Genomic DNA, 115,343 nt, shown 5'->3' with positions numbered 1-115,343 from the left:
CTACCTGGTGCAGCATGAGTGGGTTCGTGAGCTGGATGATGCTATCTGGCGTCGTACCAAACAGGGCATGTGGCTGACCAAAGAGCAGCAGGCGCGAGTTACCGAATGGCTGGCAGCGAAAGCCAAACCCGCACTGTCACTGGCTTCATAAACTGTCCCTAAGTAAAGCATCAGAAAGCAGGCTTCGGCCTGCTTTTTTTATCTCTGCGATAGCGGGTCGGTGTATCCGGGTGCTGATCCGACAGGTTGCTCTTTTCAGCGTGTAGCAGAGTTTATTTTTGCTCAACCTACTTTTTATTAAAAATGCCGGGCTCACACCATTCTTTATACAGAAATCCGTTTATGCGATCACATTTTTGGTCAGCGCCTAAACTCAACTCTTTCTGCTTCGCATATCAAAACGTTCACATCCTATTGTTACTGTAAATATAACGTTCAGGCTTTTTGCTTAATTGAACGACGTCATCAGAAAGCACAAACTTTCCTCAGTAAAAACGAAACAACCGTTATTTTAATCAGGAGGTTGAAATGAACACAGGCCAAACGCCTGCCCGGGAATGGAACACGCGCCGCAGTGAAAAAGCGCGTCGTCTGGCATCCTTCCCTGTTGATGGCAAAGTCATTCCTACTGAAAGAGCTGTAGAAGCATTTGAAAAACTGATTGCACCGGGTGACCGGGTGGTACTGGAAGGGAATAATCAGAAGCAGGCCGATTTTTTATCGCGCACCCTGGCTGAGGTTAATCCGGCGAAAGTACACGACCTGCATATGATTATGCCGAGCGTCGGCCGCAGTGAGCATCTGGATATTTTCGAAAAAGGCATTGCCCGTAAACTCGACTTCTCTTTTTCCGGTCCGCAAAGTCTGCGTATTTCTCAGCTATTAGAAGACGGGCAGCTGGAAATAGGCGCAATCCACACCTATATCGAACTCTATTCCCGCCTCTATGTCGATCTGAGTCCAAACGTCGCGCTGATTGCCGGCTATAAAGCTGACCGCAAAGGCAACCTTTACACCGGCCCGAGTACAGAAGATACGCCTGCCCTGGTGGAAGCCGCCGCGTTCCGTGACGGTATCGTGATTGCCCAGGTGAATGAGCTGGTCGATGACGAGACCGACCTGCCCCGCGTCGATATTCCCGGCTCCTGGATCGATTACATCGTCGTAGCCGATAAACCTTTCTTTATCGAACCGCTGTTTACCCGCGATCCGCGCCTGATTAAACAGGAACATATCCTGATGGCGATGATGGCGATTAAAGGCATTTACGCCGAACATCAGGTGCAGTCACTTAACCACGGTATCGGTTTTAACACCGCCGCGATCGAACTGCTGCTGCCTACCTACGGCGAACAACTCGGCCTGAAAGGCAAAATCTGTAAGCACTGGACCCTTAACCCGCATCCGACGCTGATCCCGGCGATTGAGAGCGGCTGGGTTGAGAGCGTGCACTGCTTCGGTGGCGAACTGGGCATGGAAGAGTACATTCGCGCCCGTCCCGATATCTTCTTCACCGGCAGCGACGGCTCTATGCGCTCTAACCGCGCCTTCTGTCAGCTGGCAGGTCAGTATGCGGTGGATATGTTTATCGGTGCCACCCTGCAGGTTGATGGCCTGGCAAACTCCTCAACCGTGACCCGTGGTCGCCTTTCCGGTTTCGGCGGTGCGCCTAACATGGGCCACGATCCGCACGGCCGACGTCATGCCACGCCTGCATGGCTCAATATGATCACCGAACCGGATCCGATGCAGCGCGGTAAAAAGCTGGTGGTTCAGATGGTGGAAACCTTCCAGGCCGGTGCCAAACCGACCTTTGTTGAAACGCTAGATGCCGTTGAAGTGGCGAAATCGACCGGTATGCCGCTGGCACCCGTGATGATCTATGGCGATGACGTCACCCACGTGCTGACCGAAGAGGGGATTGCCTATCTCTATCGCGCGGAAAGCCTTGAAGAGCGCCGTGCAATGGTCGCTGCGGTAGCCGGCATCACCGATATCGGCCTTGGCGTCGATGCGGCGCGCGTGGCGGCCCTGCGTAAAAGCGGCAAAGTGGTCTATCCGGAAGATATGGGCATTCGTCGTTCAGATGCGACCCGCTCACTGCTCGCCGCCAGCAGCGTCTCTGACCTGGTGGAATGGTCGGGTGGTCTTTATAACCCACCGGCAAAATTCCGGAGCTGGTAATGAAACTTCTGTCGCAGACTCAAACCGAGGCGCAGGCCAGTCAGCTGGCGACGATTGCGCGCGATTGTCTGACCGATGAAGCGCGGCTAAGCCCCAAGCCGGGTCTGGTAGACAGTCGGGGGAACGGCGCGCATCAGGACCTGACACTGGCGCTGATGGAGCGTTCCGCTCACAGCCTTGTGCCGACCTTTCTGGCGCTGGCCCGTCACAGCTGGCTGCGCCCTGCTGATATTGCCCTGCGCGAAACGGTGGGTCGGCTGGGCCGTGACGGTGAACAGCAGATGATGGCGGCAACCGGCGGCGTCAACACCCATCGGGGTGCGATCTGGGCGCTGGGACTGCTGGTCAGTGCTGCAGCCATGCACGGTGGCGCGGCCAGTGCCGACCAGCTGACCCGCACCGCAGCCGCGCTGGCCAGCCTGCCGGACCGCGCCGCGCCAAAACTGTTCAGCAAAGGGTTAAAAGCGACGCACCGCTATCAGGTGCCCGGCGCACGCGAAGAGGCGCAACAGGCTTTTCCTCACGTGATGAAGCTGGCGCTGCCACAGCTGCTGACAAGTCGTGCAACGGGTGCCAGTGAAAGCGAAGCCCGCCTTGATGCGCTGATGGCGATCATGACCTCGCTCAGCGATACCTGCGTGCTGTCACGGGCCGGTATGACCGGACTGAAAGCGATGCAGCAGGGAGCACGCGCCGTGCTGCTGTCTGGCGGCTGTCGCACAGCAGGCGGCCAGAAGGCGCTGGCGCAGCTCGACCAGCGCATGCTGTCGCTCAACGCTTCGCCTGGCGGGGCCGCCGATTTGCTGGCCGCGACGCTGTTCATTGATCGGGTCTGTTCACCTGAACATTCTTATTTCTAGAGGCCATTATGGAACACATCACATTATCTTTACCTGCTAACCGCGCACTCAGCGGTAAAGCTCTGGCAGGGGTCGTTGGTTCCGGTGATATGGAAGTGCTGTACACCGCAACCGAAGGACAAACGCTTAGCATTGATATCACCACCTCACTGGATAACAGCGACGCCCGCTGGAAGGCGCTGTTTGACCGCCTGAATTTAACCAACGGTCTGCCTGCCGGAAAGCTGATTATTCACGATTTCGGCGCGACACCCGGCGTGGCGCGTATCCGTATTGAACAGGTTTTTGAGGAGGTGAGCCATGCGTAACGATGCCAGTTTTATTGAATTACGCGCCCGTGAGCGCGCCCGTGCACTGCTGGACGATGGCAGCTATCGCGAACTGCTGGATCCTTTTGAAGGCATCATGTCGCCGTGGCTGGCCCCGCAGGGTGTGGTGCCGCAGTCAGATGACGGCATGGTGGTGGCACGCGGCACGCTGAACGGTCAGCCTGCGGTCGTTATCGCCATTGAAGGCACCTTCCAGGGTGGCAGCATGGGCGAAGTCTCCGGTGCCAAAATGGCGGCGGCGCTGGAACTGGCAGCCGAAGACAATCGCAACGGAATACCCACTCAGGCGGTGCTCTGCCTGGAAACCGGCGGCGTGCGTTTACAGGAAGCAAATCTGGGGCTGGCGGCGATTGCCGATATTCATGCCGCGATTGTCGATCTGCGCCGCTATACCCCGGTTATCGGCATTATTGCTGGTACCGTCGGCTGCTTTGGCGGGATGTCCATCGCCGCTGCGCTGTGCAGCTACCTGATTGTGACGCGTGAAGCGCGCCTGGGGCTGAACGGTCCGCAGGTGATTGAGCAGGAAGCGGGCATTGAAGAGTATGACTCGCGCGATCGCCCGTTTATCTGGAGCATGACCGGCGGTGAAATCCGCTACGCCAGCGGCCTGGTCGATGCGCTGGTCGGTGATGGTGTCAATGCGGTTAAGAGTGCGATGAATGACTGCATCGCCAAAGGCGTTCCGGCGCAGCACCGCAGCGATAAATATGCCGATTTCCTGCCACGTCTGACACAGTTCGACACCCGTCAGCAGGCGGACACGGCGCAGATTAAACAGCTTTTCGCCCGGGAGGATAAATAATGACCCAGACTAACAGCCGCGGTGCAACCTGGCTGGAAAAACTTGCACCTGATGCGCAGCGCCTCAGCGGCCTGTGCGCCTCTGTCCAGGTGGCGGACGGTGAACTTAATGGTGAAAGCGTGCGCTTTATCGCCGTGGTGCCCGATGCACAAAACCACTATCCACGTGCCGCGCAGGGCGAAGTCGGTCTGCTGGAAGGCTGGACGCTGGCGAAAGTGGTGAATGAAACGCTGGAAGAGGACAAGAACAGCGACGTGAAACGCCCGATTGTGGCGGTGATCGACGTACCGAGTCAGGCCTATGGCCGTCGCGAAGAGGCGTTCGGTATTCATCAGGCGCTGGCGGGGGCTGCGGGCGCTTATGCCAAAGCACGCCTTGCGGGTCATCCGGTGATTGGACTGATTGTTGGCAAAGCGATGTCTGGTGCCTTCCTGGCGCACGGTTATCAGGCCAACCGCCTGATTGCGCTCAACGATCAGGGTGTGCTGGTGCACGCGATGGGTAAAGAGTCCGCCGCGCGTATCACGCTGCGTTCGGTGGAGGCGCTGGAGAAACTGGCGGCGACCATTCCGCCGATGGCCTATGACGTCAGCAACTTCCATACGCTGGGTCTGCTCTCCGATCTGCTGAACGTGGCCAATCCTGATGCACCTTCTGACGCCGATGTGGCGATGGTCGAGATCGCCTTGCAGAAAGCCATTAGCGATGCGCGCCAAGATCCGAGCCTGAAAAACCGGCTGGGCGCATCCAATCGCCACAGCTCCTCCCTGGTTCGCGAGCGGATGCGCGCAACCTGGTAATTAAATAAAAAAATAAACCTGCCGAAACCGGTCTGACGGGGCGCATTGCTAAGTGCGCCCCGGGGCAGTGGCCGTGTTCAGAATTATAAACATCGCTGTTAACAGAAAATTCTTTCTTAAATACAGGTGATTTATGATTTATATAATTGTTCATGCCCTTGCTCCAATTTTTGTCATCATGCTGCTGGGCTTCTGGGCCGGTAAGGCCGGAATGGTCAACAACAAAGACGTCTCTCTGCTGAATATTTTCGTCATGGATTTTGCGCTGCCCGCCGCGCTGTTCAGTGCCACGGTACAAACGCCCTGGCCGGGCATCGTGGCGCAATGGCCGCTGATTGTGGTTATTACCGGCGCAATGTGGATTACCTATGGAGCTGTCTATTTCGCGGCCACAAAAGTTTTCAAAAAGTCACCGCAGGATGCGGCTGTGTTAACACTGACGGTGGCGCTGCCAAATTACGCCGCGCTGGGCCTGCCCATTCTGGCCAGCGTGCTGGGTGAAAATGGTGCCACCTCGCTCTCGGTAGCGGTCTCCATCGCCTGTGGTTCAGTGCTGCTTACACCGCTTTGCCTGCTGATTCTGGAACGTGAAAAAGCGTTTGCCGATGGCACCGAACACGGTTCAACCCTGACCATGCTGCCAATTCTGATGTGGCGTTCAGTGAAAAAACCGATCGTACTGGGGCCGTTGATTGGCGTGGTGTTATCAGCGCTGGGCGTTAAAATGCCTGATCTGGTGCTGGCCGCCATTAAACCGCTGGGCCTGGCTGCTACCGCCGCTGCACTCTTCCTGACCGGTGTCATCCTGTCGGCACGCAAACTGAAACTCAACGCGGTGGTGGGCGTCGGCACGGTAACTAAGCTGCTGATTCAGCCCTTTATCGCCTGGGGTCTGGTGCTGGCGCTGGGTCTCAGCGGTCCGGTGGCAATTACCGCCATTCTGATGATTGCGCTCTCCGCCGGTTTCTTCGGAGTGGTGTTTGGCAACCGCTTTGGCGTGCAGTCGCCGGATGCAGAGGCTGTGCTGCTGCTCAGCTCCATTCTCTGTATTTTGTCATTACCACTGTTCATTACGCTGACATCAGGAATGTAATATGAGCTCTGTTCCGCGTCCCCACGATCTGGTCTGGCTGCGAGACGGCAACGCCTTAGCCGCCATCAGTGAGAGCTGGGTCAGTCAGTTCTGGCATCCGGGCCTTCCGGTCGTGGTGCGGCGCGACAGGAGCGAAACCGGGCTGATACCGGTGGGTGTGCGCGGCGAGCGCCGCGAACAGCGCGCCGCCGGATGGGTCAATGCAGCGGATATCGTTCGCGTTGTCACGCCGGAGATGCTGGCGGCGCGTGCACAGTTGCTTGCCTCGCCGTTTACCGCTTATGCGCCGGTCGGCGCGGCGATTGCCCTCAGTGAGCACGACTGGCCGTGGCGCTGGGGTATTACCGGCAGTACCGGTTACGCACTGGCAACACAGCAACCCACGCTGCATGCCGCCAGCGATCTTGATTTAGTTATTCGCGCGCCAGAGCCGCTGACGCGCGATGTGCTGCAACGCTGGCAGGCGCAAACCGATACGCTGGCCTGCCGGGTCGATACGCAGGTAGAAACGCCGTCCGGCGCGTTTGCCCTCAGCGAATGGCTGCGTGAAGGCCGCGCGCTGGTTAAAACCGTCACCGGACCGATACTGACCGCTTCACCCTGGAGCAGGGAGCTACAATGAAAATACTCTTTACCTTTCCCGGCCAGGGCACTCAGCGTGCCGGGATGTTACAGCACCTGCCCGACGGCGACGCCCTGTTAAACAGCGTGCGTGCAGTACTGGGCGACGAGACTGACCAGCTCGACAGTGCCGATGCACTACGCCACACGCGCGCCGTACAGCTCAGTCTGCTGATTTGCGGTGTCGCCTGGGCGCGGGAGCTGATCCGTAGTGGGGTGAAACCCGATATCGTCAGCGGTCTGTCGATTGGTGCGTTTCCTGCTGCGGTGATTTCCGGCGCGCTGGATTTCAGTGATGCTCTGCGGCTGGTGGCGCTGCGCGGCGATCTGATGGAGCAGGCTTATCCGGAGGGATATGGCCTGACTGCCATCACCGGCCTGACGCTGAGTCGTCTGGAGAAACTGATGCCCGGCAGCAACACCTATATCGCCAACCTGAATGCGGAAACGCAGATTGTGATTGCTGGCCGCGATGAGGATATGGCGGTAGTCGCGCAGAAAGCGCTGGATGCCGGTGCCAGCAAAGCGATTAAACTCGCGGTGAGCGTGCCGTCGCACTGCGCGCTGCTGGATAAGCCCGCCGCAGAACTGGCGCGCGCGTTCGGGTCCGTCAGCCTTTCCCGCCCCCATTGCGCTTACCTCAGCGGTTCAACCGGACGCGTGATTTGGGAGCCGGAGAAGATTGCCGACGATCTTGCCTTTAATATGGCGCGTACGGTGCAGTGGAATGATGCGATGGTTTCAGCCAATCAGCGCGATGCCCGACTGGCGATTGAGATGCCGCCTGGCAATGTGCTGACAGGCCTGACGCTTCAGGCGGGCTGGCAGGGCGATGCGATTTGTCTGGAGCGCAACAGCGTTGAGGTTGCACTCCATCTGGTTAAACGGCTGAGTCAGTAAGGCTGCGGGCGTACATCCGCCCTTCTGCCGCCAGTGCCAGCAGGTCATTATCCCGTTCGCGGCGATGTGAGTAGACAATCGAGATCTGCTGACGCATCTGGTAAGGCTCAGCGAGCGTCAGCAGCTGAATGTTGTTTTCATACACCTTCTTCATCCGTCCCGGGATCAGTGCCAGGCCAACGCCCGCCTGCACCAGGCTTATCATCGAGAAGATGTCATTCACCTGGGTGACCATGCGCGGTTCAAATCCGGCTATCTGAAACGCCTCCTGCGAACCGGCATAGGTGGCAAACCCTTCAGCCAGCGAGACAAAATCACGGTCGGCATAATCACGCAGATCCACCGGACCGGCTCCGTCCCGCGTCTCCCCGGCCGGTGTGGCCAGAAAGATCCTGTCTTCAAACAGCGGAATCACATCAAAATGTGCGTCGCTGAGTTCGCCGTCATCGGTGGCGATCAGAATCGCATCCAGCGCGTCATCTTCCAGCATATTCAGCAGCATTTGATTGGAACCCATGGTCAGATCGAGCTCCAGCGTCGGCCGACGCAGCTTCATGCCCATGATCAGCCGGGGAATGGTCTCCAGCGTCAGGGAGTAGAGCGTGCCAAGTCGCAGACGCCCCCCGCCGATGCCTGCGACTTTGCGCGCCTCTTCAATGCCTTTTCCCATCAGGGTGGTCACATCGCGACAATAGTCCAGCAGTGTCCAGGCAGCAGGCAGCGGCACCAGGTTGCGGCCCTTGTGGATAAACAGCGGGCAGTCGATGCCCTCTTCCAGCGTATGCAGTGCGCGATGCACGCTGACGCTGCTCAGCTCCAGCGCTTCCGCCGTGCGGGCGATATTGCCCTTGCTCATAAACATCATGAAGACGCTGAGTTTACGGAAGGTAATTTCCTGGTTGATGTTGTCACTCATTGCTGCTGTTGCCTGTAGGGTCATTTTGCTTTCCCGCATAGTAGCGATTCTCAGCCAGGGTGTAATGATCTGGCTCGCACAAGAGGCACTTACGGACGAAGAGGCGATAAGAGGCTGAATCTACTGAAGAGGTGCAGGATGGGCGGTGAGCAAAGAGAACACAGGAGAGTGCGGCCGATCCTTCGGCCGCAAAAAAGTCAGAAACCTGACTGCCCGCGCCTTACAACCTTACTGGCGAGATATTCCAGATCTCATCAGCGTACTCCTGAATCGTACGGTCCGACGAGAAGTAGCCCATTCCGGCGATGTTTTTAGCCGCGCGGCGTTGCCACTCATCCGGTTTACGGTAGAGCGCATCCACCTTATCCTGGGTATCCACATAGCTGCGATAATCCGCCAGCAACTGGTAGTGATCGCCGAAGTTGACCAGTGAATCGAACAGATTGCGGTAGCGGCCTGGATCCTGCGGACTGAACAGACCGGAAGCAATCTGAGTCAGCACCTGATGCAGCTCTTCATCCTTTTCGTAATAGTCACGCGGATTATAGCCCCCTTTACGCAGGGCTTCGACCTGTGGCGTGGTATTACCGAAAATGAAGATGTTCTCTTCACCGACGTGATCCAGCATTTCAACGTTGGCCCCATCCAGCGTACCGATGGTAAGCGCGCCATTCAGCGCAAACTTCATATTACTGGTGCCGGACGCTTCCGTCCCTGCGGTAGAGATCTGCTCAGAAAGATCGGCCGCCGGAATAATGATCTGCGCCAGGCTCACGCTGTAGTTCGGGATGAAGACCACCTTCAGTTTGTTCTTCACCTGCGGATCGTTGTTGATCACATTGGCGACATCGTTGATCAGATGAATGATGTGCTTGGCAACGTAGTAAGCCGATGCCGCTTTACCGGCAAAGATATTGACGCGTGGCACCCAATCCGCCTGCGGATCGGCCTTGATACGGTTGTATCGGGTGATCACATGCAGCACGTTGAGCAACTGGCGTTTGTACTCGTGAATACGCTTGATCTGCACATCAAACAGCGCGTTCGGGTCGAGCACCACGTCCAGATTCTTCGCCACCCAGTCGGCCAGCCGACGCTTGTTCTGATACTTAGCGACCGCCACTTTTTCAATAAACGCCGGATAGTCGATCTGCGCCTTAAGCTCGCCCAGCTGGCTGAGATCGGTACGCCAGTTGCGGCCAATCTCCTCATCCAGCACCTCTGACAGCGCCGGGTTCGCCAGCGCCAGCCAGCGACGCGGCGTAACGCCATTGGTTTTGTTACAGAAGCGGCCAGGGAACAGGCGGGAGAAATCGGCAAACAGCGACTGTACCATCAGGTTGGAGTGCAGCTCCGAAACGCCGTTTACTTTGTGGCTGACCACCACCGCCAGCCAGCCCATGCGTATCCGGCGGCCATCGTTTTCGTCGATGATCGAAATGCGCGACAGCAGATCCAGGTCATCGGGATAGTGATCCTGAATGGTCTTAAGGAAGAAGTCGTTAATTTCAAAAATAATGCTGAGGTGACGCGGCAGGATCTTGCCGATCATATCGACCGGCCAGGTTTCCAGCGCTTCGGTCATCAGCGTATGGTTGGTGTAGGAGAAGACCTGACAGCAGACGTCAAAAGCGTTGTCCCAGCTGAATTTATGATCGTCGATCAGCAGGCGCATCAGTTCGGGGATCGCCAGCACCGGATGGGTATCATTCAGGTGAATAGCGATTTTATCCGCCAGGTTGTCCCAGGTCTGATGCATCCGCCAGTGACGATTAAGAATGTCCTGCACCGTCGCGGAGACCAGGAAATATTCCTGACGCAGACGCAGTTCGCGGCCTGAGTAGGTCGAGTCATCCGGATAGAGCACGCGCGACACGTTCTCAGAGTGGTTTTTATCTTCCACCGCCGCAAAGTAGTCGCCCTGGTTGAACTTGCCGAGGTTAATTTCGTTGCTCGCCTGCGCGCCCCACAGCCGCAAGGTGTTGGTGGCGTCGGTGTCAAAGCCCGGAATGATCTGGTCATAGGCCATCGCCAGGATCTCTTCGGTCTCCAGCCAGCGCACTTTCGCGCCTTCGTGCTGGACGCGGCCACCAAAGCGCACTTTGTAACGGGTATTGAAACGCTGGAATTCCCACGGATTACCATATTCAAGCCAGTAATCCGGCGACTCTTTCTGCTCACCTTCCACAATGTTCTGTTTGAACATGCCGTAATCATACCGGATGCCATAGCCACGGCCCGGCATGCCCAGCGTTGCCAGCGAGTCGAGGAAACAGGCCGCCAGGCGACCCAGACCGCCATTGCCCAGCCCCGGATCGTTCTCCTCTTCCATCAGCTCGGCCAGATCCAAGCCCATCTCATCCAGTGCCTGGTTGAGATCGTCATAAATCCCCATCGCCAGCAGCGCATTGCCCAGCGTGCGGCCCATCAGAAACTCCATCGACAGGTAATAGACCTGCCGGACATCCTGCGACAGCTGAGCACGGCTGGAACGCAGCCAGCGCTCCACCATCCGGTCGCGCACCGCCAGCAGCGAGGCGTTAAGCCACTCATGCTTATTGGCGATAGAGGGATCTTTGCCGATGGTAAACATCAATTTATAGGCAATCGAATGCTTTAAGGCATCAACCGTCAACGTTGGTGAGGCGTAAGTGAAAGGTGCATTCATATCCAGTTTTCCCAATCCGTTACATCAAACGTTGGTAGAGATCACGGTAGGCTTGTGCTGCCACCTGCCAGCTAAAGTCCATCGCCATTGCCTGGCGCTGAACATAGCGCCAGAGCGAAGGGCGGGACCACAACACAAACGCGCGCCGGATGGCCCGAAGTAGTGACCAGGCGTTGGCATCTTCAAAACTGAATCCACTGGCGATGCCGTCTGCCAGATTCTCCAGTGAGCTGTCATTCACGGTATCGGCCAGCCCGCCGGTGCGGCGCACTAATGGCAACGTACCATACTTGAGGCCATAAAGTTGTGTCAGACCGCAGGGCTCAAAGCGACTCGGCACCACAATCACGTCTGCGCCACCGACAATACGGTGTGAGAACGCTTCGTGATAGCCGATCTGCACGCCGACGCTGCCCGGATGCTCTGCCGCCGCCGCCAGGAAGCCCTGCTGCAGTTCAGCATCGCCCTGGCCCAGCAGCACCAGTTGACCGCCCTGCGCCAGCAAGCCGGGCAGCGCCTCCAGCACCAGGTCCAGCCCTTTCTGTTTGGTCAGACGGCTGATCACGCAGAACACCGGCGCTTTATCATCCACCTTCAGTCCCATCGCCACCTGCAGCTGACGTTTGTTCTCCGCTTTCGCTTCCAGCGTGTCGCGGTTATAACGCGCGCTGAGCAACAGATCGTGCGCCGGATCCCAGATAGAGGGATCAACGCCGTTAAGAATCCCACTGAGACGGCCTTCACGCATCCGCTGTGCCAGCAGGGTTTCCATGCCGTAAGCATATTCAGCAGAAGTAATTTCATGGGCGTAAGTCGGGCTGACCGCCGTGATATGGTCGGCGTAAAAGAGTCCCGCTTTCAGGAAGGAGATCTGACCGAAGAACTCCAGCCCATGCATGTTAAAGAACGACCATGGCAAGCCGATCTCTTCCATGTGGTGCGCCATGAACAGCCCCTGATACGCCAGGTTATGCACGGTGAAGACCGATTTAGCCGGACGACCACGCGCTTCCAGATAGGCGCAGGTCAGGCCTGCGTGCCAGTCATGGGCATGCACAATATCGGGACGCCACATCGCGTCCATGCCGCACGCCAGTTCACAGCCAACCCAGCCCAGCAGCGCAAAGCGCAGATAGTTGTCGACATACGCAAACTGCGATTCGTCATGGTAGGGACTACCCGGACGATCGTAGAGGCCGGGGGCATCAATTAAGTAGATGCCCACACCGTTAAATTCACCAAATAGCAGACGTACATGACCGGCAAATGTTTCTCGCTCTGTCACGACCTGGAGATCAGGTATGCCTTTGCGCAATGCGGGAAAAGCGGGCAGTAGTACCCGCGTATCCGTGCCGCCCGCTATTTGTGCCTGAGGTAATGCCCCGACGACATCAGCCAGTCCGCCCGTTTTTAGCAGCGGGAAAAGTTCCGAACAGACATGTAAAACCTGCATCCTCGACCTCATTAAGTTATCCGGCACGCTCCGCGTGTCGATTGCGTAAGTTTCGCTTATCGCTTACAGCCCCGCTTTGGCCAGTCTGGCCAGCATGGCGCGGGTTACCAGTACGATGCCTTCATCCGAACGGTGAAACCGGCGACTGTCTTCATCCGGGTTTTCGCCAATAACCATGCCTTCGGGTAACTCGCAGGCGCGATCAATGACGCAGCGACGCAGACGACACGATCGGCCCACTACCACATCAGGCAGCAGTACAGTTGAATCAATATTGCAAAAAGAGTTAACGCGTACCCGCGGGAACAGCACCGAATTGACCACCACCGACCCGGAGATGATGCAGCCACCCGAGACCAGCGAGTTCATGGTCATCCCGTGACTGCCGGAACGATCCTGAACAAATTTGGCCGGCGGCAGCGGCTCCATGTGGGTACGAATCGGCCAGGTGACGTCATACATATCGAGCTCAGGCATCACCGATGCCAGGTCGAGATTGGCGCGCCAGTAGGCTTCCAGCGTCCCGACATCGCGCCAGTAAGGCGGCGCATTGTCGTCGTTCTGTACGCAGGAGAGCGCAAAGGAGTGCGCATAGCCTTCGCCGCTTGCCACGATTTTCGGCAGGATATCTTTGCCGAAGTCATGGTTAGAGCCTGGCGTCTGCAGATCTTCTTCCAGCAGTTCATAGAGATAGTCTGCGTTGAAAACGTAGATCCCCATGCTGGCAAGCGCCTGGGTGTCATCACCCGGCATAGTGGGCGGTTTCGCGGGTTTCTCCACGAAGTCGATCACCATGTTCTCTTCGTCCACCGCCATCACGCCAAACGCAGTGGCTTCATGCACCGGCACCGGTAAACAGGCGATGGTACATTTCGCCTCGTTGACCACGTGATCCAGCAGCATGCGTGAATAATCCATCTTATAAATGTGGTCCCCGGCAAGGATCACGATGTACTGCGCCTGATAGCGGCGAATCACATCAAGGTTTTGCGTCACGGCATCGGCCGTCCCGCGATACCACTGTTCGGTCGAAAATCGCTGCTGCGCTGGCAGCAAATCGACAAACTCATTCATCTCTTCATTGAAGATCGACCAGCCACGCTGGATATGCTGAGTCAGGGTATGGGACTGATACTGAGTAATCACGCCAATCCGTCGGATACCGGAGTTGACGCAGTTGGAGAGGGCAAAGTCGATAATGCGGAACTTGCCGCCGAAATGCACCGCCGGTTTGGCACGTTTGGCCGTTAAGTCGACCAGGCGCGTGCCGCGTCCGCCGGCGAGGATCAGAGCAACCGTCTGTGTAGGGAGCTGGCGGGCCAGCATCAGGTGATCTGTTCTATCTAACTTAACCATGTCTGACTCCTTATGATTGCTTTTGGAACACGCACACACCGTGTGCGGGACCATGCCAGACAGTTAGCAGGATGGGGTTGTCGTCCCCGGCGAAAGGAGGAAGGGCGCGCCATTCTCCGTCTGGTAACACGATGTCATTCACCGTATCCGTGGCGTTTATTGTTATTAACCAGCGGCCGGACAGCAGGATCTGCAATCTGTGCATCCCCTGTGCCCATTCATCGTGTTGCAGTGGCTGGCCACCAGCATTGAGCCACTGCACATTGCCGTCACCGTCCTGCCACCAGCGATCTGCGGTCAGCGCCGGAATGCGCTGGCGCAGCTCGATCAGTGCAGCGGTAAATCCGACTAATCCCTTCTCATCCGCCTGCCAGTCAAGCCAGCTCAGGGCGTTGTCCTGACAGTAAGCGTTGTTATTGCCACGCTGGGTGTGGCCGCGCTCATCGCCTGCCAGCAGCATCGGCGTACCCTGTGACAGCAGCAGCGTCGTCAGCAGTGCCCGCACGCTGCGACGGCGTCGTTCAATCACGTCGAAGCTGACGTTCAGCCCCTCTTTGCCGTGGTTGTGGCTGTAGTTATCGCCGTGACCATCACGGTTATCTTCCCCGTTCGCTTCGTTGTGTTTCCGTTCGAAGCTCACCACATCCCACAGCGTAAAGCCGTCATGGGCGGTGATCAGGTTAACCGTGGCGTGTGGCGGCCGGTCATTATGCTGGTAGAGATCGCTGGAGGCGGCAAAGCGGCGGACGAACTCGCCGTTGCTTATGTCGCCGTGCAGCCAGTAACGACGCGCGGTGTCGCGAAACTGATCGTTCCATTCAGCAAACGGCGGCGGAAAACGGCCAACCTGATAGCCGTCAGGGCCGATATCCCAGGGTTCAGCAATCAGCTTGACCTGAGAGAGCAGCGGACAGGCGCGTATGGCCTCAAAAAATGGCGCATCACGCTGGTAATCCGGTGTGCGGCCCAGCACCGGCGCGAGGTCAAAGCGGAAGCCGTCGACGTGGCAGACCCGCACCCAGTAGCGCAGCGCCTCTAAAGCCCACGTCATCACCTGCGGATGATGAATATTCAGCGTGTTGCCGCAGCCGGTCCAGTTCTGATAATCGCCCTGCTCATCGAGCCAGTAGTAGCTGGCGTTGTCGATGCCGCGCATGGAGATCGTCGGGCCAATCTCATCGAGTTCAGCGGTGTGGTTGAACACCACATCCAGCAGCACTTCGATACCCGCGGCGTGCAGGTTTTTGACCGCCTGCTGAAACTCCTGCAACGGCGTCACGTCCGGTTGACCGGAGGCGTAACGGGGATCCACCGCCCAGAGCGCAAAGGGGTTATAGCCCCAGTAGTTGCTGAGGCCGAGCTGCAGCAGTCGCGGCTCACTCGCGAAGTGCGCCACCGGCAGCAGCTCAAGGGTGGTAATCCCCAGATTGCGCAGGTAATTCACCATAACAGGATGACCAAGCGCCGCGTAAGTCCCGCGCAGCGTTTCCGGAATTTCCGGATGCTGCTGCGTCAGGCCGCGCACATGGGCTTCGTAAATCACCGTGTTACCCCACGGGGTGCGCGGGGCGACATCGCCCTGCCAGTCAAAATCCTCCGCGACTACCCGTGACTTCGGCGCAATCGCCGCGTTGTCATACGGATCGGGCTGCGCCTCGCCGCCATGAAACAGCGGGTCATCCGGTACATCGCCCTCAACTGCGCGGGCGCAGGGGTCAACCAGCAGCTTCGCCGGATTAAAACGGTGTCCCTGCTGCGGCGCCCAGGGACCATGCACCCGGTAGCCGTAGCGCTGTCCCGGTTTTAACGCCGGAACATAACCGTGCCAGATATCCCCGCTGCGGCCAGGCAGGTCAAGACGCTGTTCAGCGCCCTGCTCATCAAACAGGCAGAGCTCTACGCGCCCGGCATGCTGTGAGAACAGAGTGAAGTTAACGCCTTTGCCATCGTAACTGGCACCCAGCGGTTCAGGATCTCCGGCAGTGATGGTCATTCAGCCTCCCGCACCAGCCATACCGTTGCCAGCGGCGGCAGATTGAGGCTCAGCGACTGCGGTCGCCCGTGGCTCTCCTGCTCATCGGTATGCACCCGATGATTGCGCACGTCGCTGCCGTGATACTCATGCTGATCGGTATTCAGCACTTCACGCCAGTAGCCAGGCTGGTTAACGCCAAAGCGATAGCCCGGACGCGGCACCGGCGTAAAGTTACTGACGACGATCACTTCGTTGCCTTCACGGTCACGACGGACAAAGGCGAAGACGGAGTGCTCCGCATCATTTACCACCAGCCACTCGAAACCTGCCGGATCGAAGTCGAGCTGATGCAGCGGCGTGTAGTACTGATAGGTGTGGTTGAGATCGCGCACCAGACGGTGAACGCCGTGGTGCCAGTTGTCGTCCCCTTCCAGCAGATGCCAGTCGAGGCTGACGTCGTGGTTCCACTCGCGACCCTGGGCAAATTCGTTGCCCATAAACAGCAGTTTCTTGCCGGGGAAGCCCCACATCCAGCCGTAGTAAGCACGCAGGTTGGCGAACTTCTGCCAGGCATCGCCCGGCATACGATCGAGAATCGAGCGCTTACCGTGCACCACTTCGTCATGCGACAGCGGCAGCACAAAGTTTTCGGTGTAGTTGTACATCATGCCGAAGCTCATCAGGTCGTGATGGTGCTTGCGGTAGATGGGATCGACCTTCATGTAGTCGAGGGTGTCGTGCATCCAGCCCAGATTCCATTTGAACCAGAAGCCCAGCCCGCCGCCTTCGGTGGGACGCGTCACGCCAGGGTAGTCCGTCGACTCTTCGGCCATGGTCACCGAACCGGATGCCACAGTGCCGAGCGTACGGTTGGTGTGACGCAGAAACTCAATCGCTTCCAGGTTCTCACGGCCGCCGTACTGATTCGGCACCCATTCCCCTTCGCTGCGGCTGTAGTCGCGGTAGATCATCGACGCCACCGCATCCACACGCAGGCCATCAATGCCAAAGCGTTCCGTCCAGTAGAGCGCGTTGCCCGACAGGTAGTTGCTCACTTCCCGGCGACCAAAGTTGTAGATCAGGGTATTCCAGTCCTGGTGAAAGCCTTCACGCGGGTCGCTGTGCTCATAGAGCTCGGTGCCGTCGTACCTTGCCAGACCGAAATCGTCGCTGGGGAAGTGGCCCGGCACCCAGTCGAGCAGCACGTTGAGGCCCGCCTCATGGGCGGCGTCAATGAAGGCGCGGAACTCGTCACGGGTACCAAAACGGCGGGTTGGCGCATACATGCCCAGCGGCTGATAGCCCCAGCTGCCATCAAACGGATGTTCGTTGATCGGCAGCAGTTCGATATGGGTAAAGCCCATCTCTTTGACGTAGGGCACCAGCTGTTCAGCCAGCTCTTTGTAGCTCAGCCAGAAGTTGTTGTCGGTGTGACGACGCCAGGAGCCCAGATGCACTTCATAGATGGAGATCGGCGCGTCAAAGGCGTTGGCCGCCTTGCGCTCCGCTTTCATCTCAACCGGCTCCGGGAGACCACAGATCATCGACGCAGTTTGCGGACGCATCTGCGCTTCAAACGCGTACGGGTCCGCTTTGATGCGCAGTTCGCCATTGGCGTCGATGATTTCATACTTGTAGAGCTGGCCGTTGACCGCGCCCGGTACAAACAGCTCCCAGATGCCCAGCTCCTGACGCAGACGCATCGGATGACGGCGGCCATCCCAGAAGTTGAAATCGCCAACCACTGAAACGCGACGGGCGTTGGGTGCCCAGACGCAGAAGCGGGTACCGAAGACACCATCGATGACGTCACCGTGCGCACCCAGCGTCTCATAAGGGCGCAGGTGCGTCCCTTCCGCCAGCAGCCACAGATCCATCTCCTGCAGCAGCGGGCCAAAGCGATAGGCATCGTCTATCAGGTTCTGCTGGCCGTGCCAGTTCACCGCCAGCTGATAGCGGAACGGGTTTTTGCGGCGTGGAATGACGCCACTGAAGAAGCCGCGTGCATCTTCACACACCAGCTGAGCCAGTTTGCGCCCGGTGGAGGTTTCAATGACCCACACTTCAAGCGCTTCGGGGAGCAACGCCCTGACTTCAAGGCCTTGCTGAGTTCGGTGCATCCCTAGTAACGAAAAAGGGTCGGCATAATTACCCGCAAACAGGGCATTGATCGCATCGCGATCGGGAAGCTCTGACATGACTTTCTTCCTGTGATAATTGGCAGCCGAAATGAACGCGACACAGCCTGTCGCGGTTCACCTGCGCTGCTCTTCATTGAGCCATACGTACAACGACAAAGAAGTCAGGCCATTCCGTGGGAAAAGTGTTTTTGCCGTGTACCACAACCATTTAATCCGGAAAGCACAAGAGTTACCTGTGGCACATCATGGTTAAATCATAGCTTGGTCACGGCACTTGCTATGGACTAAAGCAAAATAATCTTTACCGACCGGCAAAAAAGGGAAGTTGATCACTGAGTAAGCGAAACGGCAGATTGTTTCGTGTACGACAAAAACAAAAAAGGCCGGATAAATCCGGCCTTTGGCGATGTTTTCTGTTTAGCTGGTTAACAACCGCAGCATGCGACGTAGCGGTTCGGCTGCACCCCATAACAGCTGGTCGCCCACCGTGAAGGCGGAGAGATATTCCGGCCCCATATTCAGTTTACGTAACCGGCCAACCGGCGTGGTCAGCGTGCCGGTAACGGCGGCGGGCGTCAGTTCACGCATCGTCAGTTCGCGGTCATTCGGCACCACTTTGACCCACTCATTGTGAGAGGCCAGCAGCTGCTCAATTTCAGCCAGCGGCAGGTCGCGTTTCAGCTTCAGCGTAAAGGCCTGGCTGTGGCAGCGCAGTGCCCCGACGCGCACGCACAATCCATCCACCGGAATGACGTTACGGGTGGCGAGGATCTTGTTGGTCTCCGCCTGGCCTTTCCACTCTTCGCGGCTCTGACCGTTTTCCAGCTGTTTGTCGATCCACGGGATCAGGCTGCCCGCCAGCGGCACACCGAAGTTATCGGTCGGCAGAGTGCCGGAACGGGTGAAGTCGGTCACGCTACGCTCGATGTCGAGGATGGCGGAGGCTGGGTTCTGCAGCGCAGGCGCAACGTGATCGTGCAGCATGCCCATCTGGGTCAGCAATTCACGCATGTGGCGCGCGCCGCCGCCAGAGGCCGCCTGATAGGTGGCAACCGAAGCCCACTCCACCAGGTCCTGAGCAAACAGGCCGCCCAGAGACATCAGCATCAGGCTGACGGTACAGTTACCGCCGACAAAGGTTTTGATCCCACTGTCGATGCCCTGGCGAATCACCGCATGGTTGACCGGATCGAGGATGATGATGGCATCATCTTTCATGCGCAGTGTGGAGGCCGCATCAATCCAGTATCCCTGCCAGCCGCTGGCGCGCAGCTTTGGATAGACGTCACTGGTGTAGTCGCCGCCCTGGCAGGTAATAATGATATCCAGCGCCCGCAGCGCCTCAATATCAAACGCATCCTGCAGTGTGCCCTGCTGTTTGCCCGCAAATGCGGGTGCCGCCTGACCATGCTGCGACGTCGAGAAGAAGACCGGATTGATTGCATCAAAATCACGCTCTTCACTCATGCGGGACATCAGCACGGAGCCGACCATACCGCGCCAACCAACAAAACCTACATTCTTCATGTCGTGTCCGTCTAAGGCAGTTACACCTGCTTTTCATTTCAGAGGAGAGAGCGGCGTGCTATTTTCACGCCGCTCTGCGTAATAATAAGATTTACCTGTGTCCCTTCACTCTACAAAATGCAGGCCGGGTAGCAAGTGAATTAATTCGATTACGCTAACTTTTTCAGCAGCGTAACTAATAACTCCGCTTTTTCGTGAACAACATGGCGTAAAACCGATGACTGAAATGATTTCAGCGACAATATTATTGTTGTTAATTATGGATCCGCTGGGCAATCTGCCGATTTTTATGTCGGTTTTAAAGCATCTGGAGCCGAAACGGCGGCGAGTGGTGCTGATCCGTGAAATGTTGATTGCCCTGATCATCATGCTGCTGTTCCTGTTTACCGGTGAACGCATCCTGGCATTTTTGAATCTGCGTACTGAAACGGTGTCGATTTCCGGCGGGATCATCCTGTTTCTTATCGCCATTAAAATGATTTTCCCGTCGGCGGAAAGCAGCAGTTCTGGTTTACCGGCGGGTGAAGAGCCCTTCCTGGTGCCGCTGGCGATTCCACTGGTAGCCGGGCCATCGCTGCTGGCGACGCTGATGCTGCTGTCGCATCAATATCCGCATCAGATGTCGCACCTGGTCGGCGCGCTGCTGATCGCCTGGGGCGTGACGGTGGGCATTCTGCTGATGTCAGGTCTGTTCCTGCGTCTGCTGGGTGATAAAGGGGTCAATGCGCTGGAGCGGCTGATGGGATTGATTCTGATTATGCTGGCAACTCAGATGTTCCTGGACGGCATTCGGGCTTATCTGAAGTTATAAGCGCACCTTTGTCCTTTTACCCTGACAAGCCGGCAGGTAGCCGCATTAATTCAGCCTGATTATCAGAAAGTCACGGCATTCAAATGAACAATAATATTTATATAATGAGGTTGTTATTACCCTTTTTTTTCGGCGCGCTCTATCTGATAACAGGTTACGTCTCCCTTCAGGAAGTGCTGCAGTATGCCAACAGCGGCCATTCAGGGGTGATCACAGATATGCGCAGTTATCTGGTTGCCCCGCTACTCTGCGCGTTGCTCTGGCTGCTGGTTTATCTGGTAGCCTGGTGGGGTTTCAGAAAAATTGCCTTCCTGTCCGCGGCTAAAGAAACAGCCTTTCAGGCACTATTCTTTCTGGCAAATATACTCTGTTTAGCTGGACTGACCGTATTATCCGTCTCGGGCCGGAAAGCGGCGTTGAATGACGTGCAGCTGATCCATCTTGACGTCACTGATTTTGCCTGGGTTTACTTACTTGCCGCCGCCATTACGCTGGTTGTTTTTGCTCTGATAAGAAGAAAATGGGCATGAACAGGCTGCTGCAGATTATCAAAAGCTGTCTGCTGCGCACGTTTAACTATGAGGGGCGTGAAGGAAGGACGAGCTATTTTATTTTCCTGCTGTTTCAGCTGATCTGGTTCTGCAGTTATCTGCAATGGTTTACCGGGCCACAGCATGAAATAGGCTTAGTCGCGCTACTACTGTTTATTTTGCCTGTTTTTTCCTGCGGGGTGAGGAGAATAAATGACTCTGGCTATTCACGCGGCGTCATTGTTCTTTTGGTGGTGGCGCCTTATCTGCTGTTCCCTTTTTTACTCTTCCCCCGCTCGCGGGAAAAAACCTGACGGGCCGATAGCCCGCCGGGTTGGTCAGGAAAGCAGTTCGAAAGCAATCATACCTACGACAGCCCCGGTAGTGCCGAGAATGGTTTCCATCAGCGTCCAGGTCTTCAGCGTTTCCGCTTCGCTGGCCCCGGTGAAGCGACCAAACAGCCAGAAACCGGCATCGTTCACATGGCTGATAATGATTGAGCCACCGCCGATGCAGATCGACAGCGCCGCCAGCTGAGCGCCGCTGTAGTGCAGCGGTTCAATCACCGGCATGATTAAGCCCACCGTAGTCAGACAGGCGACCGTCGCCGATCCCTGAATCACCCGCACCGCACCCGACAGAATAAAGCAGGCCAGCGCAATCGGCAGTCCTGCGCCGGTCAGCGCATTGCCCAGCACCGGACCCACGCCGGAGTCCACCAGCACCTGCTTAAACACGCCGCCCGCGCCAATCACCAGCAGGATAATCCCGGCCGGTTGCAGCGCGCTGCCGCACACCTGCATTACCCGCTCTTTATCCATACCCTGACGGTAAGCCAGGCCATAAATCGCCACCAGCAGCGCCAGCAGGATTGCGGTGAAGGGATGGCCGATAAATTCCAGCCACTCATACAGGGTGGTGCCTTCGGTCGTGAAGCGTGCGCCGATAGTTTTCAGGCCAACCAGCACCAGCGGAAACAGAATCAGTGAGAGGCTGAAGCCAAACGACGGCAGCTTGCTCTCATCGACATCCGGTTGATGATCTTCCGGCGGCGCGCTGAACGAAACGTGGTTGCCAATGAAGTTGCCAAACAGCGGCCCGGCAATCAGCATGCCCGGGATCGCCGCACAGAGACCCAGCAGGATCATCCAGCCAAAGTCTGCGTGCATCTGCGAGGCCAGCAGCATCGGGGCCGGTCCGGGCAGCAGGAACGCCGCCGCTGCGGCCACACCGGCAAACAGCGGGATCACCAGCTTCACCAGATTGCCGCCGGTACGCCGTGCTACTGCAAAAGCGATGCTGATCAATAGCACGACTGCCACCTCAAAAAAGAGCGGCAGCGCGCAGATCAGACCGGCAATGCCCATCGCGTAATGGGCGCGGCTCTGACCAAAGGTTTTCAACATCCGGATGGCGATCTGATCAACTGCGCCGGTTTCATGCAGGATTTTGCCGAACATCGCGCCCAGCGCCACCACAATCGCGAGGAAGCCGAGCGTGCCGCCCATCCCCTTCTGCATGGTTTCAGCGATCTGATTCAGTGGCATGCCGGAGAACAGCCCGGCACCGATGGACACTAACATCAATGCGACGAAGGCGTGCATACGGGCCTTCATCACCAGGAAAAGCAGCAGCAGGACGGAGCCTGCTGCGGTCAAAACGAGTGTTGCGGTATTCATCTCTAACCCTGGCTGATAGCGTCCTGGATAGTCGCAACCGTAGCCGCCACCACATCGTCCAGTGAATGCGCGATATCCACCACCAGTACATCCGGCTCATCGCTACCCGGCTCTTCCAGCGTCGCAAACTGCGTCACCAGCATCTGCGGCTTGAAGAAGTGGCCTTTACGCGCTTTCAGGCGGGCTTCGATGGTGTCGAAATCGCCCTTCAGGTAGACGAAACGCAGGTTGTCATTTCCCTGACGCAGGATGTCGCGATAACTTTTCTTCAGGGCTGAACAGACAATCACGGAAATTGCCTGGGTGCGCTGCATGGCAAACGCGGCGTCGTTCAGTGCCTGTAACCACGGCTGGCGATCGTTGTCATCCAGCGGATGACCATCGGCCATCTTCAGGATGTTGGCGCGTGGGTGGAGAAAATCACCGTCAAGAAAGGCTGTATTCAGCTGGTGAGAGACCTGATTGGCGACGGCAGACTTTCCGCTGCCTGAAACGCCCATCAGGATAAAAACGTGATGTGACGGGGATTGCGTTGTCATTTTTCTGCTCCGGCAGGTGAGAATTTGCCAATGTTACCGATAACAATGTCGTTTCTCATTCTCCTGGCCGCTTAACAGCCTGGCAACCTTTTTACCAGGAAATGCATGAAAGTGTGAGCTGACTCATAAAAACGCCACAATCAGATGCTGCCACCTTCACTGATCTCAAAACCGACATCCAGCGGCTGGCAGGTGCTGGTTTCTCCGGCAATGCGCGCCAGCAGCAGCGCCGCGGCTTCACGCCCCATGCGGTCGCGTGGCGTCAGCACTGTCGCCAGTTGTGGCGTGACAACCTGACTGATGTCATGGCCGTGGAAACCGGCTATCGCCATCTGAGAGGGCACCTGCAATCCCTGGCGCTGGCACTCAAACATCGCGCCGACCGCCAGATCATCATTGGTACAGAACAGGCTATCTGTTTCAGGATAGAGACGTTGCGCCTCACGCAGCAGATCACAGCCAGCGCTGAATGAAGAGGCATCTTCCATCATCACACTGCGTGGCGTCAGCCCCGCTTCGCGCATCGCGATTTCGTAACCGCGCTGCTTCTGCAGCGTACGTTCATCCAGGCGTGCGCCGAGGTAGACGGTATGACGATGACCTTTGCTGAGGATTGCCTGCGTCATCTGCCGGGCCGCTTCAACGTTATCAAAGCCTACCGCCATATCCAGGCAGGGCGTGACGCTGTCCATCACCTCAATCACCGGGATACCGGCCACTTCCAGCATGCGCAGCGTGCCTGGTGTATGGGTGCGTTCGGTGAGGATAACCCCATCAATGTTCCAGCCCAGCAGCGAGCGCAGTTGCAGCTCCTCTTTTTGCGGGTTGTAACCAAAGTGGGCGACCAGCGTCTGATAGTTGGCCTCGTCGGTGACGGCTTCGATGCCGCGCAATACGTCAGCAAAAACCTGGTTTGTGAGTGACGGCAGCAGTACGCCAATGGCGCGGCTGGTGGCGTTAGAAAGCATATCAGGGGCGCGATTGGGGATATAACCCAGCTCATCCAGTGCCACCGCGATCTTATCCCGCAGGGCAACGGAGACCTGCTCTGGATTACGCAGGTAACGGCTGACGGTCATTTTAGTAATGCCGACGCGATCGGCAACGTCCTGTAATACCGGTCTTTTCTTCTTCATCGTAGCGCCTGGGATCGCCCTTAAAGCTAAAGTACGATGAGTCTATCACTTTTCTGTCACAAAATTGCCAACCGGGCGCGACGATGCGCGCCCGTTATCTGCTTAGACCGGTGGCAGATCAAACAGCAGGACTTCTGCAGCCGAGCTGGCTTCAATGGTCAGCGCGCTTTCGTCCCAGATCGCCAGGGCGTCGCTGGTGGTGATCGCGTTGCCATTAACGGTAACATCACCTTTCACCACCTGAATCCAGATACGACGTCCCGCATCAATCGCGACATTGTCCTGTTCGCCAGCAGCCATTACCCAGCGCGATAAGGTCATGTCCTGAAAGACTTTCAGCGACCCTTCACGGGCATCCGGGCTTAACACCAGTTGACGCCCCTGCACATCCGGGAAGCGGCGCTGATCGTAGCGTGGCTCGATACCGGTACGCTCAGGAATGATCCAGATCTGATAAAGGTGCAACGGCTCGCTTTCGCTGGCATTGTACTCAGAATGACGTACGCCAGTGCCGGCGCTCATAATCTGGAACTCCCCTGCCGGGATCTGCTCTTTGTTGCCCATGCTGTCCTGATGCTCAACCGTACCGGAGAGCACGTAGGTCAGGATTTCCATATCTTTGTGAGGATGGGTACCAAACCCCTGGCCGCCATCAATCACATCTTCGTTGATGACCCGCAGCGCGGAGAAACCCATAAAGTTCGCATCGTGATAGCTGGCGAAAGAGAATGTGTGCCAGCTATCCAGCCAGCCATGGTTTGCGTGACCGCGTTCTTCAGCTTTGCGTACATAAATCATGTTCAAATCTCCTCAATGTTTTTTATAGTCTGTCCCTGAGGGGGTCTGATTGATAGCTGAAAAACTTCACGCCTCTGTTCAAAATAGTTGAACAAAAGCGGGCTTATCACTGAAACAGATCGAACGAACCGGATGTGATGTAGGGATCAAGGGGGAAGGCCTGACATAAAGTTTAATCTGATAAATCCGCCGGATAACGGAAGCGGGATAGCCAGCTGTTAATTTATTTTGCCGCATCACCGCACTCAGGAATATTTAAGCTCTGGAGTAAGCATATACAACCTTATTAGCGTATTAAAAATGATACCTTAAAAATAACGATAAATAAGGTATAACTTTTGATACCTTAAAACTTTATCTATAAAATTAATAATGTGATCGCCTTAAATAACCTCCACTCATAAATCCTACTAAAATAGCCAGCAAATAAAAAGCCTGTCGTTTTAAATACCCTCCGATTCATTTTTTATTTTTAATAGGAACCCGATTATGGATGCCGTTCAAAACACACTGATATCAGGTGAAGCTCCACGCTGGAGAAAAAGCGATACCGTCTGGATGCTGGGATTGTATGGAACTGCAATTGGTGCTGGCGTTTTGTTTTTGCCGATAAATGCCGGCACTGGTGGTTTACTGCCGTTAATCATTATGACGCTGCTGGCTTTTCCGATGACGTTCTTTGCCCATCGTGGGCTTACCCGTTTTGTTCTTTCCGGCAAGAATCCGGGAGAAAACATTACTGAAGTGGTGGAGGAACATTTTGGTACCGGCGCGGGAAAACTCATCACCCTGCTCTATTTTTTTGCTATTTACCCTATCCTGCTGGTGTATAGCGTCGCGATTACCAACACCGTCGACAGTTTTCTCACCCACCAGCTTCACCTGATATCGCCGCCGCGTGCAGTACTGGCTTTCATTCTTATTGTCGGCATGATGGCCATCGTGCGCTTCGGCGAAAAAGCTATCGTGAAGGCGATGAGTATTCTGGTGTTCCCATTCGTGGCCGCACTGATGCTGCTCGCGCTATATCTGATCCCGCAATGGAACGGAGCCATTCTGGATACGCTCTCGATGAGTGATTCTGAAACTACCGGCGGCGGATTATGGCTCACGCTGTGGCTGGCCATTCCCGTGATGGTATTCTCCTTTAATCATTCTCCAATTATTTCATCGTTTGCGGTAGCCAAGCGTCAGGAGTACGGCGAACAGGCGGCATCAAAATGTTCTCGCATTTTGGCCTGTGCCCATATCATGATGGTCCTTACCGTGATGTTCTTCGTTTTCAGCTGCGTACTGAGTCTCTCCCCGGAAAACCTGGCGGAGGCGAAGGCGCAGAATATTTCCATCCTTTCCTACCTCGCTAACCATTTTAACGCCCCGTTAATTGCATGGATGGCGCCGATTATCGCCATTATCGCCATCACCAAATCCTTTCTCGGCCACTATCTGGGGGCGCGTGAAGGTTTCAACGGCATGGTGATTAAATCGCTTCGAAGCAAAGGCAAGTCGATAGAAATTAATAAACTGAACCGGATCACCGCCTTCTTTATGCTGGCCACCACCTGGGTTGTCGCCACCCTGAACCCCAGCATTCTGGGCATGATTGAAACCCTGGGCGGACCGGTTATCGCCATGATCCTGTTTCTGATGCCGATGTACGCCATTAATAAAGTCCCGGCTATGCGTAAATATAGTGGTCATCTGAGCAATCTTTTTGTCGTTATCATCGGCCTGATTGCTATCTCCGCCATCGCTTTTTCTTTACTTAGCTAGTGTCGTCGCTTGCCATACCGGTCAGCGCCTCTTTCATATTGCAATCCGCATGGGTGAATCATGATTAGCGTTTTCGATATTTTTAAAATCAGCATCGGGCCATCCAGTTCGCATACGGTCGGACCGATGAAAGCGGGTAAACATTTTGTTGATACGCTAAAGGAAAAGGGACTGCTGGATAGCGTGAGCCGACTGGTGGTGGATATTTATGGTTCTCTTTCTCTGACGGGAAAAGGTCACCATACTGATATTGCTATTATTCTCGGCCTGAGTGGCTATCTGCCTGATACTGTGGATATCGATCAGATCCCAGCCATCATTCGCAACGTGAATACGCTGCAACAGTTACGTATCGAAGAAGGGCGGCGGGATATTACCTTTCCGGTGGCAGAGTGCATGCGCTTTCACAGCGAGTTTCTGCCGCTACATGAAAATGGCATGAGCATCACCGCCTTTTGTGACGGAAAAAGCGTTCACGCCCAGACCTATTATTCTGTCGGAGGCGGCTTTATTGTCACGGAAGACGATTTTGGTAAAAGCCTGGATAGCGAAATCGATATTCCCTTCCCCTTCTACTCCGCCCGTAACCTGCTGGCGCATTGTCATAATAACAACCTGTCGGTTTCGGCCGTCATGATGAAGAACGAGATAGCACGCTATGGTCGCCGTGAGGTCGAAGACAACATGGCACAATTGTGGCAAACCATGCGCAATGCGATCACCCGTGGTATCAGTACTGAAGGCGTATTACCCGGCCCGCTGAAGGTGCCGCGTCGGGCATCTTCTCTGCATCGCATCCTGGCACCACAGAGCCAGTCCACTAATCCCCTGAGTGCCATGGACTGGGTGAATATGTTCGCTATGGCAGTGAGTGAAGAAAATGCCGCTGGAGGACGTGTGGTCACCGCACCCACCAATGGCGCATGCGGCATTATCCCGGCAGTACTGGCTTATTATGATCGATTCATCAAACCGGTAACGCCTGAACTCTATATGCGTTATTTCCTGACGGCAGGCGCAATTGGCATTCTTTATAAGATGAATGCGTCGATTTCTGGCGCTGAAGTCGGTTGTCAGGGAGAGGTCGGCGTGGCCTGTTCAATGGCGGCGGCGGGTCTGGCCGAACTGCTGGGGGCCGATGCGGAAAAAGTCTGCATCGCGGCTGAAATTGGCATGGAGCATAATCTTGGTCTGACCTGCGATCCCGTTGCGGGTCAGGTCCAGGTGCCCTGTATAGAACGGAATGCGATTGCTGCCGTCAAAGCCATTAACTCAACCAGTATGGCGATGTACCGCACCAGCGATCCCAAAGTGTCGCTGGATAAGATCATTGAAACTATGTTTGAAACCGGCAAAGACATGAATGCCAAATACCGCGAAACCGCCCGCGGCGGCCTGGCGATCAAAGTTGCGATATGTGAATCGTAACGACCTGAAAACCGCTGGCGATGAGGCTGGCGGTTTCTTCATTAATCCGGTTCTGCAGAGGATATGTTTTGAGCAGGGTTATTTTGATTCACTTTCCTTAGCCAGAGCGGACCAGACCATGCTTCGCACTTCAGAAGAGCTGTACCACTCATTGATGGTTGCGCTGGCAGAACGCTCAGGAACAGCTTCAGAGTTATTCGCCGCCGCTGACTGGCTGCTCTGTTTTTTCCGGATACGAATGCGGGCAGGTGGCGAAGCGGTAAACTGCGCGTTAAAGGTTCGCATGTGTGAATCGGACAAAATTGACTCCAGCTGATGCAACCGTCCAAGACCACGCAATATCCCAATTAAGGTGCTCAGGGTGACTGACTCACCCAACTCTGCCCGCTTAATGGTGGCCGTGCCGACGCGTGCGCGTTCAGCAAGCTCAATCTGAGAGATCCCAAGCTGCATACGGGTTTCTTTAATTCTGCAGCACAATTCAGAAATAATTGCGCCATCGGACAGAGTATTAAAACGCATATCAATACCTCATTGCGAAATCTACAGAATAAATTATTGAGTAAACCAGCCGGTAAATAAAGCAGATAATTTTGAAATAATAGCACTAGCATCAAAGTAAGTTATTTAATAAACGCCCGCATACCCGGCGTAGTGAGAGAGTATGAAATTATCGTTATTACCTGGCCATGGTGCTGGCTTTATTTCTCCGCGTCATCAACCCCATGACGTTTCGCGTCAGCGCTTTAGTCTTTGGTAAATATTCTCTCCATAGAGGTTATTAATTAACAACTGAAACGATCAAATATAACCTTCTGGCTTTATTTTTTTTGAATTATGACTGTGACTGAAGAGGTGGCGAAGGGGTAGACTGTTACGCTGTTGGCCAGGCAAGGGTCACCCGTCCAGAGCCCGATGATGAGGGTGCTTACCGCTCATCCCTGCCTATCAGTGAGTGACAGATAAAAAAAAGCCAGCGGATAAGCTGGCTAAATAATACTGGAAGCAATGTGAGCAATGTCGTGCTTTCTCAGGCTGTCGGGCGACCTCCCGAGAACGCATGACAATAATAATCATTATCATTCGCGTCTGTAAAGTCATTTTCACATTTTTTACTCTGATTAACGCGGTGAATACCTTGATGTTTAAAGGGTTTTAATGGACTAAAGGAGAAACCATGAGTGAAATAGTTGTCCGCCATGTCATGCCAGAAGATGCTGCTGCGCTGCACAGGATCTACGGTCAGCCAGATACCCAGGCCAGCACACTCCATTTGCCCCACTCATCACTCCAGATGTGGCATACCCGTCTCGCGACGCCTCAGCCGAATGCGCATCTGCTGGTGGCCTGTATTGATGAGGAGGTCGTCGGTCAGTGTGCGCTGCATGTGGAAGAGCGTGGCAGACGCCGTCATGTGGCCTCACTGGGTATGGGCGTGGATGAACGCTATCGTCAGCGTGGCGTCGGAACCGCACTCATGCGCGAAATGGTCGCGTTGTGCGACAACTGGCTACAGGTGAGCCGAATGGAACTGACCGTGTTCGTCGATAATGGCCCGGCCATCGCCCTTTATCAGCGTTTCGGTTTTGAGATTGAGGGAACGGCTAAAGGCTTCGCAATGCGGCACGGTGAACTAATCGACGCGCAATATATGGCGCGGGTTAAAGCCTGACGTGTGGAAGCAGAAAGAGCACCGAAGGCGCCCTTTCTGCTGATAAACCCTGACCAGGTTCGCTGTCAGTTAGCGCCTGCGCAGGAAACAGGGTCAGATCGGAAAGACGCAAAAGCCGTCATCCATGACATGCTCGGCCCGCGCCGTCCTGGCGCGGGACGCTTTCCTCTTCTGACCCAGTTCCCTGCGCATTAAGCTTATTTATTGCTGTCAGATTCACCCGGGTTTGAGTTTGTCAGCAGTTTTAAATCTCAATAACCCGCACTCAAATCATCAATGCTGCGCGGATCGGAAGCGCCATAGAGCATGCCATCCGGCCCAATCATGATGCTCTGCGTACTGCCCATCGACGGCAGTACCTTCACATGCTGACCTTTGGTTTCCAGCAGACGCAGCGTATCGGGACTGAAGCCCTTCTCCACCCGCAGCTGATCCGGCAGCCACTGATGATGGAAGCGCGGCGCATTAGTGGCTTCCGCCACGTTCATCCCGAAATCGATGCTGTTAACCACCATCTGCAACACCGTGGTGATAATGCGGCTGCCGCCAGGACTGCCGGTCACCAGCCAGGTTTTGCCCCCTTTGGCGACGATGGTCGGCGACATCGATGACAACGGACGTTTCGCCGGTTGCACCGCATTCGCTTCCCCGCCAACCAGCCCGTAGACATTGGGCGTGCCTGGCTTAGCTGAGAAGTCATCCATCTCGTTATTCATCAGGATGCCGCTGTTGCCCGCCACAATTCCGCTGCCGAAATAGGTGTTAAGCGTATAAGTCACCGCGACCGCATTCCCCTGCTTATCCACCACCGAGAAATGGGTAGTCTGATTGCTTTCATAAGGTTCGAGCTTGCCCGGTTTGATCTCGCTGGAAGGTCGCGCTTTTGCCACATCGATCTGCTGCGCCAGGGTTTTGGCATAGGCTTTACTGGTCAGCGCCTGCCACGGCACCTTCACGAAATCGGGATCGCCGAGATATTCCGAGCGGTCCGCGTAGGCATATTTCTCCGCTTCCGCCATCACCTGCATGGCATCAGCACTGCCAAAGCCCATCTTCGCCAGATCGAAGTTCTCCAGGATATTCAGAATCTGCACGATGTGGATGCCACCGGATGACGGCGGCGGCATTGAGAAGACTTCATAGCCACGGTATGTTCCGCTAATTGGCTTACGCTCGACCGCACGATAGGCCGCCAGGTCAGCTTTGTTGATCAAGCCGCCATGTTGCGCCATCTCTCCGGCGATCTCATCCGCGATTTCACCTTTGTAAAACGCATCCGGTCCCTGACGGGCAATCAGTTGCAGGCTGTGAGCCAGGTTCTTCTGCACCAGCCTATCGCCCTTCTGCCACGGTGTGCCGTCCGGTTTGTAGAAAATCGCTTTGCTGTTGGGATGGGTGATCAGCACTTCTTTGCCGTAGGTTTTCAGATCGTCCGCCAGCGCGTCGTTAACCGGAATACCATCACGCGCCAGTTTGATCGCCGGTGCCAGCAGCGTGCTCAGCGGCAGAGTGCCATATTTCTGCGCAGCCAGCGCCAGTCCGGCTACGGTGCCCGGCGTGCCGGAGGCGAGATGTGATGTCAGCGAGAGCTTGCTGTCGGCGTTGCCCTGCTTATCCAGGAACATGTCACGCGACGCGTGTCCCGGTGCCATCTCACGGAAATCGATAGCCGTGGCGCGGCCAGAGGCAGTGCGCAGCAGCATAAAACCGCCGCCGCCGAGGTTGCCCGCCTGCGGATGGGTCACGGCCAGCGCAAAGCCCACCGCCACCGCGGCATCCACCGCATTACCGCCCTGACGCAGGATCTCCACGCCAACCTGTGTTGCCATCGCATCCACTGACGCAACCATGCCGTGCTGCGCTTTTACCGGGTGAAAAGTATCACTGTCCACGCCGTAGGAGACCGGAGGAGCCTGCGTTGGCGCGGCGTTAGCGCCTGCCACGACGGTGAAACTCATCACCAGCGACCAGCTAAGCTGACGCACTGTTTGCTGCATTTTCATCCTGCCACCATCCCATATTGTTATTTACATTTTTTTATCATTTCTGCAAGTGCCTACAAATACAGCAAAATAACCGGGGTTAAGTCAAATCAGGAATAGATCGGAAAGTAAGGTCTGTGATATCGGGTAAACTTATGGCTACGACCCTGATATCGGTGTACGCGGTTGTGCACCCAAAACCCTGTCGCTTTAAGGAAGGAGGAGTGATGAAAAAGTGGATGATTATTCTGGCCGCTCTGCTGCCTTTCGCCAGTCAGGCGAACACGCTGAACAGCACTAACGATCCGAATAAACCTGGCTATAACCCCAGCCAGCAGCGGATGCAGTCGCAGATGCAGACCCAGCAGCAGCAGCAACAGCTGAAGCTGCGCCAGGATCAGCAGCGTCAGACGCAGGACACGCAGCGTAAAATGCAGGAACAGCGGAACAGCGCCCAGCAGCGGGTGATTACCACGCAGCCGGGCCAGCAGAATCAGAATCAGAATCTAAACCAGAACTAACTAAAATCGGGGCCGATGATGTCGATGGAGTCAGTACAGATGGCATCGACGCCCCATTTCAGCAATTCCCGCGCCCGATCCGGGCTGTTCACGGTATAAACCAGAATCTTCAGGCCTGCGGCTTTCAGTTCGGCGACCCGCTCAGCGGTCAGCACCTTATGATTAAGATGAATTGAGACACACGCCAGCGCAGCAGTTTTCTCCTGCCACTGCGGATCCCAGCTGTGCGACAGCAGGCCACGCGGCAACTGCGGCTCTGCCTTCATCGCGGCTTCCAGCGCCTCAAAAGAGAACGAAGAGAGCAACGGTGCGACCTGATCCTGCCACAGTATCGCGGCAGCCTGCGCCACGGCGCGTCCGGTTTCAGCGTCGCTGCCGGTGGTCGGTTTGATTTCGATGTTCGCCATCATCTGATGCTGACGGCAGCGTGCCGCCACCTGATCCAGCCGCGCCAGCTTTTCACCGGTAAATGCGTTGCCAAACCAGCTGCCCGCATCAAGCTGCGACAGCTTCTCCCACGGCAGCTGACCCGCCACGCCCCAGCCGTTGCTGGTGCGATCGAGCGTGTCGTCATGCAGCAGGAAGATCTGCGCATCGGCCGATAATTTGGCATCAAATTCAATCATCTGATGACCATATTTCGCGCCGGTGTCGATCGCAGCCAGCGTATTTTCCGGTGCCAGTTTACCGCCGCCGCGATGGGCGACGATGTGGGGATAGGGCCAGTGTTGTGTGCTCATTCCAGACGCTTTCCATGGGTTGAATCGAAGAAGTGTAACGCATCTGACGGCAGATGCAGCCACAGCGTACTGCCTGGCTGCGGACGTTCACTGTGGGCTAAGCGTACCACCAGTGGCGTGTCACCGATGCGGCCATGTGCCAGATTATCAGCCCCCAGCATTTCCAGCGTATCGACCCGCAGCGGTACGCCGCCCTGCTCGCGGCTACTGAGCCGGATGTGCTCTGGCCGGATGCCCAGCACCACCGGCCGGTTAGCCCATTTCGCTTTACTGTCGCTGAGCGGCAGAGCGTGCGAGGCGTCGAGGTCGAAGCGTGATCCATCGCTGCTGAACTGCCCTTTCAGCAGATTCATGGCGGGCGCGCCAATAAACGAGGCAACAAACTGGCTGGCGGGACGCTCATATACCTCGACTGGCGTGCCGAGCTGCTCGACCACCCCTTTGTTCATCACCATCACCCGCTGCGCCAGCGTCATCGCCTCCACCTGATCGTGGGTGACATAGAGGCTGGTGGTCTGTAAGCGGCGATGCAGCAGCTGCAGTTCCAGCCGCATCTGCACCCGCAGGCGGGCATCAAGGTTGGAGAGTGGCTCATCAAACAGAAAGACCGCCGGTTCACGCACGATCGCGCGGCCCATCGCCACGCGCTGCCGCTGTCCGCCGGAGAGTTCGCGAGGCCGACGCATCAGCAGGTGATCCAGCTCCAGACTGCGCGCCGCGTCGAGCACCCGCTGGCGAACCTGCTCTTTGCCCATGCCACGGATTTTCAGGCCATAGGCCATGTTCTCTTCTACTGACATATGGGGATAGAGCGCGTAGTTCTGGAACACCATCGCAATCCCGCGATCTTTTGGCTCTTCCTGAGTAACGCGCCGGTCGTCGATATAGATATCGCCGGAGCTGACGCGCTCCAGTCCGGCCACCATGCGCAGCAGGGTCGATTTACCGCAGCCGGATGGCCCGACCATCACCATAAATTCGCCGTCATTGATGGTGACATTCAGCGGCTGGATGATCTGATTTTTGCCATCGTAGGATTTAGTTACTGCCTGAAGGGTTACGCCTGCCATCTTATTTCTCACTCTCAACCAGACCGCGCACAAAGGCACGCTGCATGACCAACACCACCACCAGCGGTGGGATCAGGGTTAATAACATTGCCGCCATCACTTCGTTCCACTGGGTCGGTGAGCCGCTGGTGGAGATCATGCTTTTGATCCCCGCCACCGCCGTGCCGAGGCTGGCGTCGTTGATGATCAGTAGCGGCCAGAGATACTGGTTCCATCCGTAGATAAAAGTGATGACGAATAGCGCCGCCAGATTGGTTTTCGACAGCGGCAGAACGATGTCGATGAAGAAGCGCATCGCGCTGGCACCGTCGATACGCGCCGCCTCCACCAGCTCATCAGGCAGCGACATAAAGAACTGACGGAACAGGAAGGTGGCGGTGGCCGAAGCCATCAGCGGCAGGGTTAATCCGCTGTAGCTGTCGAGCAGGTTGAGATCGGCGATCACCTGCACTGTCGGGAAAATACGCACCTCAACCGGCAGCATCAGGGTGATGAAGATCAGCCAGAAAAAGAGCGTACGCAGCGGAAAACGGAACCAGACCAGCGCAAACGCCGACAGCATCGACACCGTGATTTTGCCGAAGGTGATGCCCAGCGCCATGATCATGCTGTTGAGCAGCATCAGGCCAAACGCCGGCCCGTTGCCGTTGACGCCGTGCGTCCAGATGCGCGAGATGTTCTCCCACAGGTGCGTGCCGGGCACCAGCGTCATCGGCACCTGATAGACTGCTTCGTTGTCCAGCGTCGCCGCCACAAAGGCGACATAGAGCGGAAACAGGATGGTGAGCACGCCCAGCACCAGCACGATGTGGCTGAAGAGATCCAGCCCGCGTCGATTCTCAATCATTGGTATTGCACCTTACGTTCAACAAAGCGGAACTGGAGCACCGTCAGCCCGATGACCAGCAGCATCAGCACCACCGACTGCGCAGCGGACGAGGAGAGATCCAGACCGGTAAAGCCTTCGCGATAGATTTTGTAGATCAGCGTGGTGGTCGCCTGCACCGGCCCGCCGCCGGTAGCGGCATCGATCACCGGGAAGGTATCGAAGAAGGCGTAGATCAGATTCACCACCAGCAGGAAGAAGCTGACCGGCGTAATCAGCGGCAGAGAGAGATTAAAGAAGCGACGCACCGGTCCGGCACCGTCAATCGCGGCGGCTTCCACCAGCGATTTGGGGATAGACTGGAGTGCGGCGAAGAAGAACAGGAAGTTGTAGCTCATCTGCTGCCAGATCGATGCCAGCACCACCAGGAACATCGCCTGACCGCTGTTTTGCGCATAGTTCCAGTTGTAGCCGATGTGGTTCAGCAGATAGCTGAACAGGCCCAGGCCAGGATTAAACAGGAACATCCACAGCACCGCGGCCACCACAGGCGCAACGGCGTAAGGCAGCAGCAACAGCGTCTGATAGAGACGGCGCAGCCGCACCACATAATCCACCAGCGCCGCCAGCAGCAGCGAGAACACCATGCCGAACACCGTGACCATGCCGCTGAATTTTATGGTGGTCCAGAACGAATCCAGATAGTAAGGATCGGCAAACAGCCGTCTGAAGTTTTCCAGCCCGACAAAGCTGCTGGAGATGCCAAAGGGATCGAGGCTTTGCAGCGAGTACCATAGCGCTTCACCGGCAGGCCAGAGAAAGAAGATGGCGGTAATCAGCAGTTGCGGCAGCACCAGAAGATAGGGCAACAGACTGGTGCGAAAGACCGGACGAGATGAAGACATGGCATACCTGGCGTCAAAGAGAGGGGCCAGCCTGAGCTGGCCCGCAAGGAGAGATTACTTCACCTGCTGCTGGAAGCGGCGCAGCAACTCATTACCGCGTTTCACTGCGTTATCCATCGCGTTCTGCGGCGATTGCTTGCCGGTCCAGACGCTTTCCAGCTCTTCGTCGATCACGGTACGAATCTGCGGCATATTGCCCAGACGCATGCCTTTGGTGAACGGCAGTGGCGGCTTGTTCATCATCTGACGGGTGGCGATATCCGCGCCCGGATTCTTATCGTAGAAGCCCTGCTGCTTAGTCAGCTCGTAGGCGGCGGTGGTAATCGGCAGATAGCCGGTTTTCTGGTGCCATTCCGCGGCTATTTCCGGTTTAGCGAGGAACTGCATAAACTCAGCCACACCTTTGTAGGTTGCGGCATCTTTGCCTTTCATCACCCACAGGCTGGCGCCGCCGATCAGGGCGTTCTGCGGCGCATTCGGCACGGTCTCGTCATACGGCATCATGCCAACGCCGAAGTTGAATTTGGCGTAATGACGGATATCAGCCAGCGAACCGGATGAGGCGGTGGTGATACCGCAGTCGCCGTTGTAGAACTTGGCGGTGGACTCATCTTTGCGGCCAAAGTAGGTGAAGTCCCCTTTCTTGTTCATCGCTTCCAGCAGCTCGATATGACGAACCAGTACCGGCTTGTTGAACTCCAGCACCGCATCAAGTCCGTCAAACCCGTTGTTTTTGGTCGCTACCGGCAGAGCGTGCCAGGCACTGAAGTTTTCAATCTGGATCCAGCCCTGCCAGCCGCTGGCGTAGCCACAGCTCATGCCCGATTTGCGCAGTGCGGCGGCATCCGTCGCCAGCTCCTGCCAGGTTTTCGGCGGCTGGTCCGGGTTCAGACCCGCTTTTTTAAAGGCGTCTTTGTTGTAGTAGAGCACTGGCGTCGAGCTGTTGAACGGCTGAGAGATCAGCTGACCTTTGCTGTCGCTGTAGTAGCCCGCCACCGTTGGCACGAACTGCTTTTCATCAAAGGGGATACCGGCGTCTTTGAAGACCTGATGCACCGGCACAATCGCCTGCGAGGCCATCATGGTCGCTGTACCGACTTCATAAACCTGCAGCACCGCAGGGGCTTTGCCGCTGCGCACTGCCGCAATCCCTGCTGCCAGGCTCTGCTCGTAGTTACCTTTGTAGGTCGGAACAATTTTGTAATCGGGATGCGTCTGGTTAAAACGCTGTGCCAGCGAATCCACTTCTTTGCCTAGCTCGCCTTCCATAGAGTGCCAGAAAGGGATCTCAGTGGCGGCCATGGCATGGCTGCTGAGCGTCAGACCGAGCAGCACGCTCATCAGGCTACGACGAAAGGTAACGACGGACATAGAATTTTCCTGTGCAGGTAAATACGCGTGAAATCACGGATTTCTGTTTCGCGAAGTAACATGACACGGGGAAATGAAGGATTAATAACAGAAAGATGACAGCCGGGTGACAGACTGAATAGCGGAAAAGAAGACGCTGGCAGCGCAGCGGTAACGCGTCACCGCTGCCAGGTTTTGGTTACATAATTTGCAGAGCGTCTGGGCAGTAAAAAAGCCCGCAGCGGGTTTTCACTTCACCAAACGCAAAAGACGATGGCGGCCCCTCTAACACCGACACTCAAGGCCGTCGGCGGCGCAGGCAGGTTGCGGGCGGACAGCGCGCAGCCACCGGAGCGTACACGTAGTACGTGAGGATGGCGAGCACTGCCCAACCGCAACCTGGCAAGCAAGCCAGGCCTCTGAATGTTAAGCTCCGAGGTATGCGCTGCGGACGGCTTCGTTGGAAAGGAGTGCTGCACCTGTGTCTTCGAGCACCACATGCCCGTTCTCCAGCACATAGCCCCTATCCGCCAGCTTCAGCGCCTGATTCGCATTCTGCTCCACCAGGAAAATCGTCATTCCCTCGCTGCGCAGCTGCTCAATGGTGTCGAAGATCTGCTGAATAATGATTGGTGCCAGTCCCAGCGACGGTTCATCCAGCAACAGCAGGCGCGGCTGACTCATCAGCGCACGGCCAATCGCCAGCATCTGCTGTTCGCCGCCCGACATCGTCCCGGCGCGCTGGATTTTACGCTCCTCCAGACGCGGGAAGAGTTCATAAACGCGCTTGATCCGCGTCAGGTAGTCCGGACGGCTGGCAAAAAAGCCCCCCATCGCCAGGTTCTCTTCTACCGTCATGCGCGAAAAGACCCGCCGGCCTTCCGGCACGATGGCGATCGCTTCACGCATAATGCGTGAGGTTTGCCAGTCGGTAATGGTTTTGCCATCAAAGGTAATGGTGCCCTGCGTCGCGCGCGGTTCGCCGCATAGCGTACCCAGCAGCGTGGTTTTTCCGGCACCGTTAGCGCCAATCAGGGTGACGATTTCGCCCTGATTGATATAGAGGCTGACGTTGTGCAGCGCCTGAATTTTGCCGTAGTGGGCGCTGACGTTCTCAATGGTTAACATCGCATTTGCCATCTCAGGCCTCTCCTAAATAGGCACGAATGACATCCGGGTTATTACGAATCTCTTCCGGCGTTCCGTTAGCCAGCGGCGTTCCCTGATTGACCACATAAATACGGTCAGAAATCCCCATCACCAGCTTCATATCATGTTCAATCAGCAGCACCGACACCTTATGTTCGCCACGCAGCTCCGCAATCAGCGCATCCAGCTCATGGGTCTCTTTGGGGTTAAGGCCCGCCGCCGGTTCATCCAGCATCAGGATCTCCGGGCGCGTCACCATACAGCGCGCAATCTCCAGTCGACGCTGCTGACCATAGGCCAGATTGCCCGCCTGACGGTTAGCCAGATCCAGCAACCCTACCCGCTCCAGCCAGGTCGCCGCACGATCCAGCGCCTCGCTCTCACTGCGGCGAAACGCCGGGGTTTTCAGCAGACCGGAAAATACGCCGCTTTTCAGATGCTGATGCTGCGCCACCAGCAGGTTCTCAATGACCGTCATCTCACGGAACAGACGCACGTGCTGGAACGTCCGCACAATGCCCATCCGCGCAATCTTCTGGCCCGGCAACCCTTCCAGATGCTGCTCACGCAATGTGATCGTCCCGCCGGTTGGCTTGTAAAAGCCGGTCAGGCAGTTGAACACGGTGGTTTTACCGGCACCATTGGGGCCAATCAGCGAAACGATCTCCTGCGGACGCAGCTCCAGCGCCACATTGTTCACGGCTAACAGACCGCCGAAGCGCATCATCAGGCCTTCAACGGCTAATAAAGGCTGAATCATGCCTGCTCTCCTTGTTTACCAGTCCTGAGCTTCAGATGCGGACGCTTCATCGGCAACAGGCCCTGCGGACGCCAGATCATCATCAGCACCATCAGGCCACCCAGCACCAGCATGCTGTACTCATTGAGATCGCGCATCAGCTCGCGTGACACCACCAGCAGGATGGCGGCCAGAATCACCGCAAACTGCGAACCCATCCCGCCCAGAACCACAATCGCCAGCACAAAGGCGGATTCGACAAAGGTAAAGGATTCCGGGCTGACAAAGCCCTGACGCGCCGCGAACAGGCTGCCGGCAAAACCGGCAAACGCGGCACTGATGGTAAAGGCGGTCAGCTTGATGCGGGTCGGGCTGAGACCCAGTGAACGACAGGCAATCTCATCCTCGCGCAGGGCTTCCCAGGCACGGCCCAGTGGCATCCGCAGCAGCCGGTTAATCACAAACAGCGTCAGCACCACCAGCAGCAGCGCCACCAGGTAGAGGAAGATAATGCGGTCGCTGGGATCGTACTTCAGCCCAAAGAAGTTATGGAAGGTATCCCAGCCGCCTTCACGCGGCGTACGGCCAAATTCCAGACCAAACAGCGTTGGTTTCGGGATCTGGCTGATGCCATTCGGCCCACCGGTCAGGGCGGTATTGTTCAGCAGCAGAATACGCACGATCTCACCGAAGCCCAGCGTCACTATCGCCAGATAGTCGCCGCGCAGTCGCAGCACCGGGAAGCCCAGCAGCAGACCAAACAGCGCGGCGACTATGCCGGAGAGCGGCAGACACTGCCAGAAGCCGAGACCGTAATAGTGGTTCAGCAGCGCAAAGGTGTAGGCACCGATGGCGTAAAAGCCGCCATAACCCAGTACCAGAAGACCAGAAAGGCCGACCACCACGTTTAAGCCCAGACCGAGCATCACGTAGATCAGCGTCATGGTGGCGATATCGACGGTGCCGCGTGACACCAGGAATGGCCAGGCAACGGCGGCGATAATCAGCACCGCCATCACCAGCTTCTGCTTCGGCGTCGAGCCATCAAGACCCGGTAACACCAGCGCCGGACCGGAAATTTTCTTCAGGCCACTTTGCCATACCGGACGCAGCAGCTGAAACAGAAACACCACCGCACAGCCTGTGGCGATCCAGTTCCAGCGCACGCTACCGGCGTTCTGCACCACCAGATTAGTGCCGTCCAGATTCAGGCGCAGCCCCATAAAGAAGGTGGCGAGCACCAGCAGCATCACCGAGGAGATCAGGGCATTGATAAAGGAAGTCTTCATACTTTTTCGACCTCCGGGCGGCCCAGAATCCCGGTCGGCATCACCAGCAGCACCACAATCAGCAGGGCAAACGAGACCACATCTTTATATTCCGTGCTGAGATAGGCCGAGGTCAGCGCCTCGGCGATGCCCAGCACCAGGCCGCCAATCATCGCGCCCGGAATACTGCCAATCCCGCCCAGCACGGCGGCGGTGAACGCTTTCATGCCTGCCATAAAGCCGATGAAAGGGTTGATTGAACCGTAGAATTGTCCCAGCAACACGCCCGCCACTGCGGCCATTGCTGCACCGATCACAAAGGTCAGCGAGATCACGCGGTCGGTGTTAATTCCCAGCAGGCTGGCCATTTTCAGGTCTTCAGCGCAGGCGCGGCAGGCGCGGCCCATGCGCGAGTAGCGGATAAAGGTGGTCAGCGCCAGCATCGCCAGGAACGTCACCACCCAGATCACAATCTGCATGGTGGAGATGGTAGCGGCAAAGCCGTTGCTCTCGCCTACCGTCCACTGTCCGGTAATCAGACTCGGCAGCGCCAGGTCGCGTGAACCCTGCGTCAGGCTGACGTAGTTTTGCAGGAATATCGACATCCCGATGGCGGAGATCAGCGCAATCAGGCGCTTGGACGAGCGCACAGGCCGGTAGGCGACGCGCTCGATGCTCCAGCCGTAGGCGCTGGAGATAATTACCGCCATCACAAAGCCGGCCGCAATCATCAGCCAGGTGGTGTCGATGCCCATCATCATCAGGGCGGCAATCACGATAAAGGAGACATAGCTGCCGATCATGTAGACCTCGCCGTGGGCGAAGTTGATCATGCCGATAATGCCGTAAACCATGGTGTAACCGATGGCGATCAGCGCGTAGGTGCTACCAAGGGTCACACCGTTAAACATCTGCTGAATAAAATAGAGGAACTGCTCGGACATACCTTGACCCTTACTTAACCGATCATGGGCGATCGGGGTACAAAAAACGCCTGGCAGACAAGCACCAGGCGTTCGTGTCGCTGGTCAGGGAAAACCGGTTAACCAGCCTCCCGCTCACCACAAAACAGCCTGGTTTACTTCACAGCAGTCGAGGTGCCATCGGCGTGCCATTTAAAGACGCCGAATTCAAAGCCCTTAAGATCACCCTTCTCATCCCAGTTCAGGTTGCCCATCACGGTTGGCACCGCGGCACCTTCCTTAAGGTTTTTCACGATAGCGTCCGGCTCAGCGCTCTTGCTGCGCTCCATGCCGGTTGCCAGCGACTGCAGAGCTGCATAGGTGGTCCAGACGAACGGTCCGGTTGGATCCAGTTTCTTCGCTTTCAGCGCTTCCACGATCGGTTTGTTGGTTTCAACCTGATCGTAGCGTTTCGGCAGGGTCACCAACATGCCTTCAGATGCGGCACCGGCGATGTTGGACAGCGAGGCGTTACCCACGCCTTCTGGTCCCATAAACTGGGTTTTCAGGCCCGCAGCACGTGCCTGACGCACGATCTGGCCCATTTCCGGGTAGTAACCGCCGAAATAGACGAAATCGACGTTCTCTTTCTTGAAGCGCGCCACCAGCGTAGAGAAATCTTTATCGCCAGCGGTGATACCTTCAAACATCACAATATTAGCGCCCTGCTTTTTCAGGCTCTCCTGTACGGAGCGCGCCAGGCCTTCGCCATACTGCTGTTTGTCATGCACCACAGCGATACGCTTAGGTTTAAGCTCGCTCATCACATATTTCGCGGCGGTCGGACCCTGATCGGAGTCGAGACCGGTGGTGCGCATAATCAGTTTATAGCCGCGGGAAGTCAGGTCAGGTGCGGTCGCCGCCGGGGTAATCATCAGCACGCCTTCATCTTCATAGATGTCAGAAGCGGGCTGGGTGGATGAAGAGCAGAGATGGCCGATCACGTAGCGGATGCCATCGTTAATCACCTTGTTCGCTACCGCAACCGCCTGTTTCGGGTCACAGGCGTCGTCATATTTCACCGCAACCAGTTTGTTGCCGTTAACACCGCCTTTGGCGTTGATATCTTCAATTGCCTGAGTCGCACCGGCGAATTGCATGTCGCCGTACTGCGCCACCGGGCCAGACATTGCGCCGACAATCGCCACTTTGATATCTTCAGCCAGCGCCGCATGGCTCATCGCCAGTGCTACACATCCCGCCAGTAATGCGCGACCTTTCATTTTCATCCTGACTACCCCATTTGTTTTGTCGTGTATGTTGTGAGTGTTTGTGCTGTCAGATAAAGTCGAAAACTGATTAAGCATGAATGAGTTAGCGTACTTTTCTGACATTTTTTATTAATAAGGCTTTATTTTTCAGGTTATTAAACAGGAAGTTTCTTCTGTAAATCAACTGACATATTCAGAATTGACTGAGTGAAACAGCATAATACACTGGAGGCAACGGCCGGTTTTTCACCGCTTTGCCAGCGCGTTATGCTGGATTGATCGCACGCTCTCCCTGTTTACAACTATCATCCTGGCATCCCGACCATCTTTTGACCTGTTTTATTGATGAAAATGTGGTAGCACTCTGGTTGTACATTTTCGCTGCACTTTCCCCTGTTACAGAGGTTTTTGTTATGAAGCTCACTATCCAGCGTTTAACCACGCTGACCGCGCAGGACCGCATCGATCTTGGCAAAGTCTGGCCGGATCTGGAGATTGAACAACTGGAGCAGCAGCTGGATGAGCGCCATCGTCTCTATGCTGCCCGTTTTAATGACCGGCTGCTGGCGGGTTTGCAGCTGGAAATCGCCGGGATCCACGGCAAGGTTCACCGGCTGTCGGTGCGCGATGTCACGCGCCGACGCGGGGTGGGACAATATTTACTGGAAGAGACGATCAGGCAGAATGGGTCGATAGCAGACTGGTGGATTGCCGATGATGGCAGTGACGATCAGCAGGTGCGGGCAGCCTTTATGCAGGCGTGTGGCTTCAGGGCGCAGAGTGATGGCTGGATAATGGCGGTAGAATAGTCAGGCGCAGAAAAACAAAAAGGGCGACATAAAGTCGCCCCTTGAGATGTCGAAGTGCGTTACGCTTCGATCGCCATACGCAGTTTCTTCATGGCGTTCTTTTCCAGCTGCCGGACACGTTCGGCTGACACGCCGTACTGATCGGCCAGCTCCTGCAGCGTGGTTTTATTGTCTTCGTCCAGCCAGCGGGCGCGAATGATGTGCTGACTACGCTCATCCAGACCTTCCATCGCATAGCTCAGCTTATCAGCCGCGTGCGCATCCCAGTTATCCTCTTCAATACCGTCAGCAAAGTCAGAGGTTTTATCCTGAAGATAAAGCACGGGTGCCATAGAGCGGCCTTCGCTGCTCTCGTCGTCGGCAGACATATCAAAGGTCATATCCTGCGCGGCCATACGCGATTCCATTTCACGCACATCTTTGCTGCTTACGCCCAGCTCACGCGCAACCATCTCGACTTCGTCCTGATTGAACCAGCCCAGACGCTGCTTGGTTTTACGCAGGTTAAAGAACAGCTTACGCTGTGCTTTGGTGGTCGCGACTTTCACGATACGCCAGTTACGCAGCACGTATTCGTGAATCTCCGCTTTAATCCAGTGCACGGCAAACGAAACCAGACGTACGCCCACTTCTGGGTTGAAGCGACGTACCGCTTTCATCAGGCCGATATTGCCTTCCTGGACCAGGTCAGCCTGTGGCAGACCGTAGCCGGAGTAATTACGAGCGATATGAACTACAAAGCGTAGGTGAGACAGGATCAGCGTCTTTGCCGCATCCAGATCGCCCTGGTAATGCAGCCGTTCAGCCAACGCTTTTTCCTCTTCTGCCGAGAGCATCGGCCAGGTATTCGCAGCCCGGACGTAAGACTCCAGGTTGCCAAGAGGAGCAATAGCTAAAGTTTGCATTTCTTTGGTCATTCAAACCCTCACAAATTCAGTGGAATTGCCGCACATTTCCCTGCGCAGACGATACATTACGTCAACGTCGCGCGGAATCCGAAAGCAATCTGTGCTACTTAGAGTAGTAAAGTTATCCACAAGTTCAATTATAGCGGTGAATATTTTACACACAGATTACAGGAAGGGAAGAGGGGAAATATCCTCTGCACCCGCCATCGGTAGCAGAGGACCATTATAACAAAAAAATGTTGCAGGCGTTTACTGCGGCGTAAATCGACGTAAATGTTGTACCGTTGCCAGCCACGCAGCCACCCAGCCGATGATCGCCGCAATCAGTAACAGCAGCAGCGCCTCATCCCAGGAGAAGCCTTCCAGTGAGAAGGTGGTACCAAATACGGTTGCTACACTGGCAACAACGGACTGCAGACGCAGCACCAGCACTTCCGACAGCAGCAGCGACAGCACTGCCCCGCTGAAGCCCAGCAGCGCCCCGCCATAGAGGAACGGACGCAGGATAAAGCCGTCAGTGGCACCAATCAGCTTCTGCACGTTAATGGTGTCGCGTCGGGCAAAGATGCTGAGCCGGACGCTGTTACCGATCACCAGAAACACTGCCACGATCATTAGCACGCCAATCATTGAGGCGATCTGCCCCACCAGCCCGGTCAGCGCCGCCAGCCGCGCAAACCAGCTATCATCCATCCGCACTTCATCCACGCCCTGCACTTTGGTCACCCGATCGCGCAGGCTTTGCATGGTGTCTGAGTTCTGGAAATTGAGCTTAGGTGTGATGATGGCCACCGCAGGCAGCGGATTCTGCTCCAGCATATCCATTGCGCCGCCAAAGCCTGACCAGTTGCGGAACTCGTTCAGCGCCTCTTCCCGCGTCAGGTAGTTGACGTTATCCACGCCTTCGACCTGCTTGAGCTGCGCCACCACGTTTTCTGCCGCCGTGTCATCCAGCGTTTTGGAGAGATAAACGGTTAACTGCGGCGCCGGATACCACTGTGTTGCCGCCTGGCTGACGTTTTTCCACACCATGTAGCAGACGCTGGGCAGCGTCAGTGAAATGGCGATGACCATCACCGTCAGCAGAGTTGCCAGCGGCTGACGCCACATATCAGAAAGCGTGCCGCGCAGCGCATAGCGCCACTGCTCCTGCCAGCCGCCCTTCAGCGCTTTACTCTTCGACTGCTGCTTCGCTTTCGGCGCAGCCGGACGTTTAATGCGTTTATTGACCATCGTGGCCTCCGTGCAGACGTCCCTGATTCAGCGTCATCATCCGGTAGTTGCGTCGGGCGATAAGACCGCTGTCATGCGTCGCCATCAGGACGGTGACGCCGACGCGGTTGAACTCTTCGAACAGGCGCAGAATGTCTTCTGACAGCGCGTCGTCAAGGTTACCTGTCGGTTCATCGGCCAGCAGCACGGCTGGCTTGTTCACCACCGCACGGGCGATGCCCACACGCTGCTGTTCACCGCCAGAAAGCTGAATCGGATAACTTTTCGCTTTGTCGAGCAGACCCACTTTATCCAGTGCCGCCGAAACGCGACGACGAATATCTTCGCCGCTGGCACCGGAGATAATCAGCGGGATCGCCACATTTTCATAAACCGAACGATCCATCAGCAGGTGGTGATCCTGGAAAATCATGCCGATCTGACGACGCAGAAAAGGCACCTCGCTGTTACGCAGGCGGGAAATGTCATGGCCGCTGAACCAGATTTTTCCGGCACTCGGGCGCTCAATGCCACAAATCAGCTTCAGCAAGGTACTTTTACCGGCACCGGAGTGGCCGGTCAGAAACGCCATTTCGCCAGGACGCAGACGGAAATCTACCCCCTGCAGCGCCTGACGTCCGCCGAGATATGCCTTACTGACCTCTTCAAAGCGAATCATCCTAATTAGTCCTCTCGGGCAAACAGTGCCTCAATAAAATCTTCCGCCTTAAACGGCCGTAAATCTTCAATGCCTTCACCGACGCCGATGTAGCGAATCGGAATACCGAACTGATCGGCCACCGAGAAGATCACGCCGCCTTTGGCGGTGCCATCCAGCTTGGTGAGCGCAATCCCGGTCACGCCAACGGCTTCATTAAACAGTCGGGCCTGGCTGACCGCATTCTGTCCGGTGCTGGCATCCAGCGTCAGCATCACTTCGTGTGGCGCTGAATCATCCAGTTTCTTCATCACGCGGGTGATTTTTTTCAGCTCTTCCATCAGGTGCGATTTGTTCTGCAGACGACCCGCGGTATCGGCAATCAGCACGTCAACGCCACGCGATTTAGCCGCCTGAATAGCATCGAAGATCACCGAAGCGGAATCTGCACCGGTGTGCTGAGCAATCACCGGAATGTTGTTGCGCTGGCCCCACACCTGCAGTTGCTCAACAGCCGCGGCGCGGAAGGTATCACCAGCCGCTAACATCACGGATTTGCCTTCGGCCTGATACTGGCGCGCCAGTTTACCGATGGTGGTGGTTTTACCTACGCCATTGACACCAACCATCAGGATAACAAACGGCGTTTTGCCTGAGACTTCAAGTGGCGCATCCACTTTTGCCAGAATCGAGGCCATCTCCGCTTTCAGCAGACCGTAGAGCGCTTCCGCGTCACGCAGTTGCTTGCGGTTTGCCTGCTGGGTCAGATGCGTGATGATGCGGCGAGTGGTATCCACACCCACATCCGCAATCAGCAGCTGCTCTTCCAGCTCGTCAAACAGCTCATCATCAATCTTTTTGCCACGGAACAGGCTGACAAAACCGGAACCGAGGTTCTGACGGGTTTTCACCAGGCTGCGCTTCAGGCGGGCAAAGAAGCCCTCTTTGCTGGGACGCTCCTGCTCCTGCACGATGAGTGGCGCGGCGGCCAGCGGGAGATCGCTGACGGTATCGGATAATGTCTCTGCCGGTTCCGCGTCGGTGACTTCAGCTTCGCCCAGTGCCAGTGCGGTCAGCTCTTCTTCGGTCAGCGGCGCTTCCGCTTCGCTGTCCGGGGTTTCAACGATCGCAGCCTCGTCCGGCGTCAGCGCTTCATCGATTAACGGCGCTTCGGCTTCGCTGTGCGGGGTTTCAACGATCCCGGCGTCATCCAGCGCCAGCGCGGTCAACTCTTCATCGCTTAATGCCGCGTCCGCTTCGCTGTGCGGGGTTTCAACGATCGCTGCGTCATCCAGCGCCAGCGCGGTCAACTCTTCTTCGCTTAATGCCGCGTCCGCTTCGCTGTGCGGGGTTTCAACGATCGGGGCGTCGCCCAGTGCCAGTGCGGTCAGCTCTTCTTCGCTTAACGGCGCGTCCGCTTCGCTGTCAGGGGTTTCAACGATCGGGGCGTCGCCCAGCGCCAGCGCGGTCAGCTCTTCTTCGCTTAACGGCGCATCTGCCGGAGCCTCGTCAGCGATCGGCGTGACCACGTCGTCGGCGTCAATAACCGGCGTCGCATCATGTTCAGGTGCGGAGACCTCCAGTAACGCTTCGGGATCGGCCTCAATCGGCTCAGCCTCATCGAGCACCGCGGGTGCCGACTCATGCGGCGCTGCCGCGGTGACTTCCGCCTCACGCTGCTGTCCGGCCACCGTTTCGGTGATAACGACAGTCTCTTCCGCTTGCGCTTCAGCCTGGCCTAATGCCGGGGCTTCCTGTTCTGCCTGCTGCTGTGCGGATTCTGCGACCTCTTGTGTCTGCTCCTCCGCGACAGGTTGTTTCTCTTCCTCTTTGCCAAATCCCAGCCAGGAAAAAAAGCCACGTTTTTTCTCTTTTGCCATTGTGTGACGACACTCCTCGATGGCTTTGTCCCGGTCGCGCGTGGTTTCCAGGGGTAAATCAATGAAAGTTGGTCAGCGCCAGACCGGCGTAAACCGCAGAATAATGCATGACTTCAGCAACTCAGTAGTCTAACACTTTCCAGCCAGCTCACCACAGCACCCTTTTTTAACGTTTCTTCTCACCGATTCGCCCGTTAAACTACGCAACAAATTATGACGAGTTGTGAGCAAGATGAATAAAAACCCCCGCAGTACAGGCGGTGCCGGGCAGATTCGCATCATTGGTGGCCAGTGGCGCGGACGCAAATTACCGGTGCCGGACAGCGCCGGACTGCGCCCGACCACCGATCGGGTACGTGAGACGCTGTTTAACTGGCTGGCCCCGGTGCTGCCAGAGGCGCGCTGCCTCGACTGCTTTGCCGGTAGCGGCGCATTAGGACTGGAAGCCCTGTCGCGTTACGCGGGATCGGCGACGCTGCTGGAGCTGGAACGTCCGGTGGCGCAGCAGCTGACAAAAAATCTGCAGACGTTGCGCGCCAGTAATGGCACCGTGATTCAGACCAATGCGTTAAACTGGCTGGCACAACCAGGTGAACCGTTCGATGTAGTGTTTATCGATCCGCCGTTTCGTCAGGGATTGCTGGAACAGACGTTACAGTTGCTGGAGCAGAATCACTGGCTGGCCGACCAGGCGCTGATTTACGTTGAAAGTGAAGTGGAAAATGGCGCACCGCCGGTGCCGCCAGAGTGGGATCTTTATCGCGAGAAAATAGCCGGACAAGTGGCTTATCGTTTGTATCAACGTCAACAGGAGACGCAGGATGTTACTTAATTTGGGGCGTCTGTTGATGCTATGCGTGTGGGGATTTTTACTGGCTAACCTGATTCATCCCTACCCGAAACCGCTGACTTATTTTATCAACGTTGCGCTGATTTTCATGATCCTGATGCATGGTCTGCAGCTGGTGTTACTGCGCACCACGCAGACCAAAGATGCGCCGCCGATTGACCGCGTCACCCAGGCCAAAGTGTTTCTGTTCGGGGTGTTCGAACTGGTCGCCTGGCAGAAGAAAAACTTCCCACGCAAGAAATAATCCCAGGCGGGCGCAATGCCCGCCGGTTACTGCCGGGGTGTGAAGCTGATAAAGCGCGTGCCCTGCATCTTCAGCTCGCCTCTGGCGCCCTTATCCAGCCGATGATATTCCGCCTCTTTAAGCTGCACTTTGATGTCGCTGGCGCCGTTCAGCGGGTGAAACAGCACCTCGTAGCGCATCTCTTCCCCGGCGATAACTTCGCGCTGCCGTGAACGGCGATTGGGTGCAGGAAACTCACGTTTGGTTCTGACCTCAGCCTGCAGAGAACGCTCGGGTGAAGCGTCATTCACCGCCACTTCCCGGCGCTGCTTAATGAACTGACGGGTCGCCAGCACGGCGATAATCGCCAGAACGATGATAAAGATTAGCGGCGGTTTGCTCATAGCGCTCTCATGCCTGCAGGATGATTAATCAGGCGGCAAAGCATACAACCAGAGTTGCCTGATTGTCACATCTCAGAGGCTTAACCTAAACTGGAAGGGATATTTTGGGATCTTTCACCATTTTGAACAAAAAAGGGAGAAACAATGCTCTGGTCTTTCCTCGCTGTACTTTTCTCCGGCTGGCTCTATGTCGACGCCACCTATCGCGGCCCGCAATGGCAACGCTGGTTATTTAAGCCGGTCACGCTGCTGCTGCTTGTCGGGCTGGCCTGGCAGGCACCGGTGCTGCAGACTACGGACTACCTGATTCTGGCCGGTCTGGTGGCGACGCTGGTCGGTGATGCGTTAACGCTGCTGCCGCGTCAGCAGATGCTCTATGCCATCGGGGCTTTCTTCCTGTCGCACCTGCTTTATACCCTCTGCTTCGCCGCCAGCATGACCATGACCTTCTTCTGGCCGATTCCGCTGACGCTGCTCATCATCGGTGCCGCCCTGATTGGCATCATCTGGAGCCGACTGGAAGATCTGCGCTGGCCTGTCTGCACCTTTATCGGCATGACGCTGGTGATGACCTGGATAGCGACCGAGCAGTACTTCTTCCGCCCGACCGATTACAGCTTCTCGATCATGGTGGGTGCCGGTCTGCTGCTGCTGGCCAACGCCGTCTGGTTTATTTCACACTATCGTCGCCGCTTTTCCGCCGACAGCGCGATTGTCGCCGCCTGCTACTTCGCCGGTCACTTTATGATCGTGCGCTCATTGTGGGTCGTCTGAGAAAATAGCCTTGACTCTGGAGTTCACTCCAGAGTGTAGGATAAAGGATGGGCTGCGTTGCTCATCCCACTATTCTTACACTCTGGAGGTCATATGCATCAACATCACGCCTGTGGCTGCGGCAAACCCCGTGCCAGTCACGCCGCAGCAAAACCGCTGTGCCAGGTTCGCCAGGCCCGCCCCCTCTCCCTTTCTATCCACGCCGCGACGCCTGTACCTGCGGAGACGGCAGGCTGTTGCTGTGACAGTAACTGCAGCCCTGGCAACGACGCCGACGCCGCTGAGGAAAGCGACCGGCGAGGTGCCGACAGTTATCCCTTTAGCTGGCAGGTCAGCGGGATGGATTGCCCGTCGTGTGCCCGCACTATTGAAACCGCTGTCCGTCAGGTAAGTGGCGTGACCGACGCCCGTGTGTTGTTCAGCAGCGAGAAACTGGTGATCAACGCTGACCAGGATGTACAAAACGCCGTTGAACAGGCGGTGAAAAAAGCTGGCTTCCAGCTCGCAACCCCATCAGCCACGTCGGCCACATCCCCCGCTACGCCGGGCTGGCAGCATAACCGGATGCTGATTTTGCTGGCGCTGCTGGTGCTTGCCAGTAGCATTCTCAGCCAGTTCGCGCCCGCCTGGGGCGATCGGCTGTTTGTGCTGACCACGCTGGTCGGCCTGGTCCCGGTGGCGCGCGGCGCCTGGCAGCGTCTGCGCAGCGGATCGCCTTTTACTATTGAGACATTAATGACGCTGGCGTCAGCTGGCGCACTGATTATTGGCGCACACGCTGAAGCCGCGATGGTGCTGGTGCTGTTTCAGCTGGGCGAACAGCTGGAAAGCTATGCCGCCTCCAGGGCGCGCAGCGGCGTAACCAGCCTGATGGCGTTGCGGCCTGAATCGGCGATTCGCCTTGAACAGGGCAAACGTACTGAGGTACCACTCGCAGCGCTGCAACCCGGCGATGTGATTGAAGTCGCGGCGGGCAGTCGCTTGCCGGTCGATGGCAGCTTAATCAGTCCGCTTGCCAGTTTCGATGAGAGCGCGCTAACCGGTGAATCACTGCCGGTAACGCGGGCCAGCGGCGAAAAAATTCTCGCCGGTGCCACCAGCGTTGATCGACTGGTGATGCTGGAAGTGGTGTCGAAGCCGGGTGAAAGCGCGATCGACCGTATCCTGCAACTGATTGAAGAAGCGGAAACGCATCGTGCGCCGGTCGAACGCTTTATCGACCAGTTCAGCCGTATTTACACGCCGCTGGTCATGCTGCTCTCTGTGCTGGTGATGGTGGTACCGCCCCTGCTCGGCGCAGGCGACTGGCAGCCGTGGATCTACAAAGGGCTGACACTGCTGTTAATTGGCTGCCCCTGTGCACTGGTGATCTCCACGCCTGCCGCCATTACCTCCGGGCTGGCTGCGGCGGCGCGACAGGGCGCACTGATCAAAGGCGGTGCGGCGCTGGAGCGGCTGAGTTCGGTGCGCAGAATGGCGTTTGATAAAACCGGTACCCTGACGCTGGGCAAGCCACAGCTGACGCAGATCCTGCGGTTTGGCACGACCAGCGAGTCAGAGATGCTGGCGCTGAGCGCCGCTGCAGAACAGGGTGCCACCCATCCGCTGGCCAGCGCTATCGTGGCGGCCGCGCAGGCGCGTTATCTGGTGATTCCTGACGCGCAGGATCAGCAGGTGCAGGCGGGACGCGGCATCAGCGCGAAAGTCGCTGGCCAGCAGATTCAGCTGCTGACGCCCGGCCATGCGCCCGGTCTGACGCCGCAGCAAAATGCGCAGATAGCGCAACAGGAAGCTGAAGGTGAAACTCTGGTGGTGCTGATGCGCAATGGCGAAGCGCTGGGTGCGCTGGCTCTGCGCGATCAGCTGCGCGACGATGCCGTCGAGGCGTTAAAGGCGCTGAAAAAGCTGGGTATTGAGAGCCTGATGCTGACCGGCGACAATCCGCGCGCTGCGGCGACCATAGCCCGCCAGCTGGATATTGATTATCGCGCCAGTCTGCTGCCCGCCGATAAAGTCGCGGCGATCCGTGAACTGAGTCAGCAACAGCCGCTGGCGATGGTCGGGGATGGCATTAACGACGCGCCAGCAATGAAAGCGGCAACGCTGGGCATTGCGATGGGCAGCGGCACCGATGTGGCGCTGGAAGCGGCCGATGCTGCCCTGACGCGTAATCAGCTCAGCAATCTGGCTCCGATGATTGCGCTGGCACGCCGGACTCGGCGCATCATCCGTCAGAATATCGGTATTGCGCTGGGGCTGAAGGCGATTTTCCTGGTTACAACCCTGCTGGGTCTGACCGGACTCTGGCTGGCGGTGCTGGCGGATTCGGGTGCGACCGCGCTGGTCACCGCCAACGCGCTGAGGTTACTGCGTCGCCGCGCCTGAGCAGGCGGCTTCTGATCAGAAGAGTGAAGTTAACGGCGGCCTGTACGGCTGTCGTTAACCCGCCATGCCTTTGCGGATCAGAAACTGATAGGGCAGCGTGTCGGTTTGCTGCGCCAGCAAGCCATGTTCCATAAAGCGGCAGAAGCCGGGAATATCGCGCGTGGTGGCCGGATCATCGGCGATGATCAGCAACGTTTCGCCATCCTGCAGGCTGCGTACGGTTTTGCGCACCATCATCACCGGCTCCGGGCAACGCAGGCCACGGGCATCCAGCTGATGGTCGGCAGAGGAAAAAGCATCGCTCATAATCAACTCGGTTCAGGTAAGGGGCGCTCATTCTAGCGCGTGCTGGCGGTGAAGCAAGGCGATAACGATTGCGCTAAAATTAACCATTGCATAAAAAGCACAACGCGGTAAGATGCCGCCGCTTTTTGCTCATAAAACTGCCAGGCGCTGCCCGAACGGCGTCCCGCAATGGGTTCCCTCACCCCAACATTAAAAAGGTTGAATATGCTCGCATTTTCTTCGCGTCAGCGCATGCATGCGCTTTTCTGGTTATCGCTGTTTCACCTGCTGGTGATCACTTCAAGTAACTATCTGGTTCAGCTGCCCATTTCAGTGTTTGGCTTCCACACCACCTGGGGTGCATTCAGCTTCCCGTTTATCTTCCTGGCGACCGATCTCACCGTGCGTATTTTTGGCGCACCGCTGGCCCGACGCATTATTCTGGCCGTGATGATCCCGGCGCTGTTTATCTCTTACAGTGTCTCGGCGTTGTTCTATCAGGGTGAATGGCAGGGCTGGCAGGCACTGGAAGTGATGAATCTGTTTGTTGCCCGTATCGCCTGCGCCAGCTTTATGGCTTACGCGCTGGGTCAGATTCTCGACGTTCACGTGTTCAACCGTCTGCGTCGCCTGCCACAGTGGTGGATTGCGCCGGGCTGCGCCATGTTCCTGGGGAATGTCAGCGATACGCTGGCCTTCTTCTTTATCGCCTTCTATAAAAGCCCCGATGCGTTTATGGCGCAGCACTGGGTTGAGATTGCCCTGGTGGATTACAGCTTCAAAGTGCTGATTTGCATGGTCTTCTTCCTGCCCGCCTACGGTGTACTGCTCAACGCAGCGCTGAAGCGTATGGCTGAACGCCAGACCGCCCGCCAGGTAAATTTCGGCTAAGCGCCCATACGGTTTCCACCACTATCCGCTAAGATCTTCTGACAATCATCAGGTTGCGTTTGCAACCTGATTCCTGTTGTATTAATGCCTGACTGGAAACTTAAAAAGGGATTCTGATGCGCAACCTGGTGAAATATGTAGGAATGGGTTTACTGGTACTCGGCTTAGCGGCCTGTGACCAGAAGAAAGATGAAGCGGCGAATGACAACGGCGTCAGCGCCAGTCAGTCGGCGCAAACCGTCACGCTGATGGATGGCAAACTGAGCTTCTCGCTGCCACCAGGCATGTCCGATAAAAGCGGTAAACTGGGTTCGCAGACCACTAACATGCACGTTTATGCTGATGAAACCGGTGCCCGCGCCATTATTGTGATTGCCGGTGACCCGACCAATGATGGTCTGGATGTGCTGTCGCAGCGTATGGAACAGCAGCAGCGTAACCGCGATCCGCAGTTGCAGGTGGTGTCGAACAAATCTGTGACGCTGAAAGATCAGCCCGCGCAGCAGCTGGATACGGTGATTTCTGCCAACAACCAGACATCATGGTCTTCAGTGGTTCTGGCGAAAGTGGATGGCAAACTGGTGACGCTGCAGATTACGCTGCCAGGTGATAATCAGCAGCAGGCACAGAGCGATGCTGACAACATCGTGAAAAGCATTACGCTGAAGTAAAAAAAGGCTGGCTTCCCTGCACGGCGGGGAAGCCAGCCTTCGGTCTGAAGGGCTTTTTATAAGCCTGCATTCTCGCGAATATATTTCCGCGCTTTCACCGCATATTCAAACGGATTGGCCAGTGCCGGATCCTGCTCCGCCTCAACCACCATCCAGCCTTTATAGCCGTAATCATCCAGGATTTTGAACACCGGTCTGAAGTCGATCACGCCATCGCCCGGTACGGTAAAGGTGCCCTTTTTCACTCCTTCCAGGAACGAAAGATGGTTCTCACGTACCTCGGCGACCACCTCATCACGCACATCCTTAAGATGAACGTGGAAGATGCGCGGCAGATATTTCTCCAGTACCGCCAGCATCTTCTGCTGGGAGCCTTCGGAGTAGTAGACGTGGCCGGTGTCATAGAGCAAACCGACCTGCTCGTCGGTCATTTCCATAAACCGGTCAATCTCTTCAGTAGTCTGAATACCGGTGCCCATGTGGTGATGCAGCGTCACGCGCATCCCCTTCTCCGCCGCGATGCGGGCCAGTTCGTTGTAGCCTTCCGCGGTTAACTGCCACTCTTCATCGCTGAAAATGGCTTTCTCTTCAAACACCGCAAGCCCGGTGCCCTGAATACTTTTACTCTGCTCAGAACAGCCAATCACCCGCGCGCCCATCGCATGCAGGAAGTTCATATGCTCGATGAACTGTTCGATGGTTTTCTGTTTGTCGCCGTTGGCGAAAAAGGTGCTGAACCAGGCGTTGCAGATCTCAATGCCGCGAATGTCGAGCATCGGTTTCAGGATCGCCGGATCGCGGGGATATTTGCTGCCTACTTCGCTGCCGGTAAAGCCAGCCAGCGCCATCTCACTGACGGTTTGCTGGAAGGTATTCTCACTGCCGAGATCCGGCATGTCATCGTTGGTCCAGCCGATCGGGGCGATCGCCAGTTTTACATTCTCTTTGTTCATTATCTTATTCCCAGGCGGAGAGCGGCCATGCCGCATAGACAGCTAAATCAGTTATAGAAAGCAGGACGCGGCGGCATCTCTACCGGCTCAATCGCACCACTGTTCTGCGCTTTAATGCAGGCATCGGCGGCGACTGAGGCGGCAAAGCCATCCCAGGCAGAAGGACCGGTCAACTGGCCCGCTTTGATGTCGTTGATAAACGCCTGAAGCTCAACGTCATACGCCTCGATAAAGCGATCTTTCCAGTCCACCAGAATGGTGTTCGACAGGCGGGCCTCTTTGCGCAGCTGCACCGAAGAGGGCTCTGGCAAGCGGGCAATCCCCTCTTCACCCACCACTTCACACTGAATGTCATAGCCGTAAGCGCAGTTAACGAAGATCTCGACGTCAATGCGAACCCCTTTCTGGGTTTCGAATAGCACGATCTGCGGATCTTTCAGCTGACTGTGTGACTTCGAGGTGACGCGCGGGAAGACCACCTGCACCGTTTTATAGTCATCGTTTGTCAGCCAGCGCAGCACATCCAGCTCGTGGATCAGGGTGTTAGTGATCGCCATCGGCGTGGTGTAGTTCTCCGGCACGGTCGGGTTGCGGTGCGCGCAGTGCAGCATCAGCGGCTCACCGATATCGCCATCGGTGATCACTTTTTTCAGTGCACGATAGCCCGCATCGTAGGGACGCATAAAGCCGACCTGCACCAGGCGTTTACCCGCCTGAATCTCTGCATCCACGACCCGGCGGCAGCCCTCAGCGCTCATCGCCAGCGGCTTCTCACAGAACACCGGTTTACCGGCGGCAATCGCCGCTAAGGTGAACTCTTCATGGGTCGGATCCCATGAGGTGACCAGCACCGCATCAACATTCGGAGACTGAATCACGTCGTGTCCATTTTCGAATACCTCCGCCTCAATATTCAGGCGTTGCAGTGCGGCACGCGCGCCTTCGACATTAATGTCAGAGACGGCAACCACCTGTGCACCCTGCAGCACATGGCTGCAGCGGCGAATATGTTCCTGACCAATTGCACCTGTACCGATGACGCCAAGTTTCAAAGTCATAATTACACCTGTGTAGGGTTCGTACGGAGAAGAGCAAAACGGGCCGCGGCACGGCCCTGAAATTAATATTTTCGCGCCTGATCCAGATGGCTGTTGAGCTTGTCCGCCACCGCCTGAGAACGTTCGGTCTTCGAGGCCTGCGCCACGCCGACGTGCCACCAGCTGAAATATTTGTGGATCATGGTTTTTGGCAGCACTTTGATGTCGATAAGGGTGGAAACCGTCTGCGTGCGGGCATCTTCCAGCGCCGCCTTGAGCTGCTCCAGCGTGGTCACACGATAGGTTTTGCAGCCATAACCGGCGGCGATAGCGGCGAAATCGACCGGGATAAAGCCGCCGTCCAGCTTGCCGCCTTCCGCATTACGGAACCGGAACTCGGTGGTAAAGCTGTCCATGCCGTGTTCCATCTGCAGGTTATTGATGCAGCCGTTGGTCATGTTATCCAGCAATACTACGTTGATCTTCGCCCCTTCCTGAATCGAGGTGACCAGCTCTGAGTGCAGCATCATAAAGGAGCCATCACCGACCAGCGCATAGACCTCGCGCTGCGGCTGCGCCAGCTTCACACCCAGCGCGGCATTCACTTCATAACCCATGCAGGAGTAGCCATATTCAACGTGATAGGCGTTGTAATCTTTGGTGCGCCAGACGCGCTGCAGGTCGCCCGGCAGACTGCCCGCCGCTGCCACTACCACTGCGTCTTTTGGCAGTTGCTCATTCAGGGTGCCGAGCACGCTGCTTTGTGTCAGCAGCGACTGGGTCAGGCGGTTAAACTCGGCGAACACCGCTTCGCGGTCGAGATGATCCGCAATCTCCGGCACAAAGTCGCCATCGTGATATTCCACCTGGTAGACACGCTGCGTCTCTTTCAGCAGCTGGCTCTGCGCCTGCTCAATCTGGTTGCCCCAGTCGTTACTGTAGTGCTGCGAGGCCAGCCCGGCGGTGAGCGCGGTCAGCCCTTCGCGGGCATCGGCCAGCAGCTGCACGCCATCGAGCTTGTAGCTGTCGAAGTTACTGACGTTGATGTTCAGGAAGCTGACATCGGGATGCTGGAAAATCCATTTCGAAGCGGTAGTGAAGTCGGTGTAGCGGGTGCCGATGCCGATCACTAAATCGGCCTCTTTCGCCAGCAGGTTAGCCGCCAGACAGCCGGTTTCGCCCACGCCGCCGACATTCAGCGGATGGTCAGAGACCAGCGTGCCTTTGCCCGCCTGCGTCTCCGCAAAGGGAATCTGATAGCGCTCGGCAAACTGGCGCAGCGCCTCGCCCGCTTCGGAGTATTTCACTCCGCCGCCGCAGATAATCATCGGCTTGCGCTTACGGTTAATCAGCGTCAGGGCATCTGCCAGCTGCGCCGCCACCGGCAGGCGGCGATCCAGACGGTGCACCCGTTTCTGGAAGAAGTAGTCCGGGTAATCCCAGGCTTCGCCCTGCACATCCTGCGGCAGAGACAGCGTGACCGCGCCGGTTTCTGCCGGATCGGTCAGTACGCGCATGGCGTTGATACAGGCGGACATCAGCTGTTCCGGGCGGCTGACGCGATCCCAGTATTTGCTGACGGCGCGGAAGGCATCGTTGGTGCTGATGCTGAGATCGTAGCTCTGCTCAATCTGTTGCAGCACCGGATCGGGCTGGCGGGTGGCGAAGACATCGCCTGGCAGCAGCAGCAGAGGAATGCGGTTGGCGGTCGCGGTCGCCGCGGCGGTGATCATATTGGCCGCACCAGGCCCCACAGATGAACTGCAGGCGATAATCTGGCGGCGCAGCGACTGGCGCGCAAAGCCGGTGGCAGCATGAGCCATGCCCTGCTCATTACGGCCCTGATAGACCACCAGATCGCCGCTATCCTGTTCCAGCGCCTGGCCCAGCCCCAGCACGTTGCCATGTCCGAAAATGGCGAAGATGCCTTTTACGAACTTCGTCTCAACGCCATCGACATCAATAAATTGATTATCAAGAAATTTAACCAGCGCCTGTGCCGTGGTCAGTCTGATAGTGCCCATATTCTTCCTTACATGCTGGTGGACCCCGACTTCCGCGACAGCACGCCAGGCGTTGTCATCGGCGGAAAAGGCGACCTGAATAACTGAAACGTGAGGCGATTATAAACAAATATATTTTTCATAAAACACGATTACAGAAGAAACATTTCATTTTGCGAGTGAGATCAAATTTAATGACGGCAACAGGTCTGGCGGGCGATTACAGTGGGAAAATCTGGAACGTTTAACAGAGAGTGGTGCCTGATGAAAAAATTCATTTCAATGCAGCAGCTTGCCTGACTGGCGTGCGGATTCCTGCGATCCCCTTCACAACCCTGACATACCGCACATCATGCTGGCAGAGGTCGCGCAGGCGGGCGGCAATCAGGAGTTTTACCTGGTTCACAAAATTGCGATGGATATTTCATTTCGTATTGAATATGGAATTTTTATTCCTCATACTCCCCTCATAGCCAGTCAGACACCTACAGACCCGGAAGCAGAGCGAAACTGGTGTCGGTCTTTACGTCCGCCAGCGCTGCTAATCACAGAAGGAAACCACAGGTATGAGTACACAACAGAAACCGCTTGATGTGATTTGTATCGGGCGCATCGCCGTTGATTTTTATGGCCAGCAAATCGGGGCGCGACTGGAAGATGTCACCTCCTTTGCTAAATATCTGGGCGGCTCGTCGGGCAACGTCGCCTATGGCACCGCGATTCAGGGGCTGAAATCGGCGATGCTGGCGCGGGTGGGAGATGAGCATAATGGTCGCTTTCTGCGTGAAGAGTTGCAGCGCGTAGGCTGTAACACCGATGCGCTAATCACCGATCCGCAGCGTCTGACCGGACTGGTGATCCTCGGCATTAAAGATGAAGAGACTTTTCCGCTGATTTTCTACCGCGATAACTGCGCCGATATGGGTCTGGTTCCGGACGATATCGACGAAGCCTTTATTACCTCTGCGCGCGCCGTGGCGGTTACCGGCACGCACTTGTCCCATCCTCAGACCCGCGAAGCGGTGCTGAAAGCGCTGGATATCGCCCGCCGCAACGGCCTGCGCACGGCGCTGGATATCGATTATCGTCCGGTGTTGTGGGGACTGACCTCTCTGGGCGACGGTGAAACGCGTTTCATTGAGTCGTCACAGGTCACGCAGCAGTTACAGGAAGTGGTGCACTATTTCGATTTGATCGTCGGTACCGAAGAGGAGTTTCATATTGCCGGTGGCAGTACCGACACCCTGACCGCGCTGAAAAACGTGCGTCAGGCGAGTCAGGCGACGCTGGTCTGCAAACGTGGTCCGCTGGGTTGCGTGGTGTTTGAAGGTGAGATCCCGGATAGCTGGGAACAGACTGAGCTGCACACGGGCGTTCGCGTCGAGGTTCTCAACGTGCTGGGCGCGGGCGATGCCTTTATGTCTGGCCTGCTGCGCGGCTGGCTGAATGATGAGGGCTGGACTCAGGCGTGCCGTTACGCCAACGCCTGCGGAGCGCTGGTGGTATCACGCCACGGTTGTGCGCCCGCCATGCCAACCAAAGCAGAACTGGATGATTTCCTGAGTCGTGACAAAGAGGTGAAGCGTCCCGATCTCGACAGCCGTCTGAACCATCTGCACCGCGTGACTACCCGCAAGCAGCAGTGGCCGGAGCTGAATGTCTTCGCCTTTGACCACCGCAAACAGCTGGCGGATATGGCGCAGGAAGCGGGCGTTGATGAGAGCCGCATTCCGGAACTGAAACTGCTGCTGCTGGAAGCTGCTCAGCAGGCTGCCAGAGAGGCAGGATTAGAGAATAAAAGCGGGATTCTGGCGGATACAACCTACGGTCAGAAGGCGCTGAACGCCATCACCGGTAAGAACTGGTGGATTGGCCGCCCGATTGAGCTGCCGAGCTCGCGTCCGCTGCGCCTGGAGCATGGCAACATCGGCTCGCAGCTGATCGACTGGCCTGCCGAACACGTGGTGAAATGTCTGGTCTTCTATCATCCGCATGACAGTGCTGAACTGCGTAAAGAGCAGGATGAGCTGGTGCTCGATGTCTGGAACGGCTGTAACAAAAGCGGTCATGAGCTGCTGCTGGAAGTGATTCTGCCCGACAACAACCCGGATAAGAACGAAGCGTATTACTTTGATATGTTGAGCCATTTCTACAGTCTGGGCATCCAGCCTGACTGGTGGAAACTGCCACCGCTGTCGGCGGAAAGCTGGCAGGCGATTAGCGGTCTGATTGAGCAGCAGGATCCCCACTGTCGCGGCATTCTGTTACTCGGTCTGGATGCGCCCGAAGAGAAGCTTAAAGCGGGCTTCGCCGCGGCGGCCAAAGCGCCCTGGGTGAAAGGTTTTGCGGTAGGCCGCACTATCTTTGGTCAGCCTTCCCGCCAGTGGTTACAGGGGGAGCTGGACGATCAGGCGTTGATTGAGACGGTTAAAGGCAACTATCTGCGACTGATTGAGTACTGGCGCGCTGCCCGCACCTGATTTCCTGCTCTGCCAGAGGCTGTCTCAACCAGGATAGCCTCAGACTGCTGACTCATTCAAAGCAGGGTGAACGTTGCCGCAACGAATAAGCTCAATGCGCAGGTAACACGGTCAGAGGAGGAAAGCGTCCCGCGCCAGGGACAAAAACGCCGGGAGCGTTTTTGAACAACGCAACGCGTTGGCCCGGCTACGGGCGCACCTCAGGGATGAGGTGCGTAATCGCGCGGGCCGAGCGGCCAGGGATGGCTTTAGCGACTTTCCGATCTGACCGTGTTACCTGAGCCTGCACAGTCTTACAGCTGGAAGGGACACACTTTTCAACAATCTCACGCCATCACACCCGGGATGGCGTTTTTACTCGCATCCCTCTTCCCCTCACTTACTTTCCACGCCGGTTTTCATCCTGTTATGACCTGTGCAGAGGCGCGCCTCGGGTGCTGAGGCTAATCTGTGAACCATTTCATAAAGCCATGAAATAAACTGCATCGTTGACGCAAAGAAATGAAATTTTCCATCCATCTGGTAATATAGCGCTCATTATGCAGCCATTATTCTAATTATACGGGCAGAAGTGATGAACAATAATCCCACCCAACTTTCTCTCTTGCAGGACGATATTCGTCGCCGCTACGAAACGCTGAGCAAGCGTCTTAAACAGGTTGCGCGCTACATCCTTGATAACAGTAACAGTATTGCTTTCGATACCGTCGCCTCGATTGCTCAGCAGGCCGATGTGCCACCGTCCACGCTGATCCGCTTTGCGAATGCTTTTGGCTTCAGCGGCTTCAACGAAATGAAACAGGTTTTTCGTCAGCACCTGATGGAAGAGACGGTCAACTATACCGAGCGCGCTCGCCTGTTTCGCCAGACCTCAACGGACGACAGCGCCAGTGCGCCTGAAAGTCCGGCGGAAATCCTCAACGTCTTTACCATGGTTAACAGCCAGGCGCTGCAGCAGCTGGCGATGCAGGTTAATCCTGAGCAGCTGAACAAAGCGGTGAAGCTGCTGAATGAAGCTGAGAATATCTATGTCATCGGACTGCGCCGCTCTTTCAGCGTCGCCTCCTACCTGGTCTACGCGCTGCGTCATCTGGAGCGCCGCGCTTTCCTGATTGATGGCCTGGGCGGGATGTTTACCGAGCAACTCAGCCTGGTAAACCCGAAAGATGTGGTGATTGCGATCAGCTACTCGCCTTATGCACGTGAAGCGGTCGAGGTGGTTGAAATGGGTGCCAAACGCGGTGCGCATCAGATTGCCATTACCGACAGTCAGGTCAGTCCGCTGGCCGCCTTCAGCGATGTCTGCTTTGTGGTACGTGAAGCGCAGGTCGATGGCTTCCGTTCGCAGGTCGCTTCACTCTGCCTGGCACAGACGCTGGCGGTTTCGCTGGCACTGAACAACGCAAAGACCAGCTGAGTTCCACACACAAAAAAGGGCAGCGCGACAGGCTGCCCTTTTTACTGATATGAACGCGGGTTATAAACCGTGATTGCTGTTTATTTTTCAGCGAAGACTTACGCTTTCCGCGGATAGCTGTCGCTGTTCACCCAGGCGTGATCTTTCTCCCAGGTAAATTTCCACAGCCGCACCGGCCCCGCCATCACGTTCAGATAGTAGTTATTGTATCCCGCCAGCGTCGCTACCGGATGATAGCCGCGCGGTACCATCACCACGTCGCGATTATAAGGTGCCATACAGACATCCAGGGAACGGTCGTCGGTGTAGACGCGCTGCATGGCAAAGCCAGGCTCCGGATCGAAACGGTGATAGTAGGACTCTTCCAGGTAGGTTTCGTTTTCACTCTCCTCCTGGTCGTGCTTGTGGCTGGGATACGAGCTGGTATCGCCCTCGTTGGTATAGACTTCCACCACCAGCAGGCTATCAGCCGGTTCATTGTCAGGCAGGATATTGTGAACCAGGCGCTGGTTGCGCCCTTTTCCGCGATGCTCAACGCCGACATCGGCTGGTGCAATCAGGCGCGCAGGCAGATTCCCCTGACCGGGCGCATTACAGACCGCCAGCTCAAGATCGCTGTCAGCGTAAACCTCAACTTCATCATCATGCGGCACATAAACGGAATAAGGCGGTACGCGCTCAAAAGGCGACATGCGCTGACCGATACCGGGAAACTCAGCATGGCGGGTTTTTACCGAGGCCAGCCCGGCCACCAGCACCAGACATAGCTCTTTATCACCACTACTGAGGCGCAGGGTTTCCCCTTTCTTCAGCAAATAGGCATCAAATCCCACATAACGCCAGCCGGCGCGCTCAGGCGTCACATGCTGAATACGACCCTGCGCGTCAGGGGCTTGTGCTTTCGACAGTAAAGACATCCTGATACTCCTCTCTGTCACGATTGACGCTGCGGTGGGCTCGCGGGCGCGATGCCAGCGAACAAAGCGACCGGCAGATTATCCTGCCAGTCGCGCACCGGGATCAGCGTTGAAATGAATCAGCCTAAGGTTGGCATACTGAATTCAGACACGGTCTGCTGACCGGATGGCCAGCGTACGGTGGCCGTTTTCATGCGGGTATAGAAGCGCACGCCATCCGGCCCATGGACATTGAGCGCGCCAAACACTGAACGCTTCCAGCCGCCGAAGCTGTGGAATGCCATCGGTACCGGAACCGGCACGTTGACACCGACCATACCTGCTTCAACGTTCTGCACAAACTCACGTGCGGTGTGACCGTTGCTGGTGAAAATCGCGCTGCCGTTGCCGAACTCATGGCTGTTAACCAGTTGCAGTGCACTGTCGTAGTCCGGAGCGCGCATGATGCTCAGCACCGGCCCGAAAATCTCTTCGCGCCAGATCACCATCTCAGAGGTGACATGATCAAACAGCGTGCCGCCGACATAGTAACCTTCGGCGTGACCCGCAACCTGCACGTTACGGCCATCGACCACCAGCTTCGCGCCTTCCTGCTCGCCTTTGTCGATGTAGCCCAGCACTTTCTTCTGGTGCGCCGCTGAAACGACCGGTCCCATCTCATTTTCATCAGCGCCCTGATTAATGCCAGGGCCGATGCGCAGCGCGTTCACCAGCGGAGTCAGACGGGCGATCAGCTTGTCGGCGGTATCATCGCCCACGGCGACCACAACCGGCAGCGCCATGCAGCGTTCACCAGCAGAGCCAAACGCACCGCCCATAATGGCGTTGACGGTGGCATCCAGGTCGGCATCCGGCATAACGATAGCGTGGTTTTTCGCCGCGCCAAACGCCTGTACCCGCTTGCCGTGGGCGCTGGCGGTTTTATAGATATGCTCAGCCACGCCAGAAGAACCGACGAAGCTCACCGCGGCAATACGCGGATCTTTATAGAGCTGCTCAGCATCTTCATTGGAACTGTGCACCACGTTGAATACGCCATCGGGCAGGCCCGCTTCGGTCAGCAGTTCAGCCATACGCACTGCCGCGGAAGGATCCAGAGCCGGTGGCTTCAGCACAAAGGTGTTACCGCAGGCCAGGGCTATCGGGAACATCCACAGCGGTACCATCGCCGGGAAGTTAAACGGCGTAATGCCCGCCACGACGCCGACCGGTTGCATCAGCGAGTAGCTGTCAACGCCGCTGCCGACGTTCGGGGAATATTCGCCTTTGAGCAGATGGGGGATCCCGCAGGCAAACTCAATCACTTCGATGCCACGCGTCAGTTCACCCAGCGCATCAGACCAGACTTTGCCGTGCTCAGAGACAATCAGCGCCGCCAGCTCGTCACGGTGCTTCTCCATCAGGGCTTTAAAGTTGAACAGAACGCGGGCGCGACGCAGCGGCGAGGTTTTCGACCAGGCGGCAAAAGCGTCATGCGCGACACCAATCGCCTGGGCCACTTCATCAGCGGTACTTTGCGTCAGTTCACGTACCACTTTGCCGGTTGCCGGATCGTAAACAGGAATGGTTTCGTTGCTGGCGCTGAAAGTGGTTTTACCGCCAATAAAGTTACCTATGATTGTCATGATGTTGCCTCTTTAGATGGTTAAGTTCCCTGCAGACGGACCATGCGACCTGCCACACTGCCTGACCAGGCAAACCTGAAAGCGTGCTATGAAGCTATTACAGTGGAACAAATTTTTCAAATGGTTCTTTTTGGAAAATTTGATTTTAGCGGCACAGATCGCATTTTTCCCGCCACTTAGTCTCTCGCGGCATTACGATGACGGGAGGCCACTAATAGCGGCCAGCCTTAGCGTAGCAGGGTAATAGCCTGGGAGTGGTTTGGGCGTTTTACTGCGAAGTCGATCCAGCCTTTATGCATCCGGCTGAAACGGAATATGAAATTAATGCGAGGCTGATCTAATAATTTGTGTTTCATTATTCACTATTAATGAAATAAATGTTCTCTTTGGTCGCATCATCCTCCTGTCCCGGAGTCAGCGCATGGCCATCGATCCAACCCGTTTCTGTATTAACCGCAAAATTGCGCCCCGGCTCTCGCTGGAGGCATTTTTTCAGCTGGTTCAGCGCCTGGGGCTGAGCAAGGTTGAACTGCGTAATGACATGCCGGGCGGCAGCGTCACTGACGATCTCAGCACCGATCAGCTGCGCGCTCTGACCGACAGGTATCATATTGATATCATCACCATTAATGCGCTCTATCCGTTTAACCGCATTGATGACGCGCTACTGGCCCGGGCCGAAGCACTGTTACAGACAGCACAACAGATTGGTGCAAAGGCGCTGGTCATGTGTCCGCTGAATGAGGGGATTGCCGTGTCGCCTCAGCAGACTCAGGCGGCGATGCAGCAGCTGGCTCCGCGCTTTGCCCACTACGGCATTCAGGGGCTGGTGGAGCCGCTGGGTTTTCCGGTCAGCTCGCTGCGTTCGGCGGTACACGCGCAGCAATTGATCGCCGCGGCGGACGTGCCCTTTAAGTTGTTGCTGGATACCTTTCATCATCATCTTTATGAGCAGGCTGAACTGGAGTTTCCAGCAGGCATTGATGTTAACCAGATCGGTCTGGTGCACCTTTCGGGCGTGGAAGATCGTCGCCCGATCGCCGAACTGACCGATGAAGAACGCATCATGCTGAGTGATAACGATGTACTGAAGAGCGTGGTACAGGTGAAGCGGCTGGAGATGCTCGGCTATAAGGGCGTTTATGCCTTTGAGCCCTTCTCCAGTCAGCTCAGCAACTGGCCCCCTGCGGAGATTGAACGCCAGATTCGCAACAGTATTGAACTGCTGCAGGCCTGAATCCTGTTCTGCGCTTTGCGCGCACCATTAATCGGTTTATCTGTGTCTGAAAAGACGTTCTGGCCCGCTGCTGGGCCATTTTTTTTATCCTGAAGAATCGTCTGCTGCCGGCAACACCGCCTGACGCCGCTGCATGCGCAGCGTGCAGAAAAAAGCGACGCAGACCAGCAGCGCCGTGAGCAGGTAGACGCGTGAGACCCCCGCATAAGTCATGATGAATCCGGCAAGTGGCCCGGTTATCCCCAGCGACAGATCCATAAAGGCGGTGTAGGTCGCCAGCGCGCTGCCCTGATTCTGCTGCGGAACCACTTTTACCGCCACCACGCCCAGCGCCGGGAATACCAGCGAGAACCCGGCACCGGTCAGAAATGCGCCCGCTTTTGCCATCCAGGGATCACCCGCTGCGGCGACCAGAAACAGTCCGGCGGCTTCAACCGCCAGGCAGATGCTGGCGACCCGCAGACCGCCGTGGCGGTTAATCGCATTCGGGAACAGCAAACGCGCTCCGACAAAAGCGCCGCTGAACAGGGAGAGCGCAAAGGCGGCCCCTTCCCAGCCTTTATCCTGATAGAACAGGGTAATAAAGGTGGCGATGACACCAAAACCCGCCGAACCCATCGCCAGAATCGCACCAAAACCGGCGATTTTCCCCAGCACCGCACGAAACGGCAGGGGTCTGGCCCGGCTGGCTTTTACGGCCGGACGCGGCACCGCGCAGACGATGCCCACCACGCAGATAGCAACAATGACCAGCGACAGCCACAGCAGGCCACCCGCCCGGAATATCACCACGCCGAGCGGTGCGCCAATCGCCATCGCGCCATAAGTGACGATACCGTTCCAGGAGATGACCCGGCCAATGTGCAGCGAACCCACCCGCGCCACACCCCACAACGAGGTGCCGGTGCCGGTAAAACTCTGGCCCACGCCCAGAATCAAGCGGCCCACGCAGAGCAGCGTCAGGCTTAACAGCGGTGATTCGATGAGCGCAGCCAGCAGAATACACAGCCCGCTAATCAGACAGCCCACCAGGCCGGTCACCACCACTTTCTTTGGCCCCCAGAGATCGGCATAGCGTCCGGCGTGTGGGCGGCTCAGCAGCGTCGCCACATATTGCAGGCTGATCACCAGGCCCGCCCAGAATGCGCTGAAGCCCAGCTGGTCATGCACCCATCCTGGCAATACCGCCAGCGGCAGACCGATAGTGAGATAGCTGGCAAAGTTGTAGGCCACGATAGAGAGGATCAGCAGAGAGATGTGCAGGTTTCCGGATGGGGTGTTCGGTTCCGCTGAAGGCTGTTCAGGCATGAGTCCTCGCGCTCGTATTTGGCTGAATGATAAGGTTTATCCTTTAACTATACCCGCTTTCACCACTGGCGCATCTTAATGACACGGTTATCGGATGGCTGCCCCTGCCCGGACGTGCAGCAGAAAGCCGGGTAAAAACCGGAACAATGGGGACTTGCGGCTCTGCCGCGATAGCTGAGTGCTATGGCGCTGATGACATCATCCACCTGCCACCGCGCTTTACCGTTTCTCTGATAAATCAGATTGTTAATTTTGTTTCAGCTACACTTTCAACAGCCAAATTACGTTATGAGAGAGAGAATGAGCGAGCTGCAACGGGAAAAGATCGGACAAAATATTCTGATAAAACTGGCGATGCTGGTCATTATCCTCGCCGGGGTTCGGGCAGCGTCCGATATTCTGGTTCCGCTTCTGCTGGCGGCGTTCTTTGCCATTGTGCTGAATCCGCTGGTGACGATGCTGATGCGTCGTGGCTTCCGCCGTGGGCTGGCGATTGGGCTGGTGATCACGGTGATTTTCTGCGCTCTCGTGCTACTGGGTGCCATTATTGCCAGCTCCATGAGTGAGTTTTCCGATCTCTATCCGCAACTGCGCGCCACCATGGAGCAGAAAATGACGGTGCTGCAACATCTGGCGGCGGGCTTTCATCTTAATATTTCAACCGATGCGCTGGTACAGCGTTTCGATCCTAATACCATGATGAACCTGGCTACCGTGGCGCTGAGCGGCTTTTCCGGCGCGATGACCAATACCGTGCTGCTGGTGCTGACCGTGGTGTTTATGCTGTTTGAGGTCCATCACCTGCCCTATAAAATGCGCAACGCGCTGGTGAATCCGAAGATTCGCATCGCCGGATTGCATAAAGCGCTGAAAGGCGTCACGCACTATCTGGCGCTGAAAACCCTGGTGAGTCTGATAACTGGCATCGCAGTCTGGCTGAGTCTCTACCTGCTGGATGTGAAGTTTGCGCTGCTATGGGGTGTCGTGGCGTTTATCCTCAACTTTATTCCCAATATCGGCCCGATTATCGCCGGTATCCCGCCCTTCCTGCAGGCGTTGTTACTGAACAGCCTGTTTGATGCCGCGATGGTGGCGGCGCTGTTTACCGCAATTCATATGGTGTTTGGCAATATGCTGGAACCGCGACTGATGGGGCGCGGTCTTGGCTTATCGACGCTGGTGGTGTTCCTGTCGCTGGTGTTCTGGGGCTGGCTGCTCGGTCCGGTCGGCATGCTGCTCTCGGTGCCGCTCACCAGCATTACTAAAATTCTGATGGAGACCACGCCAGGCGGCAGCCGTCTGGCGATTATGCTGGGCACCGGACGACCCAAGCGGGCGCGGGCATTAACCAAGTAGCCGCTGCTGCACATGCTGCAGATGGCTCTCCATCGCCTGACGTGCAGCCACTTCATCGCCCGCCACAATCGCATTGGCGATCTGCTGATGGTCAGCGTTCATCTCCTGCGCGAAGCTGTTATCGGCATAATGGCGCTCCAGTCGCTGCACATGCGGGCTGTGGCGCCGGTTCCATAACTGCTCCAGCAGGTCGCGTAACACATCATTGCCGCTCATCTCACTGATCAGCAGATGGAAGCGCTTGTCCTGCTCCAGAAAGGCCGCGTCGTTTTCATTGTACTGCTGCAGTTCAGCGGTCAGCGCCAGCAGTGCCGCCCGCTGAATAGTGGTGCCGTTACGTGCGGCAAATCCCGCCAGCATCCCCTCAAAAGCTTCACGCGCCTGCAACAGATCCTGCAGACTGCAGGTTTCACTCTCCTGCGGAACCGCAGCCTGCGGCAGCGGCTGGGCGACGTAAACACCGTTGCCAGTGCGGATATCGACCCAGCCGGTCATCTCCAGCGCAATCAATGCTTCACGCACTGATGAACGACTGACACCCAGCTGTTTTGCCAGCTCGCGCTCCGGTGGCAGCAACCCACCTGCCACAAAGTCACCGCGCGTGATACCGGCCATGATAACGTTGGCGATCTGACGGTACAGGCGCTCGGTTTTTATTACTGGCAGCGTCATCACCCTCTCCTCTGATTGCACTTAAAAGCGATCTCTTCACCGATACAGTTTGTCATGCTGCGATCCGGATCACGGCCCTGTTTTGTCCACTATCATACTCTTGGTCCAGCGGCCTGACCACTGGGCCACATCACAGTTGAGGAGTAAAAATGGAACATACATGGCGATGGTACGGCCCCAACGACCCGGTCTCACTGGATGATGCGCGTCAGGCGGGCGCGACCGGCATTGTGACGGCGCTGCACCATATCCCTAACGGCGAGGTATGGCCGGTTGAGGAGATTAAAGCGCGTCAGGCACTGCTGGCGGAAAAAGGTCTGGTCTGGTCGGTGGTAGAGAGCATCCCGGTCCATGAGGCGATTAAAACCCAGCGTGGTGACTACCTTCGCTATATCGCCAATTATCAGCAGTCGATACGCAATCTGGCTGCCTGCGGCATTGATACCGTCTGCTACAACTTCATGCCGGTGCTGGACTGGACGCGAACCGACCTCGCCTGGACGCTGCCGGATGGCGCAAAGGCGCTGCGCTTCGACGCCGACGCTTTTGCGGCCTTCGAACTTTATCTGTTGCAGCGTCCGGGAGCGGAACAGGATTACAGCGCTGCCGAGCAGCAGGCCGCCGCTCAGCGCTTTGCCGCCATGAGCGCAGAAGAGAAAAGCACCCTGGTGCGCAATATTATCGCCGGTCTGCCAGGCGCCGAAGAGGGTTACACCCTGGAGCAGTTTCAGGCGCAGCTGTCGCAGTATGACGGCATCGACAAAGCGAAACTGCGCGAGCATATGGCGACCTTCCTGCGCGCCATCGTGCCGGTTGCGGAGGAAACGGGCATTAAACTGGCGGTGCATCCGGATGACCCACCACGTCCTATTCTGGGTCTGCCGCGCATTATTTCTACGCAGGAAGATATGCAGTGGCTGAAAGAAACCGTGGACAGTCTGCACAACGGTTTCTGTTTCTGTACCGGCTCCTATGGCGTGCGTGCCGACAACGCGCTGGTTGAGATGGCGGAAACCTATGCCGACCGCATTAACTTTATCCATCTGCGCGCCACGAAACGCGAGGCAAACCCGGCCAGCTTCCATGAAGCGGCGCATCTGGCGGGCGACGTCGATATGGTCAGCGTGATCAAGGTTATTCTGGCGGAAGAGCAGCGCCGCCGTCGGGCGGGCAACCTGCGGGCGATTCCCATGCGTCCCGATCACGGCCATCAGATGCTGGACGATCTTCATAAGCGCACCAATCCCGGTTATTCCGCCATTGGCCGCCTGAAAGGCCTTGCCGAACTACGCGGCGTTGAAGTAGCACTGAAACAGATCTATTTTGCCGATTAAGTAAAACGTCCTGCCCTGCGCCCGCCCTGTGACGGGCCAGGGTCTCTCCTGGCCGCTGCGGCGGATCGGCCTTCTGCCCTGCCTGCCACCCGTTTTCACCTGATTGTTTTGCTGCATAGCAATGAAAACCAAACAACCTGTCAAAAAATGCAATGTCTGGTCGATAATTGACCTTAGTCAGTTCTCCTGATCGCAAAAACGCTAATCTGCACCGCCCGGAGAGATGCTATGCTGCGCCACTGATCAGCACCTCCGCATAACACCAATAATACTCAGAGGATTCAGCGGTGCCGCTACTGAAACGAAAACGCGACTACGCCAGGCTGGTGATTATTATTTCCGGCGTGCTGCCTCTGATTATTGGCATTTTTTTCACCGCCCTGGATGCGCGCCACACCGTGCATCAGCAGCAGGTAACCGCGGCGAATACGCTGCTATCTCAGGCTGAAAGAATGAGCGACAGCGCCTGGGATATGATTACCGTGCTGCGCCAGTTTCATCATCAGCCCTGCAGCCAGATTGAAAACCAGCTGCAGCGCATTGGCTCGCTAAACCCCTATTTCCGCGCGATTGGTAAAATGGAGCAGGATCACATCGCCTGTTCGTCGGTGTATGGTTCACGCCCAGGCCTGCTGAAAAATATGATCATGCGCGACGCGCCGGTTACCGGAAAAGCCTGGTGGAGTCTGTCAATTGCCGGAACAACGGGCGTACCGGATCGGCCGGCAGTGATTTTTATGCGCGATCTGCCCGATGGCGAGGGATTCTGGGCAGTGATCGATGGCCAGTATCTGATCGATTTTATGCGCGCGATCAGCAGCAGCCATCTCTATCATTTCAGCATGACGTTCAGCGGCGGCGCGCCGATCTCGTTTGGCGATCCGCACATCGCCGCGTCCAGCTGGTTTGAACCCATGATTTATCAGGCTCTCTCCCACCGCTATCCGCTCTCTGTCACCCTCATTGCCTCACCCTCCGAACTGATCTCGGCCTGGCGTCAGGTGATGTTTATCATCATGCCGATGGCCGCTATCTTCTCTATTCTGCTGATGATGCTGATGGCGAACTGGCTGAAACGGCGTATTTCATGGCGCGATGAGATTCGCCGGGCCATCACCAGCGGCCAGTTCAGGGCGCACTATCAGCCGGTCTATGACAACCGGCTGCAACGCTGCAGCGGCGCTGAAGCCCTGCTGCGCTGGACAACGCCCGACGGTAAAGGCGTGCGGCCAGATATTTTTATCGGCGCAGCAGAAGCGGAAGGTATGATTGTGCCGCTGACCCGCCATCTGCTCGATTTAATTGCAGAGGATGTGCAGGCGTGGCAGGTTGAGCCCCATTTCCACCTGGCCATTAACGTGGCGGCGGATCATCTGCAGCATCCTGATTTTGTGGACGATATGCTGCAGTTTGCCGAACGGATCAAAGATAAGCAGTTCCTGATAACCCTGGAGCTGACCGAACGCAGCCTGATCAAAGATGGCGCGGAGGTGGCACGCAAGCTGGAGCAGTTACGTGGTTGCGGCATGAAGGTCGCGATTGATGATTTTGGTACCGGTCACTGTTCGCTGAGCTATTTACAGACCTTCACGATAGATTATCTGAAAATCGATCGCGGCTTTATCAACGCTATTGAATCCCTTGAAGGCAGAACGCCGGTGCTGGACGCGATTATCCAGCTCAGCCATGAGCTTGAGCTTGAAGTGCTGGGAGAAGGCGTTGAGACCGCCTTACAGTTCAGCTATCTGCAACGGCGCGGTGTGGTCTATATCCAGGGCTATTATTATGCCCGCCCGATGGACAACACGGCGCTGGTTGCCTGGCTGACCGATAGGGGCGAACAGCCGATTGAACGGGAGCCGGCTCTTCAGACCCGGCAGGAACCCGACGTCTGAACCAGAGAAGATGGCAGCTGAACCGCCAGTCGAGCCACATTCACTCATCTTTCTGCTCTCCGCCCTGTGATGCACAGCGGATAGCCGCTTCCGGTACCAGCCTGGCCCGTAACTTCCCTTCTTTACCCCTGATTTGCTGAAAAAAACGGCGGTCGTCACGCTCAGTGATAATTTTTTTGCGGTTGCAAACAGCTCAATTTGTTGTAAAAACAGGCCGGATGTAGCCCAAACATGACAGATATCACACAAAAACGGTATACTCTGTCGCTGTTCGCAATAATCACAACAGTAATTATTGTGTCTGCCGGCGCATAAACAGTGCTTATTTACGGCTATGCTTAAATTTCTCAACGCAGCGGTCTGAACGACTCACACCCGGCTCGCGCCGTTGAGGACTTTCGTGTTCCAATACAGGGTAATTCTATGAAATTGCGTAGGAAGCGTGTAAAACCAATTGGGATCGATGATGTGACTATCATCGATGATACCCGTTTACGTAAAGCCATCACCGCGGCCTCTCTGGGCAACGCGATGGAGTGGTTCGACTTCGGTGTTTACGGCTTTGTGGCCTATGCGCTGGGTAAAGTCTTTTTCCCGGATGTTTCGCCGGGCGTTCAGATGATTGCGGCGCTCGCCACTTTCTCTGTTCCTTTCCTGATTCGCCCGCTGGGTGGACTGTTCTTCGGTATGCTTGGCGATAAATATGGTCGTCAGAAAATTCTCTCCATCACCATCATCATCATGTCGGTCAGTACTTTCTGTATCGGCCTGATACCGTCCTACGCCTCCATCGGCATCTGGGCACCTGTTCTGCTGCTGTTAGCGAAGATGGCTCAGGGCTTCTCGGTGGGCGGTGAATATACCGGTGCCTCAATCTTTGTGGCCGAATATTCGCCTGACCGTAAACGCGGCTTTATGGGAAGCTGGCTCGACTTTGGTTCGATTGCGGGCTTCGTGCTCGGTGCGGGCCTGGTAGTACTGATTTCCTCCATTATCGGAGAAGAGAGTTTCCTTGAGTGGGGCTGGCGTCTGCCGTTCTTCGTCGCGCTGCCGCTGGGAATTATCGGTCTTTACCTGCGTCATGCGCTGGAAGAGACTCCGGCATTCCAGCAGCACGTGGACAAACTGGAACAGGGCGACCGCGAAGGCCTGCAGGATGGTCCACAGGTATCGTTTAAAGAGATTGCGACCAAACACTGGCGCAGCCTGCTCTCCTGTGTCGGTCTGGTTATCGCCACTAACGTCACCTACTACATGTTGCTGACGTACATGCCGAGCTACCTGTCACATAACCTGCACTACAGCGAAGACCACGGTGTGATGATTATCATCGCCATCATGATCGGTATGCTGTTTGTCCAGCCGATGATCGGCATGATGAGTGACCGTTTCGGCCGTCGTCCGTTTGTCATCATCGGCAGTATCGCCCTGATGATCTTCGCGATTCCCGCCTTTATGATGATCAACAGTGGTGTACTGGGACTGATTTTTGGTGGTCTGCTGCTGCTGGCGGTAATCCTCAACGCCTTTACTGGCGTGATGGCCTCTTCACTGCCTGCGATGTTCCCAACGCATATCCGCTACAGTGCGCTGGCCAGTGCGTTTAACATCTCGGTACTGGTTGCCGGTCTGACGCCAACGCTGGCCGCCTGGCTGGTAGAAACGACCAATAACCTCTACATGCCAGCCTACTATCTGATGGTGGTGGCAGTGATTGGTCTGATTACCGGGCTGTACATGAAAGAAACTGCCAATAAGCCCCTGAAAGGCGCGACACCGGCGGCTTCTGATATGGAAGAAGCGCGCGAAATCCTGCAGGAACATCACGATAACATCGAGCACAAAATCGAAGATATCGACGAAGAGATCTCCCGCCTGGAAGCGAAACGTAAAAACCTGGTGCAGCAGCATCCGGATATCAACGAGTAATCGTTCTGCTCTCCCGCCGCCCGGCGGGAGAGTTCTTTTCCCCCTCTCTTACCGCACACAAACCTTCATCCCTCGCGGTCAAAGGGAGTAAACTGTTGTCACTTTTTTCACCTGCGTAAGAATGAAAATGTCTGATTATTCCCTTATCCAGCGCCCAAGAAGATTGCGCGCCAGCGCCTCAATGCGTGAAATGTTCCAGGAGTCCTCCCTGAGCCTGAACGATCTGGCTCTGCCCATCTTTGTTGAAGAAGAAGTCGACGATTACAAAGCGATTCAGGCGATGCCTGGCGTGATGCGTATTCCGGAAAAACGTCTCGCCTATGAAATTGAGCGCATCGCCAAAGCGGGTATCCGCTCGGTGATGACCTTCGGTATTTCGCACCACACCGATGCCACCGGCAGCGATGCCTGGAACGAAAACGGTCTGGTGGCACGTATGTCCCGCATCTGCAAAGAGACCGTGCCAGAAATGATCGTGATGTCTGACACCTGCTTCTGTGAATACACCAGCCATGGCCACTGTGGCGTGTTGTGTGATCACGGCGTCGATAACGATGCAACCCTGGAAAACCTGGGTAAGCAGGCCGTCGTTGCCGCCGCAGCCGGTGCGGATTTCATCGCCCCGTCAGCGGCGATGGATGGTCAGGTTGAGGCGATTCGCCGGGCACTGGACGCGGCGGGCTTCACTCAGACCGCCATCATGTCCTACTCCACCAAATTCGCCTCCTCGTTTTACGGCCCGTTCCGTGAAGCGGCCGGAACGGCGCTGAAAGGCGACCGTAAAACCTACCAGATGAACCCGATGAATCGCCGTGAAGCGATCCGTGAATCGCTGCTCGACGCGGCGCAAGGCGCGGATTCACTGATGGTGAAACCGGCAGGTGCCTATCTGGATATCCTGCGTGATATCCGTGAACGTACCGAATTGCCGCTGGCGGCTTATCAGGTGAGTGGTGAATACGCGATGATCAAATTTGCCGCTCAGGCCGGTGCCATTGATGAACGCAATGTGGTGCTGGAAAGCCTCGGTGCGATTAAACGCGCAGGTGCAGACCTGATTTTCAGCTATTTCGCCCTTGATCTCGCCGAACAAAAAGTGCTCTGATCCCCTCCTTATAAAGAGCGTGATGGCTATGTCACGCTCTTCTTCTTCGCCGTAAGGCAAACACCAGAACCTGGCTTGAGCTAAAAAAACAAAGGGCTCTGTGATGAAAGCACCTGAAATCGCTGCCGACGAGGCACAACGTTTATCGCAGTTGCGTGCGCTGAACATAATGAACACGCCAGCGGAAGAGCGTTTCGATCGTTTAACCCGTCTGGCGCGCCGCCTGTATGACGTTCCTATCGCGTTAGTCAGCCTGCTGGAAGCTGACCATCAGTGGTTTAAATCCGCTCAGGGCTATGAACCCGCAGGATCACCCCGCGACATCTCCTTTTGCGGCCATGCCATCCTGCAGGATGAGATCATGATCGTTGAAGATGCCGCAGAAGATGAACGTTTTTATGATAATCCGCTGGTTACCGGCGAACCGCATATCCGCTTTTATGCCGGCTGTCCGCTGCGGGCACCGGGCGGCGCTAAAATGGGTACCCTCTGTATCATTGGTCGTGAACCGCGTCAGTTTAATGAAGAGGATCAGGCCACGATGCGCGACCTGGCCGCCATGGCCGAAGCGGAACTGGTCGCCTTTCAGACTGCCACCTGTGATGAACTGACGCAGATCACTAATCGTCGCGGCTTTATGACGCTGGGACAGATGGTGCTGAACGAGTGCCGGCTGAAAAAACGGCCCGCCTCTTTGACCTTTCTCGATCTCGACAAATTTAAGCAGATTAATGACACGCTGGGCCACCGCGAAGGCGACCGCGCGCTGATGGACTTTGCCGATGCGATGAAAGTGGTGTTCAAGCATTCGGATCTGTTTGCCCGTCTGGGCGGCGATGAGTTTGTGGTGCTGTTTAATGGTCTGCAGCAGCAGCAGAGCGAAGCGCTGCTCATGCAGTTTGACCATTATCTGCAACAGCAATCAGTCAGTCTGAACCGCCGTTATCGCCTGCAATTCTCGTCCGGCGTCGTGGAGTTTGACGCGGCGCACCCGCAATCGCTGGAGCAGTTGCTGCACGACAGCGATGAGCAGATGTACCTCAGTAAAAAGCAGAAACGCGTGGCGATCTAAGGTCAGGCGCCGCAGCGCCTGACGGTTCAGGGACGCGCCAGATCGTCGAGCAGCGTCTGGTTAAATTTTGCCGGTTCTTCCATTTGCGGCGCGTGTCCCATACCGGGGAATTCGATTAAGCGCGCCCCCGGAATGCGTTTTGCGACCTCTTTCCCCAGTACCGCGTAATCACCCAGCCGGGCTTTCACCTCTGCCGGGGCGATATCACTGCCGATGGCAGTCGTGTCGGAGGTGCCGATCATCAGCGTGGTGGGCACTTTCAGATCGCCGAATTCATAAAATACGGGCTGCGTGAAGATCATGTCGTAGATTAAGGCGGAGTTCCATGCCACCTTCTCGTGGCCCGGCCCACTGTTGAGTCCGGCCAGCATATCAACCCACTTGTCATATTCGGGTTTCCAGCGACCGACATAGTAGGTCTGCTGCTCATACTTCTTAATGCCCTCTGCGCTGAGTTTGAGTTCGCGCTGATACCACTGATCCACGGATCGCCACGGTGCGCCTTTGGCTTTCCAGTCCTCCAGCCCGATCGGGTTAACCAGCACCAGCTTCTGTGTCTGTTCCGGGTACATCAGCGCATAACGTGTTGCCAGCATTCCGCCAGTGGAGTGACCCATAATCACCGCCTTCTTCACACCCAGCCGGGCGAGCAGCTGATGGGTGTTATCTGCCAGCTGCTGAAAACTGTACTGGTAACTGGCTGGCTTGGTCGAGCTGCAGAAGCCAATCTGGTCGGGCGCGATCACGCGATATCCCTGCTGACTGAGTGCGCGAATGGTCGCTTCCCAGGTCGCGCCACAGAAGTTTTTACCGTGCATCAGCACCACGGTTTCGCCGTTGGCCCGTTGCGCCGGTTTCACATCCATATAGCCCATACTCAGCGGTTGCTGCTGGGATTTAAAATCAAAATGCTGCAACGGATAGGGGTATTGAAATCCTTCCAGCTGTTCGCCATACACACCAGCGGCACTGGCAGGTGCATGAGCAAATAACGCCAGCGAGGTGAGCAAGGCGGCAAGCGGTTTTTTCAGCGCGTATGTCGGGCTCATCCGGGGGGTCTCCAGGTTAAAGGTGAGCCGTAAGCCTGGCATGTCACAGCCAAAAATCTATTGATGTGCCGTGCTATAGCCGTGATTACAGAGTCTCCGGCAGGGTAAACCGTGAGTCTGGCTGCGGACCCACACCTCGTTTTGATTACTGTCCCGCGGAATCACTTATTCATTCACCCACAATTACCAACAGATTAATCACAATTCATCTTTTTTATTAATAACAGCCCCTCAAATGAATATCTTCAGAGATAACGATTAAAATCCTGAAAAATCTTTACGCAAAGAATAAGCACATTAAGATAAATATTTTAGAATCTTCTTAAATCAAACAGGGGGTTCTATGAACGAAAATAAATATAACGAAAGCGTGATCGTCTCTATCACTGAGTGGATTAATAATAATCTGGATCAGCGTTTAAGCGTTGATGATATTGCAGAAAAGGCGGGTTACTCTAAGTGGTATTTACAGAAACTTTTTGCCCGTTATCATAATGAAACCCTGGCGCGATATATTCGTAAGAAAAAGCTTAACGCCAGCGTTCATGATTTAAAAAACAGCCGCACGCCCATCATCAGCCTGGCGCTGAAATACCATTTTGAAAGCCAGCAATCTTTTACCCGATCTTTTAAGCAGATTATGGGCTGCACGCCGAGCGTCTGCCGTAAACGTCTGATGAAGGACGAGGCAAAGCAGCAGCTGGACGACGTTGATGATCCCTGTGCGCTGTGCAGTTACGGTCGGGCGGAAAGCATAAAGCAGAGCTGTGGCGTAACAGTCCGGCCTGTTACGCGCTCAGCGCGCGGATATGCGCCGACAGACGCTTTCCGCGATATAGGTTAATCAGGATTCATCCGGCTGATAATATTGCACACCAATCTGAATACGCTCACGTCCCTGGGTGACGCGATGACGATTGGTGTCGCGCAGTGAATAGACACAGCCACAATATTCCTGCTGATAGAAACTCTCGCGCTTGCTGATTTCAATCATGCGCGACGACCCGCCGCCTTTACGCCAGTTAAAATCCCAGTACATCAGATCCGGATACGCCGCCGCTGCGCGGACTCCGCAGCTGTTAATTTGCTTCATATCTTTCCAGCGCGAAATCCCCAGGCAACTGGTCATCACCGGAAAGCCGTTCTCATGGGCATAGAGTGCCGTACGTTCAAAGCGCATATCAAAGCACATGGTGCAGCGTTCACCCCGTTCCGGTGACCACTCCAGGCCGCGCGCCCGCTCAAACCAGTTATCCCGGTCATAGTCCGCATCAATAAACGGCACACCAAATTTTTCAGCAAAGCGAATATTCTCCTCTTTACGCAACTCATACTCTTTGAGCGGATGAATATTCGGGTTGTAGAAATAGATCGTGTATTCAATGCCGGATGCCAGCATCGCTTCCATCACCTCACCCGAGCAGGGTGCGCAACAGGAGTGCAGCAGGACTTTTTTATGACCGCCCGGCAGAGGCAGCGGCTGACGCTGGAAAGGTTCAGACATAAGCACCTTCAATCAATAGCAGTAAAGCGGCAGTGTAATGCCGCAGGCGGGCAGTTGCAAAACCTGACCTGACGCGCCCTGTTTTGTGTAATCGTGCCCCGGCCGCGGCTTTCCTTTCCTGAACCAACCCGCTGATCTCTTTTGCTTTCTTATCGCGGCAATGCTGTGTGACACCGGTTATAGCCAGAAGTGTGATCGCCCCCACACTGGCATCAGCTATGTTTACATAACATTAACAATATTGACACTGCCCCCCCGCAAGGAGACTCGCATGGTTGCGGCAAAAAAATCGGGAAATCAACAGAACCGCTTTACCTGGTTCGTCTGTTTTATGGCTGCGCTGTCCGGCCTGCTGTTTGGTCTGGATATCGGCGTCATTGCAGGTGCCTTGCCGTTTCTGGCGAAGGATTTGCAGATCACTAACCATCAGCAGGAGTGGGTAGTGAGTTCGATGATGTTTGGCGCGGCGCTGGGCGCACTGGCGGCGGGCTGGATGTCATCAAAGCTGGGACGGAAGAAAAGTATGCTGGCGGGCGCGACGCTGTTTGTCATTGGCTCGCTGTGGTCGGCCTTCTCACCGGATGTGGAGTCGCTGGTCTGTGCCCGCGTGATGCTGGGTCTGGCGGTGGGAATCGCCTCTTACACCGCGCCACTCTATCTGGCGGAGATTGCGCCTGAACGTATTCGTGGCTCAATGATTTCGATGTACCAGCTGATGCTGACCACCGGCATTGTCGTGGCCTATCTCTCCGACACCGCGTTCAGCTACAGCGGTAACTGGCGCGGGATGCTCGGTGTGATCGCCATTCCGGCGGTGATCCTGTTTATCGGCGTGCTGTTTCTGCCCAACAGTCCGCGCTGGCTGGCGGCGCACGGACGCTTTAACGAGGCGCAGCGGGTGCTGGATCGGCTGCGTAACAGCAGCGAGCAGGCCCGGGAGGAGCTGGAAGAGATCCGGGAAAGCCTGCAGGTGAAGCAGCGCGGCTGGTCGCTGTTCCGTTCTAATGGCAATTTCCGCTGCGCGGTGTGGCTGGGTATGTTGCTACAGGTTATGCAGCAGTTTACCGGCATGAATGTGGTGATGTATTACGCGCCTAAAATCTTCAACATCGCCGGCTTCTCCAGCACCAGCGAGCAGATGTGGGGCACGGTGATTGTCGGGCTGGTCAATATGCTGGCCACGCTGATTGCGATCTTCTTTGTCGATCGCTGGGGTCGCAAGCCGATGCTTACCACCAGTTTTCTGGTGATGGCGGTTGGCATGGGCGTGCTGGGAACGCTGTTGCACATCGGCGTTGAAACAGATTTCCGCAAATACTTTGCTGTCGCGATGCTGCTGATGTTTATCGTCGGCTTTGCGATGGCTGCCGGACCGGTGATCTGGCTGCTCTGTTCAGAGATTCAGCCGCTGAAAGGACGTGATTTCGGCATTACCGCCTCAACCACCACTAACTGGGTCGGCAATATGATTGTTGGCGCCACCTTCCTGACCATGCTGGATCAGCTGGGTAATGCTAACACCTTCTGGTTCTACGGCGCGCTCAACCTGGTGTTTATCGTGCTGACGCTGATGCTGGTACCCGAGACCAAACATGTGACGCTGGAGCACATTGAACGCAATCTGATGAAGGGTAAAGCGCTGCGTGACATCGGGGCGTAACCGCCCCGCTTCAGGCTACCACTGCAGTTGCTGGCCGGCGTAATCGACGTAGTGATGACCACCGCGACCGCGCCACTGGATCAGCTGCTGGACGATACCGGCGGCACTCTCTTCTGCCGTCAGGGGCGCACTCTCGCCGCCCATATCCGTTTTCACCCAGCCGGGATGCAGCGTCAGCAGCGTCCCGCTCTGCGCTTCCACTGCCGGAGTCAGCGTGCGGCTCAGCATATTCAGTGCGGCTTTGCTGGCCGAGTAAATCGGCATCTGCGCCTCCGGATTTTCATTCAGGCTGCCGAGCTGGGATGAGGTCAGCGCCAGCACGCCTTCCTGTTTCAGCAGCGGCAACAGGATCTCTGCACTGCGAACCGGGGCGATCGCATTGGTCAGGAACAGCTGCGCCAGCGCCTGATCGTCACTCTGTGACACCTTCTGGTGCGCAGGCCCGGAAATTCCGGCGTTAATCAGAATCGCATCGAACGATTTGCCACTGAGCTGGCTGGCAAACTGTTGAACCGCTGATGAGTGAGTCATATCCAGCGAATGCCAGTGAATGTCTGGCCGGTTACCCTGCTCCGGGATGCCACTGCGATGCGTGGCCGTAACCTGCCAGCCCTCTCCGGCAAAGGCCTGCGCCACCGCCAGACCGATACCGCGTGAAGCACCAATAATCAGAACCTCTTTTTGCTGAGCCATATTTATTCCTCGTTGATTGTCTCGTCACAAGCTTAACGGTAAATCCGCCCAGGCAGCGGCCAGTTGTGCTGTTTAGTCGGGCGACCGCACTGCAGGTAAAACCCCACGGCGTAGCGCTGTTGATGGCTTTCCATCATTAAATCGCTTTATCTTTTACTTTTAACCGGTTAGAAGAGATAAACAGTCTGGCAGGCAGCAGTCAATTTGCCATTTTCGCATGGAGTCTGAATGAAAAAGCTCACCTTAGAGGTGGTGGCAAAAATGGCAGGCGTCGGGATTGCGACGGTCGATAGGGTGCTGAATGAGCGCGGCGGCGTCTCCCTGGAGACCAGCCGTAAAGTCCTGAAAGCCGCACGCGAAGTGGGGCTGAAGCGTCTGCTGCCAGAGGAGTACCAGCATCCGTGGCAGATTGAGGTGTTCCTCAGCAATAACGGCTCATCCTTTTTTCAGCAGCTCACCACCCATTTCAGTGAGGTTGCCAGTCAGCTTGGCTATCGCCGCCTGAAACTGCACAAAACCCTTGTGGCCGAAGCGCAGCCTGAGCAGCTGGCGCAAAGCATTATCGCCCGCAGCAGCAACCGCGACGGCATCATTGTTTTTGCGCATGACTCGCCGCCCATCTATCGGGCACTGGCGCTGTGCCGCAGCCGCAATGTGCCGGTAATCACCATCGTCACCGATCTGCCCGATGCCGACCGCTTGTGTCATGTCGGCATCGACCAGTATCAGGCGGGACGCACAGCCGGACTGCTGATGAGTAAGACAGTGAATCAGCCCGGCGACATTATGATGGTCAGTGGCCGTTTTGATTACCGCGCCCATCGTCAGCGTATCGCGGGATTCCGTGAGGCCATGGAGCAACGCGCGCCGCAGCGTCATCTGCGTGAAGTGCTGTCGGGTCAGGATCAGCGGGAGACCATCCGCAGTGAGCTGGCCCGCCATCTGCGTCCGTCGCAGGCGATTGCAGGGGTCTATAACACCGGCATGGGGAATAGTGATGTCAGCGACACCCTGCGCGCCCACCAGTTACTGGGTAAATGCACCTACATCACCCATGAGCTTTATGATGTCACCCGCCAGCTACTGCTGAACGATGAAGTGGCCTTTACCCTGGATCAGCATGCTCAGCAGCATGCCCGTTTAGCGATTGATCTGATGCTGAGTCATCTCGAAACCGGCTATCAACCAGATGTCTATCAGGCGGGCAAAGTGGCCTTTCGGCTGTTTACGGCGGAAAATATGGTGTGAGGTGGAATCTGTTTCCCCTGGTGAAGCCTGTCATTAAGGGAAACAGATTGGGCTCGATTAACCCGCGGTATCCCGGCTTTCATCGTCCGGGCTGTCGCCATCTTCATTACCCTGACTCTTCTCCACTTCCTGCGGATGTCCCATCGAAAGCGCCGTGGCGCTGGCCGGATCGAACAGTGACAGACTCTCAATCTGGTCAACCATGATCACTTTACGGAACGACATCGCATCTTTGGGTTTCGAGTCGAGCGTGATGCCATGCTCGGCGTACCATTTGCTGTAGTTATGTTCCACCGCCAGCTTCAGCGTCTTGCTGTCGCGATATCCGCTCAGCATCGGGATCAGCACGATGTTTTTGGTGCTCTCATATTCAAAGGTTGAAGCATGAACCATGCCGATGTAGATGCGGCGCGACTTCAGCGTAATCCACGCCAGTTCGCCCTCTTCCATACACTGAAACAATAATTGCTCCACGCCATTGGAGCGTGACAGTCGCTGATAGAGGTCTTTACGACCGGAGACGTTCAGTCGTGCGCTGCCTGCCCAGTTTGAGCGATAGAGACAGAGCAGAATGGCAAAGGCGAGCATGATCACCACCGGAGCCTGGATGCCCAGGAAGCTCCAGTTCATAAACTCCACCTGCCACTTCAGATGAACGCCGGGGATCATCTGGACAGCGTTGGCGATGCCGGAGATACAGAGCAGCAGTAACCAGACGATGCCGGTCGCGAACACACCCTGCAGGACGAAAATACAACCGTAAAGCGCGACCAGGAAATAGACATCCCAGCCCGACGAACGACGGATTTTAAAGCGGCTGTTCAAATCACGGCTGGTGTACCAGTAACCACTGACCATCAACACCATAAATATTGCGGTACCCACCTCACACTCCCTTTAACGTATTCACGTGGCGGGCAAAATCTTCATGGACTTCCTCGCTCAGCGTGTTGACCGAGATATTGCCGTTTTCATCAATAATGATGCGCTCACCTTCAGCGATAGAATCGTTGATATCCTGACGGGTCATGATCTGCAAAAACTTCTCGGGACTGGCAAAGACCGACTTAACAAATTTAAACATGGCGATCCACTTATTGGCCTGAAAATTGAAGTATGTGACCGAATCCACACTCTCGCCTGTTTAATTTCGGGTGAAATTTCTTAAAATCAATTAATTAGCGAAGCGGCAGCCAGACAACTGAAGCCGTTTTTCACTGAAATCTTCAACGTAACCAGCAGCCTGGCGTCGCCGCATCGCATTTTCACTGGGCGGGCCTGCGACGACGTGAAATCGCCTCTCCGTCAGGAAGCGCTAAGCTCAATGGTTAGCCGCTTTCTGTCACCCTGTCTGAAACGCATCGAGGAATGTTTGCATGAAACTACGAACACTGGGCCGTACCGGTCAGCGCGTCTCCGAAATTGGCTTTGGCGCATGGGCTATTGGCGGAACCTGGGGAGAAGTAAGCATGGAGGATGCCAAAGCCGCGCTCAACGCCGCGCTGGATGCGGGCATCACCTTTATTGATACCGCCGATGTTTATGGCGATGGCCGCTCCGAAAAGATCATCGCAGAGGTGCTGAATCAGCGCGGCGGTGAGCGCCCGTTTGTAGCGACCAAGCTGGGGCGTCGCCTTTCGCCGCACGTCGCTGAGGGCTACAACGCCGAAAACCTCAACGCGTTTATCGAACGCTCACGCGAAAATCTGCAAACCGAAACGCTGGATCTGGTGCAGCTGCATTGTCCGCCGACCGAGGTCTACTACAACCCGGACGTGTTTGCAGTGATGGATGAGATGGTTGCCGCCGGAAAAATCCGTCATTACGGCGTTTCCGTTGAGAAAGTCGAGGAAGGTCTGAAGGCGCTGGAATTTCCCAGCGTCTCGTCGATTCAGCTGATCTACAACATTTTCCGCCAGCGTCCGGCGGAACTGCTGCTGCGTGAGGCGAAACGCCGTGATGTGGCAATCATCGCCCGTGTGCCGCTGGCTTCAGGCTTACTGACCGGCAAAATGCGCGCCGACAGCGTCTTTGCCGCTGACGACCATCGCACCTTTAACCGGAATGGCGAAGCATTTGATAAAGGCGAGACCTTTTCCGGCGTGCCTTATGAGGTGGCGCTGGAGGCGGTTGAGGAGATTCGCCGCTTTGTCACGGGCGATACCACCATGGCGATGTTTGCGCTGCGCTGGATCCTGATGAACGAGGATGTCAGCGTGGTGATTCCTGGTGCGAAAGACCGCGAACAGGCTGAAGCCAATGCCCGCGCCAGCGACGTCGATGCGCTCTCTGCAGATACGATGACGGCGCTGAAAGAGATCTATCAGGAGAAGATCGCGCCTCACGTCCATCAGCGCTGGTAAACGCGCGTTACAACGCCTGGGCGCAAGCCCAGGCGGAACTCCACGCCCACTGGAAGTTATATCCCCCCAGCCATCCGGCGACATCGGCCACTTCACCAATAAAGTAAAGTCCCGGCACCGCGCGCGCCTCCATGGTTTTTGAGGAGAGCTGGGTGGTATCCACGCCGCCCAGCGTCACTTCCGCAGTACGATATCCCTCGGTGCCGTTTGGCTGGATGCGCCAGGCGTGCAGCGTCTGCACCAGTTCGGTTTGCTGTTTGCTGTTGAGCTGCTTCAGGGTGATATCCGGCACCACCTTCAGCGCCTGCAGGACTTCCACCAGGCGCTTCGGCAGGATTTTCGCCAGGCTGTTCTTCAGGCTGAGATTCGGATGTGCTTCACGCTGCGCCGTCAGAAACGCCTCAAGCGGCGTGGCAGGTGACAGATCGATGGTGACGAATTCTCCGGGTAGCCAGTAGCTGGAGATTTGTAACACCGCCGGGCCGGAGAGGCCGCGGTGAGTAAACAGCATTGCCTCTTTGAAGCGGGTGCCATCCTGCGCATCGATAGTGGTCTCCAGCGCGACGCCTGACAGCGTCTGCAACTGCTCCAGCAGCGGCTTGTGCAGGGTAAAGGGCACCAGCGCCGCCCGCGTCGGAAAGACGCTCAGCCCGAACTGCTCCGCTATTTTATAGCCAAACGGCGTGGCACCCAGGCCAGGCATCGACAGACCGCCGCTGGCGATGACCAGCTTCTCCGCCTGAACCGTGCTGCCGTTAAGTTGCAGTGTATAACCGCTTTCATCGCGCGCCACGCTGAGCACTTCACTGCGCAGCCGCAGGGTGACATTGCCCTTGTCACATTCGGCCAGCAGCAGATCGACAATCTGCTGGGCGGAGTCGTCGCAGAAGAGCTGGCCCAGGGTTTTTTCGTGCCAGGCGATCCCGTGGCGGTTAACCAGATCGATGAAATCCCACTGGGTATAACGCGCCAGCGCCGATTTACAGAAATGAGGATTGTGCGACAGATACGCCGCCGGTTCAGTGTAGAGATTGGTGAAGTTGCAGCGGCCCCCGCCAGACATCAGAATCTTGCGTCCTGGCTTTTTGCCGTTATCCAGCAGTAACACGCGGCGCCCCCGCTGTCCGGCCTGGGCGGCGCAGAACAGCCCTGCTGCTCCGGCACCAATGATGATAACGTCAAACTGTTCCACTACGACTCACTCACTTTACTGGAAAGGCGCAGATTGTAGTGATCTGCTCACTGAGACGCCAGCGTCAAAAAATTGCCGTAAATGTGTCATATTGTATCTGTCTAATATCTAACCCTTTTTCGTTGAGTTACCCTTAACCCTTACGAAGAAAGGTTAAATTAGCGCTATATTTTCCTTTCCCATACAGCACGTTGTCGCGGATAATGCGCCGCGTTCATGTCCTCCAAAAATGGCGTAACGTTTATGCTACATCTGTTTGCTGGTCTAGACCTCAGTACTAGCCTGTTATTGGTTCTTGCCCTGCTGTTTGTATTGTTTTACGAAGCGATCAACGGTTTCCACGACACGGCCAACGCAGTTGCGACGGTCATTTATACGCGTGCCATGCGTGCCCAGCTTGCTGTGGTGATGGCGGGTGTATTCAACTTCCTTGGCGTGCTGCTCGGTGGATTGAGTGTTGCTTACGCTATTGTTCATATGCTTCCCACCGATCTGTTGTTAAATGTTGGATCGGCTCACGGTCTCGCCATGGTGTTTTCTATGCTGCTGGCGGCGATTATCTGGAACCTCGGCACCTGGTATCTCGGTCTGCCGGCCTCCAGCTCCCATACGCTGATCGGCGCCATTATCGGTATCGGTCTGACCAACGCCCTGATGAGCGGAACCTCGGTGGTTGACGCGCTCAATATCCCGAAAGTCCTGAACATCTTCCTTTCTCTGATCCTGTCGCCGATTGTCGGCCTGGTGATGGCGGGCGGCCTAATCTTTATTCTGCGTCGCTACTGGAGCAATACCAAAAAGCGTGCGCGTATTCATATGACGCCTGCCGACCGCGAGAAGATCGACGGCAAGAAAAAGCCGCCGTTCTGGACCCGTATCGCCCTGATTGTTTCGGCAATTGGCGTGAGCTATTCGCACGGTGCGAATGACGGTCAGAAAGGCATTGGCCTGATCATGCTGGTCCTGATTGGCGTGGCACCAGCCGGGTTCGTGGTGAATATGAACGCCTCAGGTTATGACATCACGCGCACCCGCGATGCGGTCAATCACCTGGAGCAGTATTACCAGCAGCATAACGCCGCGCTGACGCACATCATCCAGATGGCACCGCCTAAGCTGCCCACGCCGGAAGAAGTGCCCGCAACCAGCTCGCAGGAATTCCACTGTGACAGCGCGCGCGCATTGCAGGCGGTACAGCGTGCTCAGGTATTGCTGAATAATCTGCAGAGCTACGATCAGCTGACGGTTGATCAGCGCGGTCAGATGCGTCGCCTGCTGCTGTGTATCTCAGATACCGCCGATAAAGCGGCTCGTCTGCAGGAAACCACGCCAGATGACAAACGCTTCCTCAATAAGCTGAAAAGCGACCTGCTTGGCACCATCGAGTATGCGCCAATCTGGATTATTGTGGCCGTGGCGCTGGCGCTGGGCATCGGCACCATGATCGGCTGGCGTCGCGTTGCCACCACCATTGGTGAGAAAATTGGTAAAAAAGGCATGACTTATGCGCAGGGAATGTCAGCACAGGTGACCGCCGCGCTGTCGATTGGCGTTGCCAGCTATACCGGCATGCCCGTCTCCACCACGCATATCCTCTCTTCATCGGTGGCCGGTACCATGCTGGTCGACGGTGGCGGATTGCAGAGCCGGACCATCAAGAATATTGCCATGGCGTGGATCTTCACCCTGCCGGTTTGTATTCTGCTGTCAGGTTCGCTCTACTGGATTGCTTTAAAACTGGTGTGATACCAGCCAGCTAAAAAAAGGCGACGCAAGTCGCCTTTTTTAATGCCAGATCGCCAGCGCCACCAGACTGATGACCACCAGTCCGCACAGCGCACTGGTCAGCACAAACTGCCCCCGCACCCGCTCGCAGCGCCGGATAAATTCATCATCGTGATGATCAAGATAGCGTTTTGCCCAAATGTAGGTGACCAGTCGCACCTGCTTGCTCGGCTGACCGTGAGAGGTGAAGAACCCCGCCCCATCGACATACTGATACAGCAGCGGATCACAACCCCGTAATACCGCCAGTAGCGCGCGTAGAGACGAAAAATAGCGCGCCATATTCACGATACACACCACACAAAGAGCCCAAAAAAGCGCAATAGTGCTGATCATATTCTCCCCCTCCCGACTGGAATCGCAGTAACAGACCCCGTGTCTGACACGGAGCCCGCCTGCAGAAAAAACCAGCCACTGAATCACCGGACTGCGAAAGTTTTTCGACCCCCTGAGCGGCTGCGAACCGGACCGCCTTTTTTCAGTGTAGGAGAATTCTTTACATTTTTTCCAACGATGATTTTCGTTCAGCGCGAGTAAATCTGGCATAGCCTTGATCTTATTCATAAGCCAGGCGGCAACAGCAGCATTTGCAGTGAGAGAAGGCTATACTCAGGTCATAACAATATCATCACCTGCAATGCAGGTAGACACTTTGGTGGCGCTCATCGCCCGCTCGCGCAAGGGATTCGCTAAGCTGTGACGCGGCAGGAACACCGGATGCCATCCTTAATCTCGTGAAAGGAGTTTTATCATGGCTTATAAACATATCCTGATTGCAGTAGACCTTTCTCCCGAAAGCCAGTTGCTGGTGGATAAGGCCGTCTCGCTGGCTCGTCCGTACGATGCCAGAATTTCCCTGATTCACGTTGATGTGAATTACTCAGACCTCTATACCGGCCTGATTGATGTCAACTTAGGGGATATGCAGAAGCGCATCTCTGAAGAAACGCATGCAGCACTGAAAGGGTTGTCAGATGCGGCGGGCTATCCGATCAGTGAGACGCTGAGCGGCAGTGGTGACCTCGGCCAGGTTCTGGTTGATGCGATCAGGAAATATGACGTTGACCTGGTGGTATGTGGTCATCATCAGGATTTCTGGAGCAAGCTGATGTCCTCAGCCCGTCAGCTAATCAACACCGTGCATATCGACATGCTGATTGTGCCGCTGCGCGATGAAGAGGACGAGTAATTAAATCGCTTAAACGGAAAAAGCCGGCGCTATGCCCAATGCCGGCCACTAGGCCACATTAATGAATACAAATTCATTTGAGCCTATAACTTAAATTATGTATACGCCTGTTTTCGATATGTTGGTTCCAACAACGAAGACAGGCAAATTATGGATGAAAAGAAACTCAAAGCCATGAGAGTTTAACTGGCTAAAAGCCTTAAAATCAAAGAGGATATTAATCTCTTTTCCCGCAAACCGGTTGCCCGGGCAATGTCATCTTTTTCGAACTCTGCGCTGACCGGTATAGCACTGTCTATGGGCTGAACGCGCGAGGAAGCCCGCTAATGCACTGTATCACTGAGCCACTATACCAGCGGGAACTTCAGACCTTTATTGTAGAGATATCAGATAAAGTTAAGCCTGAGTCGCAGAGGAAATTTCTGGGATAATAGTTCGATGGTTCAGTTCTTCAGAAGTCTGAAAATGGAGTGTCTCCCGGATAATGGATATGCTAATTTTGGCTAAGCCAGTACAGCGATAGCAAATTATATCATGGCATGTTACAGCCAACCCAAACCTCATCACTGTGATGGTAGTTTGATGACAAATGAACTGGGGCGATTTTTTAAAAAAAACGTAGCCAATTTCTGTTAACCACTACAGAAAAATTAGTATAAACACCTCGGGAGGGCATAGGTTGTCCTCGACCACTCAACTTAAATATTTTTCAGTTCTATATTAATTCAACAGTGATATTTTTCGCATTTTATCGGGAGGTTTTTCCAAACAGAAGCATCTAAATCCGTGTTATTTAAAATCAAAAAGAATACTAAAAATTAAAAAAGACACGCTCCGAAAAATAAGCGTGCCATTTTAATTCCAATATTCTTTAACAGATAACTAAAAATCAGTTCTTTCAGCTACGTAATACAGGACGCCAGTAGAAGATAAAGGTTGAGTGTTGTATTTACTTGCGTCAAGAATAATAGCGATCTGATTATCAGTACAAATAACACGTGGCTTGACCGAACTGTTATCGTCAGGATTTATTGACTGCTCTGAGCTTATTTGTGAATAATTACTATCAAAGACATTATAGTAGGTTCCACTATTGGAAGTTTCCCACGCCACAACAAAGTGGCGATATTTATCCGTACCATTAACGATTACCGGCGTTCTCTTGATGAAAGGTCTTGCACATGGATGGTTGTTCTGATTAAGCACAACCGGATTATTAACCGTTAGAGACTCCTGGAAAAAACTTATGGTGTCACCAAAAACATTACTATTAGTAGACAACGTGTAGACAACTTTCAGCTTACTATTTATTTCATCATATGCAAAATGAAAATTCTTTAGTGATTTAACTTCATATGTAGGTAGAGTAGTGGGTGATGGTGCAGTTCCTGCTGTGAAAGTATATTCATAAATAACAATACTATCTCCCACGCCTTTATACGCAGCCATGATTTTACTGCCAGCGTTAAACAAAGATATATTTAAACCTTTGTCGTTATGAATATCCAGAGCAGGACTATAATATGTTGAATTGATAGTTCCAGCGACCACTCCCCCTGATATCCAGCCTCGCTCATACTGCTATCATTATTCAGATAAATTGATTGTATTTCTTTGTCCGCGATAGAAATCCATGTAATAAAAAACTTATTTATGGCTTTGTTGTATACGATTCTGGGAGCGACATAATCTCCGTTAGACTGACTAACCTGTATAGCTGTACCAGCAGCAACAGGCTGACCACTGCTGTTGATAGTGAATTTTCGAGCATATATTCTTCTTACATTACCTACGGCATTACTGGTCCATACGACAACAAAATCATCAGTGTTAGCAATAGGTGCTACGTCAGCATCATACTGATTATTATCAGTAACATCGGGAGCCAGAATTTCTGGAGTAAGAGCACCGCTAGCTGAGACTACACGGATATAAACAGAACGATTAGATGTATTATTACGAAGGCTGGTATATGTTGTGATCATATGACCAGATTTAGACGATCGAACCAGTGTGCAACCAAAATCATCACCTGCAATATCTTTAAGGATATGAAGTCCGTCCTGATATTTTGTATTCATACATGCTCCTTTGAAAATTTCTTTAAATGTATAATTATAAGCCCACGGTTTACAGGGTAATGGTTCGCATACTGATGAATATGCTCCTGTTAATGAAAGGGTGACTGAACTATTACATCCAGCTTCCTCAAGACTTACCATCACATTTCCTATCCAGGCCAGTGTGATTTCATCCCAACTGAAAACAAAATTTTCTTCTTTTTCTGAAGCTGATGATTTTGCATTCAGCGTCATACAATCATTATTCCACCATAGACATGTGACATTTATCTCTACTGCACAGGTAGAACCATCATCTGCTACAGGTGACAACGACGTTATGACATCACTAAACTGAATATTCTGCGTCGTTATAGTTTTTGTCCCGTCCCATTCTTTATCTCCATTGATTGTTGGCTTAACAATAATCGTATAACTTCGCATGCCATATTTCTTGACCAGTAAAAGCAAAACATCTGTATTTTGATCACCTACAACGCTTATATTATATATTTCGTTATTTTCTTCTGATATCGAAAACGCCGGAAACATACTGTAAAAAATAATCTCGCCACTATCTTCAGGCGAAACCAAAAAGTAATCAATACGGTCAGGGAAACTATCTTTATCACAGGAAATCACAGAATTAAATGTAATTTCACCTTGAGAAAGCGAGCACTCACATTGTGGTACTGTAATACTTTCTATCTTAGACACTAAAATATTCCTAATATAATTTACTTAAAAGAAAAGAGCTTCCAAACTCACGATTTGGTAAATTTTCTGTCTGACAGGAGGCAAAAACTCCTTCTAACCCGGTCAGGAGAATATATCCCGGTGCCACAGAACTAAAAGTATTTTCTGCTTCAACAATATCCAGGTTTTTATCAATAATTGTATAGTGAATGCTATCGCCCTCCCATGCTATCAGATAATTATCATCATTTTTTATTACGAAAGGACGAAAGTAATCTCCATTTGTCTGGCTGATTTTCGTGAAATCTTCTGAGCTGATAGTTTTTGAGGTAAATAGTTTCTGCTTAGCCACATAGATACTATTTCCTTCAAGATCTGTACCTGAATAGGTAATGAGGATTAATTTTTCTTCTTCATCTATGAGGCAGTTATGATATCCAATGTTATCCAATGCGAAATCAAATAGTTTACTGGCATTTATTTTTCCTGATGCTTTATTGATGCTAACACTATAATTACGCAACGTACCTGAAGATAAAATAAACTGTAGATAAATAGATCCATCATTCATTACTAAAAGAATAACATTGGCATTAGCAATCTTCTGACTTGTAAAATACTTCTCAGTTACAGCATCATCCAGGCTTACTGTGTCTACCTGCGAATAATCCTTCAAATGATAGGCTATCAGAACGATTTTTTTCATCGTTCCACTGACAATAGAAAGCAAAAGATGGCCCGTATTAGATACTTTCGCCCGTAATAATGCTGCGTGTCTGAAATTATTATCACTACATTCAAGAACGCGATGCTCAGAAATGATTCCCTCAGCAGTGACTTTTGCATAGTGGAACTCACTTTCGGAGAAAAGCTGGTTATTGCGCTCACGCCAGACAATGCTAATACCTGAATCTTTACCAGCAACCTGGAGATCTTCTAAAACTTCTCTTTTGGACGTATAAATAACAGTCTCAGCAGAGTAAATTCCTCTTCGAATAACTAGTGAATTGTTTTTATCTGAATCTTTACGGATAGCCAGCGAAATCACTTCATTATTAAAAACGATAAGATCGCTATTTTTATATAGGGAGTTGTTACCCATAAGCTATAAATCCTTTTTTATAAGTTAAACCGCCTGAACCATTGCACACAGATTTATAGAATTAAGATAAACCCGTCAATGACTTTTTCAAGAAAGTTAGTTGTTCCACAAAGCAACACATTAACGTTGACTCTACATTAACTATTGCGGATGAAATCATGGGGAAAATTAAACGGCTATTGAAGAGAGTAATATTAAAAGCTCAATATGCAGATTTCACTCACTGCCATACTAATCATATGACAGCGTCATCAAAGGATAATAATCCATTACATTTATCATCATACCTTCTACAGTGATGACATAAAACTATATAATACATATACATAAACCACATTCACAATGAATTTGCGGATCAGTTATTTTCCAAAGACTGGTGAGATTTTTGATTTACATTGTCTGAAGTGCTGTTTCGCTGACTGAATAAGCTCTGCGATTAGTTATTTTTATCAGATTGAGCTTCAATTTGTCTTAGTATGCGTTTTTGTTTAAGTCAGATCTAACCCTGCTGGAAAACTCCTGGTTTGGTTAATGCTTATCACCCTGGCATTCTTCGAATTTTAGTGTTTTATTCAACAACGCTACTGACCACCTACCAAAGTCAATTGCCTTATCTGTCCCCTTTCAAGGCTACAACGCCCATGGGTACTCCCTCCACCTTGATGAAATCATTTTTACTTCTGATAATCTTTAATCTGAGAAGAAATTATTAAAGATATTATTCAAATCGTTTTTAGCGCAGATATAAAATAACTTCTGTTAACCTTCCCTATTCTTACTTTATTTATTGAAAATCCATGCGTAAATATCCCTCTGCCGTAAATACACCCTCCGTTGGCTTACTCCCGGTGATGCTCACCGGCCATGCTGTAATCGATTCAGATGCTTCCGAACGTTCATCTAACTGGAAGGGTATATTGCTTGTGAGATCATTTGGAATCAGCGGTTTTCTATCTTTATCCGCAACAATAAAACCTATGTCAGCGTTATCCGAAACTATTGCCCCCCCTGAAACCTTATTAGCCTCCAGACGCAATGTAAGCAAGGCATTAGCATCCATATTCTTGCATTTTATTCTTAATATATGCATCTGTGGATTTACGCCAGCTGGTTTATTTCCCGCGCCTGCCTGGACGAATAGATTGGCACCAATATTACCGAAGTTCATTTCAACCATTTTTCCTGCATCCAACTCACAACTCTGGGGGACGTCAACCTGACCAGAAACAATCAGTTCTGAAACGTATGGCCCGCTGTTTCCAGTATTGGGGTCAGTAGATATTTGCGTATACATAACAACTTTATTAAATGAACTAAAACCGACAAACCTTTTCCGTATCATGAGTGAGATGTTACCTTTACTACCTGATTTCCAGATTGTATTATCGGAGGTAGGCGAGACTCCATTAGACCTGGAGACAAATGGCACCGGAATAAAATGCCCGCCCTCACCTGCAATATATTCCGACACACCTATAGCCAGGTAATCGTTTAGCTCGAACCATTGCCCCCCCTTAACATTATCACCTACAACAGGAAGATCGCTCGTTGCTGTAATATACGCTGGCCCATCATACTCACAGCCTGTATTTTTATATGTCCCACCCAAGTCAAAAGAAAATATTTTGTCAAGTATTGTTCCCGGAGTGTTTTTATCGACATCTGTAATCGCAGTCTGGATGTTGTCGATTTGATAAACCTTCACTCCACCAACCGGTACACAAGGCCCCATTGATGCAGTTGCGTTTTGACTAAATATTATGGAAATGATCATGGCCATAATAATAGTATAATAGTTAATGAGCCGGTGGGACTTCAAATAAATTAATGACATTCCAGGTTCCTCAGCACTATCAGTATATCTTCATCATTGGCAGCCATTCTTCATTAGACATTAAAGTTTTTGGCTCGCTCTTTCTCTACAACATATTCATCTCAACTAAAAGGAAGGAAATTTATAGCAAGGATAATAATTTACTAATATCTCAATGTAATGATTTACAGTTTTTTCATCCAATCAATCTCCAAACCAGATAGCTCTCCAAACCAGATAGAATTGTGGTTTACTGAATCTTGCCAGTTTGCTGCTCTGAGAGCGCGCCATAATCGTCTACGGTCTGGTAGTGGAAAGCGCCGACGGCTACAACTGGCAATCTGAAGCTGAATGTCCCTAATGGTGGAACCGTGCTGTTTGCAATCTTATTATTTCCTACCTGAAGATTAACAATAGATTGATAATATGGCGTTGGATTAAACACTGTCATTTTTTTTCCATTGAAAATAAACCGTATATCTTTTGCTGATGCTTTTTCATTCATTTTTAATCCCGATGGTCGCATAAATACTTTCATACGGAAAAGTATTGATAACGGGCGTATACCATCACCTTGTTTTAAATTTTTATTGATGGCTGGAGTAGCCATAATATTCATTATGTACATAATCTCATGGTCTGAGGGAAGTGGTTTTCCCCTATAAATAATCCGCAGCATTTTCTTGTTTTTGGGTGGAACGAATAACGAAGATGGTGTTACAGTAAATCCATGAGCATAATTTCCATTTTCGTCACTAACCCATCCTTTAATTAAATATTCTTGTGCCTCATCGCTGTTATTCATAGCCAGCAGTGCGTGACTATGGGATTCTGGATAAATTACACGGGTTGCACCTGGCCCGATTCCTCCTGCACAAGATATTGAAGGTTGAGTGCTCGCCAAATACAAAAGCGCGATTAATACTTTCCTTACTAAAAACATAACTTAAGCTCTTATTAACAGCATCTGACCTGGCAGTGAAATGATATAACTCACCGATACAATGACCGTCATACGTAAATTTCAACATTGCTATTACTTTATAAATACCAATAAAATCAATAATTTATTTGCTTTCTTTACTCATCAAAAATCATCTATCTCATAATCCATCATGATATTTCTGCAGGGTGTAATTAATCATAACCGATAAAATATTGATCGACAATAACGATCAATATCAAATTTATGATAGCCACAGACTATCAAATCAGATCGGATTGATCGGTAGGGTAAATGTTTATTTCAATCGAATATATAAAATAATGAATAAATTCAACGCACAAAGAAAAATGTTTTTTTTAAAAAAATAACCAAAAACACATTAAACAAAATGTTATAGCGATAATGATTTATCTGCTTCGTAGATCAAATGTTTATGAAGTTGGTTTCTAATCAAAACGAATCCGAAACAAAAGGACGCTAAATTGAATTTATGAAGATATCGCTCTTTTTAGAGGGTGAAACCCTAAATAAGCATTCCGTATAGCAGATCACCTCAAAGAAACTCAGTCCGGATTTTGCGATCTAATCAATCGCCAGACTAATACAAATCATCCATTGGACTGAGCGATCACTGTTACAGCACCTATCCCCCGAACTGAATGACGCCTGATGCAGAAAACTATCCATAAAACCCGGAATCAGGATCTTTCCCGCAGGCTTATAGCATTGCTGATGTTGCAATGCGGCAAGAGTGTCAGCTACCTCGCCAGAACGCTCTGCTGCGCTCGCTCATTCGTTGGCCGCTGGATTAACTGATTTACCCTTTATGGAAACGACGGCCTGAAATGGTTTTCTCCCGGACATTGACGCCGCTGGCCTTTAGAGCATGTCTGCACACTGTCACGCGAGCGGCTAAAACATATGTCAGGCGACTTTGGTATCAGTGTTCACAGTGGAGTAAAGAGCTAAAGGCAATAAAAATCAGAGAGAGAACCGGCTGCTGTTTGCATGCTTCTACTGTCCGCTGCTGGTTACCTGCAGCAGGTCTGGTGTGGCGCTGCGCCCACACTGCATATGCGTAAACCACCTAACGATTAAAAAATGGCGGCAATACACAAAGCACTGGACGAATGCAGCGCAGAGCATCCGGTATTTTACGAAGAAGAAGTGGAGATCCATCTCAATCCCAAAATCAATGCAGACTGGCAGAGAAGGGGCGAGCAGCAATGCATTGTCACGCCAGGGCAGAACGGAAAATTTTATCTGGCATGAGCACTCCAAAGCGGTACTCGCCGGGTTAGTTATGGGGGGCAGCAGTAAAAGTTCGGTGCCGCTCATTACCCTGTAAAAATACCAGAAGGCGGCATACCGTCGTGCAAAAGCTATCGCGCTGGTAGCGGATAACGACATCATCCATGAAAGCAAGCAGATGCTCCACTGGCTGAAGCAGAGTCCAACATTCCGGGTCATTTATCAGCCGGTTTATTCATCGAGGTTCAAACACGTTGAGCGACTATTGCGGGCGCTGAATGACACCACAAGCCTTAACTATCAGTGCTGCTCAATGTGGCAACTGCTGCACAAGGTTCGTCAATGTATGCCCCCTCCCCGTACGGAAACACAGACAAACAAAATGTTGCGAAATCAGGATAAGCTATTCAGGAAGATGGCTATACACCGACCAGGCTCGGACAGAGTTAAAGCGCATTATTATGACTTAAAATGAATCACCCCCGAATGAATTTTAGACTAATTTCTTATTTTAATTATCTATATATAGTTAAAACAACTAAATTCAATGTTTGTTTAAATACCCCACCTGAAAACTAAACAATCTGTAAACGATTCTGTATTTAATTAAAAAAGCTAACACCTGCCACCTCGATATAATTTAAATAATTAATAACAAACCAACCGAACCTGATAATTATAAAATATCCAAAGCGTTGATTTATATTACTTTTTTACTTATTGTTTTATTCCTAATTGATTTTCTGGAGCGCATGTTAATAGGTATGCACTATTAATGATGCGCTATTGATCGCTATTGCCAACCAGAATGATTTGGCTATAATTAGCCCCCGTCAATACTTGGGGTTATTTAAGAAGATGAATCTACTTCAAGAAAATTCAGAACTTGAGATCCTGGATTTTCTCCATCTCACCGGAGAAAGAGTAAAGGCTATCATCTGCGGTTATGGTTTTATTGAGGTTAACGATATCTTCAAATTCATTGAATTCCTGTGTCACGGTGAGTTAGATACCAGTGAATTGGTATACATTCGTAACAAGATTGGCCTATGTCTGAGACGACATGACGATGGGCAGGATTATTTTATTCCTTTAAGAGAGTTCGCTACTGAACTGGATTGCTTGATAGATATAAATTCACACCAACCCGATCATTATTAAAAGCAGATCAGGGATTGCTATTTAATGCACTATTGCCATCTTTATCAGTATGTTAGGTGCTGATAAAGATGGCTATACGCTTTCGTTTGGCCTGTTCAGAAGTGTATTTACAAATACGAACATATATTGGGATATTAAAAAATGAAATTGAATAAGATCGCAGCGGCAATGGGTATGGGTTTATTGATCGTAGCTGGCGCAGCAAATGCTGTCGGCTCCGGTTCAGGAACTGTGACCGTGAACGGCGGTACCGTACATTTTAAAGGAAAGCTGGTTGCTGCACCATGCTCCGTGAGTACTGATACGAGTGATCAGGAAGTTAAACTTGGCGAGTACACTACCCACCATTTCAAAACAGCAGGCACGCTGGGCTCTGTAGTTCCGTTCCAGATCAAGCTGGAAGACTGTGATACCTCAGTTGCGTCAACAGCGGCAGTGGCTTTCTCTGGACGTACTGATACTTCCAGTACAGATGGCTCGCTGCTGGCCGTGGATCAGGATTTATCTTCAGGCAACGCCGGCACGGCGACAAACATCGCCATCCAGGTACTGGATAATAAATCTGCACCAGTAAAATTTGATGGCTCAACGTTTGTCAATGAAACAACACTGATTGATGGCGAGAACATCCTTAAATTTGCTGCTCAGTACAAATCTACTGGCGCAGCAACTGCCGGTGATGCAAACGCAGACGCTAACTTTATCATGCAGTACAACTAAGTTATCTGCACTTGCGGGACGGCACGCCAGCCGCCCCGCACACTTTCCCAGGTTATCGTCATGAAATATCCGCTAACCATGATTTCGCTCCTTTTAATGCTGTTCATCCACTCCGGCGGCACGATGGCGCGCAATGTACGCATCGTTATACCAGGGGGCGAATTGCATATGCGAGGGCAGCTCACAAACGGGGCATGTGTCGTCAGCGCGGACAGCCAGGATTTGCATATTGATATGGGGCAGTACACCACGCATGCGTTTGAGCGGATCGGTGATCTCTCCACGCCAGGCATTCCGTTCACTATCAGCCTGACCGATTGTGATCCTGAGATTGAAGGTGGCGTCGGGATTACTTTCTCCGGCGTTACCGCCCCTAAGGAGCCGAATCTCTTTCTGGTTACGGCTTCTGATGCTTCCCCTACAGGAATTTCTGGAGGCAACGGTTTTAGCGGCCTTGGATTGTTAATTACTGATCAGGGGGGACATCCGATCATACCGGGAAGCATCCCGAATGTTTTTCCCCGTCCAGCCGGAAAAGATATCTCGCTTCATTACGTCGCCCGCTATCAGGCAACATCCCGCGGTGTCTGGCCAGGCGAACTGCACAGCGAAGTACGTTTTGATATCGCCTATCCGTAATGTTCACTGACTATGAAAACAGGTTACATCATGCTGAAGAAAGCTTTTTTATTTTCTCTTACCGCTCTGGCATTTTCCATCAGTCAGTATGCCACGGCGGGCGGAATTGCACCCGGTGCCACACGCGTCATTTATCCGGAGAGTGATAGCCAGGCCTCCCTTGCTGTGACTAACAGCGATGGCCACGAGCGCTATCTTATACAGGCCTGGGTTGAAAACGATAAAGGACAGCGTGAACATGATTTTATTGTCACCCCACCTCTGTTCGCCGCTGCGCCAAAAAGTGAAAACACACTTCGCATAGTTTATACCGGCAAACCACTTCCTAAGGACCGCGAGATAGTCTACTGGATGAACGTAAAAGCCATTCCCGCTATGGATCGCGAGGCATCTGAAGGGGCGAATACGCTTCAGCTTGCCGTCCTGTCGAGGATGAAGCTTTTTATGCGTCCGGACGGACTGAAGATAAGCGAGCCTGAGTCTGCGGAGAAGCTGAGTTTTCAACAGACAGCCAGTGAGATCATTATTAAAAATCCGACCCCCTATTATCAATCACTCGTTAATTTCAGCATCGGTAACAAAAAGCTTGAAAACACCATGGTTGAGCCATTTGGCCAGCATGCGATGAAGCTTCCTGCAGGTGCATCAGGACCCGTGCATTACCAGACTGTAAACGACTATGGTGCTATTACCCCGCAAAAAATGGGTAAATCTTCTTAGCACTTTACAGGCCTTTTTTATTCAAAATGCCCGCAAACTAAACAAAAGTCTGCCCACTCAGACCTAAGAGTTATGTCATGTATTTGTTAAACAATAAAGTACTGCGCACGCCATACCGGCTACCTCGTTTCCGGTACTTAACACTTGCCGTATTTATTGCGCTGACAGGCTCTGCACATGCTAAGGACTGGTTTAATCCTGCTTTTTTATCCAGGGATGGCGGGGAGGTGGCGGACCTGTCACGCTTTGAAAATGGTGCGGGACAGTTGCCCGGTGTATATCGGGTGGATATCTGGGTTAACGACGAGTTTGCGGCAACCAGCCCCCTGCGTTTTGACGCAGTCAAAAAAACATCCAGTTTAAACACAACTCCGGGTATCGGACAGCTCAAGGATGACGGTACGGGGCTGACGCCTTGCCTGTCAATTAAATGGCTGAAGCGGCTTGGCGTTAATACTGCATTAGTTAAAGAGTTGAAAAGTTTGCATGACGAAAATCAGTGCGTGGACTTTATGCGTCTCTTTCCCGGCGCATCTTCTTCGTACGATTTTTCATCACAGCGCCTGACCCTTTCTTTTCCACAAGCCGCCATTCAGAACAGCATCCGGGGATATATTCCACCCGAGGAGTGGGATGAAGGAATCAATGCCGGCCTGCTGGACTATACCCTTACCGGAAGTAAGGGTAACGATAGCAGTAACTACTACCTCAACCTGACAAGCGGCCTGAACCTTGGGGCCTGGCGGCTTCGTAATAATGGTGCATGGACCTACTCAGATTATGTGGGCGGGTATCGTCAGCAGAAATGGCAGAATATATCCACTTATGCCGAACGGACCATTATCCCGTTAAAAAGTGAGCTGATTTTAGGCGATAGCAATAGCGCAGGTGAAATCTATGACAGTCTGGGATTTCGCGGTGCCCGTCTCTCCTCCGCAGATCCTATGTATCCGGACAGTCAGCAGGGATTTGCGCCGACCATACGTGGCATTGCGGCAGGCCGTTCACAGGTAACGATCCGCCAGAACGGTTATGTTATTTACCAGAACACCGTACAGTCTGGTGCCTTTGAAATTAGCGACCTTAGCGCCACATCATCAAGTGGCAACCTGGAGGTCACGGTAAAAAATGAATCAGGTGCAGTGCAGACCTTTGTGGTTCCTTACTCGACCGTTCCCCTGCTGCAGCGAGAGGGGCACCTGAAATATGATGTGGTTGTTGGCCGCTATCGCAGCGGCCTGGCTGGCAAAGGCGCCCCACTCTTTGTTCAGGGCACGCTTGCCAGGGGATTTCGCGGCGGCATGACCTTATATGGCGGGAGCCAGTTCGCAAAGCAATATACCTCTGCCGTCGCTGGGGCTGGCATGAATCTTGGCACCCTGGGTGCGGTATCAGCCGATGTAACTGCTGCGCACACCGAGCTGACCGACGGCAGCACACACAATGGCCAGTCGATACGTTTCCTTTATGCCAAATCCCTGAACGATTATGGTACGACTTTTCAGTTACTTGGCTACCGCTACTCCACCCGGGGATTTTATACCCTGGATGAGGCAGCCTGGAATGTCATGAACGGTTACCAGTATGAGTGGAAGGATGAAGGCGACAGCCGTGGGCGTCACCTTGAACCCGTTAGTTACCACGACCTTCGCAACAGTAAAAAGGGGCGCCTGCAGGTGAGCGTCTCGCAGCAGATATCGGATATTGGATCCCTGAACCTAACGGCTACTCGTCAGGACTACTGGAACAGTACCGGTAACGATACCTGGTACCAGGCGGGTTTCTCCAGTGGCTGGAACGGCATTAATTACAATCTTTCATACTCTCTTAGCCGTAGCCAGGGCATGCCCGGTACTGACCGTCTGGTATCACTGAACGTATCAATACCATTTGGCCGCTGGCTGGGACACGACATGGCTGAGCATGACCGGCTTAACAGCATGTATGCCACTGCTCAAATGAGCCGTGACCAGGATGGGACTACTCAGATGCAGACCGGTGTGACCGGAACGCTGCTTGAGGGAAACAACTTGAGTTACAGCGTGACGCAGGGACACAGCAGCAGCAGTGGTGGCAGTGGAAGTCTGAACGCGAGCTGGCAGGGACAAGTTGGGCGGGCCAGCGGCGGCTACAGCTACAGCCAGAATGAGCACGCCTGGAACTGGGATTTTTCGGGCGGTATGGTAGCCCATGCAAACGGCCTCACCTTTAGCCAGTCACTGGGGGATACCAATGTACTGATCAAGGCTCCGGGTGCAAAAGGCGTACGGGTGGAGAACGAATCGGGGGTTAGCACTGACTGGCGGGGTTACGCAGTAATGCCTTATGCCACGATGTACCGCCGCAATCGCGTAGCGCTTGACGTAAAGAGTCTGGATATGCACACCGACCTGGAAGATAGCGTGCAAAATGTGGTGCCGACGCAGGGCGCTATCGTTCGGGCAGAATACCGGACGCACGTGGGGCTAAGAGCCATGTTCAGCCTGACTCACAATGGACATCCCGTTCCGTTTGGAACAGTTGTTGCTGAGAAAACCTCCGGAACCACCGGCATAGCTGATGATACTGGTGAAGCTTACATGACGGGAGTGCCTTTGAAAGGGCTGCTTGAGATGGTATGGGGAAATGGTGACCAGAATAAATGTCAGGTGCCTTACAGTCTGCCGCTCAATAGTGAATCACTTCCAGTAGTGCGGATGTCAATCAACTGTAATCCGGTCAAGAGAAATAAATGATGCAAATAATCGGTTCACCTGATAAACAGATGAAAAAAATTATCCAATTAATCGTATATAGTTGCGCTTTGCTTTTTATTCAAGTTGGCACCACCAAAGCTGCAGTTTGTTCCAACATTAAAGGAACACCCGATAATATCAATTATGATATTACTCAAAACCTTAGCGCATCTAACAATCAGGCTGGCTACATTTTCAATATTGTAAAAAACGCTGGCTCTTATATTGGCGTTAAGGCCATATGTCCCGCAGGAGTAGGAGTCAGATATACTTACAGAAGCTATATATCTCCACACCCTATCATTGATAAAGATGGGAACTATCAATATGTGAAATTAAACGATTATCTTAATGCGGGTATTTCTATAAAAGATTCTTACGCCGGAACCTACTATCCACCGGTAAATTACGTACATATGGGGAATGACAGCAATGTCAGCAAAAATAAACCTTTTGCAGTAGAAGATTCAGATCTTGATTTCCACTTCAAACTAACACGCCCTTTTGTTGGTAGTGTTAATTACTCTTTAACGCCAGCTTTTTATGTATATGTTACGACTACCAATACAGATGCATTAGAAAAAGTAGTTTATACGATCTCTTACTCAGGAAAAATGATTGTTCCTCAAAGCTGTGAACTTAATGCCGGGCAGATTATTACTATGGACTTTGGCAATATCGCTGCATCCGCTTTTTCACAGGCCGGTGCAGGCAACAAGCCTGCTGGTGTTAATCCTCAGACCCGCAGCATTGGCATCAAATGCAAAAACATTGATGCCCAGGCCTTGCTCTCCCTGCGCATTGAGGCGAATAAAGTTACCGGAAATGCTCTTGTTTCCGATAACCCGGATCTGGGTTTTGTGATCGCTAATGGTAAATACAATCCGCTGACACCGAACAGTATCGACAGCAACATTCCCTTCAAGCTGGACGAAAGCGCTTCAGCTAACGTACCCATCAGCGCATGGCCTGTCAGTGTCACGGGAAAAAAACCTGTGGAAGGCCGTTTCACTTCGGAGGGCTATTTGCGTGTCGATTTTGATTAAAGCCGGTATTTCCTTGCAAATATTTTCCATTCGGGCAGCTGCTTTAGGCATCCTGTTGTTGAGCACACTTATGGTTCTAACGCCAGCAAATGCAGAGGGCGTTCTTGGTGAGATCAATATTAAACTTACAGGCACGGTGGTTGCGCTAGGCTGCACTGTTGATCCAAATGATGTCGACAAGCCAGTTAAACTTGGCGAATGGGCGACAAAACAATTAAAAAAAGCGGGTGAAACAACCTCGCCTGTACCTTTCAGTATTCACCTTACAGGTTGTACTGCCAGTGGCGTCACTACTGCGTTTACAGGTACAAAAGATAAGACAAACCCCGAACTCCTCGCCCTGAAAAGCGACGATGACGATTACGCCACCGGGGTAGCTGTGCAAATTATGGATAGTAGCGGTGAGCGCATTCCTATGGGCAATAATTCTTTGCGACGTGTAATAGATGAGAATGGCAATATTATACTGAATTTTAAGGCGAATTATGTTGCCACCGGAAATAATAGCGTCAGGCCTGGCACGGCGGATGCCGACACAGAATTCACGCTGACATACGACTAACGATAGATTTATTATTTGATTGAGCGCATACGAAATCGACACTGTTAATTAGTGCGGACGATTACTTATCTCGTATTATCAAGCACAGAAATATGATTCATTATGAAAAACATAAAAAATCCTGCTAAACGTGCGGACTGGCAGGTTATTATCACGCAAAAGGCTGTGCTAACTATTCTCTGCTTATGGATATGCATAATTCTGCACTGCCCTCTTTACAATTCCGGAGGTGCAGAAGGTGTCGGGCTGCCATGGAATATTGTTGCCTGGGCGATAGCTGTAATTATTATCTTCATTATCGCTGTTTTAATACCATCAGGTCGCCTTGTGATTACACAGACGTCCGGATTGTTATTTTTGGCCATCATACTGCTCACTTTTCCTGTACTCTGGTGTCCAAACTTTGACTGGATTATTTACTCATTACCTCGTCTGGCCGGACTCTGGGGCTGTGCTGTATTTTATTTTGCTCTACTGCAATGCCGGTTCAGCTTTGCAACTAAGCGCCTGCTACTCTGGTGCATAACCCTGGCGTCAGTCATTCAGGGAGGTAATGTAATCGCCGGGTTATTTTGTCCTTCGATCCTTAGCCCCGTAAACCAGATGTTCCTGAAAACCGGTGGACGGGTATCTCTTGGTATATTCCAGCAGGTGAATGTTACAGCTAGCTTGATAGCTATGGGTTTTGCCCTTTCACTGGCATTATTTTACCGGATGGTATTTCTTTATCGTAAAGGCAAGAACGGCCTGCCGTCGTCTCATCCTGATAAGATTAAGTATATTTATCTGATCGTCACAATGATTTTCCTGCCCTGCACCCTGGTTTTAACACAATCACGTACAGGCTGGCTGGGTGGAATTATTGTTTATCTTTCCGCTGTGACTACTGTTTTGCTTACTGCTCGCCGACAGGGTGGGAGAGCGCAGCGAATGTGGCGGGGAGATGTGGCTGCCATAGTATTTGCTCCTGCCGTTGGGATTGCCGCCGGTATTTTTTTGCTAAGCGGAATATCTTTGCCGGGGGGAGCCGAAACGCAGGCTCTTGATCACAGCGCTTCAAACTTTCAGCGCTGGCTGACGTTTAAAGTGACATGGGAAATGATAAGGCTTCACCCCTGGGCGGGATGGGGTTTAGGCAGCTTTATTGTGCAGTTCCAGCACTATATCGCGTCACACTATCATCCTAACCCATCCCGCGAGTTCATGGGCCACCCTCACAATGAAATTCTATATGTCTGGATGGAGGGAGGCATCGTTGCTCTGGCGGGACTGGTAGTAATGGGTAGCGCCGTAGTGATGCTGTTCAAGAAAAACTGGACGCCAGCACGAAGACTTATAGCAATGGCTATGCTACCGGTGCTGCTTCATACAATGCTTGAGTATCCGCTTTACCTCTCTTCGCCCCATGCTCTGCTCCTGCTGTTAATTACGTTAAACCTGGAGCGTGCCGGTCCGCAGTTGTCGATAAAGCCATCCAGAATGAAAATAGAATTTTATATGCGTGCCGCTGCTGCAGGTATTTGCATGTCGTTGCTGGGTTCGCTGTATAACACTTACCAGATAAACAGCCTATTAAGTCATTTTGACGCGGGCGACATGCCCAATGCTTTAAGCATAAACCGATCACAGGTGCCATGGCTGCTGCTATCTCGCTATGACGCAGATCGTATGAATTTGATGTTTGAGCAGTACAACCAGAGCGGTGACCTGCAGTTACTCCGGGATGTAATAAGTGAGAATGCGCGCTGGCTTAAAACGCACACTCATCCAGATAATTATGTCGGTCAGGTCGAGACACTACGTTACCTTCACCATGAAATGGCAGCCTGCCGTTATCTTCGAGAAGGCAACAGCATATTCCCTCAGGATGAACGGCTGAAAGATCCGGCATGTCAGCAATAACATGATAATGAAAATAATAATTTTCAATATCAATTATGAACTGCGTTGGTTTTATATGAGCCAGTACTTTTTATTTTGATTTTTGTCATCAGGCAGAGATATTTAGGATTATCAAATATGAATAAACTGATTGCTCAGTCGGTATGCCGAAGCCGACTGGCTGACATGACCAGGGGCTGGTTTGTAGGAGCCTTTTCCCCGGCAGCCTATCAGACATCAGACGTGGAAGTGGCCGTACAGTCTTTTCCGGCAGGCTACCGTGGGGAGGCCCACTACCACAGAATAGCAACTGAAGTAACCCTGCTGCTGTCAGGCGAGGCACGCATGGCTGGCGAGCCCCTGGTGGCCGGGGACATTCTTACTCTGATGCCAGGCACCTCAACGGCTTTTGAGGCGCTGACCGATTGTGTAACCGTGGTGGTCAAGCATCCCGGCACCCTTGACGATAAATATCCTGATGAGGATACCCAATGCTGAATATTGTTATTCCTATGGCCGGACGGGGCAGCCGCTTTGCAGACGCCGGTTTTACCGATCCAAAGCCCTTTATCCGGATCGGGGATGTCCCGATGATAGAGTTGGTTATTCGTAACCTTCGCCCCTCCCGGCCGCACCGGTTTATCTTTGTCTGTCAGCAGACTCACCTGGATCGCTATGATTTTCGCGCCCGCCTGAAGCAGCTTGCGCCGGGCAGTGAGGTGGTGAGCACACCCGGCCTCACTGAAGGCGCTGCATGCTCAGTTTTGATGGCGTCTGACTTCATTGATAGCGTACATCCACTGCTGATTGCCAATGCCGACCAGTGGGTGGATACCAGCATTGACGCTTTTCTGGAAGCAGCGGACAAGCACTATGCCGATGGCCTTATTATGACTATGCCAGCTGACAGTCCCAAATGGTCTTACATCTGTCGGGATAACGAAGGTCGGGTCTGCCAGGTTATTGAAAAAGAAGTCGTGTCAGACGAGGCCACGGTGGGTATCTATTTCTTTAGCCACGGCAGCGATTTCTGCCGCGATGCGCGCAGCATGATTGAGGCTGACGACCGCAGCAAGGGCGAGTTCTACGTGGCACCGGTCTACAGCAGGATGTATAACCGTGGACTGACGGCAATTGACACTGTCAATATTGGTGGCGGCATGTATGGTCTGGGCACACCGGACGATCTGGCTGCGTTTCTTGCCAGCCCGGCGATGCACCGGGCACGGAGACAAGTTTGTGGGGCTGTGGCATGACAGGACAGCATGATATGCCGGAGCGAGAATGAAAAACCTCAGCATCGTTTTTCAAGGGGCGGCCTCAAATCATAGTGGTCAGCTCAGTGATGAAGTCATGAAAAATCTGACGCGCACACGCCTCGCCTTTCCACGCGCCGAAATTATTCTGTCGAGCTGGAATAGCTACCCGGATCAGGCTAATGCGTGGCAGCAACGCCTTCAACCGCTGGGCGTACGACTCGTGCTGAGTGAGGATCCTGGAGCCCTGATCGGTACAATTAAAGACAATCGTTACGTCACAAACCTCAACCGGCTGCGCGTTTCCGCGAGTGCAGGTCTGGCTGTCGCCAGCCGGACCCTTGCAGTCAAACTGCGGACAGACTCCTTTATCTACAACCGAAAGTTAATTCTTCTGCTTGCACAGCACGTCATGCGCGATACAACTGAAGTACCGCGCGATACCGCCTTCCGTGTGTTTCGGGCGCGTGTCATCAATGCCAGCTGGTTTGCTCGCGATGCTCGCGGTAGCCTGCCTTATCTTTACCATCCCGGCGACATTTTTCTGGCGGGTCATACAGAGGATTTGCGTCTGTTCTTCAACGCGCCAGCCGCTGGACCAACGATTTTTTCTCCAGTGAGCATGCCCGGGCTAGGCTGTCCCTGGCGTTTCGTTCCGGAACAATGGTTTTGGGTACATGCCATCTACCAGGCGACCGGGAAGTGGGTTTATCAGGGTAACTTTGACCACTCTGCTCACAATATTGCAGCTTCAGAGCAGTGGTACATGGCCAACTTTGTACCTTTCTCAGCCAGGATGCTGGGCTTTTCCTGGCCTAAATATTGGCGGTGTTATCCCCTTAGAGGGCTATTCAGCACCTATACGCACTCACGCTGGCAGCGGTTAGCAGCACGTTATCAGGAAAAGCAGAGATTTTCTTTACCTGATGTAATTTATGCGTTTTTCATACACGCATGGCGTTGCGGCTATCGGTTTCGAAGACTTTTATTGCGGTGTAACGCGTTGCATAGACTGGCGCTGCGTTTTTTTGTTCACCGGAGCGAGTAACTGTTTTGTCAAAAAAAATATTATCGAAAATTTTTACGCCTTCTTCCTGCTCAGGATTTACTTCAGATCCTGGCAGTCGGGAAACGTTGCGTGAGCTCTGGCAGGCCCGTCACCTGGTCCATCAGATTGTCTGGCGTGATTTAACAGTACGCTATCGTAAGACCTGGCTTGGCTGGCTATGGGCTTTAATCAATCCTGCGCTGAACATGACACTCTATTACTGCGTCTTTGGCATCATGGTGCGTTTCCAGTCGCCGGAATATCGTGCGCCCTATGCGCTGGTTCTGCTATGTGGCCTGGTTGTCTGGATGCTGTTTTCCGCCGCACTAAACGCAACCAGCGAATGCCTGCTAAATAACCTGCACCTGATAAAAAAGATCTGGTTTCCGCGGACGGCGCTGGCCGTGGCAGCCTGCGGCATCAGCTTAGTGGATTTCATATTAACGCTATTATGCCTTGGCCTCCTGCTGCCGTTAGTCGGCATAAGCTGGTCACCACTGCAGCTCCCGCTCCTGCTGCTTTGTGGGCTGATGACCGCCCTGTGTGGCTGGGGAGCAGGATGCGTACTGGCAGTACTACGACTGCGCTATCGGGACGTGCGCCACCTGATGCCGCTGCTGATCCAGAGCATGTTTTACGCGACGCCAGTTGTCTGGACGCCCGGAATATTACCAGCACGCTGGCAGTGGTTGGCGTCGGTTAATCCTCTTGCGGCCCTGACTACGCTCTTTCGGCACGCACTAATAAATGGTGCTGTACCGTCGCCAAATGCCCTGCTGGCAGCTGGCGTCAGCAGCCTGGCAGTGGCTGCAGCCGGATACGCTTATTTCATTCGTAACGAACCGGAGGCGACAGAGCGGGCATGATTATTTTTGAACGTGTTACACGCCGCTACGCAGGGTCTCGTAATACCGGAGATACACTGAGGAGCGCGCTATCCTTTAGACAGCCCGCCTGCGTACCGCCATTTATGGCGCTGAACGGCGTGAGCTTTCACCTATTGCCTGGCGAGTCTTTAGGCATTATTGGGCGCAATGGCGCTGGCAAGTCAACGCTCCTGAAGTTGTTAACGCGAATTACGCGGCCTTCTGCTGGGCGCATCCGGGTCAATGGAAAAATATCTTCGCTGCTCGAAGTGGGGGCAGGCTTTCATCTCGATTTGAGCGGTCTGGAGAATATTTACCTTGCAGGAGCAATTCTGGGGATGTCCCGCCGCGACATTACTCGCCAGGTAGACAATATTCTCGCCTTTTCCGGCTTAGGTGACTTTATCAGCACGCCTGTGCGGACGTGGTCTTCAGGCATGAACCTTCGTCTTGCCTTCTCCATAGGCGTTCATCTTGACAGCGATATTTTGGTGATTGATGAGGCTCTGGCAGTGGGCGACGCCGGGTTTCAGGCACAGTGTCTGGCACGGATACATGATTTTCAACGCGCTGGCGGTACGCTTGTGCTGGTCAGTCATGACGAAAAACAGTTGCAGCAGGTATGCTCGCGCGGACTGGTATTGGAACAGGGAAGAGCCGTCTTTGATGGAAGCATCTCTGGTGCCCTTTCTTTTTATGAGCAGCGAACCAGCGCATGCATTAACTCGGAAAAATAAAAATATGCAGATAATTGCACACCGCGGCCTCTGGCGCTGTAGTGAGGAAAAAAATACCCTGCGCGCAATGCAGCAGGCTTTTCAGTCGGGGATTGGAATTGAGACTGACATCCGGGATCTTGACGGCGAACTGGTTATTAGCCACGACATGCCTCGCCGGGGAGCGCTTACACTCTCGAGAGTTTTGGGTAATTATGTGGATGCTGGCTCTCCAGGGACGCTGGCGCTGAATATTAAATCAGATGGGCTGACCATACCACTTAAATACCTGCTTGATTACTATGGCGTCAGAGACTACTTCTGCTTTGATATGTCTATCCCAGATACGCTGCCTTATCTTACAGCACATATGCCGGTTGCCGCTCGTCTGAGTGAGTATGAAGATGAGGGGCCATTGACCAGGCTAGCGGGAGCCCTGTGGTGGGATGCATTTAGCGAACGGTTTCCACCTGCAGAGCAACTGGGAAAATGGCTGGCTCTGGGGCAGAGCGTATGCCTGGTATCACCAGAGCTGCATGGCCGCTCGCCCGACGTTTTCTGGTCTCGCCTTGCGGCGTTACCTGTGTCGGTCAGAAGTCATAACGGTCTGATGCTTTGCACGGACCATCCAGAACAGGCGGGAGCAATTCTGTTATGACTAAAATACGCGGCATTATTTTCGATATGGATGGCGTACTGATTGATGCCAGGGATTGGCACTATGAGGCCTTGAATCGGGCGCTAGCGTTATTTGGTCACGGCATAAGCCGAAATGCCCATCAAAGTGAGTTTGACGGACTGCCGACACGCGATAAGCTTATTCGACTCAACATCAGCCATGATTTACCGGCCAGCCTTCACGAGTTTATTAACCGAATGAAACAGGTTTATACACTACAGATGGTTGCAGAGCGCTGTCATCCTGTCACAGACCATCAGCTTGCCTTGATAAATCTCAAAGACCAGGGCTACCAGCTAGCTGTGGCCTCAAACTCTATCCGGGCTAGTGTAGACACTATGTTGAAAAAGGCCGAACTCCAGGCGTATCTTGACTTCACCTTATCAAATGAGGACGTAAAACGGGGTAAACCGCATCCGGAAATCTACCATCAGGCCATTGCTCGTATGAAGCTGATGCCTCAGGAATGCGTAGTAATAGAGGATAATCCTCATGGAATTGCGGCAGCAACAGCTGCTGGCGCACATGTATTATGCGTCAAAAGCCCAGTAGAAGTTAAAATATCAAACATTAATAATTTTATATCAATGTGTGATGGAATAATGCGTCATAATCCATTCGGGAAGAACGGGCCCCATAAAGTGCAGGTAGTGAAATACGTTGCCCAGTTATAACTTGATTATGTCAATGGGCCTGATAGTCACCATGCTGGATTGCCTGAACCGCGATGTAATCCTGACCTCTGTTAATTCATGGTGTAATCACTGACTTGTTCAGTAGCAATTAACTTATCTGATTTAATTAATATATTTTACTTTAGTTATTGACAACCTCAATGGATGAATCATTAATACAATATAAAAATATAATTTTTTTAATAAGATTGAAATTAATTCACCCTGAGCATTAAGAAAAAATTATCGCTGACGTTTTTTTAACACTTTGAATACATCATAATAAAAATTACTTAATAGGCTGCAATATAAAAGGCATTTAAAAGAGAAAGCCTGCTTTTAGCTATTTTACTATAGACTGCCTTTTTCTCTTTCATTACATTACCCTGCACTCCCCACTGCATTAGCAGTAGAGAGTGCAGGGTAATGTGACTTAAACTTTAATAAGGATATTGATTATGAGAGAAATTAACCAGACTGAAATCGCAGCAGTAAGCGGCGCAGGCCTGACCGAAATTATTGGCGGTGTTAATAGCGCGCTGACTCAGGTTTCTGATCTCTTTGATGCCACTGTCAAATCTATGGGTGAAACCACTGTTGTGGCTGAAGAAATTGGCCTGACCTATAAAGCATTTGGCCTGAGTCTCGCTAAAGGTTTTTTAAGCGCCTTTTCCGGCTTCCTGGCTAAACTGGTCTGATTTAGTTTCAGCTTAACCCTGTTAACACTGACGCGTTATTAGGGTGAACTAAAAGCATGCCTGATAAATTATCAGACATGCTTTTTTTTATTACGCTATCAGAGTGGAATTGAAACGCCTGTCTCCAATAATATCCTGAATAGCACTAAACTGGTTATTATCTCAGCTCTTAGCCGCCTGACGCCAATTTATAGCGCACAGGTGAGCGAAAAAGTTGCGTCATCTTTTATAAAAGAGTGACGAGTGGCGGATAAATATCAAAGCGATGACTTTTGGTGACTACGGCCGCCTGCGTCACCACACCCGCCAGCGGCGGTGCATAGTCTGGCCGTTTGACCACGATACGTTTCTTCGCCAGCCGCCGGGCCGGTTCCAGTAGTGCATCCGCATCTTCATCCGGCCCGACCAGCGACTGAAATACCCGCATCTCCTTTTTCACCAGCGCACTTTTCTGGCGATGGGGATACATCGGATCGAGGTAGACCACATCCGGTTGCGGCGTGATATCGCCCAGCGCCTGCGCGCTGGCGGCATGAATCAGCGTCAGGCGGTCGCGCAGCCACGGGCCAATTTCCGCATCCTGGTAACCGCGCTGCAATCCATCTTCCAGCAGCGCAGCCACTACCGGATGACGCTCCAGCATCCGCACCCGGCAGCCGAGTGCGGCCAGCACAAACGCATCACGACCCAGTCCTGCAGTCGCATCAACCACATCCGGCAGATAACCGCCTTTGATACCGACCGCTTTAGCGACGGCCTCGCCGCGTCCACCACCGAAGCGACGGCGATGCGCCATCGCGCCAGTGACAAAATCAACAAAAATACCGCCCAGCTTAGGCTCATCACGTTTACGCAGTTCAAGGTGCGTTGACGTCTGCACCAGAGCCAGCGGCGCGTCTTCATCGTGCTCCAGCTGCCAGCGCTGCGCTAAAAGTGATAAGGCGCCGTCTCCGGCGCCTGATTCATCGAGCAAACAGATTTTCACGAACCGACTTATCCCTGAATGCCGTAATGTTCCAGCATCGCATCGAGCTGCGGCTCACGGCCACGGAAGCGTTTGAACAGCTCCATCGGCTCTTCAGAACCACCACGCGTCAGGATGTTATCCAGGAAGGACTGACCGGTTTCGCGATTGAAGATGCCCTCTTCTTCGAAGCGGGAGTATGCATCCGCCGCCAGCACGTCTGCCCACAGATAGCTGTAATAACCCGCTGCATAGCCACCGGCAAAGATGTGGCTGAACGCATGCGGGAAACGACCCCATTCCGGACTTGGAACGACTGCCACGCGACTTTTCACTTCGCGCAGGGTGTCCAGAATCTGCGCACCTTTCTCCGGGTTAAATTCGGTGTGGAGACGGAAATCGAACAGGCCGAACTCCAGCTGACGCAGGATAAACAGCGCGGCCTGATAGTTCTTCGCCGCCAGCATCTTATCCAGCAGCGCTTTCGGCAGCGGTTCACCGGTCTCAAAGTGACCCGAGATAAACGCCAGCGCATCCGGTTCCCAGCACCAGTTTTCCATAAACTGACTTGGCAGTTCGACTGCATCCCATGGCACACCGCTGATGCCGGAAACGCCAGGCGCTTCGATGCGGGTCAGCATGTGGTGCAGGCCGTGACCAAACTCATGGAACAGGGTGATCACTTCGTCATGGGTAAACAGCGCAGGTTTACCTTTCACCGGACGGTTAAAGTTACAGGTCAGGTAGGCAACGGGCTTCTGCAGGCTGCCATCGGCTTTACGCATCTGGCCGACGCAGTCATCCATCCACGCACCGCCACGTTTGTGCTCGCGGGCGTAGAGATCGAGATAGAAGCTGCCGCGCAGTTCGCCGGTTTCATCGAACAGATCGAAGAACTTCACGTCTGGATGGTAAACCTCAACGTCAGTGCGCTGCTTCGCGCTGATGCCGTAAATGCGTTTTACCACTTCAAACAGACCGGCGACCGCACGCTCTTCCGGGAAGTAAGGGCGCAGTTGCTCATCGCTGATGGTGTAGAGATGCTGCTTCTGCTTTTCACCGTAATAGGTAAGATCCCACGGATTCAGTTCAGTGACGCCATGCTCTTTTTGGGCGAAGGCGCGCAGCTGCTCCAGCTCTTTCTCACCCTGCGGACGGGCGCGTTTAGCCAGATCGTTGAGGAAGTCGATCACCTGTGACGGGCTTTGCGCCATTTTGGTCGCCAGCGATTTATCGGCGTAGGAGTCGAAGCCCAGTAGCTGTGCCAGCTCGTGACGCAGCGCCAGCTCTTCCGCCATGATGGGACCGTTATCCCACTTACCGGCGTTCGGCCCCTGATCGGAGGCGCGCGTCGCATAGGCGCGATACATCTCTTCACGCAGCGCCGCATTGTCGCAATAAGTCATTACCGGCAGATAGC

General features: G+C 53.9%; 104 protein-coding genes and 1 pseudogene (2 of these 105 cut by a window edge). 55 read left to right on the top strand and 50 right to left on the bottom strand.

Going from position 1 to position 115,343, the window contains the following annotated elements:
* The 9 genes from glpD to mdcH form a co-directional block, all read left to right on the top strand.
* Positions 1 to 151, top strand: partial view of a glycerol-3-phosphate dehydrogenase gene (gene glpD / locus ACR8BN_RS01845; protein ID WP_010671548.1) — the end only. 1,355 nt of this gene lie to the left of the window's left edge; only the last 151 of its 1,506 coding nucleotides appear in the window; its start codon lies beyond the left edge, outside the window; the stop codon is at positions 149 to 151.
* Between the two features lie 377 nt (positions 152 to 528).
* Positions 529 to 2,184 carry a malonate decarboxylase subunit alpha gene (mdcA, locus tag ACR8BN_RS01840; RefSeq protein ID WP_031592679.1) on the top strand — a complete coding sequence of 552 codons (1,656 nt, stop codon included), beginning with the start codon at positions 529 to 531 and terminating at the stop codon, positions 2,182 to 2,184.
* The gene (locus ACR8BN_RS01835; RefSeq protein WP_022624028.1) at positions 2,184 to 3,044 is read left to right on the top strand and encodes a triphosphoribosyl-dephospho-CoA synthase; all 861 of its coding nucleotides are present in this window, start codon (positions 2,184 to 2,186) and stop codon (positions 3,042 to 3,044) included. The genes mdcA and ACR8BN_RS01835 overlap by 1 nt, the downstream gene beginning before the upstream one ends.
* 8 nt (positions 3,045 to 3,052) lie before the next feature.
* Entirely contained in the window at positions 3,053 to 3,352 is a 300-nt protein-coding gene (gene mdcC / locus ACR8BN_RS01830; protein ID WP_031592681.1) for a malonate decarboxylase acyl carrier protein, read from the top strand.
* On the top strand, positions 3,345 to 4,178 hold the full coding sequence (locus tag ACR8BN_RS01825) for a biotin-independent malonate decarboxylase subunit beta (protein WP_031592682.1): 834 nt from the start codon (positions 3,345 to 3,347) through the stop codon (positions 4,176 to 4,178). Before mdcC ends, ACR8BN_RS01825 begins: the two co-directional genes overlap by 8 nt.
* Positions 4,178 to 4,978, top strand: a complete 801-nt coding sequence (mdcE, locus tag ACR8BN_RS01820) for a biotin-independent malonate decarboxylase subunit gamma (RefSeq protein ID WP_434747289.1) — start codon at positions 4,178 to 4,180, stop codon at positions 4,976 to 4,978. Before ACR8BN_RS01825 ends, mdcE begins: the two co-directional genes overlap by 1 nt.
* Before the next feature lie 133 nt (positions 4,979 to 5,111).
* Positions 5,112 to 6,071: an AEC family transporter gene (locus tag ACR8BN_RS01815; protein WP_010253228.1), complete on the top strand. Its 960-nt coding sequence runs from the start codon at positions 5,112 to 5,114 to the stop codon at positions 6,069 to 6,071.
* A gap of 1 nt (position 6,072) precedes the next feature.
* The gene (locus ACR8BN_RS01810) at positions 6,073 to 6,693 is read left to right on the top strand and encodes a malonate decarboxylase holo-ACP synthase (protein WP_039387939.1); all 621 of its coding nucleotides are present in this window, start codon (positions 6,073 to 6,075) and stop codon (positions 6,691 to 6,693) included.
* Positions 6,690 to 7,592 carry a malonate decarboxylase subunit epsilon gene (mdcH, locus tag ACR8BN_RS01805; RefSeq protein ID WP_039387941.1) on the top strand — a complete coding sequence of 301 codons (903 nt, stop codon included), beginning with the start codon at positions 6,690 to 6,692 and terminating at the stop codon, positions 7,590 to 7,592. Before ACR8BN_RS01810 ends, mdcH begins: the two co-directional genes overlap by 4 nt.
* Here the strand turns inward: mdcH and ACR8BN_RS01800 are convergent.
* The 7 genes from ACR8BN_RS01800 to asd form a co-directional block, all read right to left on the bottom strand.
* Positions 7,573 to 8,508 carry a LysR family transcriptional regulator gene (locus tag ACR8BN_RS01800; RefSeq protein ID WP_033785688.1) on the bottom strand — a complete coding sequence of 312 codons (936 nt, stop codon included), beginning with the start codon at positions 8,506 to 8,508 and terminating at the stop codon, positions 7,573 to 7,575. The two genes, mdcH and ACR8BN_RS01800, sit on opposite strands and share 20 nt — an antisense overlap.
* 220 nt (positions 8,509 to 8,728) lie before the next feature.
* On the bottom strand, positions 8,729 to 11,176 hold the full coding sequence (glgP, locus tag ACR8BN_RS01795; protein WP_010253240.1) for a glycogen phosphorylase: 2,448 nt from the start codon (positions 11,174 to 11,176) through the stop codon (positions 8,729 to 8,731).
* Positions 11,177 to 11,195: 19 nt separating this feature from the next.
* The gene (gene glgA, locus ACR8BN_RS01790; RefSeq protein ID WP_010253243.1) at positions 11,196 to 12,629 is read right to left on the bottom strand and encodes a glycogen synthase GlgA; all 1,434 of its coding nucleotides are present in this window, start codon (positions 12,627 to 12,629) and stop codon (positions 11,196 to 11,198) included.
* Positions 12,630 to 12,692: 63 nt separating this feature from the next.
* Positions 12,693 to 13,985: a glucose-1-phosphate adenylyltransferase gene (glgC, locus tag ACR8BN_RS01785; protein WP_010253246.1), complete on the bottom strand. Its 1,293-nt coding sequence runs from the start codon at positions 13,983 to 13,985 to the stop codon at positions 12,693 to 12,695.
* Positions 13,986 to 13,995: 10 nt separating this feature from the next.
* Positions 13,996 to 15,978 (bottom strand): glycogen debranching protein GlgX, encoded by a 1,983-nt coding sequence (gene glgX / locus ACR8BN_RS01780; protein ID WP_434747288.1) that lies wholly within the window; start codon positions 15,976 to 15,978, stop codon positions 13,996 to 13,998.
* The gene (gene glgB / locus ACR8BN_RS01775) at positions 15,975 to 18,158 is read right to left on the bottom strand and encodes a 1,4-alpha-glucan branching enzyme (protein ID WP_039387946.1); all 2,184 of its coding nucleotides are present in this window, start codon (positions 18,156 to 18,158) and stop codon (positions 15,975 to 15,977) included. The genes glgX and glgB overlap by 4 nt, the downstream gene beginning before the upstream one ends.
* Positions 18,159 to 18,518: 360 nt before the next feature.
* On the bottom strand, positions 18,519 to 19,628 hold the full coding sequence (gene asd, locus ACR8BN_RS01770; protein WP_010671542.1) for an aspartate-semialdehyde dehydrogenase: 1,110 nt from the start codon (positions 19,626 to 19,628) through the stop codon (positions 18,519 to 18,521).
* A 217-nt stretch (positions 19,629 to 19,845) separates the two neighbouring features.
* On the opposite strand from asd, the gene ACR8BN_RS01765 reads away from it, so the two are divergent.
* The 3 genes from ACR8BN_RS01765 to ACR8BN_RS01755 all read left to right on the top strand — a co-directional run bounded on the left by ACR8BN_RS01765 (position 19,846) and on the right by ACR8BN_RS01755 (position 21,283).
* Positions 19,846 to 20,439: a YhgN family NAAT transporter gene (locus ACR8BN_RS01765; RefSeq protein ID WP_003853054.1), complete on the top strand. Its 594-nt coding sequence runs from the start codon at positions 19,846 to 19,848 to the stop codon at positions 20,437 to 20,439.
* An 83-nt stretch (positions 20,440 to 20,522) separates the two neighbouring features.
* On the top strand, positions 20,523 to 20,969 hold the full coding sequence (locus tag ACR8BN_RS01760) for a hypothetical protein (protein WP_235188741.1): 447 nt from the start codon (positions 20,523 to 20,525) through the stop codon (positions 20,967 to 20,969).
* On the top strand, positions 20,966 to 21,283 hold the full coding sequence (locus ACR8BN_RS01755) for a DUF805 domain-containing protein (protein ID WP_434747287.1): 318 nt from the start codon (positions 20,966 to 20,968) through the stop codon (positions 21,281 to 21,283). The genes ACR8BN_RS01760 and ACR8BN_RS01755 overlap by 4 nt, the downstream gene beginning before the upstream one ends.
* A gap of 24 nt (positions 21,284 to 21,307) precedes the next feature.
* Here the strand turns inward: ACR8BN_RS01755 and gntU are convergent, their stop codons facing one another.
* The 4 genes from gntU to ACR8BN_RS01735 all read right to left on the bottom strand — a co-directional run bounded on the left by gntU (position 21,308) and on the right by ACR8BN_RS01735 (position 25,121).
* Positions 21,308 to 22,648: a gluconate transporter gene (gene gntU / locus ACR8BN_RS01750; RefSeq protein ID WP_031592692.1), complete on the bottom strand. Its 1,341-nt coding sequence runs from the start codon at positions 22,646 to 22,648 to the stop codon at positions 21,308 to 21,310.
* A gap of 2 nt (positions 22,649 to 22,650) precedes the next feature.
* Positions 22,651 to 23,187: a gluconokinase gene (gntK, locus tag ACR8BN_RS01745; protein ID WP_010253272.1), complete on the bottom strand. Its 537-nt coding sequence runs from the start codon at positions 23,185 to 23,187 to the stop codon at positions 22,651 to 22,653.
* Between the two features lie 140 nt (positions 23,188 to 23,327).
* The gene (gntR, locus tag ACR8BN_RS01740) at positions 23,328 to 24,323 is read right to left on the bottom strand and encodes a gluconate operon transcriptional repressor GntR (protein ID WP_010253274.1); all 996 of its coding nucleotides are present in this window, start codon (positions 24,321 to 24,323) and stop codon (positions 23,328 to 23,330) included.
* A 102-nt stretch (positions 24,324 to 24,425) separates the two neighbouring features.
* A complete protein-coding gene (locus tag ACR8BN_RS01735) occupies positions 24,426 to 25,121 on the bottom strand; it encodes a pirin family protein (protein WP_010671535.1) in 696 nt (231 codons plus the stop codon).
* A 489-nt stretch (positions 25,122 to 25,610) separates the two neighbouring features.
* Between ACR8BN_RS01735 and ACR8BN_RS01730 the strand changes: the two genes are divergently transcribed.
* Complete coding sequence (locus ACR8BN_RS01730; RefSeq protein ID WP_143789900.1) at positions 25,611 to 26,894, top strand: HAAAP family serine/threonine permease; 1,284 nt, start codon at positions 25,611 to 25,613, stop codon at positions 26,892 to 26,894.
* A gap of 60 nt (positions 26,895 to 26,954) precedes the next feature.
* Positions 26,955 to 28,322, top strand: coding sequence for an L-serine ammonia-lyase (locus ACR8BN_RS01725; RefSeq protein WP_143789899.1), 1,368 nt, complete (start codon positions 26,955 to 26,957; stop codon positions 28,320 to 28,322).
* 78 nt (positions 28,323 to 28,400) lie between these two features.
* Here the strand turns inward: ACR8BN_RS01725 and ACR8BN_RS01720 are convergent, their stop codons facing one another.
* Positions 28,401 to 28,844, bottom strand: coding sequence for a helix-turn-helix domain-containing protein (locus ACR8BN_RS01720; protein WP_143789898.1), 444 nt, complete (start codon positions 28,842 to 28,844; stop codon positions 28,401 to 28,403).
* A 655-nt stretch (positions 28,845 to 29,499) separates the two neighbouring features.
* Between ACR8BN_RS01720 and ACR8BN_RS01715 the strand changes: the two genes are divergently transcribed.
* A complete protein-coding gene (locus tag ACR8BN_RS01715) occupies positions 29,500 to 29,994 on the top strand; it encodes a GNAT family N-acetyltransferase (RefSeq protein WP_143789897.1) in 495 nt (164 codons plus the stop codon).
* 251 nt (positions 29,995 to 30,245) lie between these two features.
* Here ACR8BN_RS01715 and ggt read toward each other — a convergent pair whose 3' ends face one another.
* Entirely contained in the window at positions 30,246 to 31,997 is a 1,752-nt protein-coding gene (gene ggt / locus ACR8BN_RS01710; RefSeq protein ID WP_031292113.1) for a gamma-glutamyltransferase, read from the bottom strand.
* 206 nt (positions 31,998 to 32,203) lie between these two features.
* Between ggt and ACR8BN_RS01705 the strand changes: the two genes are divergently transcribed.
* Complete coding sequence (locus ACR8BN_RS01705; protein WP_010253283.1) at positions 32,204 to 32,497, top strand: DUF2756 domain-containing protein; 294 nt, start codon at positions 32,204 to 32,206, stop codon at positions 32,495 to 32,497.
* Here the strand turns inward: ACR8BN_RS01705 and ugpQ are convergent.
* The 10 genes from ugpQ to ACR8BN_RS01655 all read right to left on the bottom strand — a co-directional run bounded on the left by ugpQ (position 32,494) and on the right by ACR8BN_RS01655 (position 42,735).
* Positions 32,494 to 33,237: a glycerophosphodiester phosphodiesterase gene (gene ugpQ, locus ACR8BN_RS01700; RefSeq protein ID WP_143789896.1), complete on the bottom strand. Its 744-nt coding sequence runs from the start codon at positions 33,235 to 33,237 to the stop codon at positions 32,494 to 32,496. The genes ACR8BN_RS01705 and ugpQ overlap by 4 nt on opposite strands.
* Positions 33,234 to 34,307 (bottom strand): sn-glycerol-3-phosphate import ATP-binding protein UgpC, encoded by a 1,074-nt coding sequence (locus tag ACR8BN_RS01695; RefSeq protein ID WP_031592695.1) that lies wholly within the window; start codon positions 34,305 to 34,307, stop codon positions 33,234 to 33,236. Before ACR8BN_RS01695 ends, ugpQ begins: the two co-directional genes overlap by 4 nt.
* 1 nt (position 34,308) lies before the next feature.
* Entirely contained in the window at positions 34,309 to 35,154 is an 846-nt protein-coding gene (gene ugpE / locus ACR8BN_RS01690) for a sn-glycerol-3-phosphate ABC transporter permease UgpE (protein ID WP_039387959.1), read from the bottom strand.
* On the bottom strand, positions 35,151 to 36,038 hold the full coding sequence (gene ugpA / locus ACR8BN_RS01685; RefSeq protein ID WP_039387961.1) for a sn-glycerol-3-phosphate ABC transporter permease UgpA: 888 nt from the start codon (positions 36,036 to 36,038) through the stop codon (positions 35,151 to 35,153). The genes ugpE and ugpA overlap by 4 nt, the downstream gene beginning before the upstream one ends.
* A 54-nt stretch (positions 36,039 to 36,092) precedes the next feature.
* Positions 36,093 to 37,409: a sn-glycerol-3-phosphate ABC transporter substrate-binding protein UgpB gene (gene ugpB / locus ACR8BN_RS01680; protein ID WP_031592699.1), complete on the bottom strand. Its 1,317-nt coding sequence runs from the start codon at positions 37,407 to 37,409 to the stop codon at positions 36,093 to 36,095.
* Between the two features lie 405 nt (positions 37,410 to 37,814).
* Complete coding sequence (livF, locus tag ACR8BN_RS01675) at positions 37,815 to 38,528, bottom strand: high-affinity branched-chain amino acid ABC transporter ATP-binding protein LivF (RefSeq protein WP_022624013.1); 714 nt, start codon at positions 38,526 to 38,528, stop codon at positions 37,815 to 37,817.
* A gap of 1 nt (position 38,529) precedes the next feature.
* On the bottom strand, positions 38,530 to 39,297 hold the full coding sequence (livG, locus tag ACR8BN_RS01670) for a high-affinity branched-chain amino acid ABC transporter ATP-binding protein LivG (RefSeq protein ID WP_010253302.1): 768 nt from the start codon (positions 39,295 to 39,297) through the stop codon (positions 38,530 to 38,532).
* A complete protein-coding gene (locus ACR8BN_RS01665) occupies positions 39,294 to 40,565 on the bottom strand; it encodes a high-affinity branched-chain amino acid ABC transporter permease LivM (RefSeq protein ID WP_010253305.1) in 1,272 nt (423 codons plus the stop codon). The genes livG and ACR8BN_RS01665 overlap by 4 nt, the downstream gene beginning before the upstream one ends.
* A complete protein-coding gene (gene livH, locus ACR8BN_RS01660; protein ID WP_009087789.1) occupies positions 40,562 to 41,488 on the bottom strand; it encodes a high-affinity branched-chain amino acid ABC transporter permease LivH in 927 nt (308 codons plus the stop codon). Before livH ends, ACR8BN_RS01665 begins: the two co-directional genes overlap by 4 nt.
* Before the next feature lie 134 nt (positions 41,489 to 41,622).
* The gene (locus ACR8BN_RS01655) at positions 41,623 to 42,735 is read right to left on the bottom strand and encodes a branched-chain amino acid ABC transporter substrate-binding protein (RefSeq protein WP_031592701.1); all 1,113 of its coding nucleotides are present in this window, start codon (positions 42,733 to 42,735) and stop codon (positions 41,623 to 41,625) included.
* A gap of 395 nt (positions 42,736 to 43,130) precedes the next feature.
* Here ACR8BN_RS01655 and panM point away from each other — a divergent pair, with 395 nt between their 5' ends.
* Positions 43,131 to 43,526 carry an aspartate 1-decarboxylase autocleavage activator PanM gene (gene panM / locus ACR8BN_RS01650; protein WP_010253313.1) on the top strand — a complete coding sequence of 132 codons (396 nt, stop codon included), beginning with the start codon at positions 43,131 to 43,133 and terminating at the stop codon, positions 43,524 to 43,526.
* Positions 43,527 to 43,585: 59 nt separating this feature from the next.
* On the opposite strand, the gene rpoH is transcribed toward panM, so the two are convergent.
* The 4 genes from rpoH to ftsY form a co-directional block, all read right to left on the bottom strand.
* Entirely contained in the window at positions 43,586 to 44,443 is an 858-nt protein-coding gene (gene rpoH / locus ACR8BN_RS01645; protein ID WP_010253314.1) for an RNA polymerase sigma factor RpoH, read from the bottom strand.
* A gap of 240 nt (positions 44,444 to 44,683) precedes the next feature.
* Positions 44,684 to 45,667, bottom strand: coding sequence for a permease-like cell division protein FtsX (gene ftsX / locus ACR8BN_RS01640; protein WP_010253316.1), 984 nt, complete (start codon positions 45,665 to 45,667; stop codon positions 44,684 to 44,686).
* Positions 45,657 to 46,325, bottom strand: coding sequence for a cell division ATP-binding protein FtsE (gene ftsE, locus ACR8BN_RS01635; RefSeq protein ID WP_010253318.1), 669 nt, complete (start codon positions 46,323 to 46,325; stop codon positions 45,657 to 45,659). The genes ftsX and ftsE overlap by 11 nt, the downstream gene beginning before the upstream one ends.
* Before the next feature lie 5 nt (positions 46,326 to 46,330).
* The gene (gene ftsY / locus ACR8BN_RS01630) at positions 46,331 to 48,184 is read right to left on the bottom strand and encodes a signal recognition particle-docking protein FtsY (RefSeq protein ID WP_434747286.1); all 1,854 of its coding nucleotides are present in this window, start codon (positions 48,182 to 48,184) and stop codon (positions 46,331 to 46,333) included.
* Between the two features lie 232 nt (positions 48,185 to 48,416).
* On the opposite strand from ftsY, the gene rsmD reads away from it, so the two are divergent.
* Both rsmD and ACR8BN_RS01620 read left to right on the top strand, forming a co-directional pair.
* Complete coding sequence (gene rsmD, locus ACR8BN_RS01625) at positions 48,417 to 49,016, top strand: 16S rRNA (guanine(966)-N(2))-methyltransferase (RefSeq protein ID WP_010671526.1); 600 nt, start codon at positions 48,417 to 48,419, stop codon at positions 49,014 to 49,016.
* Positions 49,006 to 49,278 carry a DUF1145 family protein gene (locus ACR8BN_RS01620; protein ID WP_031594235.1) on the top strand — a complete coding sequence of 91 codons (273 nt, stop codon included), beginning with the start codon at positions 49,006 to 49,008 and terminating at the stop codon, positions 49,276 to 49,278. The genes rsmD and ACR8BN_RS01620 overlap by 11 nt, the downstream gene beginning before the upstream one ends.
* A 26-nt stretch (positions 49,279 to 49,304) precedes the next feature.
* Here ACR8BN_RS01620 and ACR8BN_RS01615 read toward each other — a convergent pair whose 3' ends face one another.
* Positions 49,305 to 49,661 carry a DUF2500 domain-containing protein gene (locus ACR8BN_RS01615; protein WP_434747285.1) on the bottom strand — a complete coding sequence of 119 codons (357 nt, stop codon included), beginning with the start codon at positions 49,659 to 49,661 and terminating at the stop codon, positions 49,305 to 49,307.
* 144 nt (positions 49,662 to 49,805) lie between these two features.
* Between ACR8BN_RS01615 and ACR8BN_RS01610 the strand changes: the two genes are divergently transcribed.
* Entirely contained in the window at positions 49,806 to 50,435 is a 630-nt protein-coding gene (locus ACR8BN_RS01610) for a lysoplasmalogenase (protein WP_109652986.1), read from the top strand.
* A 93-nt stretch (positions 50,436 to 50,528) separates the two neighbouring features.
* Positions 50,529 to 52,820 (top strand): zinc/cadmium/mercury/lead-transporting ATPase, encoded by a 2,292-nt coding sequence (locus tag ACR8BN_RS01605; RefSeq protein WP_434747284.1) that lies wholly within the window; start codon positions 50,529 to 50,531, stop codon positions 52,818 to 52,820.
* Between the two features lie 54 nt (positions 52,821 to 52,874).
* On the opposite strand, the gene tusA is transcribed toward ACR8BN_RS01605, so the two are convergent.
* Positions 52,875 to 53,126, bottom strand: coding sequence for a sulfurtransferase TusA (gene tusA / locus ACR8BN_RS01600; protein WP_010253330.1), 252 nt, complete (start codon positions 53,124 to 53,126; stop codon positions 52,875 to 52,877).
* A 204-nt stretch (positions 53,127 to 53,330) separates the two neighbouring features.
* Between tusA and ACR8BN_RS01595 the strand changes: the two genes are divergently transcribed.
* Together ACR8BN_RS01595 and ACR8BN_RS01590 are read left to right on the top strand one after the other, a co-directional pair.
* Positions 53,331 to 53,996 (top strand): 7-cyano-7-deazaguanine/7-aminomethyl-7-deazaguanine transporter, encoded by a 666-nt coding sequence (locus ACR8BN_RS01595; RefSeq protein WP_143991351.1) that lies wholly within the window; start codon positions 53,331 to 53,333, stop codon positions 53,994 to 53,996.
* Positions 53,997 to 54,112: 116 nt separating this feature from the next.
* Positions 54,113 to 54,667, top strand: a complete 555-nt coding sequence (locus ACR8BN_RS01590) for a DcrB family lipoprotein (RefSeq protein ID WP_010253333.1) — start codon at positions 54,113 to 54,115, stop codon at positions 54,665 to 54,667.
* A gap of 56 nt (positions 54,668 to 54,723) precedes the next feature.
* Here ACR8BN_RS01590 and iolE read toward each other — a convergent pair whose 3' ends face one another.
* The 3 genes from iolE to iolD form a co-directional block, all read right to left on the bottom strand.
* Positions 54,724 to 55,620, bottom strand: a complete 897-nt coding sequence (gene iolE, locus ACR8BN_RS01585; RefSeq protein WP_010253335.1) for a myo-inosose-2 dehydratase — start codon at positions 55,618 to 55,620, stop codon at positions 54,724 to 54,726.
* Between the two features lie 47 nt (positions 55,621 to 55,667).
* Positions 55,668 to 56,678, bottom strand: coding sequence for a Gfo/Idh/MocA family protein (locus ACR8BN_RS01580; RefSeq protein ID WP_033780961.1), 1,011 nt, complete (start codon positions 56,676 to 56,678; stop codon positions 55,668 to 55,670).
* Positions 56,679 to 56,740: 62 nt separating this feature from the next.
* Positions 56,741 to 58,681 (bottom strand): 3D-(3,5/4)-trihydroxycyclohexane-1,2-dione acylhydrolase (decyclizing), encoded by a 1,941-nt coding sequence (iolD, locus tag ACR8BN_RS01575; RefSeq protein WP_010253337.1) that lies wholly within the window; start codon positions 58,679 to 58,681, stop codon positions 56,741 to 56,743.
* A gap of 545 nt (positions 58,682 to 59,226) precedes the next feature.
* Here iolD and ACR8BN_RS01570 point away from each other — a divergent pair.
* Positions 59,227 to 61,140 (top strand): bifunctional 5-dehydro-2-deoxygluconokinase/5-dehydro-2-deoxyphosphogluconate aldolase, encoded by a 1,914-nt coding sequence (locus tag ACR8BN_RS01570; RefSeq protein ID WP_083070496.1) that lies wholly within the window; start codon positions 59,227 to 59,229, stop codon positions 61,138 to 61,140.
* A gap of 574 nt (positions 61,141 to 61,714) precedes the next feature.
* Positions 61,715 to 62,557, top strand: coding sequence for a MurR/RpiR family transcriptional regulator (locus ACR8BN_RS01565; RefSeq protein WP_010253340.1), 843 nt, complete (start codon positions 61,715 to 61,717; stop codon positions 62,555 to 62,557).
* Between the two features lie 98 nt (positions 62,558 to 62,655).
* Here the strand turns inward: ACR8BN_RS01565 and iolB are convergent, their stop codons facing one another.
* Both iolB and ACR8BN_RS01555 read right to left on the bottom strand, forming a co-directional pair.
* The gene (gene iolB, locus ACR8BN_RS01560) at positions 62,656 to 63,474 is read right to left on the bottom strand and encodes a 5-deoxy-glucuronate isomerase (RefSeq protein ID WP_425016880.1); all 819 of its coding nucleotides are present in this window, start codon (positions 63,472 to 63,474) and stop codon (positions 62,656 to 62,658) included.
* A gap of 119 nt (positions 63,475 to 63,593) precedes the next feature.
* The gene (locus tag ACR8BN_RS01555) at positions 63,594 to 65,099 is read right to left on the bottom strand and encodes a CoA-acylating methylmalonate-semialdehyde dehydrogenase (protein WP_010671520.1); all 1,506 of its coding nucleotides are present in this window, start codon (positions 65,097 to 65,099) and stop codon (positions 63,594 to 63,596) included.
* Positions 65,100 to 65,520: 421 nt separating this feature from the next.
* Here ACR8BN_RS01555 and ACR8BN_RS01550 point away from each other — a divergent pair, with 421 nt between their 5' ends.
* The gene (locus tag ACR8BN_RS01550; RefSeq protein WP_069025475.1) at positions 65,521 to 66,336 is read left to right on the top strand and encodes a TIM barrel protein; all 816 of its coding nucleotides are present in this window, start codon (positions 65,521 to 65,523) and stop codon (positions 66,334 to 66,336) included.
* An 84-nt stretch (positions 66,337 to 66,420) separates the two neighbouring features.
* On the opposite strand, the gene ACR8BN_RS01545 is transcribed toward ACR8BN_RS01550, so the two are convergent.
* Positions 66,421 to 67,644, bottom strand: a complete 1,224-nt coding sequence (locus tag ACR8BN_RS01545) for an MFS transporter (protein WP_010671518.1) — start codon at positions 67,642 to 67,644, stop codon at positions 66,421 to 66,423.
* Between the two features lie 300 nt (positions 67,645 to 67,944).
* Here ACR8BN_RS01545 and ACR8BN_RS01540 point away from each other — a divergent pair, with 300 nt between their 5' ends.
* Positions 67,945 to 69,000: an AI-2E family transporter gene (locus ACR8BN_RS01540; protein ID WP_010253354.1), complete on the top strand. Its 1,056-nt coding sequence runs from the start codon at positions 67,945 to 67,947 to the stop codon at positions 68,998 to 69,000.
* Here the strand turns inward: ACR8BN_RS01540 and ACR8BN_RS01535 are convergent.
* On the bottom strand, positions 68,989 to 69,672 hold the full coding sequence (locus ACR8BN_RS01535) for a FadR/GntR family transcriptional regulator (protein ID WP_109652995.1): 684 nt from the start codon (positions 69,670 to 69,672) through the stop codon (positions 68,989 to 68,991). The two genes, ACR8BN_RS01540 and ACR8BN_RS01535, sit on opposite strands and share 12 nt — an antisense overlap.
* A gap of 149 nt (positions 69,673 to 69,821) precedes the next feature.
* On the opposite strand from ACR8BN_RS01535, the gene uxuA reads away from it, so the two are divergent.
* From uxuA to ACR8BN_RS01510, 5 genes are all read left to right on the top strand, one after another.
* Positions 69,822 to 71,006 carry a mannonate dehydratase gene (gene uxuA / locus ACR8BN_RS01530; RefSeq protein ID WP_069025477.1) on the top strand — a complete coding sequence of 395 codons (1,185 nt, stop codon included), beginning with the start codon at positions 69,822 to 69,824 and terminating at the stop codon, positions 71,004 to 71,006.
* A gap of 287 nt (positions 71,007 to 71,293) precedes the next feature.
* Entirely contained in the window at positions 71,294 to 72,901 is a 1,608-nt protein-coding gene (locus ACR8BN_RS01525) for an EAL domain-containing protein (protein WP_434747283.1), read from the top strand.
* Between the two features lie 423 nt (positions 72,902 to 73,324).
* Entirely contained in the window at positions 73,325 to 74,830 is a 1,506-nt protein-coding gene (gene proP, locus ACR8BN_RS01520) for a glycine betaine/L-proline transporter ProP (RefSeq protein WP_031594158.1), read from the top strand.
* Positions 74,831 to 74,957: 127 nt separating this feature from the next.
* Entirely contained in the window at positions 74,958 to 75,935 is a 978-nt protein-coding gene (hemB, locus tag ACR8BN_RS01515) for a porphobilinogen synthase (RefSeq protein ID WP_031594159.1), read from the top strand.
* Between the two features lie 103 nt (positions 75,936 to 76,038).
* Positions 76,039 to 77,007, top strand: a complete 969-nt coding sequence (locus ACR8BN_RS01510; protein WP_434747282.1) for a diguanylate cyclase — start codon at positions 76,039 to 76,041, stop codon at positions 77,005 to 77,007.
* A 26-nt stretch (positions 77,008 to 77,033) separates the two neighbouring features.
* Here the strand turns inward: ACR8BN_RS01510 and ACR8BN_RS01505 are convergent, their stop codons facing one another.
* Entirely contained in the window at positions 77,034 to 78,056 is a 1,023-nt protein-coding gene (locus ACR8BN_RS01505) for an alpha/beta fold hydrolase (protein WP_311977377.1), read from the bottom strand.
* Between the two features lie 343 nt (positions 78,057 to 78,399).
* On the opposite strand from ACR8BN_RS01505, the gene ACR8BN_RS01500 reads away from it, so the two are divergent.
* On the top strand, positions 78,400 to 78,900 hold the full coding sequence (locus ACR8BN_RS01500) for a helix-turn-helix domain-containing protein (RefSeq protein WP_425023731.1): 501 nt from the start codon (positions 78,400 to 78,402) through the stop codon (positions 78,898 to 78,900).
* On the opposite strand, the gene ACR8BN_RS01495 is transcribed toward ACR8BN_RS01500, so the two are convergent.
* The gene (locus ACR8BN_RS01495; protein ID WP_022623997.1) at positions 78,901 to 79,560 is read right to left on the bottom strand and encodes an epoxyqueuosine reductase QueH; all 660 of its coding nucleotides are present in this window, start codon (positions 79,558 to 79,560) and stop codon (positions 78,901 to 78,903) included. It lies immediately after the preceding gene.
* A gap of 271 nt (positions 79,561 to 79,831) precedes the next feature.
* Here ACR8BN_RS01495 and ACR8BN_RS01490 point away from each other — a divergent pair, with 271 nt between their 5' ends.
* Entirely contained in the window at positions 79,832 to 81,220 is a 1,389-nt protein-coding gene (locus ACR8BN_RS01490; RefSeq protein ID WP_434747281.1) for a sugar porter family MFS transporter, read from the top strand.
* A gap of 15 nt (positions 81,221 to 81,235) precedes the next feature.
* On the opposite strand, the gene ACR8BN_RS01485 is transcribed toward ACR8BN_RS01490, so the two are convergent.
* Positions 81,236 to 81,913 (bottom strand): SDR family oxidoreductase, encoded by a 678-nt coding sequence (locus ACR8BN_RS01485; protein ID WP_031593465.1) that lies wholly within the window; start codon positions 81,911 to 81,913, stop codon positions 81,236 to 81,238.
* Positions 81,914 to 82,141: 228 nt separating this feature from the next.
* On the opposite strand from ACR8BN_RS01485, the gene ACR8BN_RS01480 reads away from it, so the two are divergent.
* Positions 82,142 to 83,161 (top strand): LacI family DNA-binding transcriptional regulator, encoded by a 1,020-nt coding sequence (locus ACR8BN_RS01480; protein WP_031593466.1) that lies wholly within the window; start codon positions 82,142 to 82,144, stop codon positions 83,159 to 83,161.
* A 57-nt stretch (positions 83,162 to 83,218) separates the two neighbouring features.
* Here the strand turns inward: ACR8BN_RS01480 and ACR8BN_RS01475 are convergent, their stop codons facing one another.
* Positions 83,219 to 84,046 carry a hypothetical protein gene (locus tag ACR8BN_RS01475; RefSeq protein WP_031593467.1) on the bottom strand — a complete coding sequence of 276 codons (828 nt, stop codon included), beginning with the start codon at positions 84,044 to 84,046 and terminating at the stop codon, positions 83,219 to 83,221.
* 1 nt (position 84,047) lies between these two features.
* Entirely contained in the window at positions 84,048 to 84,245 is a 198-nt protein-coding gene (locus ACR8BN_RS01470; protein WP_013359382.1) for a hypothetical protein, read from the bottom strand.
* Positions 84,246 to 84,537: 292 nt separating this feature from the next.
* On the opposite strand from ACR8BN_RS01470, the gene ACR8BN_RS01465 reads away from it, so the two are divergent.
* Complete coding sequence (locus ACR8BN_RS01465; protein ID WP_434747280.1) at positions 84,538 to 85,524, top strand: aldo/keto reductase; 987 nt, start codon at positions 84,538 to 84,540, stop codon at positions 85,522 to 85,524.
* Positions 85,525 to 85,531: 7 nt separating this feature from the next.
* Here ACR8BN_RS01465 and ACR8BN_RS01460 read toward each other — a convergent pair whose 3' ends face one another.
* Positions 85,532 to 86,716 carry an NAD(P)/FAD-dependent oxidoreductase gene (locus ACR8BN_RS01460; protein WP_434747279.1) on the bottom strand — a complete coding sequence of 395 codons (1,185 nt, stop codon included), beginning with the start codon at positions 86,714 to 86,716 and terminating at the stop codon, positions 85,532 to 85,534.
* 243 nt (positions 86,717 to 86,959) lie between these two features.
* Between ACR8BN_RS01460 and pitA the strand changes: the two genes are divergently transcribed.
* Positions 86,960 to 88,462, top strand: coding sequence for an inorganic phosphate transporter PitA (pitA, locus tag ACR8BN_RS01455; RefSeq protein ID WP_136196250.1), 1,503 nt, complete (start codon positions 86,960 to 86,962; stop codon positions 88,460 to 88,462).
* A 39-nt stretch (positions 88,463 to 88,501) separates the two neighbouring features.
* Here the strand turns inward: pitA and uspB are convergent, their stop codons facing one another.
* Positions 88,502 to 88,837, bottom strand: coding sequence for a universal stress protein UspB (gene uspB, locus ACR8BN_RS01450; RefSeq protein WP_003852126.1), 336 nt, complete (start codon positions 88,835 to 88,837; stop codon positions 88,502 to 88,504).
* Positions 88,838 to 89,252: 415 nt separating this feature from the next.
* On the opposite strand from uspB, the gene uspA reads away from it, so the two are divergent.
* A complete protein-coding gene (gene uspA, locus ACR8BN_RS01445; protein WP_314985366.1) occupies positions 89,253 to 89,690 on the top strand; it encodes a universal stress protein UspA in 438 nt (145 codons plus the stop codon).
* Positions 89,691 to 90,572: 882 nt separating this feature from the next.
* On the opposite strand, the gene ACR8BN_RS01440 is transcribed toward uspA, so the two are convergent.
* The 5 genes from ACR8BN_RS01440 to ACR8BN_RS01420 all read right to left on the bottom strand — a co-directional run bounded on the left by ACR8BN_RS01440 (position 90,573) and on the right by ACR8BN_RS01420 (position 96,304).
* Positions 90,573 to 91,139: a hypothetical protein gene (locus ACR8BN_RS01440; protein ID WP_434747278.1), complete on the bottom strand. Its 567-nt coding sequence runs from the start codon at positions 91,137 to 91,139 to the stop codon at positions 90,573 to 90,575.
* Between the two features lie 32 nt (positions 91,140 to 91,171).
* Positions 91,172 to 92,467, bottom strand: coding sequence for a hypothetical protein (locus ACR8BN_RS01435; RefSeq protein ID WP_434747277.1), 1,296 nt, complete (start codon positions 92,465 to 92,467; stop codon positions 91,172 to 91,174).
* 10 nt (positions 92,468 to 92,477) lie between these two features.
* Positions 92,478 to 93,548 carry a hypothetical protein gene (locus ACR8BN_RS01430; protein ID WP_434747276.1) on the bottom strand — a complete coding sequence of 357 codons (1,071 nt, stop codon included), beginning with the start codon at positions 93,546 to 93,548 and terminating at the stop codon, positions 92,478 to 92,480.
* A gap of 784 nt (positions 93,549 to 94,332) precedes the next feature.
* Positions 94,333 to 95,382: a fimbrial protein gene (locus ACR8BN_RS01425; RefSeq protein ID WP_434747275.1), complete on the bottom strand. Its 1,050-nt coding sequence runs from the start codon at positions 95,380 to 95,382 to the stop codon at positions 94,333 to 94,335.
* A gap of 229 nt (positions 95,383 to 95,611) precedes the next feature.
* Positions 95,612 to 96,304, bottom strand: a complete 693-nt coding sequence (locus tag ACR8BN_RS01420; protein WP_434747274.1) for a fimbria/pilus periplasmic chaperone — start codon at positions 96,302 to 96,304, stop codon at positions 95,612 to 95,614.
* A 672-nt stretch (positions 96,305 to 96,976) separates the two neighbouring features.
* Here ACR8BN_RS01420 and ACR8BN_RS01415 point away from each other — a divergent pair.
* The 17 genes and pseudogenes from ACR8BN_RS01415 to ACR8BN_RS01335 all read left to right on the top strand — a co-directional run.
* Positions 96,977 to 97,907 (top strand): annotated as a pseudogene (locus ACR8BN_RS01415) (IS630 family transposase); the annotation flags it as partial.
* Positions 97,908 to 98,344: 437 nt separating this feature from the next.
* Complete coding sequence (locus tag ACR8BN_RS01410) at positions 98,345 to 98,719, top strand: hypothetical protein (protein WP_434747273.1); 375 nt, start codon at positions 98,345 to 98,347, stop codon at positions 98,717 to 98,719.
* A 141-nt stretch (positions 98,720 to 98,860) separates the two neighbouring features.
* On the top strand, positions 98,861 to 99,439 hold the full coding sequence (gene fimA / locus ACR8BN_RS01405; RefSeq protein ID WP_434747272.1) for a type 1 fimbrial major subunit FimA: 579 nt from the start codon (positions 98,861 to 98,863) through the stop codon (positions 99,437 to 99,439).
* Between the two features lie 60 nt (positions 99,440 to 99,499).
* A complete protein-coding gene (locus tag ACR8BN_RS01400; protein ID WP_434747271.1) occupies positions 99,500 to 100,078 on the top strand; it encodes a fimbrial protein in 579 nt (192 codons plus the stop codon).
* Between the two features lie 30 nt (positions 100,079 to 100,108).
* A complete protein-coding gene (locus ACR8BN_RS01395; protein ID WP_434747270.1) occupies positions 100,109 to 100,798 on the top strand; it encodes a fimbria/pilus periplasmic chaperone in 690 nt (229 codons plus the stop codon).
* Positions 100,799 to 100,875: 77 nt separating this feature from the next.
* The gene (gene fimD, locus ACR8BN_RS01390; protein WP_434747269.1) at positions 100,876 to 103,533 is read left to right on the top strand and encodes an outer membrane usher protein FimD; all 2,658 of its coding nucleotides are present in this window, start codon (positions 100,876 to 100,878) and stop codon (positions 103,531 to 103,533) included.
* Positions 103,534 to 103,562: 29 nt separating this feature from the next.
* Positions 103,563 to 104,579 (top strand): fimbrial protein, encoded by a 1,017-nt coding sequence (locus ACR8BN_RS01385; RefSeq protein ID WP_434747565.1) that lies wholly within the window; start codon positions 103,563 to 103,565, stop codon positions 104,577 to 104,579.
* Entirely contained in the window at positions 104,563 to 105,141 is a 579-nt protein-coding gene (locus ACR8BN_RS01380; protein WP_434747268.1) for a fimbrial protein, read from the top strand. The genes ACR8BN_RS01385 and ACR8BN_RS01380 overlap by 17 nt, the downstream gene beginning before the upstream one ends.
* Positions 105,142 to 105,243: 102 nt before the next feature.
* Entirely contained in the window at positions 105,244 to 107,043 is a 1,800-nt protein-coding gene (locus ACR8BN_RS01375) for an O-antigen ligase family protein (RefSeq protein WP_434747267.1), read from the top strand.
* A 117-nt stretch (positions 107,044 to 107,160) separates the two neighbouring features.
* On the top strand, positions 107,161 to 107,520 hold the full coding sequence (locus ACR8BN_RS01370) for a cupin domain-containing protein (protein ID WP_434747266.1): 360 nt from the start codon (positions 107,161 to 107,163) through the stop codon (positions 107,518 to 107,520).
* A complete protein-coding gene (locus ACR8BN_RS01365; protein ID WP_434747265.1) occupies positions 107,514 to 108,278 on the top strand; it encodes a glycosyltransferase family 2 protein in 765 nt (254 codons plus the stop codon). Before ACR8BN_RS01370 ends, ACR8BN_RS01365 begins: the two co-directional genes overlap by 7 nt.
* Positions 108,279 to 108,306: 28 nt before the next feature.
* A complete protein-coding gene (locus ACR8BN_RS01360; RefSeq protein WP_434747264.1) occupies positions 108,307 to 109,326 on the top strand; it encodes a WavE lipopolysaccharide synthesis family protein in 1,020 nt (339 codons plus the stop codon).
* An 86-nt stretch (positions 109,327 to 109,412) separates the two neighbouring features.
* A complete protein-coding gene (locus ACR8BN_RS01355; protein ID WP_434747263.1) occupies positions 109,413 to 110,192 on the top strand; it encodes an ABC transporter permease in 780 nt (259 codons plus the stop codon).
* Positions 110,189 to 110,929, top strand: coding sequence for an ABC transporter ATP-binding protein (locus ACR8BN_RS01350; protein WP_434747262.1), 741 nt, complete (start codon positions 110,189 to 110,191; stop codon positions 110,927 to 110,929). Before ACR8BN_RS01355 ends, ACR8BN_RS01350 begins: the two co-directional genes overlap by 4 nt.
* Entirely contained in the window at positions 110,889 to 111,566 is a 678-nt protein-coding gene (locus tag ACR8BN_RS01345) for a hypothetical protein (protein ID WP_434747261.1), read from the top strand. Before ACR8BN_RS01350 ends, ACR8BN_RS01345 begins: the two co-directional genes overlap by 41 nt.
* The gene (locus ACR8BN_RS01340) at positions 111,563 to 112,261 is read left to right on the top strand and encodes an HAD family hydrolase (RefSeq protein ID WP_434747260.1); all 699 of its coding nucleotides are present in this window, start codon (positions 111,563 to 111,565) and stop codon (positions 112,259 to 112,261) included. Before ACR8BN_RS01345 ends, ACR8BN_RS01340 begins: the two co-directional genes overlap by 4 nt.
* Before the next feature lie 458 nt (positions 112,262 to 112,719).
* Positions 112,720 to 112,959 (top strand): hypothetical protein, encoded by a 240-nt coding sequence (locus ACR8BN_RS01335; RefSeq protein ID WP_434747259.1) that lies wholly within the window; start codon positions 112,720 to 112,722, stop codon positions 112,957 to 112,959.
* A 226-nt stretch (positions 112,960 to 113,185) separates the two neighbouring features.
* Here ACR8BN_RS01335 and rsmJ read toward each other — a convergent pair whose 3' ends face one another.
* Both rsmJ and prlC read right to left on the bottom strand, forming a co-directional pair.
* Positions 113,186 to 113,944, bottom strand: a complete 759-nt coding sequence (rsmJ, locus tag ACR8BN_RS01330) for a 16S rRNA (guanine(1516)-N(2))-methyltransferase RsmJ (protein ID WP_434747258.1) — start codon at positions 113,942 to 113,944, stop codon at positions 113,186 to 113,188.
* Positions 113,945 to 113,952: 8 nt separating this feature from the next.
* A protein-coding gene (prlC, locus tag ACR8BN_RS01325; RefSeq protein ID WP_434747257.1) for an oligopeptidase A crosses the window boundary here: on the bottom strand, positions 113,953 to 115,343 show its 3' portion. The gene runs 652 nt beyond the window's last position; only the last 1,391 of its 2,043 coding nucleotides appear in the window; its start codon lies off the right edge, out of view; its stop codon occupies positions 113,953 to 113,955.

The sequence above is a fragment of the Pantoea sp. Lu_F5_004 genome (assembly GCF_051136245.1).
GTDB lineage: Bacteria > Pseudomonadota > Gammaproteobacteria > Enterobacterales > Enterobacteriaceae > Pantoea > Pantoea agglomerans.
This window is presented reverse-complemented; position numbering and strand designations above follow the sequence as displayed.

Coding starts and splice junctions, on each gene's coding strand:
- iolD (WP_010253337.1), bottom strand. CDS start 58,681: ATGGGCACTATCAGACTGACCACGGCACAGGCGCTGGTTAAATTTCTT.
- ACR8BN_RS01705 (WP_010253283.1), top strand. CDS start 32,204: ATGAAAAAGTGGATGATTATTCTGGCCGCTCTGCTGCCTTTCGCCAGT.
- uxuA (WP_069025477.1), top strand. CDS start 69,822: ATGGAACATACATGGCGATGGTACGGCCCCAACGACCCGGTCTCACTG.
- glgX (WP_434747288.1), bottom strand. CDS start 15,978: ATGACCATCACTGCCGGAGATCCTGAACCGCTGGGTGCCAGTTACGAT.
- ACR8BN_RS01810 (WP_039387939.1), top strand. CDS start 6,073: ATGAGCTCTGTTCCGCGTCCCCACGATCTGGTCTGGCTGCGAGACGGC.
- ACR8BN_RS01730 (WP_143789900.1), top strand. CDS start 25,611: ATGGATGCCGTTCAAAACACACTGATATCAGGTGAAGCTCCACGCTGG.
- ACR8BN_RS01365 (WP_434747265.1), top strand. CDS start 107,514: ATGCTGAATATTGTTATTCCTATGGCCGGACGGGGCAGCCGCTTTGCA.
- ACR8BN_RS01465 (WP_434747280.1), top strand. CDS start 84,538: ATGAAACTACGAACACTGGGCCGTACCGGTCAGCGCGTCTCCGAAATT.
- uspB (WP_003852126.1), bottom strand. CDS start 88,837: ATGATCAGCACTATTGCGCTTTTTTGGGCTCTTTGTGTGGTGTGTATC.
- ACR8BN_RS01425 (WP_434747275.1), bottom strand. CDS start 95,382: ATGTCATTAATTTATTTGAAGTCCCACCGGCTCATTAACTATTATACT.
- ACR8BN_RS01340 (WP_434747260.1), top strand. CDS start 111,563: ATGACTAAAATACGCGGCATTATTTTCGATATGGATGGCGTACTGATT.
- ACR8BN_RS01375 (WP_434747267.1), top strand. CDS start 105,244: ATGAAAAACATAAAAAATCCTGCTAAACGTGCGGACTGGCAGGTTATT.
- gntU (WP_031592692.1), bottom strand. CDS start 22,648: ATGAATACCGCAACACTCGTTTTGACCGCAGCAGGCTCCGTCCTGCTG.
- ugpB (WP_031592699.1), bottom strand. CDS start 37,409: ATGTCCGTCGTTACCTTTCGTCGTAGCCTGATGAGCGTGCTGCTCGGT.
- ACR8BN_RS01550 (WP_069025475.1), top strand. CDS start 65,521: ATGGCCATCGATCCAACCCGTTTCTGTATTAACCGCAAAATTGCGCCC.
- ACR8BN_RS01615 (WP_434747285.1), bottom strand. CDS start 49,661: ATGAGCAAACCGCCGCTAATCTTTATCATCGTTCTGGCGATTATCGCC.
- ugpA (WP_039387961.1), bottom strand. CDS start 36,038: ATGTCTTCATCTCGTCCGGTCTTTCGCACCAGTCTGTTGCCCTATCTT.
- ggt (WP_031292113.1), bottom strand. CDS start 31,997: ATGAAAATGCAGCAAACAGTGCGTCAGCTTAGCTGGTCGCTGGTGATG.
- ACR8BN_RS01555 (WP_010671520.1), bottom strand. CDS start 65,099: ATGACAATCATAGGTAACTTTATTGGCGGTAAAACCACTTTCAGCGCC.
- ACR8BN_RS01735 (WP_010671535.1), bottom strand. CDS start 25,121: ATGATTTATGTACGCAAAGCTGAAGAACGCGGTCACGCAAACCATGGC.
- ACR8BN_RS01565 (WP_010253340.1), top strand. CDS start 61,715: ATGAACAATAATCCCACCCAACTTTCTCTCTTGCAGGACGATATTCGT.
- glgP (WP_010253240.1), bottom strand. CDS start 11,176: ATGAATGCACCTTTCACTTACGCCTCACCAACGTTGACGGTTGATGCC.
- ACR8BN_RS01720 (WP_143789898.1), bottom strand. CDS start 28,844: ATGCGTTTTAATACTCTGTCCGATGGCGCAATTATTTCTGAATTGTGC.
- rsmD (WP_010671526.1), top strand. CDS start 48,417: ATGAATAAAAACCCCCGCAGTACAGGCGGTGCCGGGCAGATTCGCATC.
- ACR8BN_RS01345 (WP_434747261.1), top strand. CDS start 110,889: ATGAGCAGCGAACCAGCGCATGCATTAACTCGGAAAAATAAAAATATG.
- ugpQ (WP_143789896.1), bottom strand. CDS start 33,237: ATGAGCACACAACACTGGCCCTATCCCCACATCGTCGCCCATCGCGGC.
- ACR8BN_RS01725 (WP_143789899.1), top strand. CDS start 26,955: ATGATTAGCGTTTTCGATATTTTTAAAATCAGCATCGGGCCATCCAGT.
- hemB (WP_031594159.1), top strand. CDS start 74,958: ATGTCTGATTATTCCCTTATCCAGCGCCCAAGAAGATTGCGCGCCAGC.
- ACR8BN_RS01395 (WP_434747270.1), top strand. CDS start 100,109: ATGCTGAAGAAAGCTTTTTTATTTTCTCTTACCGCTCTGGCATTTTCC.
- gntR (WP_010253274.1), bottom strand. CDS start 24,323: ATGAAGAAGAAAAGACCGGTATTACAGGACGTTGCCGATCGCGTCGGC.
- ACR8BN_RS01505 (WP_311977377.1), bottom strand. CDS start 78,056: ATGAGCCCGACATACGCGCTGAAAAAACCGCTTGCCGCCTTGCTCACC.
- mdcA (WP_031592679.1), top strand. CDS start 529: ATGAACACAGGCCAAACGCCTGCCCGGGAATGGAACACGCGCCGCAGT.
- ACR8BN_RS01495 (WP_022623997.1), bottom strand. CDS start 79,560: ATGTCTGAACCTTTCCAGCGTCAGCCGCTGCCTCTGCCGGGCGGTCAT.
- glgC (WP_010253246.1), bottom strand. CDS start 13,985: ATGGTTAAGTTAGATAGAACAGATCACCTGATGCTGGCCCGCCAGCTC.
- ACR8BN_RS01545 (WP_010671518.1), bottom strand. CDS start 67,644: ATGCCTGAACAGCCTTCAGCGGAACCGAACACCCCATCCGGAAACCTG.
- ACR8BN_RS01595 (WP_143991351.1), top strand. CDS start 53,331: ATGCTCGCATTTTCTTCGCGTCAGCGCATGCATGCGCTTTTCTGGTTA.
- fimD (WP_434747269.1), top strand. CDS start 100,876: ATGTATTTGTTAAACAATAAAGTACTGCGCACGCCATACCGGCTACCT.
- ftsY (WP_434747286.1), bottom strand. CDS start 48,184: ATGGCAAAAGAGAAAAAACGTGGCTTTTTTTCCTGGCTGGGATTTGGC.
- mdcC (WP_031592681.1), top strand. CDS start 3,053: ATGGAACACATCACATTATCTTTACCTGCTAACCGCGCACTCAGCGGT.
- mdcE (WP_434747289.1), top strand. CDS start 4,178: ATGACCCAGACTAACAGCCGCGGTGCAACCTGGCTGGAAAAACTTGCA.
- pitA (WP_136196250.1), top strand. CDS start 86,960: ATGCTACATCTGTTTGCTGGTCTAGACCTCAGTACTAGCCTGTTATTG.
- fimA (WP_434747272.1), top strand. CDS start 98,861: ATGAAATTGAATAAGATCGCAGCGGCAATGGGTATGGGTTTATTGATC.
- ftsX (WP_010253316.1), bottom strand. CDS start 45,667: ATGGTCAATAAACGCATTAAACGTCCGGCTGCGCCGAAAGCGAAGCAG.
- ACR8BN_RS01570 (WP_083070496.1), top strand. CDS start 59,227: ATGAGTACACAACAGAAACCGCTTGATGTGATTTGTATCGGGCGCATC.
- ACR8BN_RS01440 (WP_434747278.1), bottom strand. CDS start 91,139: ATGGCTGCGTATAAAGGCGTGGGAGATAGTATTGTTATTTATGAATAT.
- ACR8BN_RS01695 (WP_031592695.1), bottom strand. CDS start 34,307: ATGGCAGGCGTAACCCTTCAGGCAGTAACTAAATCCTACGATGGCAAA.
- ACR8BN_RS01655 (WP_031592701.1), bottom strand. CDS start 42,735: ATGAAAATGAAAGGTCGCGCATTACTGGCGGGATGTGTAGCACTGGCG.
- ftsE (WP_010253318.1), bottom strand. CDS start 46,325: ATGATTCGCTTTGAAGAGGTCAGTAAGGCATATCTCGGCGGACGTCAG.
- ACR8BN_RS01580 (WP_033780961.1), bottom strand. CDS start 56,678: ATGACTTTGAAACTTGGCGTCATCGGTACAGGTGCAATTGGTCAGGAA.
- iolE (WP_010253335.1), bottom strand. CDS start 55,620: ATGAACAAAGAGAATGTAAAACTGGCGATCGCCCCGATCGGCTGGACC.
- gntK (WP_010253272.1), bottom strand. CDS start 23,187: ATGACAACGCAATCCCCGTCACATCACGTTTTTATCCTGATGGGCGTT.
- ACR8BN_RS01800 (WP_033785688.1), bottom strand. CDS start 8,508: ATGAGTGACAACATCAACCAGGAAATTACCTTCCGTAAACTCAGCGTC.
- ACR8BN_RS01510 (WP_434747282.1), top strand. CDS start 76,039: ATGAAAGCACCTGAAATCGCTGCCGACGAGGCACAACGTTTATCGCAG.
- ACR8BN_RS01715 (WP_143789897.1), top strand. CDS start 29,500: ATGAGTGAAATAGTTGTCCGCCATGTCATGCCAGAAGATGCTGCTGCG.
- asd (WP_010671542.1), bottom strand. CDS start 19,628: ATGAAGAATGTAGGTTTTGTTGGTTGGCGCGGTATGGTCGGCTCCGTG.
- ACR8BN_RS01665 (WP_010253305.1), bottom strand. CDS start 40,565: ATGAAGACTTCCTTTATCAATGCCCTGATCTCCTCGGTGATGCTGCTG.
- ugpE (WP_039387959.1), bottom strand. CDS start 35,154: ATGATTGAGAATCGACGCGGGCTGGATCTCTTCAGCCACATCGTGCTG.
- ACR8BN_RS01765 (WP_003853054.1), top strand. CDS start 19,846: ATGACTGAAATGATTTCAGCGACAATATTATTGTTGTTAATTATGGAT.
- proP (WP_031594158.1), top strand. CDS start 73,325: ATGAAATTGCGTAGGAAGCGTGTAAAACCAATTGGGATCGATGATGTG.
- panM (WP_010253313.1), top strand. CDS start 43,131: ATGAAGCTCACTATCCAGCGTTTAACCACGCTGACCGCGCAGGACCGC.
- iolB (WP_425016880.1), bottom strand. CDS start 63,474: ATGTCTTTACTGTCGAAAGCACAAGCCCCTGACGCGCAGGGTCGTATT.
- uspA (WP_314985366.1), top strand. CDS start 89,253: ATGGCTTATAAACATATCCTGATTGCAGTAGACCTTTCTCCCGAAAGC.
- ACR8BN_RS01490 (WP_434747281.1), top strand. CDS start 79,832: ATGGTTGCGGCAAAAAAATCGGGAAATCAACAGAACCGCTTTACCTGG.
- mdcH (WP_039387941.1), top strand. CDS start 6,690: ATGAAAATACTCTTTACCTTTCCCGGCCAGGGCACTCAGCGTGCCGGG.
- ACR8BN_RS01540 (WP_010253354.1), top strand. CDS start 67,945: ATGAGCGAGCTGCAACGGGAAAAGATCGGACAAAATATTCTGATAAAA.
- livF (WP_022624013.1), bottom strand. CDS start 38,528: ATGGCAAATGCGATGTTAACCATTGAGAACGTCAGCGCCCACTACGGC.
- ACR8BN_RS01420 (WP_434747274.1), bottom strand. CDS start 96,304: ATGTTTTTAGTAAGGAAAGTATTAATCGCGCTTTTGTATTTGGCGAGC.
- ACR8BN_RS01605 (WP_434747284.1), top strand. CDS start 50,529: ATGCATCAACATCACGCCTGTGGCTGCGGCAAACCCCGTGCCAGTCAC.
- ACR8BN_RS01535 (WP_109652995.1), bottom strand. CDS start 69,672: ATGACGCTGCCAGTAATAAAAACCGAGCGCCTGTACCGTCAGATCGCC.
- glgA (WP_010253243.1), bottom strand. CDS start 12,629: ATGCAGGTTTTACATGTCTGTTCGGAACTTTTCCCGCTGCTAAAAACG.
- ACR8BN_RS01335 (WP_434747259.1), top strand. CDS start 112,720: ATGAGAGAAATTAACCAGACTGAAATCGCAGCAGTAAGCGGCGCAGGC.
- ACR8BN_RS01470 (WP_013359382.1), bottom strand. CDS start 84,245: ATGTTTAAATTTGTTAAGTCGGTCTTTGCCAGTCCCGAGAAGTTTTTG.
- ACR8BN_RS01610 (WP_109652986.1), top strand. CDS start 49,806: ATGCTCTGGTCTTTCCTCGCTGTACTTTTCTCCGGCTGGCTCTATGTC.
- ACR8BN_RS01400 (WP_434747271.1), top strand. CDS start 99,500: ATGAAATATCCGCTAACCATGATTTCGCTCCTTTTAATGCTGTTCATC.
- ACR8BN_RS01370 (WP_434747266.1), top strand. CDS start 107,161: ATGAATAAACTGATTGCTCAGTCGGTATGCCGAAGCCGACTGGCTGAC.
- ACR8BN_RS01485 (WP_031593465.1), bottom strand. CDS start 81,913: ATGGCTCAGCAAAAAGAGGTTCTGATTATTGGTGCTTCACGCGGTATC.
- ACR8BN_RS01590 (WP_010253333.1), top strand. CDS start 54,113: ATGCGCAACCTGGTGAAATATGTAGGAATGGGTTTACTGGTACTCGGC.
- tusA (WP_010253330.1), bottom strand. CDS start 53,126: ATGAGCGATGCTTTTTCCTCTGCCGACCATCAGCTGGATGCCCGTGGC.
- ACR8BN_RS01480 (WP_031593466.1), top strand. CDS start 82,142: ATGAAAAAGCTCACCTTAGAGGTGGTGGCAAAAATGGCAGGCGTCGGG.
- ACR8BN_RS01360 (WP_434747264.1), top strand. CDS start 108,307: ATGAAAAACCTCAGCATCGTTTTTCAAGGGGCGGCCTCAAATCATAGT.
- ACR8BN_RS01760 (WP_235188741.1), top strand. CDS start 20,523: ATGAACAATAATATTTATATAATGAGGTTGTTATTACCCTTTTTTTTC.
- ACR8BN_RS01350 (WP_434747262.1), top strand. CDS start 110,189: ATGATTATTTTTGAACGTGTTACACGCCGCTACGCAGGGTCTCGTAAT.
- glgB (WP_039387946.1), bottom strand. CDS start 18,158: ATGTCAGAGCTTCCCGATCGCGATGCGATCAATGCCCTGTTTGCGGGT.
- rpoH (WP_010253314.1), bottom strand. CDS start 44,443: ATGACCAAAGAAATGCAAACTTTAGCTATTGCTCCTCTTGGCAACCTG.
- ACR8BN_RS01835 (WP_022624028.1), top strand. CDS start 2,184: ATGAAACTTCTGTCGCAGACTCAAACCGAGGCGCAGGCCAGTCAGCTG.
- livG (WP_010253302.1), bottom strand. CDS start 39,297: ATGATTCAGCCTTTATTAGCCGTTGAAGGCCTGATGATGCGCTTCGGC.
- ACR8BN_RS01815 (WP_010253228.1), top strand. CDS start 5,112: ATGATTTATATAATTGTTCATGCCCTTGCTCCAATTTTTGTCATCATG.
- ACR8BN_RS01825 (WP_031592682.1), top strand. CDS start 3,345: ATGCGTAACGATGCCAGTTTTATTGAATTACGCGCCCGTGAGCGCGCC.
- ACR8BN_RS01385 (WP_434747565.1), top strand. CDS start 103,563: ATGAAAAAAATTATCCAATTAATCGTATATAGTTGCGCTTTGCTTTTT.
- ACR8BN_RS01620 (WP_031594235.1), top strand. CDS start 49,006: ATGTTACTTAATTTGGGGCGTCTGTTGATGCTATGCGTGTGGGGATTT.
- ACR8BN_RS01755 (WP_434747287.1), top strand. CDS start 20,966: ATGAACAGGCTGCTGCAGATTATCAAAAGCTGTCTGCTGCGCACGTTT.
- ACR8BN_RS01500 (WP_425023731.1), top strand. CDS start 78,400: ATGAACGAAAATAAATATAACGAAAGCGTGATCGTCTCTATCACTGAG.
- ACR8BN_RS01430 (WP_434747276.1), bottom strand. CDS start 93,548: ATGGGTAACAACTCCCTATATAAAAATAGCGATCTTATCGTTTTTAAT.
- livH (WP_009087789.1), bottom strand. CDS start 41,488: ATGTCCGAGCAGTTCCTCTATTTTATTCAGCAGATGTTTAACGGTGTG.